Origin of the sequence: Bradyrhizobium sp. LTSP885 (genome assembly GCF_000938305.1) — a bacterium.
GTDB lineage: Bacteria > Pseudomonadota > Alphaproteobacteria > Rhizobiales > Xanthobacteraceae > Bradyrhizobium.
In genome coordinates this window covers 56120-167644 of sequence record NZ_JYMT01000004.1, presented here as the reverse complement: position 1 = coordinate 167644, position 111525 = coordinate 56120, and the positions used below count along the sequence as shown (strand labels likewise).

At 64.0% G+C, this 111525-nt stretch carries 114 protein-coding genes and 1 pseudogene (1 of these 115 running past the window's edge); 59 read left to right on the top strand and 56 right to left on the bottom strand.

Translation table 11 applies throughout. From position 1 onward, the window contains the following. Positions 1 to 675, top strand: partial view of a glutamine-hydrolyzing GMP synthase gene (gene guaA / locus UP09_RS03140; RefSeq protein WP_044536840.1) — the end only. Its footprint begins 933 nt before the window's first position; only the last 675 of its 1608 coding nucleotides appear in the window; its start codon lies off the left edge, out of view; its stop codon occupies positions 673 to 675. Positions 676 to 857: 182 nt separating this feature from the next. Here the strand turns inward: guaA and UP09_RS03135 are convergent, their stop codons facing one another. The 6 genes from UP09_RS03135 to UP09_RS03110 are packed head-to-tail and all read right to left on the bottom strand — an operon-like array spanning position 858 to position 8330. After that, positions 858 to 2072, bottom strand: coding sequence for a M20 family metallopeptidase (locus UP09_RS03135; protein ID WP_044536555.1), 1215 nt, complete (start codon positions 2070 to 2072; stop codon positions 858 to 860). Between the two features lie 18 nt (positions 2073 to 2090). Beyond that, the gene (nikE, locus tag UP09_RS03130; protein ID WP_044536554.1) at positions 2091 to 3665 is read right to left on the bottom strand and encodes a nickel ABC transporter ATP-binding protein NikE; all 1575 of its coding nucleotides are present in this window, start codon (positions 3663 to 3665) and stop codon (positions 2091 to 2093) included. After that, entirely contained in the window at positions 3662 to 4492 is an 831-nt protein-coding gene (locus UP09_RS03125; RefSeq protein WP_044536553.1) for an ABC transporter permease, read from the bottom strand. Before UP09_RS03125 ends, nikE begins: the two co-directional genes overlap by 4 nt. After that, complete coding sequence (locus tag UP09_RS03120; protein ID WP_502689027.1) at positions 4485 to 5402, bottom strand: ABC transporter permease; 918 nt, start codon at positions 5400 to 5402, stop codon at positions 4485 to 4487. Before UP09_RS03120 ends, UP09_RS03125 begins: the two co-directional genes overlap by 8 nt. Before the next feature lie 45 nt (positions 5403 to 5447). Further along, positions 5448 to 6995 carry an ABC transporter substrate-binding protein gene (locus UP09_RS03115; RefSeq protein WP_044536551.1) on the bottom strand — a complete coding sequence of 516 codons (1548 nt, stop codon included), beginning with the start codon at positions 6993 to 6995 and terminating at the stop codon, positions 5448 to 5450. Positions 6996 to 7013: 18 nt separating this feature from the next. Further along, positions 7014 to 8330 (bottom strand): M20 family metallopeptidase, encoded by a 1317-nt coding sequence (locus UP09_RS03110; RefSeq protein WP_044536550.1) that lies wholly within the window; start codon positions 8328 to 8330, stop codon positions 7014 to 7016. A gap of 77 nt (positions 8331 to 8407) precedes the next feature. Here UP09_RS03110 and UP09_RS03105 point away from each other — a divergent pair, with 77 nt between their 5' ends. Next, positions 8408 to 9169: a GntR family transcriptional regulator gene (locus UP09_RS03105; protein ID WP_044536839.1), complete on the top strand. Its 762-nt coding sequence runs from the start codon at positions 8408 to 8410 to the stop codon at positions 9167 to 9169. On the opposite strand, the gene UP09_RS38385 is transcribed toward UP09_RS03105, so the two are convergent. Next, entirely contained in the window at positions 9166 to 9423 is a 258-nt protein-coding gene (locus tag UP09_RS38385) for a hypothetical protein (RefSeq protein ID WP_044536549.1), read from the bottom strand. The two genes, UP09_RS03105 and UP09_RS38385, sit on opposite strands and share 4 nt — an antisense overlap. Here UP09_RS38385 and UP09_RS38380 point away from each other — a divergent pair. Further along, complete coding sequence (locus tag UP09_RS38380) at positions 9361 to 9831, top strand: hypothetical protein (protein ID WP_245301749.1); 471 nt, start codon at positions 9361 to 9363, stop codon at positions 9829 to 9831. The genes UP09_RS38385 and UP09_RS38380 overlap by 63 nt on opposite strands. On the opposite strand, the gene UP09_RS03095 is transcribed toward UP09_RS38380, so the two are convergent. The 4 genes from UP09_RS03095 to UP09_RS03080 form a co-directional block, all read right to left on the bottom strand. Continuing rightward, complete coding sequence (locus UP09_RS03095; RefSeq protein ID WP_082069946.1) at positions 9771 to 11246, bottom strand: amidase; 1476 nt, start codon at positions 11244 to 11246, stop codon at positions 9771 to 9773. The two genes, UP09_RS38380 and UP09_RS03095, sit on opposite strands and share 61 nt — an antisense overlap. Positions 11247 to 11388: 142 nt before the next feature. Next, positions 11389 to 11577: a DUF1330 domain-containing protein gene (locus UP09_RS03090; RefSeq protein ID WP_044536547.1), complete on the bottom strand. Its 189-nt coding sequence runs from the start codon at positions 11575 to 11577 to the stop codon at positions 11389 to 11391. A gap of 105 nt (positions 11578 to 11682) precedes the next feature. Continuing rightward, entirely contained in the window at positions 11683 to 12282 is a 600-nt protein-coding gene (locus UP09_RS03085) for an NADPH-dependent F420 reductase (RefSeq protein WP_044536546.1), read from the bottom strand. Positions 12283 to 12324: 42 nt separating this feature from the next. Beyond that, complete coding sequence (locus UP09_RS03080) at positions 12325 to 13059, bottom strand: SDR family NAD(P)-dependent oxidoreductase (RefSeq protein ID WP_044536545.1); 735 nt, start codon at positions 13057 to 13059, stop codon at positions 12325 to 12327. Between the two features lie 277 nt (positions 13060 to 13336). Between UP09_RS03080 and UP09_RS03075 the strand changes: the two genes are divergently transcribed. After that, entirely contained in the window at positions 13337 to 14233 is an 897-nt protein-coding gene (locus tag UP09_RS03075; protein ID WP_044536544.1) for a LysR family transcriptional regulator, read from the top strand. 112 nt (positions 14234 to 14345) lie between these two features. Here UP09_RS03075 and UP09_RS03070 read toward each other — a convergent pair whose 3' ends face one another. The 4 genes from UP09_RS03070 to UP09_RS03055 all read right to left on the bottom strand — a co-directional run bounded on the left by UP09_RS03070 (position 14346) and on the right by UP09_RS03055 (position 18247). After that, positions 14346 to 14633 (bottom strand): hypothetical protein, encoded by a 288-nt coding sequence (locus UP09_RS03070; protein ID WP_156164413.1) that lies wholly within the window; start codon positions 14631 to 14633, stop codon positions 14346 to 14348. A 164-nt stretch (positions 14634 to 14797) separates the two neighbouring features. After that, positions 14798 to 16669 (bottom strand): Vps62-related protein, encoded by a 1872-nt coding sequence (locus UP09_RS03065; RefSeq protein ID WP_044536542.1) that lies wholly within the window; start codon positions 16667 to 16669, stop codon positions 14798 to 14800. Between the two features lie 144 nt (positions 16670 to 16813). Then, on the bottom strand, positions 16814 to 17311 hold the full coding sequence (locus tag UP09_RS03060; RefSeq protein WP_044536541.1) for a peptide deformylase: 498 nt from the start codon (positions 17309 to 17311) through the stop codon (positions 16814 to 16816). A 63-nt stretch (positions 17312 to 17374) separates the two neighbouring features. Then, positions 17375 to 18247, bottom strand: a complete 873-nt coding sequence (locus UP09_RS03055; protein ID WP_044536540.1) for a bifunctional helix-turn-helix transcriptional regulator/GNAT family N-acetyltransferase — start codon at positions 18245 to 18247, stop codon at positions 17375 to 17377. Between the two features lie 125 nt (positions 18248 to 18372). Between UP09_RS03055 and UP09_RS03050 the strand changes: the two genes are divergently transcribed. Then, positions 18373 to 19389 (top strand): alpha/beta hydrolase, encoded by a 1017-nt coding sequence (locus tag UP09_RS03050; RefSeq protein ID WP_052832956.1) that lies wholly within the window; start codon positions 18373 to 18375, stop codon positions 19387 to 19389. A gap of 172 nt (positions 19390 to 19561) precedes the next feature. Here the strand turns inward: UP09_RS03050 and UP09_RS03045 are convergent, their stop codons facing one another. Further along, the gene (locus UP09_RS03045) at positions 19562 to 20125 is read right to left on the bottom strand and encodes a TetR/AcrR family transcriptional regulator (RefSeq protein WP_044536539.1); all 564 of its coding nucleotides are present in this window, start codon (positions 20123 to 20125) and stop codon (positions 19562 to 19564) included. Positions 20126 to 20237: 112 nt separating this feature from the next. Between UP09_RS03045 and UP09_RS03040 the strand changes: the two genes are divergently transcribed. Together UP09_RS03040 and UP09_RS03035 are read left to right on the top strand one after the other, a co-directional pair. Continuing rightward, on the top strand, positions 20238 to 20894 hold the full coding sequence (locus UP09_RS03040) for a glutathione S-transferase (RefSeq protein ID WP_044536538.1): 657 nt from the start codon (positions 20238 to 20240) through the stop codon (positions 20892 to 20894). A gap of 265 nt (positions 20895 to 21159) precedes the next feature. After that, the gene (locus UP09_RS03035; RefSeq protein WP_044536537.1) at positions 21160 to 22416 is read left to right on the top strand and encodes a serine hydrolase domain-containing protein; all 1257 of its coding nucleotides are present in this window, start codon (positions 21160 to 21162) and stop codon (positions 22414 to 22416) included. A 30-nt stretch (positions 22417 to 22446) separates the two neighbouring features. On the opposite strand, the gene UP09_RS03030 is transcribed toward UP09_RS03035, so the two are convergent. Continuing rightward, positions 22447 to 23412, bottom strand: a complete 966-nt coding sequence (locus UP09_RS03030; protein WP_044536536.1) for a LysR family transcriptional regulator — start codon at positions 23410 to 23412, stop codon at positions 22447 to 22449. Between the two features lie 79 nt (positions 23413 to 23491). Between UP09_RS03030 and UP09_RS03025 the strand changes: the two genes are divergently transcribed. Next, a complete protein-coding gene (locus UP09_RS03025) occupies positions 23492 to 24310 on the top strand; it encodes a class I SAM-dependent methyltransferase (protein ID WP_044536535.1) in 819 nt (272 codons plus the stop codon). A 23-nt stretch (positions 24311 to 24333) separates the two neighbouring features. Next, positions 24334 to 24855, top strand: a complete 522-nt coding sequence (locus UP09_RS03020) for a DUF8737 domain-containing protein (RefSeq protein WP_044536534.1) — start codon at positions 24334 to 24336, stop codon at positions 24853 to 24855. Here UP09_RS03020 and UP09_RS03015 read toward each other — a convergent pair. The 3 genes from UP09_RS03015 to UP09_RS03005 form a co-directional block, all read right to left on the bottom strand. Further along, positions 24825 to 26381 (bottom strand): tetratricopeptide repeat protein, encoded by a 1557-nt coding sequence (locus UP09_RS03015; RefSeq protein ID WP_052832932.1) that lies wholly within the window; start codon positions 26379 to 26381, stop codon positions 24825 to 24827. The two genes, UP09_RS03020 and UP09_RS03015, sit on opposite strands and share 31 nt — an antisense overlap. Before the next feature lie 148 nt (positions 26382 to 26529). Further along, positions 26530 to 27387, bottom strand: a complete 858-nt coding sequence (locus UP09_RS03010) for a DMT family transporter (RefSeq protein WP_044536533.1) — start codon at positions 27385 to 27387, stop codon at positions 26530 to 26532. Further along, a complete protein-coding gene (locus UP09_RS03005; RefSeq protein WP_044536532.1) occupies positions 27384 to 27890 on the bottom strand; it encodes a MarR family winged helix-turn-helix transcriptional regulator in 507 nt (168 codons plus the stop codon). The genes UP09_RS03010 and UP09_RS03005 overlap by 4 nt, the downstream gene beginning before the upstream one ends. 201 nt (positions 27891 to 28091) lie before the next feature. Here UP09_RS03005 and UP09_RS03000 point away from each other — a divergent pair, with 201 nt between their 5' ends. After that, entirely contained in the window at positions 28092 to 28889 is a 798-nt protein-coding gene (locus tag UP09_RS03000; RefSeq protein WP_044536531.1) for a DUF899 domain-containing protein, read from the top strand. A 30-nt stretch (positions 28890 to 28919) separates the two neighbouring features. Here UP09_RS03000 and UP09_RS02995 read toward each other — a convergent pair whose 3' ends face one another. Continuing rightward, positions 28920 to 29819 carry a LysR family transcriptional regulator gene (locus tag UP09_RS02995; protein ID WP_044536530.1) on the bottom strand — a complete coding sequence of 300 codons (900 nt, stop codon included), beginning with the start codon at positions 29817 to 29819 and terminating at the stop codon, positions 28920 to 28922. Between the two features lie 110 nt (positions 29820 to 29929). Between UP09_RS02995 and UP09_RS02990 the strand changes: the two genes are divergently transcribed. The 3 genes from UP09_RS02990 to UP09_RS02980 are packed head-to-tail and all read left to right on the top strand — an operon-like array spanning position 29930 to position 33190. Next, positions 29930 to 30490: a GNAT family N-acetyltransferase gene (locus UP09_RS02990; RefSeq protein ID WP_044536529.1), complete on the top strand. Its 561-nt coding sequence runs from the start codon at positions 29930 to 29932 to the stop codon at positions 30488 to 30490. Then, entirely contained in the window at positions 30487 to 31665 is a 1179-nt protein-coding gene (locus UP09_RS02985) for an MFS transporter (protein WP_044536528.1), read from the top strand. The genes UP09_RS02990 and UP09_RS02985 overlap by 4 nt, the downstream gene beginning before the upstream one ends. 43 nt (positions 31666 to 31708) lie before the next feature. Next, positions 31709 to 33190 (top strand): M20/M25/M40 family metallo-hydrolase, encoded by a 1482-nt coding sequence (locus tag UP09_RS02980; RefSeq protein WP_197082587.1) that lies wholly within the window; start codon positions 31709 to 31711, stop codon positions 33188 to 33190. A gap of 50 nt (positions 33191 to 33240) precedes the next feature. Here the strand turns inward: UP09_RS02980 and UP09_RS02975 are convergent, their stop codons facing one another. Continuing rightward, positions 33241 to 33657, bottom strand: a complete 417-nt coding sequence (locus tag UP09_RS02975) for a cupin domain-containing protein (RefSeq protein WP_044536527.1) — start codon at positions 33655 to 33657, stop codon at positions 33241 to 33243. A gap of 103 nt (positions 33658 to 33760) precedes the next feature. Further along, on the bottom strand, positions 33761 to 34162 hold the full coding sequence (locus UP09_RS02970; protein ID WP_044536526.1) for an Ohr family peroxiredoxin: 402 nt from the start codon (positions 34160 to 34162) through the stop codon (positions 33761 to 33763). Positions 34163 to 34310: 148 nt separating this feature from the next. Here UP09_RS02970 and UP09_RS02965 point away from each other — a divergent pair, with 148 nt between their 5' ends. Both UP09_RS02965 and UP09_RS36195 read left to right on the top strand, forming a co-directional pair. Then, positions 34311 to 34790: a MarR family winged helix-turn-helix transcriptional regulator gene (locus UP09_RS02965; protein WP_044536525.1), complete on the top strand. Its 480-nt coding sequence runs from the start codon at positions 34311 to 34313 to the stop codon at positions 34788 to 34790. A 189-nt stretch (positions 34791 to 34979) separates the two neighbouring features. Continuing rightward, positions 34980 to 35429 carry an EF-hand domain-containing protein gene (locus UP09_RS36195; RefSeq protein WP_052832930.1) on the top strand — a complete coding sequence of 150 codons (450 nt, stop codon included), beginning with the start codon at positions 34980 to 34982 and terminating at the stop codon, positions 35427 to 35429. Positions 35430 to 35437: 8 nt separating this feature from the next. Here UP09_RS36195 and UP09_RS02955 read toward each other — a convergent pair whose 3' ends face one another. The 3 genes from UP09_RS02955 to UP09_RS38375 form a co-directional block, all read right to left on the bottom strand. After that, complete coding sequence (locus UP09_RS02955) at positions 35438 to 36784, bottom strand: ATP-binding protein (RefSeq protein WP_044536524.1); 1347 nt, start codon at positions 36782 to 36784, stop codon at positions 35438 to 35440. Next, positions 36781 to 37497 carry a response regulator gene (locus tag UP09_RS02950; RefSeq protein WP_044536523.1) on the bottom strand — a complete coding sequence of 239 codons (717 nt, stop codon included), beginning with the start codon at positions 37495 to 37497 and terminating at the stop codon, positions 36781 to 36783. The genes UP09_RS02955 and UP09_RS02950 overlap by 4 nt, the downstream gene beginning before the upstream one ends. 201 nt (positions 37498 to 37698) lie before the next feature. Beyond that, positions 37699 to 38094: a hypothetical protein gene (locus UP09_RS38375; RefSeq protein WP_052832955.1), complete on the bottom strand. Its 396-nt coding sequence runs from the start codon at positions 38092 to 38094 to the stop codon at positions 37699 to 37701. A gap of 297 nt (positions 38095 to 38391) precedes the next feature. Here UP09_RS38375 and bamA point away from each other — a divergent pair, with 297 nt between their 5' ends. The 4 genes from bamA (at position 38392) to UP09_RS02925 (ending at position 44169) form a co-directional block, all read left to right on the top strand. Then, the gene (gene bamA / locus UP09_RS02940) at positions 38392 to 40905 is read left to right on the top strand and encodes an outer membrane protein assembly factor BamA (protein WP_044536522.1); all 2514 of its coding nucleotides are present in this window, start codon (positions 38392 to 38394) and stop codon (positions 40903 to 40905) included. A 129-nt stretch (positions 40906 to 41034) separates the two neighbouring features. Next, entirely contained in the window at positions 41035 to 41586 is a 552-nt protein-coding gene (locus UP09_RS02935; protein ID WP_044536521.1) for a carboxymuconolactone decarboxylase family protein, read from the top strand. A 22-nt stretch (positions 41587 to 41608) separates the two neighbouring features. Continuing rightward, positions 41609 to 42739, top strand: a complete 1131-nt coding sequence (locus UP09_RS02930) for a hypothetical protein (RefSeq protein ID WP_156164412.1) — start codon at positions 41609 to 41611, stop codon at positions 42737 to 42739. A 209-nt stretch (positions 42740 to 42948) separates the two neighbouring features. Continuing rightward, positions 42949 to 44169 carry an MFS transporter gene (locus UP09_RS02925; RefSeq protein WP_044536519.1) on the top strand — a complete coding sequence of 407 codons (1221 nt, stop codon included), beginning with the start codon at positions 42949 to 42951 and terminating at the stop codon, positions 44167 to 44169. A gap of 48 nt (positions 44170 to 44217) precedes the next feature. Here the strand turns inward: UP09_RS02925 and UP09_RS02920 are convergent, their stop codons facing one another. Both UP09_RS02920 and UP09_RS02915 read right to left on the bottom strand, forming a co-directional pair. After that, positions 44218 to 44862: a Vgb family protein gene (locus tag UP09_RS02920; protein ID WP_044536518.1), complete on the bottom strand. Its 645-nt coding sequence runs from the start codon at positions 44860 to 44862 to the stop codon at positions 44218 to 44220. 33 nt (positions 44863 to 44895) lie between these two features. Beyond that, positions 44896 to 46116: a hypothetical protein gene (locus UP09_RS02915; protein ID WP_044536517.1), complete on the bottom strand. Its 1221-nt coding sequence runs from the start codon at positions 46114 to 46116 to the stop codon at positions 44896 to 44898. Between the two features lie 92 nt (positions 46117 to 46208). On the opposite strand from UP09_RS02915, the gene UP09_RS02910 reads away from it, so the two are divergent. Beyond that, complete coding sequence (locus tag UP09_RS02910) at positions 46209 to 46463, top strand: hypothetical protein (RefSeq protein ID WP_156164411.1); 255 nt, start codon at positions 46209 to 46211, stop codon at positions 46461 to 46463. Positions 46464 to 46468: 5 nt separating this feature from the next. On the opposite strand, the gene UP09_RS02905 is transcribed toward UP09_RS02910, so the two are convergent. Then, a complete protein-coding gene (locus UP09_RS02905) occupies positions 46469 to 47560 on the bottom strand; it encodes an adenylate/guanylate cyclase domain-containing protein (protein ID WP_044536516.1) in 1092 nt (363 codons plus the stop codon). A gap of 76 nt (positions 47561 to 47636) precedes the next feature. Between UP09_RS02905 and UP09_RS02900 the strand changes: the two genes are divergently transcribed. Then, positions 47637 to 48089, top strand: coding sequence for an SRPBCC family protein (locus UP09_RS02900; protein ID WP_044536515.1), 453 nt, complete (start codon positions 47637 to 47639; stop codon positions 48087 to 48089). A gap of 118 nt (positions 48090 to 48207) precedes the next feature. On the opposite strand, the gene UP09_RS02895 is transcribed toward UP09_RS02900, so the two are convergent. The 5 genes from UP09_RS02895 to UP09_RS02875 are packed head-to-tail and all read right to left on the bottom strand — an operon-like array spanning position 48208 to position 50869. Next, the gene (locus UP09_RS02895) at positions 48208 to 48675 is read right to left on the bottom strand and encodes a hypothetical protein (protein WP_156164410.1); all 468 of its coding nucleotides are present in this window, start codon (positions 48673 to 48675) and stop codon (positions 48208 to 48210) included. After that, positions 48675 to 49178 (bottom strand): DUF6644 family protein, encoded by a 504-nt coding sequence (locus tag UP09_RS02890; RefSeq protein WP_044536513.1) that lies wholly within the window; start codon positions 49176 to 49178, stop codon positions 48675 to 48677. The genes UP09_RS02895 and UP09_RS02890 overlap by 1 nt, the downstream gene beginning before the upstream one ends. Beyond that, a complete protein-coding gene (locus UP09_RS02885; protein ID WP_044536512.1) occupies positions 49178 to 49675 on the bottom strand; it encodes a DUF6644 family protein in 498 nt (165 codons plus the stop codon). Before UP09_RS02885 ends, UP09_RS02890 begins: the two co-directional genes overlap by 1 nt. Positions 49676 to 49681: 6 nt before the next feature. Beyond that, positions 49682 to 50074: a DUF6152 family protein gene (locus UP09_RS02880; RefSeq protein ID WP_052832928.1), complete on the bottom strand. Its 393-nt coding sequence runs from the start codon at positions 50072 to 50074 to the stop codon at positions 49682 to 49684. Positions 50075 to 50086: 12 nt separating this feature from the next. Further along, positions 50087 to 50869 (bottom strand): hypothetical protein, encoded by a 783-nt coding sequence (locus UP09_RS02875; protein ID WP_156164409.1) that lies wholly within the window; start codon positions 50867 to 50869, stop codon positions 50087 to 50089. Between the two features lie 131 nt (positions 50870 to 51000). On the opposite strand from UP09_RS02875, the gene UP09_RS37385 reads away from it, so the two are divergent. Beyond that, entirely contained in the window at positions 51001 to 51294 is a 294-nt protein-coding gene (locus tag UP09_RS37385) for a hypothetical protein (protein ID WP_156164408.1), read from the top strand. On the opposite strand, the gene UP09_RS02870 is transcribed toward UP09_RS37385, so the two are convergent. Further along, a complete protein-coding gene (locus tag UP09_RS02870; protein ID WP_044536510.1) occupies positions 51266 to 51907 on the bottom strand; it encodes an HD domain-containing protein in 642 nt (213 codons plus the stop codon). The two genes, UP09_RS37385 and UP09_RS02870, sit on opposite strands and share 29 nt — an antisense overlap. Positions 51908 to 52112: 205 nt before the next feature. Here UP09_RS02870 and UP09_RS02865 point away from each other — a divergent pair, with 205 nt between their 5' ends. Further along, the gene (locus UP09_RS02865) at positions 52113 to 53078 is read left to right on the top strand and encodes a GlxA family transcriptional regulator (protein WP_044536829.1); all 966 of its coding nucleotides are present in this window, start codon (positions 52113 to 52115) and stop codon (positions 53076 to 53078) included. Between the two features lie 151 nt (positions 53079 to 53229). Then, positions 53230 to 53802 (top strand): hypothetical protein, encoded by a 573-nt coding sequence (locus UP09_RS02860; protein ID WP_044536828.1) that lies wholly within the window; start codon positions 53230 to 53232, stop codon positions 53800 to 53802. A 15-nt stretch (positions 53803 to 53817) separates the two neighbouring features. Here UP09_RS02860 and UP09_RS02855 read toward each other — a convergent pair whose 3' ends face one another. Beyond that, positions 53818 to 54171: an MmcQ/YjbR family DNA-binding protein gene (locus UP09_RS02855; RefSeq protein ID WP_044536827.1), complete on the bottom strand. Its 354-nt coding sequence runs from the start codon at positions 54169 to 54171 to the stop codon at positions 53818 to 53820. Between the two features lie 191 nt (positions 54172 to 54362). On the opposite strand from UP09_RS02855, the gene UP09_RS02850 reads away from it, so the two are divergent. The 4 genes from UP09_RS02850 to UP09_RS02835 all read left to right on the top strand — a co-directional run bounded on the left by UP09_RS02850 (position 54363) and on the right by UP09_RS02835 (position 57720). Continuing rightward, positions 54363 to 54980: a PadR family transcriptional regulator gene (locus UP09_RS02850; protein WP_044536826.1), complete on the top strand. Its 618-nt coding sequence runs from the start codon at positions 54363 to 54365 to the stop codon at positions 54978 to 54980. Between the two features lie 26 nt (positions 54981 to 55006). Next, positions 55007 to 55654, top strand: a complete 648-nt coding sequence (locus UP09_RS02845; RefSeq protein WP_044536509.1) for an O-methyltransferase — start codon at positions 55007 to 55009, stop codon at positions 55652 to 55654. A 76-nt stretch (positions 55655 to 55730) separates the two neighbouring features. Continuing rightward, positions 55731 to 56426 carry a GNAT family N-acetyltransferase gene (locus tag UP09_RS02840; protein WP_044536508.1) on the top strand — a complete coding sequence of 232 codons (696 nt, stop codon included), beginning with the start codon at positions 55731 to 55733 and terminating at the stop codon, positions 56424 to 56426. 130 nt (positions 56427 to 56556) lie between these two features. Next, positions 56557 to 57720 carry an EstA family serine hydrolase gene (locus UP09_RS02835; protein ID WP_044536507.1) on the top strand — a complete coding sequence of 388 codons (1164 nt, stop codon included), beginning with the start codon at positions 56557 to 56559 and terminating at the stop codon, positions 57718 to 57720. Between the two features lie 27 nt (positions 57721 to 57747). On the opposite strand, the gene UP09_RS02830 is transcribed toward UP09_RS02835, so the two are convergent. Continuing rightward, positions 57748 to 58161, bottom strand: a complete 414-nt coding sequence (locus tag UP09_RS02830) for a GFA family protein (RefSeq protein ID WP_044536506.1) — start codon at positions 58159 to 58161, stop codon at positions 57748 to 57750. 90 nt (positions 58162 to 58251) lie between these two features. Then, complete coding sequence (locus tag UP09_RS02825; RefSeq protein WP_044536505.1) at positions 58252 to 60168, bottom strand: right-handed parallel beta-helix repeat-containing protein; 1917 nt, start codon at positions 60166 to 60168, stop codon at positions 58252 to 58254. 132 nt (positions 60169 to 60300) lie between these two features. On the opposite strand from UP09_RS02825, the gene UP09_RS02820 reads away from it, so the two are divergent. From UP09_RS02820 to UP09_RS02805, 4 genes are all read left to right on the top strand, one after another. Next, on the top strand, positions 60301 to 60981 hold the full coding sequence (locus UP09_RS02820) for a GntR family transcriptional regulator (protein ID WP_245301740.1): 681 nt from the start codon (positions 60301 to 60303) through the stop codon (positions 60979 to 60981). Continuing rightward, on the top strand, positions 60978 to 62243 hold the full coding sequence (locus tag UP09_RS02815) for a dicarboxylate/amino acid:cation symporter (protein ID WP_044536503.1): 1266 nt from the start codon (positions 60978 to 60980) through the stop codon (positions 62241 to 62243). The genes UP09_RS02820 and UP09_RS02815 overlap by 4 nt, the downstream gene beginning before the upstream one ends. Further along, complete coding sequence (locus UP09_RS02810) at positions 62240 to 63313, top strand: GntG family PLP-dependent aldolase (protein ID WP_082069943.1); 1074 nt, start codon at positions 62240 to 62242, stop codon at positions 63311 to 63313. The genes UP09_RS02815 and UP09_RS02810 overlap by 4 nt, the downstream gene beginning before the upstream one ends. Before the next feature lie 1369 nt (positions 63314 to 64682). Next, positions 64683 to 65033 carry a Lin0512 family protein gene (locus tag UP09_RS02805; RefSeq protein WP_044536501.1) on the top strand — a complete coding sequence of 117 codons (351 nt, stop codon included), beginning with the start codon at positions 64683 to 64685 and terminating at the stop codon, positions 65031 to 65033. Here the strand turns inward: UP09_RS02805 and UP09_RS02800 are convergent. Continuing rightward, entirely contained in the window at positions 65030 to 65881 is an 852-nt protein-coding gene (locus UP09_RS02800; RefSeq protein ID WP_044536500.1) for an SDR family NAD(P)-dependent oxidoreductase, read from the bottom strand. The genes UP09_RS02805 and UP09_RS02800 overlap by 4 nt on opposite strands. 353 nt (positions 65882 to 66234) lie before the next feature. Between UP09_RS02800 and UP09_RS02795 the strand changes: the two genes are divergently transcribed. The 3 genes from UP09_RS02795 to UP09_RS02785 all read left to right on the top strand — a co-directional run bounded on the left by UP09_RS02795 (position 66235) and on the right by UP09_RS02785 (position 70516). Next, positions 66235 to 68313: a phospholipase D-like domain-containing protein gene (locus UP09_RS02795; protein ID WP_044536499.1), complete on the top strand. Its 2079-nt coding sequence runs from the start codon at positions 66235 to 66237 to the stop codon at positions 68311 to 68313. 129 nt (positions 68314 to 68442) lie between these two features. Further along, positions 68443 to 69147 (top strand): glutathione S-transferase family protein, encoded by a 705-nt coding sequence (locus UP09_RS02790; protein ID WP_044536825.1) that lies wholly within the window; start codon positions 68443 to 68445, stop codon positions 69145 to 69147. 43 nt (positions 69148 to 69190) lie between these two features. Further along, positions 69191 to 70516 (top strand): dicarboxylate/amino acid:cation symporter, encoded by a 1326-nt coding sequence (locus UP09_RS02785; RefSeq protein ID WP_044536498.1) that lies wholly within the window; start codon positions 69191 to 69193, stop codon positions 70514 to 70516. 1 nt (position 70517) lies between these two features. Here the strand turns inward: UP09_RS02785 and UP09_RS02780 are convergent, their stop codons facing one another. Then, complete coding sequence (locus tag UP09_RS02780; protein ID WP_044536497.1) at positions 70518 to 72068, bottom strand: winged helix-turn-helix domain-containing protein; 1551 nt, start codon at positions 72066 to 72068, stop codon at positions 70518 to 70520. Between the two features lie 164 nt (positions 72069 to 72232). Here UP09_RS02780 and UP09_RS02775 point away from each other — a divergent pair, with 164 nt between their 5' ends. The 3 genes from UP09_RS02775 (at position 72233) to UP09_RS02765 (ending at position 74273) form a co-directional block, all read left to right on the top strand. Further along, complete coding sequence (locus tag UP09_RS02775; protein ID WP_044536496.1) at positions 72233 to 73279, top strand: alpha/beta fold hydrolase; 1047 nt, start codon at positions 72233 to 72235, stop codon at positions 73277 to 73279. Positions 73280 to 73304: 25 nt separating this feature from the next. Further along, the gene (locus tag UP09_RS02770; protein ID WP_044536495.1) at positions 73305 to 73808 is read left to right on the top strand and encodes a cytochrome P460 family protein; all 504 of its coding nucleotides are present in this window, start codon (positions 73305 to 73307) and stop codon (positions 73806 to 73808) included. Between the two features lie 99 nt (positions 73809 to 73907). After that, positions 73908 to 74273, top strand: a complete 366-nt coding sequence (locus UP09_RS02765; RefSeq protein ID WP_156164444.1) for an ArsC family reductase — start codon at positions 73908 to 73910, stop codon at positions 74271 to 74273. A gap of 61 nt (positions 74274 to 74334) precedes the next feature. On the opposite strand, the gene UP09_RS02760 is transcribed toward UP09_RS02765, so the two are convergent. Together UP09_RS02760 and UP09_RS02755 are read right to left on the bottom strand one after the other, a co-directional pair. After that, complete coding sequence (locus tag UP09_RS02760; protein WP_044536493.1) at positions 74335 to 74949, bottom strand: hypothetical protein; 615 nt, start codon at positions 74947 to 74949, stop codon at positions 74335 to 74337. Positions 74950 to 74952: 3 nt separating this feature from the next. Next, positions 74953 to 75555: a PAS domain-containing protein gene (locus UP09_RS02755; RefSeq protein ID WP_044536492.1), complete on the bottom strand. Its 603-nt coding sequence runs from the start codon at positions 75553 to 75555 to the stop codon at positions 74953 to 74955. Positions 75556 to 75894: 339 nt separating this feature from the next. Between UP09_RS02755 and UP09_RS02750 the strand changes: the two genes are divergently transcribed. The 7 genes from UP09_RS02750 to UP09_RS02720 all read left to right on the top strand — a co-directional run bounded on the left by UP09_RS02750 (position 75895) and on the right by UP09_RS02720 (position 82452). After that, a complete protein-coding gene (locus tag UP09_RS02750) occupies positions 75895 to 76650 on the top strand; it encodes an ABC transporter ATP-binding protein (RefSeq protein WP_044536824.1) in 756 nt (251 codons plus the stop codon). Then, positions 76643 to 77386, top strand: a complete 744-nt coding sequence (locus UP09_RS02745) for an ABC transporter ATP-binding protein (protein WP_044536491.1) — start codon at positions 76643 to 76645, stop codon at positions 77384 to 77386. The genes UP09_RS02750 and UP09_RS02745 overlap by 8 nt, the downstream gene beginning before the upstream one ends. Before the next feature lie 40 nt (positions 77387 to 77426). Continuing rightward, positions 77427 to 78647, top strand: a complete 1221-nt coding sequence (locus tag UP09_RS02740) for an ABC transporter substrate-binding protein (RefSeq protein ID WP_044536490.1) — start codon at positions 77427 to 77429, stop codon at positions 78645 to 78647. A gap of 64 nt (positions 78648 to 78711) precedes the next feature. After that, the gene (locus UP09_RS02735) at positions 78712 to 79575 is read left to right on the top strand and encodes a branched-chain amino acid ABC transporter permease (RefSeq protein ID WP_044536489.1); all 864 of its coding nucleotides are present in this window, start codon (positions 78712 to 78714) and stop codon (positions 79573 to 79575) included. Between the two features lies 1 nt (position 79576). Continuing rightward, on the top strand, positions 79577 to 80545 hold the full coding sequence (locus tag UP09_RS02730; RefSeq protein WP_044536488.1) for a branched-chain amino acid ABC transporter permease: 969 nt from the start codon (positions 79577 to 79579) through the stop codon (positions 80543 to 80545). A gap of 154 nt (positions 80546 to 80699) precedes the next feature. Then, complete coding sequence (locus UP09_RS02725) at positions 80700 to 81344, top strand: DUF47 domain-containing protein (protein WP_044536487.1); 645 nt, start codon at positions 80700 to 80702, stop codon at positions 81342 to 81344. Between the two features lie 103 nt (positions 81345 to 81447). Beyond that, positions 81448 to 82452, top strand: a complete 1005-nt coding sequence (locus UP09_RS02720; RefSeq protein ID WP_044536486.1) for an inorganic phosphate transporter — start codon at positions 81448 to 81450, stop codon at positions 82450 to 82452. A gap of 62 nt (positions 82453 to 82514) precedes the next feature. Here UP09_RS02720 and sugE read toward each other — a convergent pair whose 3' ends face one another. Continuing rightward, positions 82515 to 82829 (bottom strand): quaternary ammonium compound efflux SMR transporter SugE, encoded by a 315-nt coding sequence (gene sugE / locus UP09_RS02715; protein WP_044536485.1) that lies wholly within the window; start codon positions 82827 to 82829, stop codon positions 82515 to 82517. A gap of 155 nt (positions 82830 to 82984) precedes the next feature. On the opposite strand from sugE, the gene UP09_RS02710 reads away from it, so the two are divergent. From UP09_RS02710 to UP09_RS02675, 9 genes and pseudogenes are all read left to right on the top strand, one after another. Next, on the top strand, positions 82985 to 84604 hold the full coding sequence (locus UP09_RS02710; protein WP_044536484.1) for a peptide chain release factor 3: 1620 nt from the start codon (positions 82985 to 82987) through the stop codon (positions 84602 to 84604). Between the two features lie 234 nt (positions 84605 to 84838). After that, entirely contained in the window at positions 84839 to 85447 is a 609-nt protein-coding gene (locus UP09_RS02705; protein WP_044536823.1) for a UCP034077 family protein, read from the top strand. A gap of 81 nt (positions 85448 to 85528) precedes the next feature. Further along, entirely contained in the window at positions 85529 to 86113 is a 585-nt protein-coding gene (locus tag UP09_RS02700; RefSeq protein ID WP_044536483.1) for an NnrU family protein, read from the top strand. Positions 86114 to 86128: 15 nt separating this feature from the next. Beyond that, positions 86129 to 86278, top strand: a pseudogene (locus UP09_RS36720) (3-methyl-2-oxobutanoate hydroxymethyltransferase); the annotation flags it as partial. 33 nt (positions 86279 to 86311) lie between these two features. Further along, positions 86312 to 87910 (top strand): class I adenylate-forming enzyme family protein, encoded by a 1599-nt coding sequence (locus tag UP09_RS02695; RefSeq protein ID WP_044536482.1) that lies wholly within the window; start codon positions 86312 to 86314, stop codon positions 87908 to 87910. Between the two features lie 154 nt (positions 87911 to 88064). Then, complete coding sequence (locus UP09_RS02690) at positions 88065 to 88718, top strand: tetratricopeptide repeat protein (RefSeq protein ID WP_044536481.1); 654 nt, start codon at positions 88065 to 88067, stop codon at positions 88716 to 88718. 33 nt (positions 88719 to 88751) lie between these two features. Further along, positions 88752 to 89321, top strand: a complete 570-nt coding sequence (locus UP09_RS02685; protein WP_044536480.1) for a hypothetical protein — start codon at positions 88752 to 88754, stop codon at positions 89319 to 89321. Positions 89322 to 89476: 155 nt separating this feature from the next. Further along, positions 89477 to 90865 carry a ribosome biogenesis GTPase Der gene (gene der, locus UP09_RS02680; RefSeq protein ID WP_044536479.1) on the top strand — a complete coding sequence of 463 codons (1389 nt, stop codon included), beginning with the start codon at positions 89477 to 89479 and terminating at the stop codon, positions 90863 to 90865. After that, positions 90862 to 92106: a TCR/Tet family MFS transporter gene (locus tag UP09_RS02675; RefSeq protein ID WP_044536478.1), complete on the top strand. Its 1245-nt coding sequence runs from the start codon at positions 90862 to 90864 to the stop codon at positions 92104 to 92106. The genes der and UP09_RS02675 overlap by 4 nt, the downstream gene beginning before the upstream one ends. Positions 92107 to 92223: 117 nt before the next feature. Here UP09_RS02675 and UP09_RS02670 read toward each other — a convergent pair whose 3' ends face one another. After that, the gene (locus tag UP09_RS02670) at positions 92224 to 92613 is read right to left on the bottom strand and encodes a YybH family protein (protein WP_044536477.1); all 390 of its coding nucleotides are present in this window, start codon (positions 92611 to 92613) and stop codon (positions 92224 to 92226) included. Positions 92614 to 92932: 319 nt separating this feature from the next. Between UP09_RS02670 and UP09_RS02665 the strand changes: the two genes are divergently transcribed. Together UP09_RS02665 and UP09_RS02660 are read left to right on the top strand one after the other, a co-directional pair. Continuing rightward, positions 92933 to 93538, top strand: coding sequence for an outer membrane protein (locus UP09_RS02665; RefSeq protein ID WP_245301739.1), 606 nt, complete (start codon positions 92933 to 92935; stop codon positions 93536 to 93538). Positions 93539 to 93612: 74 nt separating this feature from the next. Continuing rightward, a complete protein-coding gene (locus UP09_RS02660; RefSeq protein WP_044536476.1) occupies positions 93613 to 94206 on the top strand; it encodes a TetR/AcrR family transcriptional regulator in 594 nt (197 codons plus the stop codon). 163 nt (positions 94207 to 94369) lie between these two features. Here the strand turns inward: UP09_RS02660 and UP09_RS02655 are convergent, their stop codons facing one another. The 9 genes from UP09_RS02655 to radA form a co-directional block, all read right to left on the bottom strand. Further along, positions 94370 to 95605, bottom strand: a complete 1236-nt coding sequence (locus UP09_RS02655) for an ABC transporter substrate-binding protein (RefSeq protein WP_044536475.1) — start codon at positions 95603 to 95605, stop codon at positions 94370 to 94372. 141 nt (positions 95606 to 95746) lie between these two features. After that, positions 95747 to 96703, bottom strand: coding sequence for a helix-turn-helix transcriptional regulator (locus tag UP09_RS02650; protein ID WP_044536821.1), 957 nt, complete (start codon positions 96701 to 96703; stop codon positions 95747 to 95749). 254 nt (positions 96704 to 96957) lie between these two features. Then, a complete protein-coding gene (locus tag UP09_RS02645) occupies positions 96958 to 97782 on the bottom strand; it encodes an outer membrane protein (protein ID WP_044536474.1) in 825 nt (274 codons plus the stop codon). Positions 97783 to 97937: 155 nt separating this feature from the next. Then, a complete protein-coding gene (locus UP09_RS02640; protein ID WP_044536473.1) occupies positions 97938 to 99077 on the bottom strand; it encodes an NHL repeat-containing protein in 1140 nt (379 codons plus the stop codon). 134 nt (positions 99078 to 99211) lie between these two features. After that, on the bottom strand, positions 99212 to 100387 hold the full coding sequence (locus tag UP09_RS02635; RefSeq protein ID WP_044536472.1) for an IS481 family transposase: 1176 nt from the start codon (positions 100385 to 100387) through the stop codon (positions 99212 to 99214). A gap of 207 nt (positions 100388 to 100594) precedes the next feature. Beyond that, a complete protein-coding gene (locus tag UP09_RS02630; protein ID WP_044536471.1) occupies positions 100595 to 101335 on the bottom strand; it encodes an SDR family NAD(P)-dependent oxidoreductase in 741 nt (246 codons plus the stop codon). A 219-nt stretch (positions 101336 to 101554) separates the two neighbouring features. Beyond that, positions 101555 to 103111 (bottom strand): amidophosphoribosyltransferase, encoded by a 1557-nt coding sequence (gene purF / locus UP09_RS02625; protein ID WP_156164407.1) that lies wholly within the window; start codon positions 103109 to 103111, stop codon positions 101555 to 101557. A gap of 40 nt (positions 103112 to 103151) precedes the next feature. After that, positions 103152 to 103781: a CvpA family protein gene (locus UP09_RS02620; protein WP_044536470.1), complete on the bottom strand. Its 630-nt coding sequence runs from the start codon at positions 103779 to 103781 to the stop codon at positions 103152 to 103154. 189 nt (positions 103782 to 103970) lie between these two features. Next, positions 103971 to 105434 (bottom strand): DNA repair protein RadA, encoded by a 1464-nt coding sequence (gene radA / locus UP09_RS02615; RefSeq protein ID WP_044536469.1) that lies wholly within the window; start codon positions 105432 to 105434, stop codon positions 103971 to 103973. Between the two features lie 164 nt (positions 105435 to 105598). On the opposite strand from radA, the gene UP09_RS02610 reads away from it, so the two are divergent. The 3 genes from UP09_RS02610 (at position 105599) to UP09_RS02600 (ending at position 108275) form a co-directional block, all read left to right on the top strand. Further along, positions 105599 to 107041 (top strand): DUF5107 domain-containing protein, encoded by a 1443-nt coding sequence (locus UP09_RS02610; RefSeq protein ID WP_052832925.1) that lies wholly within the window; start codon positions 105599 to 105601, stop codon positions 107039 to 107041. Between the two features lie 76 nt (positions 107042 to 107117). Next, the gene (locus UP09_RS02605) at positions 107118 to 107819 is read left to right on the top strand and encodes a helix-turn-helix transcriptional regulator (RefSeq protein ID WP_044536468.1); all 702 of its coding nucleotides are present in this window, start codon (positions 107118 to 107120) and stop codon (positions 107817 to 107819) included. An 87-nt stretch (positions 107820 to 107906) separates the two neighbouring features. Next, a complete protein-coding gene (locus UP09_RS02600; RefSeq protein WP_044536467.1) occupies positions 107907 to 108275 on the top strand; it encodes a VOC family protein in 369 nt (122 codons plus the stop codon). A 108-nt stretch (positions 108276 to 108383) separates the two neighbouring features. Here UP09_RS02600 and UP09_RS02595 read toward each other — a convergent pair whose 3' ends face one another. The 3 genes from UP09_RS02595 to alr form a co-directional block, all read right to left on the bottom strand. Beyond that, complete coding sequence (locus tag UP09_RS02595) at positions 108384 to 109109, bottom strand: sulfite exporter TauE/SafE family protein (protein ID WP_044536466.1); 726 nt, start codon at positions 109107 to 109109, stop codon at positions 108384 to 108386. A 222-nt stretch (positions 109110 to 109331) separates the two neighbouring features. Further along, positions 109332 to 110102, bottom strand: a complete 771-nt coding sequence (xth, locus tag UP09_RS02590; protein ID WP_044536465.1) for an exodeoxyribonuclease III — start codon at positions 110100 to 110102, stop codon at positions 109332 to 109334. A 30-nt stretch (positions 110103 to 110132) separates the two neighbouring features. After that, the gene (alr, locus tag UP09_RS02585; protein WP_044536464.1) at positions 110133 to 111395 is read right to left on the bottom strand and encodes an alanine racemase; all 1263 of its coding nucleotides are present in this window, start codon (positions 111393 to 111395) and stop codon (positions 110133 to 110135) included. Positions 111396 to 111525 lie beyond the last annotated feature (130 nt).

Sequence of the window (111525 nt, the reverse complement as noted above, 5' to 3'; positions counted from 1 at the left end):
ACCGATCCGGAAGCCAAGCGCAAGACCATCGGGCGTTTGTTCATCGACGTGTTCGACGCCGAGGCCAAGAAGATCGGCGGCGCCGAATTCCTGGCGCAGGGCACGCTCTATCCCGATGTGATCGAAAGCGTCTCCTTCACCGGCGGACCATCGGTCACCATCAAGTCGCACCACAATGTCGGCGGCCTTCCAGCGCGCATGAACATGAAGCTGGTCGAGCCCTTGCGCGAGCTGTTCAAGGACGAGGTCCGCGTGCTCGGCCGCGAACTCGGCCTGCCCGAGATCTTTGTCGGCCGCCACCCGTTCCCGGGCCCCGGCCTCGCGATCCGCTGCCCCGGCGACATCACGAAGGAAAAGCTCGACATCCTCCGCAACGCCGACGCCGTCTACATCGACCAGATCCGCAAGCACGGCCTCTACGATGCGATCTGGCAGGCTTTTGCGGTGCTGCTGCCGGTGAAGACCGTCGGCGTGATGGGCGACGGCCGCACCTACGACTTCGTCGTCGGCCTGCGCGCCGTCACCTCGACCGACGGCATGACCGCTGATTTCTACCAGTTCGAGATGAAGTTCCTGGGCGAGACCGCGACCCGCATCATCAACGAGGTGAAGGGGGTGAACCGGGTGGTGTACGACGTGACGAGCAAGCCGCCGGGGACGATCGAGTGGGAGTGATTTTTACCTATCCGAACGTATCCAAAATTGCGCCACGACTCGACCCAACCCGCTGAACATAAAGATAAGTATAGCTGGAGACATTCGAAGACTATTGGCGGGCAGAGTTCGGATCTGGCGATCGCAACGCGCGCTTCATATTCGTCGATCGGAAACAACATTGGAATTCGCCTTCGGCATTCTCAGGCACAGATATCCAGAATGGCCAGCGTGTAGATGCGGATCATGTCGATAAAGTCGGCGATATCGACCCGCTCGTCGGGCATGGTGTTGTAGCGGCCGCCAGGGCCGCAGACGATGCCTTCCATCCCGCCGAAATAGTGCAGATGACCGGCGTCGGTGCCGTAGAAGCAGCTCGGCGCAACGGCTCCCGTCGGCTGGTCCTCTCCGCGTATTGCGCGATAAGCGCGGTTGACGGCCTCGACGATCGGGCTGCTGCGCGCCACTTCGAACGGCGGCATGGTCGGAACGCCGGAGCGGTCCTCCGACATGACCTCAGCCTTGAGGCCGGGAAACCGTGCTTCGAGCGCATCGAGCTCGCGACGCATGTCGGCCAAGGCCCCGGCCTCGGACTGGCCCGGTGCGTAGCGGCCCGAGCCCTTGATCCGCACGAAATCCGCGACCTGGGGCGTGCGCCATTCGTGCAATTCGCGGCCGAGCGCGCCGTGGACGACGCCGACATGGACGCGATTGATCCGCTCATGCTCCGGCGAGAGGGCGCCCGAGAACTTCATCGCATTGAGGCGCGGAATGAGCTCGCACGCGGCCGTGATGGCATCGACCGCCTCTTCGCGCTTGGACAGATGACGGGTATTGCCGGTCAACTCGATGATGAACATGAAGGCCGCGGCGTGCATCGTCATGGCTTTCAGATCGGTCGGCTCGGAGTTGATGAAATAGTCGGCGCGAAGGCCCTGCTCGACCAGCGAGTAGGTGCCGACGCCGCCTTGCAGCTCGCCGACCACGTAGGTGAGGATGACGTCGCCCTTGAGTTTGACACCGGCGTCGATCAGCGTCCTGACCGCGCAGAAGTAGGCCGCATCGCCGGCCTTCATGTTGGATACGCCGATGCCGTAGATGAAGTCGTCATCGACCTTTCCGGCCCAGGGATCGACGGTCCAGCCCTCGGTCACCGGGTTGGTGTCGAGATGGCCGTTGAACATCAGGCTCTTGCCGCCGCCCGCGCCCCTCCAGCGGCCGACGGCGTTGACCCGGCCCTCGTTGCCGAAGGGCGTGAGCTCGGTCTCGAGGCCGATCTCACGCATGCGGCCTGCCATGAAGGCTGCGAGCTGCTTCTCGCCATCCGATTTGGAGTAGCTCTTGTGCTGCACCATGCGTGACAAGAGATCGAGGGCGGCGGGCACATCGATCCGGGCGAGAAGTGCGTTGTGATCCATAACAGGAAATCCTTATCGTCAACCGACCGGTACGGGCGAGGCGGCCATCAGTTCGCGGGTATAGGGATGGACGTGGTCTGCGTCGAAATCCTCGACGGCCAAAAGGTCGACCACTTCGCCTCGGCGCATCACGGCGATGCGGTGGGCGATCTGACGGATGAGGTTGAGATCGTGGGTGATGAAGAGAAAGGCGGTTCCAGTTTCCTCGCGCAGCGCCAGCAGCAATTCGACGATCTGGGCCTGCACGGAGACGTCCAGCGGCGCGGTGATCTCGTCGCAGATTACGAGTTTCGGCCGCGCGGCGAACGCACGCGCGATGGCGATGCGCTGCTTCTCGCCGCCTGAAAGCTGATGTGGCCAGCGGTTGGCGTAGGAAGCGGGCAGGCGCACCTGATTGAGCAGGTCGGGAATATCCCCGAGATGGCCGCCGTAGAGCTTGAGAGGACGCGACAGGATCTCGTCGATCCTGTGACGCGGATTGAGCGAGGAATCCGGATGCTGGAAGATGATCTGCACGTCGCGGCGGTAAGCGGCGTTCATGTCGCTCATGCCGTGGATCTCGTGCTCGTCGAAGGAGATCTTGCCTGAGAACCGTGCAAGCCCGATAAGGGCGCGCGCCATCGAAGACTTGCCAGAGCCGGACTCGCCGACGAGGCCGAGGATCTCGCCGCCGCGAATCTCAAGCCCGATCTTTTTCGTGGCCGGCGGCGGCGGGTCTCGGAACAGTCCGCCGCGGCCATATTGGACTTCGATATCGGAGGCGGCGAGAAGGACCTGGTCGCGTGGCTTGTCATGGACGAGACGGCGTTCGGGTCTGGGCACGGCGTCCACAAGTGCGCGCGTGTTGGCATGGCGCGGCGCGCGGAAGATGTCGGCCGCCGGCGCCTGCTCGACCAGGCGGCCGCGCTCCAGGACCGCGACTCGGTCGGCGACGCGCGTCACAAGTGCAAGGTCGTGGGAAATATAGAGCGCGGCAACGCTCGTCTCGCGGCGTAGTCGCGCGAACAGTTCGAGGATGCGCGCGCCAGTGATCACGTCGAGTGCCGTGGTCGGTTCGTCGAACAGGATGACGTCGGGTCGGCAGCCGAAGGCGGTAGCAATGATGACGCGCTGTTTTTCCCCGCCGGAGATTTCGTGAGGGTAGCGCCGCATGATTTCGGCAGGATTGTTGAGATCGACGTGGCCAAGCAGATCGATGGCAAGCGCGTCAGCGTCGCGCGGCTTGAGGCCTCGGTGCTGAATCAGCGTCTCGGTGACCTGCCGGCCGACGGTGAGCGTCGGGTTGAGTGAGGTCGATGGATCCTGGAACACCATGCCGAGCCGGCGTCCGCGTATCTTGGTCAGCTCCCGCGGGCTCAGGCGCTGGAGGTCGATGTCGCCGAGGCACAGCGATCCCGCGACTTCGCGGGCATTGTCCGGCAGGTGGCGCATCAACGCCCAGGCGAGCGAACTCTTGCCGGAGCCGGATTCTCCGACGAGGCCCAGCACCTCGCCTGGCATGATCTCCAGTGAAATGTCGTGCAGCACGTGCACCGGTTCGGCGGCGGTCACGTAGTCGAGCGTATAGTTACGGATTGCAAGTGCTGGGATCACTGCTCGTCCTTCGGATTGAGGGCGTCGCGAAGGCCGTCGCCTAGGAGGTTGAAGGCAATGGCGGTGAGCGCGATCGCGGCCGAGGGCGCGATCAATCCCCATGGTGCCTGATGCATGTATTGGCGCGCCTCTGCCACCATGAGCCCCCATTCGGATGCCGGCGGCTGGGCGCCGACGCCGAGAAAGCTCAGCGTTGCGAACAGCATGATGGCGAAGGACACGCGGATGGTGGATTCGATCACGATCGGCGCCATGACGTTGGGCAACATCTCGCGGAAGATAATCCAGGGCGCTCCCTCGCCACGTGCGATGGCGGCCTTGACGTAGTCCTGGTTGCGTACGTTGAGCGCGGCCGAGCGGGTCACCCGCGCCATGCCGGGCGCAAAGGCCACCGCGATGGCAATGACGGCATTGCCGGCGCCGTTGCCGAGCGTTGAGACCAGCAACAGGGCCATCAGAAGGCCTGGGATCGCCATCACGGCGTCGTTGGTGCGCATGATAGCCTCGTCGGTTCGTCCGCCGAGATAGGCCGAGCCAACGCCGATGATCGCTCCAACTGCGCTGCCGACGAAGGTGGCGATGAAAGCGAGCGGTACGGTCGAACGCGCGCCGACCATCAGGCGGCTCAGGATGTCGCGGCCGAATTGATCAGCGCCAAGCCAGTTCTGCCAGCCGGGTGCGCGAAACCGGCCGAGGAAATCGATCTTCTCCGGCGCATAGGGCGCCAATGCCGGCCCGAACAGGCAAGCTGACGCAATCAGCGCCAGGAGCACGACGCCGACAAAACCCTGTGGTTTTCGCATCAGGCGGATGAACAGCTCAGTCATAGCGGATCCGCCGGTCGAGAAACGCATAGGCCATGTCAGCGAACGTGTTGGTGACGGCATAGGTCGTGGCCATGATCAACACGCCCGCCTGGATCGACGGCAGGTCGCGCGTGGTGATGGCGACCATCAGGGCTCGTCCGATGCCGGGAATGGCGAAGATTTCCTCGATCACGATGACGCCGCCGAGCAGGTAGCCGACGTCGAGCGCGATGATGGTGACGACCGGTAACAGCGCGTTGCGCAGGGCGTGGCGAAACAGCACCGTGCGTTCCGGCAGGCCCTTCAAGCGCGCGGCGCGGATATAGTCCGATTTCAGCACGTCGAGCGTCTCGGAGCGCATCATGCGCATGACGTGCGCGACGAGGATCACCGAGACAGTGAGCACCGGCAGCGCCAGATGGCGGATGCCGCCGCCGAAATCCTCCAGTGGGGAGACGTAGCCGGTCGCGGGCAGCCAATGCAACGTATCGGACAGCAGAAGGGCAAGCAGCGTCGCGGTGACGAATTCCGGCAGGGATATCCCGAGATAGGCAATGAGGCTGACGCCCGTGTCGGTGAGCCTGCCTTGCCGCAGCGCCGCTACCACGCCGAGCGGCACGGCAACGGCCAGCGTGACCAGGATGGCCGATACGGCAAGCAGCAGTGAGCGCGACAGCGCCGCCAGCATTTCCGGGCCGACCGGCTGGCTCGTGCGCATCGAGATGCCGAAATCGCCGGTGAAGACGTGGCGAGCCCAGCGCCCATATTGCAGCCAAGCCGGATCGCCGAGCCCGAGCTTCGTCCTGAGCGCGGCCAGCGCGTCGGGCGTCGCGTTTTCCCCGAGCAGCGACTGGGCGGCGTCCGCCGGCAGGATCTGCGTGATGGCGAACACCAGCATCGAGACCACGATGACGGTGTAGACCGTCAGCATCAATCGGCGGACGAACCAGACCAGTGTCACCGAGCGCCTCCGGTGTCAGGTGCGCTTCGGCGCGGCGGCGCCGAGCGAGACCATGTCGAGGCGGAATACCGATCCGCGCGGGTGCAGCACGTAGCCGTCGACGTAGGAGCGTTGTGCCGCGAGAAGGTCGAAGAATGCCGAGATCACGGAGGGGACGTCGGCGTTCATCATGTCCTGTGCCTTGGCGTAGAGTGCGGCGCGCTTCGCTTCTTCGGTCTCGACGCGGGCTGCATTGATGACTGCGTCAAAGTCCGCGTTGTTCCAGCGGGTCTCGTTCCAGGCTGCGTTCGACGTGTAGAGCAGGTTGAAGACGGCGTCGGCGGTCGGCTGCATGTTGTAGAAGCCGACGTAGAAATTGCCTTTCTTCCAGACCTGGTCGAGATAAGTGGCATGCGGCATGGTCTGCACGTTGATGCGGAAGCCGGCTGCGGCCGCCATCTCGCGGACCGCGACGCCGAGCTGCGTGCGGGTTGACGGCTTGTCGGATGCGACCAGCGTCAAGTCGATACCGTTGGGATAGCCGGCGTCGGCCAGGAGCTTCTTCGCCTTGGCGATGTCGGGCTTCTTCAGCGGAATGTTCTTGTAGAAGTGGTAGGCGGAGCTCAGCGGCGTGTCGTTGCCCGGCGTGCCATAGCCGCCCGCGACAAAGCCCACGGTTGCCTCGCGATCGACCGCCAATGCCAGGGCCTGGCGAACGCGCACGTCGTTGAACGGCTTCTGGTCGCATCCGAGGTTGATATTCAGGAACTGGCCGGATGGGCTGCGCAGGGCCTTGACGCCATCGGCCTTGACGAGGCGCTCATACTCGCCTGGTGCGGTCGTCAGAAGCAAGTCGATCTCGCCGGAGATCATCGCTGACGCTTCGGCGGTGCGGTCCGGGTAGACGAGCAGTTCCACACGGTCGAGGTAAGGCCGCGTCGGGTCATAATAGGCAGGGTTACGTTCGACGATGATCCGGCGATCGGGCTCGTAGGCTGCCAGCTTGAATGGGCCGGTGCCGTTGGCGGTGGTCGAAAGGCTCGCGAGGTCGCCGGCGATGACCTTGGCCGGAACGATGCGCGCGTTGAGATAGGTGAGTGCCACTGGCAGGTCGGCATAGGCGCCGGTGAGCGCGAACTTGACGGTCAGCGGATCGACCGCGGCGACTTCCTTGATCGGGCCGACATTGGTGCGGCCGGGAGAAGCGGTCTTGGGATCCAGGATGGCATTGATGGTCGCGACGACATCGTCGGCGGTCAGTGGCGAACCGTCGTGAAATGTCACGCCCGAACGCAGCTTGAAGGTCCACTCCGTCAGGGTCGCGTTCGGCTCCCACGAGATAGCAAGGTCGGGCTCGACGGTCATGTCCGGCTTCAACCGGGTGAGGTTGGAGTAGAGTAGTTCGGTGACGAGATACTCCGGGTTCACGCGCGCCAGCATCGGATGGATGACCGATGCCGCCTGGTCGACCGACATCCGGAGCACGCCGCCGCGCTTCGGGGCTTCGGCGAGGGTGAGTTTGGGCAGACCTGCGAGGCTGATTGCAGTTCCGGCCAGGAAAAGACGGCGCGTGACGGACAGCATAGATGCGTGCTCCTTGAGTTAGCGGCCGGCGACTGCTTCGGGAGAAAGATCGGGACGGAATTCGGCGGACAGATAGGCAAGGACCGATTTCGCCAGCGCCACGATGTCGGCGAGCGTGGTGAATTCGCCGGGCGCATGAACGCGGCTTTCCGGCCGGCCGAGGCCGGTCAGCAGGATCTCCTGCATGCCGATGGCTTGCACCCAGCCGAAATCGGAGCAGCTCGTCGCGCCCCATTTGGCGAATTCGTCGGGTGCGTAGCCGAATCCGGCCGATAGGGCTTCCTGCCAACGCGGCCAGTGTGGACCAGTCGGATCGGATGTCGGCATGAGGTGACCGGTGAGGACCATCTCGATCTCGGTGTGGGGCGCGGCCTCGCGGACGGTGAGCTCGATTTCGCTGCGCGTGGCGAGGAAGTCCTCCTCCGGCGCGTAGCGGCGGCAGATGAGGATCTCAAACCGCGAGGGAATCTGGCCGCCGCATTGACCGCCATGGGCGGCGGAAATATCGAGCTGTGCAGCGAGCGGATGCGTTGCGTGCGGCGGCGCGGGCAGGGCGGACGTGCGCTCCGCGATCTTTGGCTTCAGCGCCGCGAGCGCATTGAGGATCGGCAGTGCGGCCTCGATGGCGTTGGCGCCGCTTCCTGCGCTCGCAGCCTCGCTCGCATGAAGCGTCCTGCCGTGGACCCGCACCAGAAGCGTGAAGAGGCCAAAGCAGCCGGCCCAGATACGTGGCGCTGCTGCACCGTTGAAGTTGAGGATGTGACCTTCCAGCAAGTCCTGTTCGGCGAGATAGCGTATGCCAGGGTAGAGCCCGCCTTCCTCGTCGGTGCAGTGCAGCAGCATCGGATCGTAGCCGAGCGGCAGGCCGATTGTGTCGGCGGCTCGCAGCGCCAAGAGCACGGCTGTGATGGTGCCCTTCATGTCGGCGGCGCCGAGGCCGATCAGTCGGTCACCATCGCGTGTCAGCAACAGGGGATCGGTTTCCCAGCCCGGTGCAGCCGGTACGGTATCGACGTGGAAGTATAACCCCAGGACCGGCCGGCCGGAGCGGCGGCGCGCGATGAGATTGGTTCTGCGCCCTTGCGCCGGGCCGCCCGTCACGCGCCACAAATGTTCAGGGACATCGACGCGTTGGCAGTCCAGGCCGAGCGCTGCAACAGCGCTCTCCATCAAGCCGGCAAACGCTTCGTATCCCGCGCCGGGCGGGAAAGTCGTGTCGATTGCCACCATCCGCGCAAGATCGTCGATCGCACGTTCGGCTGTGCGCTCGATCTCGGCGAAACCGTCGGCCAGCGTCGGGCTGGCCGGTCCTGGGCCTGGCGGTGGAGAAATCATTTGCGGCGGCTCATTTCTATATTCTATAAAGAAATAGACGAAGCCGATTGCTGTCAATTCCAAAGAATGAGGCAGGCGTGACCGGTAAACAGGCAAAAGCAGCGGCGAGCGGCTCATCCGGCCTGCCGGTTCCGTTGTACGAGCACGTCAAACGGCAGATCGCCGAGGCGATCCTGGTGGGCGAACTGTCTCCGGGCACGGTGCTTCCCGGTGAAGTTGCGCTTGCTGCGCGATACGGAGTTGCGGTCGGCACCATCCGCCGGGCGCTCGCGGACCTGACCGCCGACGGCATGCTGGTGCGTCGGCGCAAGACCGGGACGGTCGTGACCGGCCGCGCACCTCAGCACAGTCTGCGCTTTTTCTTCCAGTATTTCCGACTTCATGGCGAAGACGGCGGCCTCCAGCGTTCCGTGCCCGAAGTCTTGTCCGTGGTGCTGCGGCCGGCAGATGCAGGGGAGGCGGTGCTCTTCACGGAAGCCGTTGGTGAGCCGCTGCTCTGTCTTCACCGCATCCGACGTGTTGGCCGCGTGCCGGTGATGCATTCGCGAATACGGCTCATTGGGCGCCGCGTGCCTGATTTCCCGCGCGAGGCGACGAACGTGCCTGCGCTGCTCTATCTCCATCTGCTCGACGCCTACGGCATTCGTATTGCAGCGATACGCGAGAAGCTCTTGGCGGAACTCGCCGACAAGGAGGATCGGCGTCTACTCGCGCTAGCTTCGCCGAACGCCGTTCTGGTGATCCGCGAGGAGGCGTACGATCAAGCCGGTGCGCTTGCGATCCTAAGCGAGCACCGCGCCACGACTGCGCATCATCACTACGTGAACGAGATCCGCTAGCCTGTTTCGAGCCGTGCCCCGCGCAAGTAGCCATTGAGGATGGCACGGCGGCTGAACGCCTGTCGGCTTCTGCGTGGCTCTTTGCAAGCCGGGCGCTGTTGGGCCGGAAGCTGGCGCATGCCCTTGACGCCGAGCCCGTCGAGCCGAAAATTGAATCGGCGCGCCTTAAATATCGCAGAAAGCTTGCTCGGATGTTCGAAGGAATTATTGAGCGGGGAATTCGTGACGGAGAGTTTCCCGTCCAGGACGTTCAAGCCTCCGCCGCCTGCATCGTCGGCTCGCTTTTCGAAGGCCTTGTCGGCCCCTTGGCATTGGACAGCCTCTCGCCTTGCTACATTCGACCGAATGATGCCGATAGCTGGCGATCATTCGAGCAGGAGTTTCGACTGACGGGCAATCCTTCAGTTCGTAGCCGTGATGCTGACGAAGGTCTTGCGACATTGGGTCCACCTTGGCCAGCGTACCAGATGAGCGTAGCGATATCTGGGCGCTCTGCCATCAGCGCGTCGCGTCTTGTCCTGCATCTCGCCGTGCTCATGCGGGCTACGCGGTTAGGCAGCCCCGGTCGTCGCGCCGCGACAATTCGTTCGGTAGAATCTATTCACGTCCGCTTTGGTGCCACCACGGCTTCAATCGCCTGGCCCACCGTCAATATGTGCTGATCCTGGTTTTGCGTTCCGGCTATCATCAATCCAACGGGGGCCGCGCCGGCTTCATGGCAGGGAACGGAGAGGGCGCAACCGTCGAAGATGTTGACGGCGGAAGGATTGCGCAACATGCGCCCATTGATCCTGTAGTAGGTTTCATCGTCCTTGATCACTTCGGAAATCGGTGGCGCGATATCCGGCGTCGTCGGCATCAGCATGGCATCGAAGCCGTTGGCTGCGGCGTTGACCTTGCGGATGAACTGACGGCGCAACGTCTGCAATTCCACATAATCGGCTGCCAATATGGTCTCACCGGTCTTGATGCGGGCGAGGACGCGCGGATCATATTTGTCGGCACCGTCCTTGATGAACTTGCGATGCCAGGCATAGGCCTCGGAGGCGGTGATTATGCCTTTGGGATTGATGGTCGGGGTCATTGCGAACTCCGTCATTGGAAGCTCGACAATCTTGGCCCCTGCCGCCGATAGCTTCGACAGTGCCGCACCGAATGCCTTGGCCACTTCTGGAGAGAGCTCATTCTGGAAATAGGTTTGCGGGACGGCGAGGCGAAGCTGCTTTACGGCCAAGGGAGCTAACGGCTCCAGCTTCTGATCGGCAATGATGCGATCGAGCAGGGCGCAGTCCTCGACGCTCCATCCGATCGGACCGGCAGAGTCAAACGAGGTCGACAGCGGCATGACACCGTCAAGCGAGACACGCCTTTGGGTTGGCTTGAAACCGACGAGACCATTCAGCCCCGAAGGAATGCGCAATGAACCCCCGGTATCCGTCCCAATGGCTGCGGCGGCCATGCCGTCGGCAACGGAAATGGCGCCACCTGACGTCGATCCGCCGGGAATGCGCCCCGTCGCACGATCAAACACATTCTTGGGCGTACCATAATGCGGATTGATGCCGAGGCCGGTATAGGCAAACTCCACCGTGTTGGTGCGCCCGATGATGATGGCGCCGGCTTCTCTCAAGCGGCGTACGACCGTTGCATCCTGTGTCGCTGCAGGCTGCCCGATCAGGACGGTGGAGCCGCCAAGTGTTGTCTCGCCGGCCTCATCGAACAGGTCCTTTACGGAGATTGGAATTCCGGCGAGATTCGGCAGCGCCTGGCCTTTTTTGCGTTGTGCGTCGATGGCATCGGCGGCCTGCAGGGCCTCTTTGGCATGAACCTTGATGAAGGTCGCTTTGCCTTCGCCGTTGGGATCGTTGATCGCAGCCAGTGCGTCTTCCACGAGTTGCCGGCTTGTCACGCTGCCGTTCGAGAGGCTGCGCTTGAGGTTTGCAATCGATCGTCCGTGCATGGAATGTCCCGAATTGGAAGCCGGCTGCGCAAGGGCGCGTGGGAAAATCGCATTGACGCCGGCGATGGCCCCGGCAACCGCACCCGATTGGAGAATAACGCGCCGTCTCCGGTCCATGGTCTGCACCTCATCATCTTGTGTCGCAATCTAGTATGGGCACATCACTTGCGGCAATGGCAATAGCGTCGAACAACTGCCTGCGTCGGGTGCTCAGTCGTTGCGGTCGTCACCTGCCAAACGACACGACTGCGCTACGCCGTTACAGACCCTCGACAACAAAGCCTCGATAGGCCGCGCCCTTAAAGCGGTGCTGCGCGACAGCCTGATAGTCCGGGCTGCGATACCAGGCCAAAGCTGCATCGATTGTTGGAAAGTTGGCGATCGCCACCGCCTCCGGTGCCGGCCCTTCCAGCACCTCCAGAATTACGGTGACAGTGCTGGACTGCACCCCAACTTTCGCGACTTTGTGCCTTCAAATATTCGGTCGCGCGCGGCTCGAAGAAGTTGGCGCGCGCGACCAGTTCTCGGCGTGGATCACACGGTCGTAGATCGATTACTGCTCCTTCTTGAACAAGTCCTGGAAGATGAGCTGGCCCCAAGTGCGGCCGCGTGCGTGCACCAGCGCGCCGCCCTCGTTGAGCTTTCCCAGCTTGACGGGTGCGAACCCGAGTTGTTTGGCCAAGGCCGCCACCGGAGCGATCGCGTCCTCGTCGTCACCAGACAGAAAGACGACCCGGTGGCCGCCCTCGACGATCGGATCGGCAGCCAGGGTGGCCGCACCCAGGTGATTGAACCCTTTGACGAGCTTGGCGCCGGTGAACGCCTTCGCGACGAAGGCGGAGGACGGGAGGCCGTCCAGCTCTTCAGGGACAGGAAACGCGTTCATCGCATCGATGACCGTCTTGCCTTTCCAGCTCGGCAGGGCCTTCGCAACCTCGCGATGCTCCCCGAATGGGACCGCCAGGATGATTGTGTCGGCCTCGAGTGCATCCCGCAGCGACCTGGCGACGACCGTGGGTCCAATCGCCCGGGCCTGTGGCGCCAACGCCTCGGGCGGCCGGCGGCTCGCGACGGTCACGTCGATGTTTTTACGGGCGAAGGCGTGGGCGAGGGCCTGGCCTATCTTGCCGAATCCTACAATCGCATAGCTCATAATGCTTCTCCGATCTCGTGTTGATATTGATTTCCCGGCCCTTCAGATGGCCGAGAAGCCGCCGTCGACAGCCAACTCCACCCCATTCACGAAGCTCGAATCGTCTGAAGCAAGGAACAGCGCGACCGCCGCAATTTCCTCAGGACGACCCATCGTTCCCCGCGGGATCAGGGATTCGAACATCTGCTTCGCTTCTTCGGTGAGAACCTGGTCCTGCATCGGTGTGGCGATCGGCCCCGGGCTCAGCACGTTCACCCGGATGTTCCTGCCCTTCAGTTCGTTGAGCCAGGTGCGAGCGAATGAGCGCAACGCCGCCTTGCTCGCCGCATACACGCCGTAACCAGGAAAACCCTTCACCGAAGCAACCGACCCGGTCATGAAGATCGATCCGCCATCGTTGAACAGCGGCAACGCCTTCTGCACCGTAAACAGCGTGCCGCGCGTATTCAGGCCGAAGGTCGCATCGAAATGCTGCTCGGTAATCTCGCCCAGCGGGACGGCTTCGCCTATGCCGGCGCTCGCGTACAGGACGTCGATCCTGCCCTTTACCCGCTTGACCGTATCGAACAGGCGGTCGAGGTCGTCGAGATTGGCCGCGTCGCCGCGCACGCCGGTCACGTTCCGGCCAATCAGCTTGACGGCCTCGTCGAGCGCCTCCTGCTTCCGACCCGTGATGAAAACATAGGCGCCTTCTTCAACAAACCGCCTGGCGCTCGCCAGCGCCATGCCGCTCGATCCACCCGTGATGACTGCAACTTTACTGTCTAGCTTTCCCATGACTTTTCCTTTCAGGCTTCGTCTTTGGTCGTTCGGGGATTTCCCCGAGAACCTCGAGATGGGTCTGCCGGCGTCAGGCGTTGAGTGCGGAAACACGCACATCGGTGGTGCAAAATCGATCCGGTTGGACGACTGACGCCAGCCTCCACGATCGGTGTCCGTCATTCGGAATTGGGCCGCGCGCTGGTCGAAATAGGCTATGATGACCGCCTGTACCGCTGGTCGATGTGCCAGATTCGGGCTTTGGAAGGCGCACCGAGCGGTGCCGGATTGCACCATGATCGACTGGGATGACGTTCGCTACTTTCTTGCCGTCGCGCGCGGAGGCTCGGTGCGGGCTGCCGCCGAGCACCTCGGAGTGAACCACTCGACCGTGCTGCGACGCACCGCCCAGCTCGAGGAACGCCTCGGGGTGCAGATGTTCGAAAAGCTGCCTTCGGGCTACCGCCTGACGGCTGCGGGCGAGGAGGTCCTCGAGTTCGCGGACCAGATGGAAGCGTCGTCGCACCTGCTGGAGACGCGCGTCTTCGGCCGCGACCAGAGCGTGCGCGGGCTTCTGCGGGTGACGCTGGCGCCGCCCCTCGTGACACACCTGCTCATGCCGGACTTCGCCGATTTTGCGCGTCTGCATCCGGACATCGAGATGGAAATCCTGTCGTTTGGCGAGCTGGCAAATCTGACCAACCGAGAGGCCGACGTCGCGATCCGCGTCGTCTACGACCGCAAAACCCTGCCGCTCAATCTTCACGGCCTGAAGGGGCCGGAGCTGTTCGGCGGCGTCTACATGTCCCGCGATCGACTAGCCGTGTGGCGTGCGGGCGCGCCTGATCCCATCCGGTGGATCGTCATAAGCATTCATGGAATCCCGGACTGGGCCAGCGAGGGTGAGGTTCGCACCACGGGGGTTCCGTTCAGGACCACGGACGCCGGGGCGCAGATCGTTGCTGTACGGCAAGGGCTCGGGATCACGACACTGCCGTGCTTCGTCGGAGATGCCGACCCCCTGCTGGTGAGGGTGCCGGGCACCGACCTGCACATGTACGGAACGCTCTGGCTTCTCACGCAGGGCGAGACACGCAAGACGAAGCGCGTGCGGCTCTTTACCGAGTTCGTATCCCGCAGGCTGGCCGCATACGCGCCGCTTCTCGCGGGGCTGTCCGTATCGCGCGACTGACGCCCGGCAGGTCGCCGGAGAGGCTTGCCGTAATCCGGTCGGAAGCCGAGCTGCGATCGAAGCGTAATCCACCGCATCTTGGAGGCGCGCTCGTGACGGCGGGTTACGCGAACTATTGCGCCCTGTGCCGCTGCGCGCGTCCCGGCCGCAAAATCTGCCGCAACAAGATCGCGGCTCCAGCGACGAGAGCGATCGCGCCGACGCCGGCGAGCGCCAGGTTCACCATATGCGCGGACCAATACGGCAATTGCGGCTGAGCAATCCAGTCGAGATGCAGGAATGCGAAATCGGCCGGCGAAGCGCCGTGCCGTTGCCAGCCAAGTCTGACGAGACCCGAGAGCAGCAGCGCGCCGCCCGACCCGACCAGCAGAACGCCGATCAGCGCTTTGACAATGGACATCATGCATTCCATTGGTCTTGTCGAAGCGTCTTCGGTTCAAGCTCGAGGGTGGATTAGCCATAGGCGTAGTCCACCGCATGCCTCGTCGTGCAATGCACATGATGGCGGGTGACGCGGAGCCTGTCGTCAGGCCGCGCTTTGCGTGGACCCGTTGGCTAACCCGCCTACGTCGCCGTCGGCGGAAATATCACCAATCCGTCCGACCACTTCACGCCGTCAGACGAGAAATTGAGCGTGATCTGGTTCGAAGAGTTGATGCAGCCCAGCCACAGCGTGTCGTTGAACACGGTCAGGGTGGGGGCAGCCAGACTGGTCAGGCCGGCGAACTGTGTACTGGCCGGCCATGACAGGCCGTCGGTGGAGGAGGTGACCCGCACCTCGTTGTCGCCGTCGATGAACGCCAGCCAGAGCTTGCTGTTGAAGACGGCCAGCGCCGGCGCGTACGCGCTGGCGACTTTGTACACCAGCGAGTTGCTGCTCCAGGTCTCGCCGTCGCGCGATGAGCACACCAGCACCTGATTGCTGGCGTTGTTGGCAATGAACGCGACCCACAGGCTGGTGTTGAACGCGGCCAGCGCCGGGCCGGTCATGGTGGTTTGTCCGGTGACCTGCTTGTCGTCGCTCCAGCTCGTGCCGTTCTCCGATGAACAGATCAGCAGCCTGTCGCTCGAGTCGTTGGCGATGAACGCCAGCCACAGTTTGCCGTTGAATTCTGCCAAAGCGGGCCGGGCCGGGCTGGTCTGGCCGGTCTTCGAATTGTTCGTCCAGGTCTGGCCGTCCGTCGACTGGCAGGTGAGGATCCGGTGATCGCTGTCGTTGGAGACGAACGCCAGGCACAGGGCGCCATTGAATGGGGCCAGGCACAGCGCCGCGCTGCTGGTCTGGCTGTGAACCGAAACGGCCGCGGTCCAATCCTCCCCGTCGTCGGAGGTAACAGCGACAATCTGGTTGCTGCTGGCGTTGACGACGTAGACCAGCGACAACTCGTTGTCTTCGTCGCTCTGCGCGAACGGCGCCAGGGCCGGCGCGAACTTGCTCGACAGCGGCGGGTTGAGCGGTAGCGCGTTCTGCCACAGGCCCTTGGTGGGGGGATTGGTCGGCGCGTCCTTCGTGCTTGGATAGAGAGCGGCGACGAGGGCGCCGGCGGTCAGCGGCATTGCCGCGATCATCACGAGAGCCGGTATGAACGGAATCATGACCGGCACGGTCTTTGCCACCAATATGATGGCGTCCACGATCTGACCAGCGCTTGCTGTCGTGGACAAAGGCTGGCCCCATGTGCCCAGGAATTTGAGCCAGCCCGGGTCGGGCGGCTGGTCCGTAAAGTATTGCGTGGCATTGTTGGCGACGATGACGAACGACGCCGAGTAGTCCACGACCTTGCCGCCGCCGTCGGCGTAGTCGACCGGGCCAAACGTGATCAGCTTCCAGTCGAAGGCCCTGATCCAGAACGGGCCGCCGGGGGTGGGGCGGTTCGCGTGCGACCCTCTCGACACGTACACATTGGGTTGCGTGCCGGTGAAGCTCATCTCACCCGGAAGGCACCACTGCTCGGTGGAATGCTGCGAGAAGCAGACCGCAACCGCCTGCTGGTTGCTGTTGACCCGAACGGTCACGCACTCCCAGTCGCCCCAATGATTGGACTGCGGCAGGTCCATCTCGCCCGAGAAGCCGAGCAGCGGTTCGGCCCGCAGCGTCTCCGTGCCGTTGAAGTTGTAGAAAAGCCAGTACTGGATATCCACCAGATCCGCCTGGCCCTGCACGGCCTGAACGTGGACATAGGCCGTCGCGTTGCCGAGATCGCCGCCCTGGAAGGTGCTGGGGACGGTGCTCGGAACCGACAGGAAATCGTTCGGCCCGAAGGCCGTTATGTCACTCCATTTCCAGCCCGGCGGAAAATACTGCCCGTTATAGACCTGATATCCAACCTGCGACGTGAAGTCGGTCGTCGCGGCCGGGAAAACCACTTCCTGCGAATCCAGGAATGCCTTCGGCGCGAACATTTTGACGAGTGCCGTGAGATCGCCCCAAGCCATTTTGCCATTTCCCCAAAATACAATTTATAATTGTATCAAAGATCATAACATCTTTAGGGTATTTCGCAACTACAAGTATCATTGACGCTTGGCTCGCGCGATAAATTGACCGTGATGACTTTTGCCGTCGATCCGAGATTTATCCTAACTCCGTGACAGCTTCTCAAATCGCTTGATCAGCCGCGCGCGCTTCAGCCGTGACAACCGCTTGATCCAGAACACTCCATTTAGCTGATCGATCTCGTGCTGGTGACAGACCGCCCCTAGTCCGCTCGATTCCTCAGTGTGCACATTGCCGTCGACGTCGTGATAGCTGATCCGGACCCGCGCGTGACGCTCAATGTCGTCGTTCACCTCGGGCATCGAGACGCTGCCTTCCTGATGCATGATCATCTCGGGGGAGGCCCAAATGATCTCGGGGTTGACGTAGGTCCGCGCACCATTGACGGGGTCGAGGTCGAGCACCACCACGCGCAAGGAGACGCCGATATGCGGCGCGGTGATGCCGATGCCCGGTGCGGCGTGTAGGGTCTCCAGCAGATCGCGCGCCAGCTCGCGCAGCGCGTCGTCGAACACGGTCACGGGCTGCGCCGGGAGCGCGAGGCTCGGATCGGGATAGCGGACGATCGGGCGGATGGTCATGCGATCGTCTTAGGCCAGCGCATGGCGTCGGACAACACGCGCATTCCGTCGATGCACGGCCACTTAGAGCCGCTTTTCGAAAAACAAATCAGGGTAGGGGTCGTCGTTGAAGCGCGGGATTTCGGTCCATCCGCTCTTGCGGTAGAGTTGACCGGCTTCCGCCAGCGCGCTGTTGGTGTCGAGACGCAACACCGCGATGCCGAGCTCGCGCGCGGCGTTCTCGGCTGCCTCCATCAGGCGCCGGCCGAGGCCGAGGCCACGCGCGGCCGGCGCTACCCAGAGCCGCTTGATCTCCGCCTGCTCAGCCCCGCTGCCTTTCAGCCCGACGCAGCCGAGCGGCAGGCCGTCCGACATCGCCACGATGAAGGTGCCGCGCGGGCGCACCATGTCCTTGGCGTCGGGGTCGCGCGACAGCTTGACGTCGAAGCCGTGGCTGAAGCGTCGCGCGAGCTCGGCGTAATAGGCGCCGAGGCAGTAGCGCGCCTCGTCGCTGCGCGGGTCCGCCTCGTGCAAGGCTATGCCGTCGTGCCGGAGCACTGATGCGATCATGTCCATCGCCGCCAGCAGGGTCTCGCGTTGCGCATGACGGGCGAGGAAGTCTTCGGCCTGCCGGTTGGAGAGCGCTTCATAGGCGTTGAACTCGCGCCGGCCGGCCGGCGTCAGCCTGATGATGCGACGGCGCGCGTCGTCCTTGTGCGCCGTCGTCTCGATCAACCCTTCGTCTTCGAGGCTGCGCAGCAGACGGCTCATCAGGCCGGAATCGAGGCCGAGATAATCGCGGATGCCGCTCACATCAGCGTGTCCGTGCCCGATTGCGTTCAGCACGCGCGCCGCCCCAAGCGGCCGGCCGCGCCCGAGAAACGAATTGTCGAGCGCGCCGACGGCTGATGTCACGGCACGGTTGAATCGACGAACGCGGGAAACGGGATCGAGCATATAGCTGACTTTAGTCAGATATAATGCCGTCGTCAATTGCCGCCAGCCCGTCGAAAATTGACTGCATCGCCGCGCGGCATGACAATGCCGCTCACAAGAAGAATCGATATCGGGGAGGGCATTTCATGCGCACGATTGCCATCGCACTGGCCACGACCATCATGGCGGCGACGCCCGCCGCGGCCGAGTATCTGGTCAAGGAGGTCGGCAGCTTCCATATCGGCGGACACACAGAGACGCTGAACGGACTTCCCTCGAAGGAAATCGTGTTCTCGCCCGGTGCGCCGCCGATCAAGGTCGATCCGAACGGCGAGTTCGAGGTCGAGCAGATGTATGTCCAGTTCGTCAAGCAGGCCAACCCGAAGTCGAAGCTGCCGCTGCTGCTGTGGCATGGCGGCGGCCTCTCGGGCGTCACCTGGGAGACCAAGCCCGACGGCAAGCCTGGCTGGCAGCAATTCTTCCTCAATGCCGGCTATGACGTCTACGTCTCTGACGCGGTCGAGCGCGGCCGCGCCTCCTGGGCGCGCTATCCGGAGATCTACAAGAGCGAGCCGTTCTTCCGGCCCAAGAAGGAAGCCTGGGAGCTGTTCCGGATCGGGCCTGCTTACGAGGTCGGCGGCAAGCGCGAGGCGTTCGAGGGTGAGCAATTCCCGATCGAGGCGTTCGATCAGTTCGCCAAGCAGGGCATTCCGCGCTGGGCCACGAACGACGCCGCCACGCAAAGAGCCTATGACGCGCTGGTGCAGAAGATATGCCCGTGCATCATCATCGTGCACAGCCAGGGCGGCAATTTCGGCTTCACGGCTGCGCTCAATGCGCCCGACAAGGTGAAGGCGCTGATCGCGCTCGAGCCATCGGGCGCGCCGGATCCGACCAAGGCCGATGCGACGAGGCTGAAGGACGTGCCGCATCTGATCGTGTGGGGCGATTTCCTCGACCGGGTCCCGGTGTGGTCGAAGCTTGTGGTCAATCCCACCAAATGGAGCCAGGCGATCACCGCCGCCGGCGGCAAGGTCGATACATTCGAACTGCCCAAGATGGGCATCAAGGGCAACACCCACATGATGATGATGGACCGCAACTCTGATGATATCGCGAAGCTGGTGAGTGACTGGATCGCAAAGCAGGGGCTGGTGAACTAGAGCGTTTTCGAGCGAAGTGGACACCGGTTCGCGTTAAGGAAACGCGTCAAAACAAGAATCTAGAGCTTCGGTTCTGTTCAATCAGAACCGAAAATGCTCTAGGCGTCGTCCAAGCGCGGCAGCGATCCGCAGGAACGGCCGGCGCCGATTGTTGCGACGCCTATTTCAAGGTCTACGCCGGCAGCAGACCTGCTGCGCGATAGCCGTCGATCAACGTGTCATAGAGCGAAATATCCGAGCGGCTCCTCGCCATGAGCTGCGCGCCCGCGATCGCCGCGAAGATGGCGCGGGCCCGCTGTTCGCTTTTCCGGGGGGTAACCACGGCCGCGGCTGATAGCAGCTTGCTCAGCCACGCCACGTTGACGTCGGCAAAGGTCTGGACCTCCTGCTTCACCGCGTCCGGCAGGTCGTCATATTCGGCCGCCATGAAGCTGCAGAGGCACATGCGATTGCCGTTCGCGAGCGCTTTGCGAAACACCTCGGGATATTGGCGCAGGCAGCGGACCGGATCCGGGGTTTTGGCCAGCATCGACTCGAGATCAGCCGCCGTGTCCTCCCAATAGCGCCTCGCGACGGCCGCGCCGAGATCGGCCTTGCTCGGGAAATGATGATAGATGCTCGCGGCCTTGATGCCGACCTCGTCTGCGAGATCGCGGAAATTCAGGCCGCTATAGCCATGCGCCTGTGCGGTCCGTTTGGCGGCCGCCAGGATGGCTTCCTTGGAGCTTGAACTCATTTCTGGGCCTCACCGCGTCGTTACCTACCAAGTGATAGATAGACGTTGACGAGGCGAATTTAAAGGTTCTATATGGCGCCTACCAAGTGATAGGTAGGGAAAGGCAAGTAGCATGAAGATTCACGATTGGCCCACCGGCCCATATCCGGCGCGCGTCCGTATCGCTTTGGCCGAGAAGAACCTGCGATCTCGTGTGCAGTTCGTATCGGTCGATCTTTGGAAAGGCGAGCACAAGAAGCCCGGGTTCCTTGCCAAGAACTACTCAGGCACGCTGCCGGTGCTCGAACTCGACGACGGCACCTTCATTGGCGAATGTACCGCCATTACCGAATACCTCGACGCGCTCGACGGCGCGCCGACGCTCACCGGCAGGACACCGCGCGAAAAGGGCGTGATCCACATGATGAGCAAGCGCGCCGAGCTGGAACTGCTCGACGCCGTCAGTGTTTATTTCCACCATGCAACGCCCGGGCTTGGACCCGACGTCGAGATTTATCAGAACGCCGACTGGGGCTTGCGTCAGCGCGACAAGGCCATCAGGGGCATGCACTACTTCGATGGCATATTGCAAAGACAGCCGCTCGTTGCCGGCGAGGTGTTCTCGATGGCCGACATCACGGTGATCGGGGGCTTGATCTTTGCGGGGCTCGTGAAGCTGCCGGTACCGGCGGAGTGCGAGGCTCTGCAGGCCTGGTACGCAAGAATGCAGGAGCGTCCCAGCGTCAAGAACCGCGTGACGATGTCGGAGCCGAGCATGGCGTCGGCTTGAAATCGCTGTCTACAGGCGGCTGCTCTCATGATTTTGGGGTAAGCCATCGAACGGCCTGAGCTTGGACATATCCTGTTGCGAGATGGCGAAGCTACGTCCGCTGCTGTCATCGCCCGGCCTGTGCGCAATTGCGCACAGGCCGGGCGATGACACTGAGGGTCATTGGCAAGCGCGTGCGGCGACGGTCCCCCCGGCGCAAACGCGGGATGTCCGTCACGCAGCCGCATGATACGACCACGGCACCGCCCCTCTGGAGCCCGCCTTGATGTCCGATGCTGTCCCGAGCCAATCGCCCGCAACCGCCGCCGAGACCGATCCGCAAACGCTCGGCTGGATGAAAGGCTTTCCGCCGCCGCCGGACCGCACCATCACGTTCCAGAACGGCTCGTTTCGCAGCTTCCCTGAGTTGCGCTGGGCCTGGAGCAATGTGCGGCAATTGGTGCCGACCGTGAATGTCTGGCGCGGGGCAGGGCCGGCGTCGGCGCTGCCACGGGCGGAGCGCGATATCGGCGCATCGGCGTCGATCGCGATGGACGGACGTCCGATGACCTTCGCGCGCATGCTCGAGGAAACATATACTGACGGCATCGCCGTGCTGCATCGGGGAAAATTGATCTACGAGCGCTATTTCGGTGCGCTGAAGCCGCACAAGCCGCATATCGCGATGTCCGTGACGAAATCGTTCACCGGCACGCTGGCCGGCATTCTCGTCAACGAGGGCAAGATCGATCCGCAAGCCCCTGTTGCCGAATATGTGCCGGAGCTGAAGGCAAGCGCATTCGGTGACGCGCGCGTGCATGAGGTGATGGATATGACCACCGGCCTCGAATACACCGAAATCTATACCGACAAAAATTCCGCCGTGTGGGGGCTGCGCCGTGCCAACGGCATGGCGCCGATCGAGCCGGGCTATCACGGCCCGACCACCATTTTCGATTTTCTTTGCGCACAGAAGAAGCAGGGCGAGCACGGCAAGGCGTTCGCCTACAAGACCGTCAACACCGACGTGCTGGCCTGGATCTGCCGGCGCGCCAGCGGCATGACGCTGTCGGACCTGCTCTCCGAGCGGATCTGGACGCCGATGGGTGCGGAAGAGGACGCGCATTATCACGTTGACCGCATCGGGACCGAGAGCGGCGGCGGCGGCCTGTCGACGACGCTGCGCGATCTGGCCCGCTTCGGCGAGACGATGCGCAATCACGGCCGCTTCAACGGTCGCCAGATCGTGCCGACGTCCGTGGTCGAGGACATCGCGCGCGGCGGCGATCCCGAAAAATTCAAGCCGGCCGGCTACACCACCTTGCCCGGTGCTTCCTACCGGAATCAGTGGTGGGTGACGCACAATGCGCACGGCGCCTACATGGCGCGCGGCGTTCACGGCCAGGGCATCTATATCGATCCGAAAGCCGAGATGGTGATCGCACGCTATGCCTCGCACCCGTCAGCCGGAAACGCCGCCAATGATCCAGTGACGCTGCCGGCCTACATGGCGCTGGCGAAGGAGCTGATGGCGGCAGGGTGAGTGTCGGCGCGCCAACCGGACCTTTCCACGTCAGCGCATTTTCGTCTTGCGGGTCCGCTTGTCGTCGATGCGACTTCGCGCCCTGCCGGCCGATCGGCTCTTCACGTGATCGATGAAGGCGCGCAGCTTCGGCATCATGTGATGGCGGCTGGGATAGTACAGAAACACACCCGGCGCCATCGACGCGAACGGCTCCAGCACCTGCACGAGCTTGCCGGCTTTCAGCGGCCCGGCTGCGATCGGCCCAGGCGCTTGCGCAAGCCCCAACCCTTCTACCGCTGCGCCAACAATGGTCGGAAAATCGTACGCGATCAGCGGTCCCGCGACGGTTGCCTCGATCGGCTTGTTGCCGCTGACAAAGGACCAGGGTGCGATCGACCCGTTGGTGCGGCGGATGCGCAGGCAGGCATGCTGGCGCAGATCGTCGATACGCTCGGGCTTTCCCCGCCGGCGCAGGTAGTCGGGACTGCCGACGACCACGAAGGGGAAGGGTGGCGAGAGCGGGAGCGCAACCATGTCCGCGGCGATGAACTGGCCCATCCGGACGCCGGCGTCGAAGCCTCCGGCCGCAAGGTCGACCAATTCCTCGTTCGCGGAGATCTCGACCTCGACCTCGGGATAGGCCTGGCAGAACGATGCGATCAGCGGCTCCAGCAGGATCGGCACCACCGACCGTGGTACCGTAAGGCGTAACAGTCCGGCTGGCCGCTGTCCAAGGTCACGCGCGACCGCGCTTGCCGCGACAAGCTCTTCGAAAGCGGGCTTTGCGCGCGCGCGAAACCGCTCGCCGGCTTCACTGAGGCCGACACTGCGCGTCGTGCGGATGAAGAGTGCTGCGCCGACGCGCGCCTCAAGTGCGCGGACCGCTTGGCTGATCGCCGACGGCGTCACCCCGAGTTCCGCGGCTGCTTTACGAAAGCTGCGGTGCTGGGCCACGCTCAGGAACGCCTCGACGCCGTCGAGCGCGCCCTGCCTGACTGTGAAGTTCTGCTTCATAACCCGATGACATTATCGCGGATAGTCGATCGCGGGAAGCGGGCGTATATCAGCAACCGACAGCCGGGAGGAACCTGCGATGACCAATGTCCTTGATAGCATGCGCGACCACTATCGCGCGACTGGCCTGACCGAGCGGCTGAAGGCGGCGCTCATGGCGCTCGGCCCGGAAGATCAGCGGCTCACGCCCGAGCAATTGGGCGCCCTCGACCAGTTTCACACCCGGGGGCTCGTGGCGACCGCAGAGCTTGCCAAATTGGCCGGGATCACTGCCGACAACTCGGTTCTGGATGTAGGCTCGGGCGTCGGCGGACCGGCGCGCTTTCTGGCTGCGGCCTATGGCTGCCGGGTGACCGGTGTCGACCTCAGCGATCCCTTCGTGGATGCCGCGCGCTATCTGACCGAGCGCACGGCGCTGAGCGCGCAGGTGTCGTTCCAGACTGCGAGTGCGCTGGAGCTTCCGTTCGACGACGGCCGCTTCGACGTCGCATTGCTGCAGCATGTGGCGATGAACATCTCCGACCGGGCGCGGCTCTACCGCGAGATCCGTCGCGTGCTGAAGTCTGACGGCAGGTTTGCGACCTACGACGTCGTATTGAACGGCGGCGAGCCGCACTATCCGGTCCCCTGGGCGCGAACGCCGGCGACGAGCTTTCTTCTCACCGCCGCGGCGACGCGCGAGGCGATCGAAGCGGCTGGCTTTCACGCACTCGTATGGCGGGACGATTCGGAGGCGGCCAAGGCCTGGATCGTCCAGTTGCGCGCGTCGGGGCCGCCGCCGTCGCCAAATCTCGGCGTGGTGATGGGACCTGACTTCGCGCAGTGGTCCGCCAACTTAGGCCGAAACCTCATAGAAGGCCGGCTCGGCATTCTGACCGCAGTGCTCGAGGCCGCCTGAAACAACCCGCGATAGGAGTTCACATGTTTCCGCAAATCCTGTTCCAGACCCATCTCGTCCTCGGATATGTCGCGTGGCTGCTTTGCTTCGGCGCGTATATCTGGCCGCGGCTCAAGGCGATGGACCATTTCGACGCCCAGCGTGCGATCGCGACGCTGCACAGCTTCCGCTTCTTCGGGCTGGTCTTCATGCTTCCCGGTGTCGTCGGGCCCAACCTGCCGGCCAGCTTCGCAGCTCCCGCCGCCTATTGGGACTTCACAACGGGCGTGCTGGCCATGCTGGCGCTGCTGTCGGTCAGGATCCGTCCGCTGTTCTGGCTGTTCGTCGTTGCCTTCAATCTCGTCGGGTTTGTCGACTTGCTCTTCAATTATTACCACGCGGTCCAGGTCGACCTGCCTGCGAAGGCCGGGGAATTGGGCGCCGTCTATGCGATCCCGATCCTCATCGTGCCGCTGCTGATGATCACGCACGTCGCTGCGTTCTATTTCCTGCTGCGTCGCCGGCCCAACGCGACTCAGGCTTTCGGCGGTGGCGTCACCGCATGAGCGGGATGCAGTTCGTCGCGTAGGCGAGCGATCACGCTGTCCCAGTCGCCGAACGCCGGCTGGCGGATAAGCTTTGCCGTTGGATACCAGGGCGTATCGGTGCGATCGCGCATCCAGCGGAAATCTGCGGCATGGGGCAGCAGGATCATCACCGGCTTGCCCAGCGCCCCGGCCAAATGCGCGACCGCGGTGTCGACGGTAACAACGACATCGAGCAGTGCGATGATGGCCGCCGTATCAGTGAAATCGCTGATATCGTCGCCGAGGTGAACCAGGTTCGGCAGATCGCGGAGGACGTCGCGGTCAGCATCGCGCATTTCGCTTTGCAAGCTGATGCATTGCAGGGCCGGAGTCTCGAACAGCGACGCCAGCCGTGCGAGCGGGATCGAGCGGTTGGCGTCGTTGTTGTGGGTCGACGATCCCGACCAGACAAAACCGGCGCGCGGCCGGCCCGGCGGCAAACGGTTTTGCCAATGCTCCGGTCGCTCCGTGGGCGCTGCGAGATACGGAACGGACGCCGGAATGGTGTCGACCTCAGTCTTGAACGCGAGCGGAAGACTGAGCAAGGGGCAGTGCAGGTCGACTACCGGAAGCGGCGCACCGGACGTAATCACGCTGACGCCGTCGAGCTGCGACAACAGCGGCTGCAACTCGGCCTGAACTTCGCAGATCACGTTGGCGCCGCGGCGCGCCAGCAGCGGTGCATAGCGGATGAACTGGATGGTATCGCCAAAACCCTGTTCGGCGTGCAGCAGAATGGTCTTGCCGTCGACTGGCTCGTGTCCCAGCCACAAGGGGGCCGGAAGATCGCGGCGCTGTCTGGCAAGTGCCGCCGTCTTCCAGCGCCATTCATACGCGCTCCAGCCGGCGTCGAAATCACCCAGCGTCAAATGCGCCATCGCGGCTTCGAAATGGGCTTCGGCGAATTCGGGCGAGGCGGCCAGCGCCGCCTTGAAGTCCACCAGCGCGTCGACCGGCCGGTCGAGCCGGCGAAGGGTATGACCGCGATTGGTCAGGATCTGCGGATGACCGGGCATCGCCGCGTGTGCGGCATCGTAGCTCGCAAGCGCTTGGACCGGCTCGTTCAACCTCAGAAGCGCATTGCCGCGATTGACCAGCGCGCCGACGTGATCGGGCTGGCTTGCGAGCGCGGCCTCAAAGCTCGACGCCGCCTCGGCGAAGCGGCGGAGCTTCAGGCAGGAATTGCCGAGATTGTAGAGAATCTCCGGATGTTCAGGCGCTAATTGCAGCGCGCTGCGAAAATGCGAGATCGCCTGGTCAAAATGTCCGGCGGTGTGAAGCGCGAGCCCCAAATTCGACATAGCATCTGACGACGCGGGATTGGACTTCAGCGCGGCGGCGAGAAAGCGCAGCGCCTCCACCATGTGCCGGCGCTCGAAATTGAGCAGTCCGAGCAGATGAAGCGCATCGAAATCATCCGGCCGGTGTTCGAGAATCCCGGAGCAGAATCGTTCAGCCTTGTCGAAATCACCCTGCTGAAAGGCGCCATAAGCCTTCCGCTGCAAGCGCGGCAGGTTCGCTATCGCCCGAGATGTGTTTTTCGAATGTGCCGGCAAATGACCGTGTTCCGGGGAGCAAACCGAGGCGATCCGAAAGCGATCAGATTCGAATCAGCTCACGCCTGGAAAGGTAGCATTTTCTCTGTGGCGCGCGTCACCGCGACAGCACCAGCACATTGCCGAGCAGGATCGCGGACGCGCCGGCGAGGACGGGCCAACCCAAAGCGAGGTGCTCGAACAGCGCCGACAGCACGAGGGCTACGAGCGGCACCAGCGCGAGCGTATAGGCGGCGCGACCGGGACCGAGCCGGCGCACCAGCTCGAAATAGAGCATGAAGGTGACGCAGGACGCGGCGATCGCGAGATAGAGGAAGCTCACGAGATAGGGCACCGACGCGTCGGCCGCGAAGGTTGCGCCCGTCGCCACAGCCCAAAGCGCGCTCGCCGTTGCTCCGACCAGCGCGCCCCATCCGAGCACGGCGACGACGGGCAGCCCCGCGCGCTGATTGCGCGCACCGATCGTCGTGCCGGTGCCGGTCGCGACCGCTGCAACGAGCGCCCATGCGAAACCGGCAAGCGGCGCTGCTCCCGTCGCCGTGGCGCCAGGAACGAAGATGATGGCCAGCCCGAGGATGCCGCAGAGCGCGCCCCAGACGAAGCCGGTGGAGATCGGGACACCGAGCGCCGCGCGCGCGATCAGGGCCGCGAACAGCGACGACGTGGAGAGGACGAGCGCCGCAAGGCCGCTCGGCATCCGCGCGGTCGCTTCATAGAAGGCGATGAAGGCGACCGAGAAGAAAAGCAGACCTTGCAATGCCACGGCCGGCCGGTCTCGCGGGGGGATCGCAAGCGGCACGCCGCGAAGCCGTCCGTAGCCAAGCAGGATGAGACCCGCAAGGGCCATGCGCAGTGCCACCGACCACGGCGCCGGGGTCACGCCGGCCTGCATCGCGGTAGCCAGCGCGCCGCCGCCCCAGAGCATCGCGGTCAGCGCGAACAGCAGGGGCGTCATGAGGCGGCGGTGTTGTCGAGGAGCGAGCGCCAACCGCCGGTGTCGATGCGTGCGCTCTCTGCTTCGAGTTTGTGCAGGGTGGAGTCGAGTGTCACGCGCTCGGCTTCCGACAGGCGTGCCAGCAGTCGCGCCTCGATTGCGCTGCCGAATGCGGCGATCCGGTTGAAGGCGTTCCGGCCGCTCCTGGTGATGCTGACGGCAGCGAAGCGCCGATCGGTCTTGCCGGGCCGCCGCACCGCGAAACCGAGCTCGACGAGCTGGCCGATGCCGCGGCTGACCGCGAACGGATCCAGCGCGCAGGCACGGCCGATCTCGGAGGCGTTGGCGCCGTCGCGTTCGGCGATCACGGCGAGGATGCGCCAGCCGGCCTGGCTCAGTCCGAAGGTCTCGCCGTAGAAACCCTCGAGCGGGCGCGCGACCTGGGCTGCGACGAGGAATAGGCGGTACGGCAGCCAGGCGCTGAGCTTCAAATCGTCGTCGGGGGCTGGGGCGGGTTGTCTCATATCGGAAGGCTGACATAGATAATTGCAGTATGCAAGTATATTGCAAGTAGTGAGGAACCGCGCGGAAATCCCGACACACTTGTCACTCCCACCGTCGGTCGCCCCTGCGCCAGATTGGGCCATGAGCAACGACGAGCGACGGGCGGCAATGGAACAGCGCGTCAGTCCCGGAGTTTTGTCCCATTCGGAGGTTGAACCATCATGAGCAAACCCGAAACCAACGGTAATGCCGGACAGGCGGCGATGCCCACACCGCCAATCGTGTCGCGCGAGGCCTGGGAGGCGGCGCGGCTGGAAATGTTGGTGAAGGAGAAGGCGCAGTTGCGGGCGCACGATGCGCTTGCCGCCGCGCGGCGGCGGATGCCGTGGATGGCGGTCGAGAAGGCGTATGTCTTCGAGGGGCCAAAGGGCAAGGTCAGCCTGCTTGACCTGTTCGAGGGCCGCCGTCAGTTGATCGTCTATCGCGCATTCTTCGAGCCCGGTGTGTTCGGCTGGCCCGATCACGCCTGCCGCGGCTGCTCGCTCGGTGCCGATCAGGTCAGTCATTTGTCGCATCTGAATCAGCGCGACACCACGCTGGTCTACGCCTCGCGCGCGCCGCAGGCCGACATCATCAGGCTGAAGGCGCGGATGGACTGGGTGATGCCCTGGTACACGATCACGGACAGTTTTGACGCGGATTTCGGCGTCGGCGAATGGCACGGCCACAACGTGTTCTTCCGCGACGGCGACCGGATCTTCCGCACCTATCTCGTCAACAGCAGGGGTGACGAGGCAATGGGAACGGTCTGGAACTATCTCGACATCACCCCGCTCGGCCGTCAGGAGGTCTGGGAGGACTCGCCCGAGGGTTACCCGCAGAGCCCGCCCTACAAATGGTGGAACTGGCACGACAATTACGAGGCCGAGACCACGACCAACGCAAAATGGGACCAAGTGACGGATGCCGGCGTGAAAGCGTTCCGCGAGATCGCCGAGGAAGAGCGCAAGTCGACCTAGTGGCGGAGCAGGGAGGACCCAGCGTCCTCCCTAACGGCCGTCGTCCTTCGCCGCGATCGCCTTCAGTGCGGACAAGGTCTTTCTCAGTCCGCGATCGAGGCGCTTGTCGCGGCGGATCACCACAGCGAGCCGGCGGTAGAGCTTTGGCGAGAGCGACCGCACGGCCAGGTCGCGTTGCTTGCTTTTCCCCGGGACGGCCATGCCCGGCAGGATGGCGCAGCCGAGCCCGGCGCGCACCATCTCCTTGATCGCCTCGACGCTGCCGAGCGACATCAACGGCTTCAGCGAGACGCCGCCGCGGGCTAGCCATTCGTCCGCGGTGCGCCGCGTGTTGCCGCCCGGCTCGAACAGGACGATCGGCCTGGTCGACAGCACCGCCGGCGTGATCCGTGCCGGCAGCTTCATGTCCTGCGGCGCGATCAGGACGAACTCGTCATTCATGACAGGCGTAATCTCGAAGCTGCGCCCGGACACAGGCAGCGTGACGAGTCCGATGTCGATCGTATTGTCCTCGACCGCCTTGGCGATGTCAGCCGTGTTGCCCGTGGTGACCGTGATCTCGAGCGAGGGAAGCGCGGTCCGCAACTCTCTCAGGATCGGCGGCAGCAGGAAAATGCATGCCGTCGCGCCGGTCCCGAGCCGCACGCGCCCCGCGGTGCCCGTCGTCTGCTGCGCGACGGCATCGACCGCCGATGCGACGGCGGCGCTGATCTGCTGTGCGTGGTCCAGCAATGCCGTCCCGGCGGCGGTCGGCCGCGCTTTTCGTCCAACGCGCTCGATCAGGATCGCATTGAGGCTTCGTTCGAGCTGGCGCACCTGCAGGCTCACCGCGGGTTGCGAGAGCTGCAGCCGTTCGGCGGCAGCCGAGAAGCTGCCCGCCTCGATGACGACGCGGAAGCTCTCGAGGTAGTCCAGGTTGAGATTCTTCATCAAAGTATCTCTTATGCTTTGCATAAGATATCAAAGCTTCACTTATATAGCGCGAACCGGCATGCTGGGGCAACGCTGACGGCTTGAGCTGGATCGGGAGCAGGTGGAGGATGACAGGAGACATCAATGGCGTCGTAGTCCGCGACGCGACAGAAGCTGACATGGCGGATGTGCAGCGGATTTACGAACATCATGTGTTGAACGGGCTGGCAACCTTCGAAGAGGTGCCGCCGACGCTGCACGAGATGCTTGGGCGACGCGACGCCGTGCTGGCGGCGGGGTTACCGTACCTGGTGGCCGAGGTCGACGGACGGGTGGCCGGCTATTCCTACGCGACATCGTATCGGCCCCGGCCGGCCTATCGCCATACGATCGAGGACTCGGTCTATGTGTCGGAGGCGCTACGTGGCCGCCGCATCGGTGCGGCCTTGCTCCAGGCCCTGATCGCGCGGGCCGAGGCCGGACCCTGGCGGCAGATGCTGGCGGTGATCGGTAACAGCGGCAACGCCGGATCGATCGCGCTGCACCGGCGCATGGGCTTCGCGCCGGTGGGGACGCTCAAGTCCGTCGGCTTCAAGCTCGGGCAATGGGTCGATACTGTCTTGATGCAACGCTCGCTTGGTCCGGGCGACGCGGCGCCTCCGTCGGCGCTCGAGGAGCCGCGCAATTGATCGCACGCCGGGTCGTCGTCGCCCTCGGGCTTGGCCAATTGATATCCTGGGGCGCCACCTACTATTTGATCGGCGGCTTCGGCGAACAGATCGGCGCGGACCTCGGCTGGAGCCGCGATATCGTCTATGGCGGCTTTGCCGCCGCGCTCCTGGTGATGGGGGTGGCGTCGCCGCTGGTGGGCCGGTTGGTCGATCGCCGTGGCGGCCGAGATGTCATGGTCGTGGGCGCGGTGGTGAATGCCATTGGTTGCGCCGGTCTCGCGCTCTCGCATCAGGTCGCGACGTATTACGCGTTCTGGATCGTCCTTGGCCTCGGCATGCGGCTGACGCTGTACGATGCCGCCTTTGCGGCGTTGGCGCGGATCGGCGGACCGGAGGCGCGTCGCGCCATGTCCGGGATCACGTTGCTCGGCGGATTGGCCGCCACCGTGTTCTGGCCGCTCGGCCACATCCTCTCGGAGCATTCCGGCTGGCGCACAGCGTTGCTCGTTTACGCCGGGTGTGCACTCCTGACGATCCCGCTTCATCTGTTGATTCCGACCCAACGGTATGCCGGCCCATCGAGCCTTGCCGCGGCGGCGCCAAGGCAGCCGCTCGCCGTCAGCCAGCGGCAGGTCGCGCTCGGAGGCGGTCTCTATGCCGTGATCATGACCGGGGCCAATTTCCTCAACGCCGGCATGTCCGCCCACATGATCGCGGTGCTTACCGGATTGGGGCTCACTGCGTCGGTAGCTGTATGGATCGCGACCTTGCGAGGAATCGGGCAGTCCGCAGCCCGTCTCTGCGAGATTCTGTTCGGCAGGCGGGTCGATCCGCTCGCACTCAACCTGATGGCCTGCCTGATCATGCCGCTCTCCTTCGTCGCCGGACTGTTCAGCGGCGGTTCGACGGAGATGGGAATCGCATTCGCGCTGCTGTATGGCGCCTGCAACGGCATCCTGACCATCACCAGGGGGACATTGCCCTTGGTCCTGTTCGACCATCGCAGCTACGGGACGCTGGTGGGGCGGCTGATCGTTCCAAGCTTCATCTTCCCCGCGGCGGCGCCACTGCTTTACGCCATCGTCATTGACCGATCCGGCAATGCGGGGGCGCTGTATCTATCGATCGGCCTCGCTATGATGACGCTGCTCGCGGCCGTCATGCTGAAGGTGTTGTTTCCGAGAGCGCCCTGAGGTCATTATACCCCTGCTGATGTACCGCATGGGGAACAAGAATATGAAACGCCTGGTCAAAGGTCGTCTCGCCGCGCTGGTCTTTGCCGCAAGCCTGCTTTGCACCGGAACCAGATACGCGCTCGCCGAATCCGCCACGCCCGCGCAATCGCAGGGCGACAAGACCGTCGCATTGCTCAAGAAACTGATCGCCTTCGACACGTCGAACGGGCCGGGGGACACGCGGGCGCTCGCCGAATATCTGAAGTCGCAGTTCGAGCCGCTCGGCGCCGAAGTCGACATCTTCGTTGCTCCGAACGGGAAGGCCGCGCACTTCATCGCGCGGCTTCGCGGCGATGGCTCCAAGAAGCCGGTCCTGCTGGCCGCGCATGCTGACGTCGTTCCGGTCGAGCGGGAGAAATGGACGGTGGAACCGTTCGCCGGCGTCGAGAAGGATGGTTTCGTCTATGGCCGAGGCGCGATGGATTTCAAGGGCGGGCTCGCCGTGTTCGCACGCGCGGTGATGCGGCTTGCCGAGGAGAAGACGCCGCTGGCGCGCGACGTGATCTTCCTGGCCGAGGCTGACGAAGAGCAGGGGCAGTACAGCACGGTGTGGCTGGCGAAGAACCATTGGGACAAGATCGATGCGGAGTTCGCGCTCAACGAAGGCGGCTATGTCCTGCAGGGGCGCGACGGCACCGTGCGGCAGATCAGCGTCACGACGGCAGACAAGCTCTCCGCCACCTTCGCGTTGAGGGCCACCGGCCGCTCGGGCCATTCCTCGCGCCCGTTCCCACCGGGCGAGATGGCCAACGATCGCCTGATCGCGGCGTTGGCGAAGCTGGCCGCGCATGATCCGGCGGTCAAGCTCGTGCCGGCGACGGAAGCCTATTTCAGGGCGTTGCTCCCGATCAGCTCGGAACAGACGGCATCCGACATCAAGCAGCTTTTGAACGCGAAAGATCAGAGCGATCTTGAAGCGGCGGGAAAGAAGCTCGTGGCCGACAATCCCAAAGATGGCCTCCTGCTGCACGCACTGCTCCGCGACACCGTGGTCATCACCATGATCGAGGCCGGCATCAAGCCCAACGTCATTCCCGGCGACGCCAAGGCGATCGTCAACACACGGCTGCTTCCGGGAACGACGGCCGATCAGATGATCGCGGAAATCAAGCGCGCGATTGGCGATCCCGATATTGAGGTCAGCCTCGTGACGCCGCTGACGCAGCAGGAAGCGCGGGACGTCTATCTGAAGCGCACCAACGCGCCGCCGTCGCCGGTCGACACCGCGCTTTACGCGGCGCTCGACCGCAATGCCAAGCTGATATGGAAAGATGCCGTGCTGGTGCCCACGCTGTTCGAGGCCGGCACCGATGCCATGGCCTGGCGCGAGCACAACGTTCCCGTCTATGGCATCTACCCTTACCCGCTCGACGACGACATCCTGAGCCGGATGCATGGCAACGACGAAAGGATCGGGGTCGAGGCCATCAAGCAGGGGACAGAGTGGATCTACAACACGCTGCGTGAGGTCGCGAAGAAGTAGATCGTCGTGCCGGCGATGGAGTTGCCCCCAGACGTCGCGCTTGCCAGGCCTCACTTCACCAAGGTCAGCAGCGGCTTGTCCTTCTCGACGATGTAGGTCGCAAGCTCGCTGGCGGTGACGTTGCCGACGTTCTTCGCCGCATGAATCGTTCCGGCCGGAATGAACAGCACGTCGCCGGCCTTCAGCGTCGCCGGCGGCTTGCCCTCGACGTCATATTCGAGCGTGCCGGCGAGCACATAGATGATCTCTTCGCCCGGATGGGTGTGCTGGGGGAATGCCACGCCGGACTCGATATCGACCCGCACCTGGACCGCTTCGCGTCCTGAAACGCTGAGGTCATGGCGCTGCAGGTCGGTTCGCTTGATGCCGGTCGGCTGCTGCGCCTGTGCTGCGGGGAGGGCGAGGACGCTGGCGGCGACCAAAGCTGCGATCGCGATCGCGCGCGGCGTATTTGCGAAGATGCTCATGTCGAACTCCTGATATCCTTGGTTTCGCTGACCCGCACGGACCGGGCCGACAAGCGGCCGGTCCGCATCGGGAGTCTGACTATCATGCTGTCACTCTGTCGCGTCAGACGAGGGTGGTCGTCACATCGATGTTGCCGTGGACGGCCTTGGAGTAGGGGCAGATACCATGCGCGGCCTCGATCAGCTCCTGCGCAACCTCGCGCGCGACGCCTGATATGTGGACGTTGAGGCGCGCGCGCAGAAAGAAGTCGCTGCCGGCCAGATTCAGATCGATCTCGGCGTCGACCTCGGGCTCGCTCGGCAGCTTGACCTTGCGCTGTGTCGCGGCGAGCTGGATCGCGCCGATGTAGCAAGCCGACCAGGCGGCGGCGAACAGGTTTTCAGCGGCCGGGTGCGGCTGCGGCAGCTTGACGTCGAGGAAGCCGTCGCTCGAGCGGGCCGCGCCGTTGGGGCCGGCGGTGACGTGGGTCTTTCCGGTGAAGAGAACTTTTGCGGTGGCGGTCATGGCGTAATCCTTTCTGCTGGAGAAATATCGTATCCGATTTAATCGGATGCGGGTCGAAATAAACCGCAGGCAGGGTCATGTCAAGCACTTCCGATTTAATCGGATACGATTTATATCGGTAGCGACTTCACAAACTCCGGAGGCATCCGTGACCCGCGCTCCCAAGGCAGCACCCAAGGCAGCACCCAAAGGCCGAAAACTCTCGAATTTCCTGTGCTTTGCGGTCTATTCGGCCAATCTGGCCTTTGGCCGCGCCTACAAACCGATCCTGGATGCGGTCGGGCTGACATACACCCAGTATATCGCGATGGTGGCGCTGTCGGAGGAGGATGACCAGACCGTCAGTGCGCTCGGCGAGAAGCTGTTTCTTGAATCCAACACGCTGACGCCGATCCTCAAGAAGCTGGAGCTGTCAGGCTATCTCACGCGCACCCGCGATCCCGCCGACGAGCGGCAGGTGCGGGTAAGCCTGACGCCGGCCGGCCGGCGCCTGCTCGACACCGATCTCAGCGAGTCCCTGATTCGTGCCTGCGGGCTGGGGGACGAGTTTCCCCTCGTGCAGAAGAGCATCGTCAGGCTCCGCGACAATCTGTTGCGCGCCACGCAGGGCCAAAAGCAGGACAGTTAATCCTGCTGCGCTGCTCGATCATTGCGCCGCGCGAGCAACGCATCGGTCCGAATTGTAACGAGGTGTATCGGCGCCGTGTCCTTCCCCATTTCCGCCACGGCGAACCGACAACTCCGGCTGACGTCAGGACGACGCGGAGGAGAGATCATTTTGCGCGGAAAGTCGGCATCCATCTGTGGAGTGATCGCAATGGTGAGTCTGCTCTGCACGGCGGTGCCCTTTGCATTGGCGCAACCGGCTCCGGATCAGGATTCGTCGCGCCCGCAATCGAGTAGGGATCGTTCGCCGGCCAGCACGGCCGAGAGCTGGGACGCCAATCGTGATGGCGTTTATACCTGCGACGAGTGGAAAGGCTATCTCGGGCGGGCGTTCGATCGCGCCGACCGCAACCACGACGGAATTCTGACCCCTGCGGAGTTCGAGGTTGTTCGTCGGGTGGGCAGTGCGCTCGCCGACGCCGACTTCGGCTATTTCGACGAAAACCAGGATGGCAAGATTACGCGCAGCGAGTTCGTCGGCAAGCCGAACGAATTCATCCTGCAACACGACAAGAACGGCGACTGCCGCGTCACGCCGGAGGAACTCAAGGATACCGGCACGGACCAGAAGCGACCAGGCGGCAGAGGCAAGAAATCCTGACGCTCAGCCTATCCGGGGACTTGTTCGGGCAGCACCGGACGAGACGAGTTTGCCGCGCTTCGATCCAGTCCATCGCAACCCGCTCCTGGCAACGCAATGCGGACGGTGAGGCCCTGCGGACGATTGTCGTGCAGGGAAAGTTCGCCGCCGTGCCCGTGGACCGCGGCCTGAGCGATCGAAAGGCCGAGTCCGAATCCGCTGTTCTCGGTCATGGTCCGGGCCTCTTCCCCTCGGACGAAGGGTTTCAACATGTCGGCCCTGCGGTGCTCCGGAATCCCGGGACCATTGTCCGACACTTCGATGGTGGCCTGGTCCGCGCATGCGGTCAGCCTGATATCGACTTCGCTGCCGAACCGAACGGCGTTTTCGACCAGATTTGTCACAGCGCGGCTGATCTCGCCGGGGCGGATCGTGAATGGGGCTCTGACAGGGCCCTGGTAGCGCACAAGATGACCGCAATCGGAGAATTGCTCGCAGATTGTGTGCAGCAAAGCCGACACATTGACCAGGGTCGGCTTTGCCGCGCTGCCACTGCTCAGGAATGACAGCACGGATTCCAGCATGGCCTGCATCTGGTCGAGGTCGTGAAGGGTTTCTGCGCGTTGTACCTCGTTCTCGATATATTCGGACCTCAGCCGCAGGCGGGTGATCGGCGTTCGCAAATCGTGACTGATCGCGGCGAGCATTCTCGTCCGGTCGTTCATCAGGGCGGTGATGCGTTCACGCATGCGATTAAGCGCGACCGCCGCGGCGCGAATTTCCTCTGGCCCCGTTTCGGGAAGGGGTGCCGATGTCTGGCTGACACTGAAGTTCTCGGCAGCGCGGGCGAACGCGGATAGCGGCGCGCTGAGCGCGCGACCTGCCCACACGCCAAGCAGTGTGACGCTCACGAACAGGAACAGGACCGTGCTTGCCCAAAGTCCTCCGACAAAGGGCGGGACTTGTGGCGAGCCGATCGTTGCTTCGACCACGGCGCCATCGGGCAATCGGACCGTGGCCAGTGTGCCCTTTGCGGAGAAATCCACATCAACGGTGTTGGCGCCTGGCACCTCGGAAAGGGCGCCGTCAGACTGGCCCGGATCACCTTCGCGCAAGGTGAGCTGGAGGCGAGGAAAAGCCCGATCGACCGCCTCAAGGAGGACCGCGCGGCCGGCCGCGGGTGTCTCGGCAAGGAGTTTCGCAATCAGTTGGAACTGATGGATAGGTCTTTCCGCGAAAGATCGCGGCTTCTGGCCGACGACATAGAGCGCGATGAGCACGTGGATCAGTACGAGCGAAATCAGAATAAGCGCAGCGATCTGGCCGCTGATCCGCCGAAAGCTGAAAAGCGTGACAATTCTCCGGGTCCAATTCATGCGTCTTCCACATCAGGCGTGAAGATGTATCCGCCCGTTCGGACTGTCCTGATCACGGATGAGCCCTCGATCATATCGAGCTTGCGGCGAAGCCGGCTGACCAGCACATCGATGCTGCGCCCGAAGGGACTGGCAGGGCGGCTGCGCGTCATGCTCAGCAAACCGTCCCGCGTCAAAATCCTCCCAGGACGCTCGCAAAACGCCTGCAGGAGATCGAATTCCGCGCTCGTCAGCGGCACCTGGGCTCCTTCGGGATCGCGCAGTTCGCGCAGCCGAAGATCAATGATCCAGTGCTGAAAGCGCAAGCGAGCGGAGCTCCGGCCGGATCGGTCGAGAAGGCCAGCCTGGCGACGCAGGACAGCGTTGATCCTCGCCAGCAGCTCGCGCGGATTGAAGGGTTTGGAAAGATAGTCATCCGCCCCCATTTCAAGTCCGAGGATCCGGTCGAGGTCCTCACCCTTCGCGGTGAGTATGATGATCGGAATCGCCGAGTCGTTGCGAAGACGATGACACAGGCTCAGTCCGTCTTCTCCTGGCAGCATGAGATCGAGGATGACAAGATCGAGTGAATGTCCGGCAAGGTAGCGATCCATCTCCCGACCATTCGAGGCGGTGGCGACCAGGCATGATTGATCCCGCAGGTAACGGGCAATCAGGTCTCTGGTCTGCTGGTCGTCTTCGACGATCAGGATTCTTGGAGAGCTCGTAAGCATGGTCGGAGGCCGCTGCACTGGTCATCATTGTGCGCGCGGAAGCGCGCGCCCGGCCGTCAGATTGACCAGCATATGCGTCACTTGTGGGCGGGATTGTGCCTTTTCGTCAGCATAGTGTTTCTGGAATGTAAGGGGGCGCTCCCGACTGGAAACAAATCGGGAGGCCGGCGTACGACAGCCTGCAAGAGCGTTTTGCGTCTCTCAGTAAAGCGGAAATTGATCCGGGTATCCGCCGAGGTCGGACGCAGGGCTTAGCGGTGCTCGATCGAGTGGCCGGCTGTTGTTGTCCCGGGCAAACGAGGAGGCGGGCGGAAAGGCATAGTCAGTGAACTTGCGCTCGCCAGGCAAGACTTCCGTCCCGGCGTCCAACCATGATCGTGTGGTCACATAGATCCGGGTGCGCGGCCCGGCCTGGTAGGAGTGGTTCGGTCCGGTCGGGCCGTAATCGTAGACGGAGCTGATTGCGGGCGCTTTCCGCCGCCGGTCTGCAGCGGCCACGCTGTTGCAGCAAAGAGCAAGCCCAAGAGAGCACCCGAGAGAGAACCCAACAGTGGTGACAAGCAGCACGCGTTTCATCTTGCTCGTGGTCGTACTCATCGTTTCTTTCCACCTGTCAGCGCGGAGCCCAGTTGGCTCTGGCATCGGCTGTTCCTGAAGTAAACGATCGGCTTCTTGCGCAACATTGCTGTGCGCTGGCCGGACAGGGGCGCTGCGCTGCGCATCGAGCTGCATGGAGGCGAGCAGAATAGAGCGAATGGCAGCCGCGCCGCGCAGGCGCCTGGCGTCGCGTTGCGCTCACAGTCCCAAATCACTGGAAATAATCCCGCAACTTTGGAGCCACACCGTAGCCATCGCCGTCCCGTCACAACGAGCGTGTTGTTGGTGAGGTGTGGAATGAAGACGTGGCGGAGCGTTGTCGCGGCGATCGTGATCGCGGGTTTGTCGATCCTGGGGACGCCGAGCAGATGGCTATTGTTGGCTCCGGCGGCAGCCGAATCTCTCGATGCGATCACGGTCGAAGGCAACCGCCGGATCGAGGCGGAGACCATCCGCTCCTATTTCAAGCTGGGCGCCGGCGGACATCTCGATCAGTCCGAGATTGACGACGGGCTCAAAGTGCTGGTCGAGACCGGGCTGTTCCAGGACGTCAAGATCAATCATGCCGGCGGCCGGATCATCGTTTCGGTGATCGAGAATCCGGCGATCGGCCGTGTTGCGTTTGAAGGCAACAAGAAGATCAAGGACGAGCAGCTCTCGGGCGAGGTGCAGTCCAAGCCGCGAGGCACGCTGTCACGACCCATGGTGCAGTCCGATGCATTGCGAATCGCCGAAATCTATCGGCGGTCCGGCCGCTACGACGTCCACGTCACGCCGGAGATCATCGAGCAGCCGAACAATCGCGTCGACCTCGTTTTCACGATCGAGGAAGGAGCAAAGACCGGCGTCAAGGGGGTCGAGTTCATCGGCAACAGCAGTTTTTCGGCGGCGCGCCTGAAAGACGTGATCAAGACGCATGAGGGCAACTTTCTGAGTTTTCTCGGCAACAACGACATCTACGATCCCGATCGCGTCGAGGCCGATCGTGACCTGATCCGCCGGTTCTACCTGAAGCGCGGCTTTGCGGACGTCCAGGTCGTGGCGGCGTTGACCGAGTACGATCCGGCGCGCAAGGGTTTTCTCGTCACGTTCAAGATCGAGGAAGGACAGGAGTATCGCGTTTCGACGGTGGGCTTCCGATCGAACATCAGGGGATTCGACCCGAATACCCTGCGCCCGTTCTCGCGCGTGAGCGAAGGGGCGCTCTACAATGCCGAAGCGGTCGAGAAATCGGTCGAGGACATGCAGATCGAGGCCTCGCGCCGCGGTTATGCCTTCGCGGCAGTTCGCCCCGATGGCGATCGCAACTTCGAAGCACACATGGTCGCAATCGTGTTTCGGGTGGAAGAGGGGCCGCGGACGTATATCGAGCGCATCGAGATTCGCGGCAACAGCCGCACGCGCGATTACGTCATTCGCCGCGAGTTCGATCTCTCCGAGGGCGACGCGTATAACCGCGCGCTGGTCGATCGTGCCGAGCGGCGGCTGAAGAATCTGGACTACTTCAAGTCGGTCAAGATCGCCACGGAGCCGGGTTCGTCGAGCGATCGTGTGATCCTGATTGTCGATCTCGAGGAAAAATCGACCGGTGATTTCTCGATTTCGGGCGGCTATTCCACGTCCGACGGCGCGCTCGCCGAGGTCAGCGTTTCCGAGCGCAATTTGCTCGGCCGCGGTCTGTTTGCGAAAGCAACGGTCAGCTACGGCCAATACTCACGCGGCCTTTCGCTGTCCTTTGTCGAGCCATACCTGCTGGACTACCGCATAGCGCTCGGGCTGGACGCATACTACAAGGAGCAACTTCCGACGGACTACACCACCTACGGCGTGAAGACGATCGGGTTCTCGCCACGGCTCGGTCTGGCCTTGCGCGAGGACCTGACTCTCCAGCTGCGGTACTCGCTCTACCAGCAGGAAATCACGCTCGATAGCACCTTGGCGAACTGCAATAACAATCCATCCAATCCGTCGCTCGCGTTCAATCCCACGCCCGCTTACATTCAGAGCGTCCTGAAAGGCGTGGATCCGACCAACGCGACCGATTCCGGCGTTTACGGATATGGTTGCTACGGTGACGGCGAATCCACGTTGCCGGTGCGCGAGGAGCTGGCCGCGGGTCCGACCTGGACCTCCCAGATCGGATACACCCTGACCTATAATACCCTCGATAACACCAAGAACCCGACCGATGGCCTCCTGATCGATTTCAAGCAGGACTTTGCTGGCGTCGGCGGCGATGTCAGCTATTTGAAGAGTACGGTCGACGCAAAATACTACGCGCCCATGGTGGCCGATATTGTCGGACTGATTCACCTGCAAGGCGGCGTTCTGACCAAGGTCGGCGACAATGAGCTGCGCATGCTCGATCAGTTCCAGATGGGACCAAATCTCGTGCGCGGCTTTGCCTCGAATGGTATCGGGCCGCGCGACATCACCTATGCGAACTTTGGCGTGACGGGGGATGCGCTGGGTGGCACGAAGTACTGGGGTGCATCGTTCGAGTTGCAGATGCCATTCTGGTTCTTGCCCTCGGAGGTTGGACTCAAGGGAGCGGTCTATGCGGATGCCGGCTCGCTTTGGGGTTACCAGGGACCGACGTCGTGGACCGCGACGGGCGAGGTGAATACGCCCTCCTGTCCGAACTGTGGTCTTCAGTACGACGACAACAACGTGGTGAGAACCTCGGTGGGTGTCGGTCTGATCTGGGCGTCGCCATTTGGACCGCTTCGGTTCGACTACGCGATACCCATCACGAAAGGCAAGTACGACATTGTGCAGGAGTTCAGGTTCGGGGGAGGGACGTCATTCTAAGATCGCGATCGATCGACTTGCCGCCGAGTTGCGCCATTTCTTCGCGTGACGCTTGCAATTGTGCGGCTTGCGGCAGCCTGCGAACAGAGGCAGGCTGGGCCGATGCAATTCCGATCCGGGGTGAAATGAATGTCACGCGTGTCCATCAAGACCAGGGACGACCTGCCGCCGGCGCTCCAGCCGCTGTGGGACAAGATGACGACCTATGGCGCGTTCGAAAACCAGGCCGGGGTGATGGCGCAGCGGCCGCCGATCTTCAAGCATATGTGGTCGCTGCTGGTCGATCTCGCCAACGAGGCCGTGCTGTCGAAGCGCCATCTCGAGCTGGCGCTGGTAACGGTGTCGCTGTTGAACAAGTGCGACTATTGCGTCTCGCACCATGCGCCGAAGCTCGCAATCCAGGGCGTCTCGGAAGCCGGCGCCGAACGGCTGCTCGACTATAAGGATCATCCCGAGCTCGACGCCGTCGACAAGCTCGTGGTCGAATACACGATCGCTGTCACCAACAACTGGAACAAGACCCGCGACGAGATCTTCGAGCGCCTTCGCGGCCATTTTTCGGAAGCCCAGATCGTCGAGCTGACATGGCGGATCGCGCTCTGCGGCGCGTTCAACCGTTTCAACGACATCCTGCAACTCGACATCGAGCAGGGCGTTCCGCATCGCGAGGCCGCCGAGTGAGGCAGGCGTCGCGGAGCTGCTGATGCCCAAAATGAAACGGTTTGCTTTTCTTGCTGCGTTGGTCTTGCTGTTCGCGCCGCTGGCGGCCCGTGCCCAAAACGCCGTCCGCGGCGTCGATTTCGTGCATCCGTTGCAGTTCAGCGAGGCGGAACAGGATGCCGCGCTCGCCCGGATCGCGTCCGCCGGCGTGCGCGTGATCCGGTTCGGCATGTATCAGCAGGATCTGGACAAGAACATCGCCTTCATCGCGCGGGCCCATACCCACAACATCGCGGTCGATCTCATTCTCCACGGCCTCTATCCGCCCGACGCCCCGCAGCGGCCTTACCGGGCGAAGGAATTTCCAAACATGTGGGCAGGACCGCTGATCTCCTCTCTCAGCCCGGAGCTGTCCCGACCGTATTTTCAGCAACTCCTAGACAAGCTCGACGCCGACGGCATCGCCCTCGCCGCCCTGGAGTTCGAGAACGAGATCAACATGGCCGGGGACAATCCAGACTTCAGCCTTCCGGGCCAGGGCCGGGTGCTGGGGCTGAACGATCTCTATCATGATCCCGAAGGACAAAAGGTCGCAAAAGGCTATCTACAATATCTCAAGGTCCTGGCCGCATTGAAGCAGGTGCGGGACCATTCCAGGCTGAACACGCATACGCCCCTGCTGCCCACGAGCGTGGTCGACATCGTCGAGGAAGGCCCCTGGCCGACGCCGAAGCCCTATGACGGGGTGAGCGTCGGCGCGACGATCGCGTTCATGCGTGCCAACGGGCTCGATCAGCTCGTCGACGCATATAATCTCCACACCTATCCCTGGGCCGACCACCCGGGCGACAAGACGTCGGCGATCCATCGCGCGCGACGCCTCGCGGCGCTGATCCAGCCGGTCTGTGCCGCTGCCGGCTCGGCCGGCGGCAAGCCGTGCTGGATCACTGAATGGGGGTTCAGCTATGGCAGCAAGACCTGCGCCGCGGACGAGGCGGCGCGCAGTCAGCTCGTGCAGGAGATGATGGGCGATTTCGCGCAATGGATCCGCGAGCGGCGTCTCACCGGACTCCTCTACTACTCCTGGACCGGCGATCCGGCCTTCGACGTCGAGCGCTGCGGGGCCTTGACGCGAAGCGGCCAGGCCGCGATTGATCCGATCACCGCGAGGTGAGGCTGGTATCGTCGAGGCTCGCCAGCACGAGGTCGTCCCGAGCGGATGGAGACGTCTTCGGCAAGGGGACCGCCTCGTAGTCCAGCTTTAGAAGCATTTGCGAACTCAGCCGCCCTCGCAAAAAAGTGAACCGGAGCTACAATCGCCTGTCGGTTCCGCGCCACCCCGTTCGTCTTCCATCCAGACCAAGCTGCACTGGGAGATATGGAATGAGCAATTCTCACTACCGCTGGGTGATCGTCGCGGCGGGCGGTCTGCTGGGCTGCGTCGCGATCGGCGGCATGTTCTCGCTGCCGGTGTTTCTGCAGCCGATGGCGCGGGAGACCGGGTGGTCGGTGACCGGCATCTCCAGCGCCCTGACGATCGGTTTCCTGGCGATGGCCTTCACCAGCATGGCGTGGGGCACGCTGTCCGACCGGTTCGGGCCGCTGCCGGTGGTGCTGACCGGGTCGGTCGTGCTGGCGGCAAGCCTGGCGCTGGCCAGCCAGGCGCCGTCGCTGCTGGCGTTTCAGTTCATCTTTGGCCTGATGGTCGGCGCGTCCTGTGCCGCGATCTTCGCCCCGATGATGGCCTGCGTCACCGGCTGGTTCGAGACGCATCGCAGCCTCGCCGTCTCGCTGGTGTCGGCGGGCATGGGCATGGCGCCGATGACGATGGCACCGATCGCCGCCTGGCTCGTCTCCAACCATGGCTGGCGAACCTCGATGCTGATTGTCTCTGGTATCGTCGCGGCGATCATGATTCCGGTCTCGTTCCTGGTGCGTCGTCCGCCAGCGCTTCAGGGCGCGCAAGCCGCTGTGGTCGCCAGCGCAGGGCCGCAGGCGGAGATGACGCGCGCGCAGGCGCTGCGCTCGCCGCAATTCATCATCCTGGTCGCGACCAATTTCTTCTGCTGCGCCACCCATTCGGGGCCGATCATCCACACCGTCAGCTACGCCATCACCTGCGGCATTCCGATGATCGCGGCGGTCACGATCTACAGCGTTGAGGGGCTCGCCGGCTTGGGCGGTCGCATCGCCTTCGGCCTGCTCGGCGACCGCTTCGGCGCCAAGCGTATACTGGTGCTCGGCCTGCTGGCGCAGGCGTTCGGCGCACTCGGCTACGTCTTCGTGCGCGAGCTCGCTGCGTTCTACGCGGTGGCGGCGGTGTTCGGCTTCATCTATGCCGGCACCATGCCGCTCTATTCGGTCTTGGTGCGCGAGAACTTCCCGTTGCGGATGATGGGCACCGTGATCGGCGGCACGGCGATGGCCGGCAGCCTCGGCATGGCGACCGGGCCGCTGGCCGGCGGCCTGATCTACGACACCTTCGCCAGCTATACGTGGCTCTATGTCGGCTCCTGGGCGTTCGGCCTCGGTGCCTTCCTGATCATCATGATGTTCAAGCCGTTCCCGGTGGCGCGGACCGCAGCCGTAGCAGCGCCGGCGTGAGGGTTTGACGCGGAGGTGATCCGCTCGGCATGGATCACCTCACGCGCGTCATGAACGGCTTCGCTTTGGCCGCGCAATCGCGCGCACCGTGTTCTTGGTGCTGCCGCCACCGCAGAAGAACCGGTCGCCGCCGTCGGACTCCAGGCCCGAGACGTTGACGCCCGGCGGCATCTCGAGCCGTTCCAGCACTTCGCCGGTCTGCGGATCGATGCGCCGCACGTCGCTCTCGTCGTTTTCCCATGTCCCGTGCCAGAGTTCGTCGTCGACCCAGGTGACGCCGGTGACGAAGCGATTGGACTCGATGGTGCGCAGTATCGTGCCGGTGTCCGGATCGATCTGGATGATCTTGCGGTCGCGATATTGTCCGACCCAGAGCGCGCCTTCGGCCCAGGCAAGGCCGGAGTCTTTGCCGCCGCCGGGCGAGGGGATGGTGGAAACCACGCGGCCCGTGTTTGGCTCGATCTTCAGGATGCGGTCCTCGGCGATCTGATAAAGGTGCTTGCCGTCGAACGCTGTACCGGCATGGGCCGCGACGTCGATCGTGCGGGTGGTCTTGCCGCTGTCGGGATCAAAGGCGACCATGCGGTCGCCGGCTGCGAACCAGACCTGCTCGCCGTCGAAGCTGACGCCGCCCACGCTCTCGACCCCCTCGAAAGCATATTCCCTGACGATATGGGCCGCCGACTTCTTCATGCTGTGCTCCTGCTCTTTGATTTCTGCGTGATACTAACCGTTCGGCAGCGGGGCAGGGAGTAACAAGGCCGTCGTGAATCCCGGCACCATCGGCATCATCCAGCGGCGCGCGCGGGCGCGGCCATAGGATTGCACCTTGCCGGCCGCAGCCAGCGTGTCGAGCGCGCGCTGCACGGTGCGCTGGCTGGTGCCGAGCGCGAGCGACAGCGCCGAGCTCGACCATGCTTCGCCGTCGGCGAGGCAGGCCAGCACCGCGGCATGTTCCTCCTCGACCGGGCGCGCCAGCACCACGACATCGCGCCGGCGGTGCGGCTTCAGCACGAAACCGTCCGGGGTCGCGCGCAGATCGGCGAGCGGCCGCAGCGAGCGGCGCAGCCGCCCGATCTCGACTCGCAGCCGCGCGCGATGTGACTCGTCGGCATGCTTGCCGCGAAACGCCCGCGCAATCAGCGCGCTGCGTGCCGCGTCGTTCGGCCAGGCTTCGCCGAGCGCACGGGCCAGCGCGAACAGCACGGGCCGCCGGGTCAGCGAAATCTCGGTGCTGATGTCGCGTACGACATATGTGATGGCGTCGATGACGAGCGCCTTGGAGGCCATCACCGCCTCGACCTCGTCGAGCCGCAGCGCCCGCTCGCCGCCTTTCCCGATCAGGCGTGCCGCGGGCACGGTCAACAGCTGCGCGGCGCGTTCGACTTCGGCCGCCAGTGCGCCAATGCCGGCGCGGCGCGCGGCGGCATCGGCGCGAGCGAGCGCCTCGCGCGCGGGCTTGGTCCGCAGCCGTCGCATCGCGATCCCTGCGGTGACGAGCTCGTGGCCGACCCGCAAGGCGGCAGGGAGAGGCGCCGGGTCGAGGTCGGCGAGCATACGCTCGGCTTCATCGAGATGCCCAATCAGGAGCAGGCGGCGGATCTCGAGACAGCCGGCATGCGCGGCATTGAGCCGATCGCCATGCGCCTCGAGCGTCGCGCGAGCAGCCGCCAGCGTCCTCGCGGGAAAGCCGAGGTCGCGCAAGACCAGCGCGATCTCGGCCTCCGCGACGATGCAGCGCGCGCGGGCGATAGCTTCGCGCGGGCCGAAGGCCCGGCCGGCGCGCTTCAACAGGTCCTTCGCACGGACGAAATCGCCGAGCCGGGCCATCGCGATGCCGCGTATCGCCAGCGCCGGCGGGTCGTCGCGCAAGCCCACCCGTTTCAGTGCGCCGAGCAGATCACCCGCCGCGAGCGCGAGCGCCGCAGCCGTGATCAGCGAGTCCATCCGAATCCCGACACACTTGTCACTCTCACCCTCCGCGGTCCGGTCCTAGCCTAGCACATGACGGGACACGCCATGTCCACGGAGATCGAATGATGACCGACCACGGAATCGGAACACGCCAGGATTGGCTTGCGACACGGTTCGGCGGATATGGCCATGCCGCGGCGCGCTTGCTGTCGCTGGCGGCCGCGCCAACTTTCGCGGTCATGGCGCTGATCGCGGCGTTCGGTCCCGCCGATATGCTCTGCGCGGCCATGCAGGGTCCGTTTTCGCTTCAGGGCATGGTTCCGATGTATGGGCTGATGAGCGCGTTCCATTTGGCGCCGTGGCTGCGGCTCGTCCGATGACCGGCTCACGTCTGCGGCAGCGTGAAGACTGCGCATGGCAGCGCGATGCCGCGCAGCTCATGCATGCCGAGTGCGACCAGCGGCATGTCGGTCTCGGCGGCGAGCGCGCCCGAGACCAGCACCGTCTTTTCCAGCGGTTTGCACAACCCTTCGAGCCGGCTGACCAGATTGACCGCAGAGCCGATCGCCGTGAAGTCGAGCCGGTCGGCCGCGCCGATATTGCCCCAGTGGACTTCGCCGAGATGCAGCGCCGCACCGAACGGCAGCGGTGGCTGGCCCTGCCTGCGCCGCTCAGCATCGAGATGCACCATGCCGACGCGCGCGGCGGACACCGCGCGCAACGCCGCTTCGCATGCGTTGCGCGGACCTGTCGTGACCGGAAAGATCGCGAGCAGACCGTCGCCGATGAATTTCAGCACCTCGCCGCCGAAGGCGTGGATTGCGCCGGCGATACGATCGAACCATGCGTCGAGTGCCGCGATCACCTCGGCCGGCGGATGGCTTTCGGAGAGCGCGGTAAAGCCGCGCAAATCGGCATAGAGCAGAGCGGCCTGGATGGTCTCGCCGGTGTTGCGTCGCAAAGGGGATGCCAGCACGCGCGCCGCGCTGCGCCGGCCGAGATAGGCCTCCAGCGTCGCCGTCAGCGTGGCGCGCGCAGTGAGGGCAGCCAGCGGTGCCGCGGCGAAACGCGCGGCTTGTCGCAATCGATCCGTCTCATCGGGCGTGAAGGCGCGGGTTCCGATCCAGCCGAGCGTCGGCCCATCCGGCCGCGGTCCGATCGCATCCTCATGGACCGGGCCTGCCGCGAGCCCGCGCAGCCAGCGCCGGCCGGCATCGCCGGGTGGTCCTGCATCCGGCATGGCGAACGGCTGCTGCGGCGCGAAACCCAAGGCCTCGATGACGTCGCCATTGCTCGCCTGCCACAGCCAGGTGCGCCGTGCGATCAGTGGATGTGGAACCTCGAGCGTCAGCGCGCCGCCGGCGAGCGGCAGGCCATCCGCAACCAGGTGGGCACCGAGTTCTGCCAGCAACCGGTTGGCGCCCGCGGTCTCGGCAGCGGCGTCGACCAGAAAGCTCAACGTCGAGGACAACTGCATCACCCCATCATGGGGTTGGCGCGCCACCCTTGTCACGCGCTATCCCTGTAACCACCTTGCAATGGGAGGATGATCGATGACCGAAGCCTTCGTCGTCAAACGCGAGATCCAGATTGCAGCTCCGCCTGCGAGCGTGTTCGCCTTCCTGACCGATCCGCAGAAGATCGTGAGCTGGATGGGCGTCGAAGCATCGACCGAGTTGCATCCCGGCGGGCTGTTTTATCTCAAGGGTGTGGCAGGCGATCACGCGCGGGCCGCGCGCGGCGCATTCCGCGAGGTCGTGCCGGTGCATCGTCTCGCCTACAGTTTTGGCTGGGAGGGCGGCGAAGAGGTGCCGCCGGGATCGAGCCTGATCGAGATCGATTTGATCGACAAGGACAGCGGCACGCTCGTGCGCATGACCCATAGCGGCCTGCCGAACGCAGCGCAGTGCGCGAGCCACGACAAGGGATGGGCGCATTATCTCGACCGGCTCGCTGGTGCCGCCGCCGGCCGGGACCAAGGTCCCGACCACGGGCCGGCGCACTAGGCTTGGGATCAGGCGTGAAAGGGGTGGCGCCGCCACGGGCGGCGTCGGTTGCGTGCCGCGGCAAACATCTTTAGTGCGTCACCGGCGCGCCCGGAAAGTGGATGGCCCAGAGAACAGCTTATTCCAGCCCGTAGTGACGATGGCAGGCGGCGCAGATGCCGTCGAGGTGATCGCTGACGTCGGCGACGGTTTTTAGGTCATGCACCTCCGCAGCCTGGTAGGCCTTGTCGGCGGCATCGGCAAGTTTCTTCACGTAAGTGTTCCACTCCGGATCGAGCGCGCGCTGTGGGATCATCAGCGCGTTTGTCGCTTCCGCAAGCGTCGCAGCGCCGCTGGTGATGTTTTCCCAGTCGTCGTCGGTCTTGGGTGAGAGGTCGTGCTCACCGCTGGCGTCGATCACCGAGCCGTTGACTCTCCAGATCACGTTCGCGGCCGGCGTCAGCACGTGGTCCATAAAGGTCTTCATGTCGACATGCGTCTGGAACGGCAGCATCGCTGGCGTTGTATCTGATATCGATGGGGAGGCGGCGAGGCTGGACAAGACGAGCCCGGCAAGGGTGGCGCGTGCAAGGGGCCTTTTCAACATCACAGCTCCTGCATGGTGAAGCCGATCCAGCGCCCGCAGGCCACGACCGCGATCCAGAGCAGGATCGATAGCGCGCCGGCTATTCGCGCCCGCAGCGGCGGCGATTTTTGCTTCTCCCATTGCGGCAGATCCTTCGCGCTGATGGCATGGAAGACGATCATGTTCACCCCGGCCGTGCAGATCAGGATGATCTTGGCATCGAAGTAGCCATTCGCCAGATATTTGGTGGCGTTGGAAATGAACAGCAGGAAGCCGGAACTCGCCGCGATCGCGAACGCGCCCCAGGTCACCGGCAGGATCGCACGCGTCAGCCGGCCGACAGGCCGGTTCATCGAGGCGAAGCCGACGAGCCGCAAGTCCAGCACGAGAATCGAGCCGACCACAAGGCAGATCGCAACGACGTGGATCGATTCGATCGTGGGAAACAGCGTGTCGTTCTCGCGGATGCTGTCCGCAATGCTGCTGTCCTCGAAGAATGCGATCAAGTTCTGGATGTACGACATCAACCGGCCTGCGTGTAAGCGATCCAGCGTCCGGCGAAAAGGATGCCGCACCAGACCAGGATCGACACCGTTGCCAGCGCACGGCCTGCCATTTGCCGGCTGCGATCCTCAAAGACACCTGGCGACGTCAGCACCATCCGTTGCAAGGTAGCCGTCAGCAGGATGGCCACAAGCAGCAACGCCATCTTGAGATAAAAGGTGGTGTTGACCAACGAGCGTCTCGGCTCGCCGATGATCAGCAGGCTGCCGGTTACGAGCAGGATGAGCAGGACCGGCCAGATCGGGGGCAGAAAGCGCCGCGTGACCTCGCGCAGCGGCTCGTCGCGCTCGAACACCCGAAAGATCCGCAAATCGACCAGCACTGCGGAGGAGAACACGATCGCCACGCAGAGAATGTGGATCGTCTGGAGCGTCGGGATGATCCAGGTGACGGTCTGGATGGTGTGACTGAGCGACGTCGCCGCCAGCCACTTGGAAAACCCGGTCAGCGCTAACATGTGAACTTACTGCTCGTCCGGCGTCAGGCTGTAGGTCAGTTCCTTGCCGTCCTGCAGAATAACCTTGCGCAGGAAGCCGCCGGGTTTGCCGTCGCGCAGCGGCAGATAGTCGAAGGAGGCGTGATCGCCGGGCTGCAGTGAGCGCTTTGTCCAGCCGGATCGCGTGAGCACGCCAGGGCTCGACACCTCGAACGTCCAGGTGCCGGCCTGCGGTCCTTCCTTGACGTCGGTCTCGACCACGAAGCTGATATGCGGGTTGGTCCAGTTGACCTGTTTGACGGTGCCTTGCACGGTCTGCGGATGGTCGCTGTCATAGGCCGCGTTGGAATGGTGCGCGGCTGCAACGCCGACAAAGCCCAGCGTGAGGCAAGCGGCAAGAAACATGGCCTTGGGCGACATCTCGGTCGTTCCTTATTTCCCGGTGTGGACCGTTCCGAACGCGCCTTGCGCGTTGGGGACGAATATGTCGTTGCCGTGCTCGTCCTTGCCCGGCACGAGATCTTCCTGCGCGCACTCGCCCTCGGTGACTTCATAATGGCGCTCGGGGTAGCGACGATAAATTCGCGTCGTCTTCCAGGTCGTGGTGAGAACGTTCGGAGCCGTGATCTCCAGATCGTCGCGCATGATATTCGGTTCGGCGAGACGAATATGCTCGACGATGTGCATGTCGCCATTGTTCGGGATGCCGACGGCTTCGCTGATCGCGATATAGGCCTGCGGCACGATCGAATTGGTGTCGATCACCAGCGTGTCGGCATCCCAATGGCCAATCGAATAGCCGTGCAGCGACAGGTCGGGATCTTCGGGTGGTTTGCGGCCATCCATGTAGATGCGCCGCATCCGGTTGCCGTCGACCTCGCCAAGCATGGTGATGCGGCCAGGCGTGACGAGCAGCTCGAATGCATTGTGCGTCATCAGCATCCAGCTCGGCATGCCGTGCGGCAGGCAGTGGCTCAGGACGAGGAATGGCCGTCCTGCTTTTTCCTCGGCAACGAGGTGCTGTACCTGCTCGAGGATATCAGGCTTCCAGGGCGGCATGTTTGCCGTCTCCTGGCGCTTTTGATCCCTGATGTCGGGAAGCCAGACGCCGCTGAGATCAGGCTCGGCATGCGCGCTCGGTAGAGCAGCGATCTGCTGCATGACAAAAACACTACCGACGATCGCAAGCGCTTTAACAAATTGTCCAATAGCCATGCGACCTTCCAACCGATGCGTCACCACGATAGGCGGCACAAGGACGAAAGGAAAGCTGATCGGTTGTCCAAACGCTTCAAGATTGCGGGAGGTCGGATCGCGTTCGTGCGATCGACTCCTGAGTGTGCCGCGTGAGTGAGTCCGAACAAAATCAGATCGAAGAGAACGTGATGCTTATTTTGTCACGCGTTGCCGAAGTTTTTGCCAGCCGCAAGCGTTTTGCGGAAACCAGGCGCCTCTCGCATGTGCAGAACGCGCACGATCGGCAAACGTTGGCTGCCCACCCGCGCAATCACCATAGCGGAGCAAACGGCACCCCTCTGCTTTCCGCTGCAAAGGAGGAGGGAACCCTTCCGCTGATGCTTCCCTCACTTGCCCGCCGCGGTTGGCCGTACGTCAGCCCGGCCATTTCGAGCCGAGGATGATCGAGCAGAAGTTGGTGCGCTTGTAGGTCGGATCCTTCAGCGCCAGCACGTCGGCCTTGACGTTGCCAAAGGTGGTCAGCGGCTTCTTGATGGTGCCATCAGCAAAGTGGTCGATGATGCCCTGCTTGAAATCAGCCTCACGCGGATGGTGCGCGCAGACGTGGTCGCGGTGCTCGTGCGAGAAATCGTCATAGGCGATGCCGAGCACGTCCATCTCGACGCCTGCGGTCACCAACGCGATGGTCGGACGCATGTGCTCGGGGACGCCGGGCGTGGTATGGAGCGCGATCGAGGTCCAGACGTCCTCGATGTCGCGCTCCGGTACGCCATAGCCTTTAAGGAAATCGCGCGCGGCATTGGCGCCGTCGACCTCGAAGCGAAGATCAGGGCTCGCATGCGCTGCGGTCAGGCCCATGTCGTGGAACATGGCGCCGATATAGAGCAGTTCAGGGTCGAATTTCACCGCGCGGCGATTGCCGGTCAGCGCGCCCCACAGGAACACGCGGCGGCTGTGGTTGTAGAGCAGGTCGTCCTCGGTATCGCGGACGAGCTGGGTGGCGGCGCGGGCCATGGCACTGTCGGGAACGCGGATGCCTGCGATGATCTCGGTCATTTCAAGATGCTCCTTGATGTGGCAAGACGCTGCCGTGGCGCGAGAGCACGCGCGGGGCGGTCATCGTTGCGGTCTGTGTTCGGATCGTTCGACGGCGCGATCCGGACCGTCGTTGTCGCCTGTTTCGGCTATCAGTCGCAACGAACGCGCGCCGCCGGATCGGGCCAACGACACGTCGTTTTGCGCCAGCGCGGAAGGAGAGGACATGCCCATTCAAAGGGTGGCGATCGCGATCCACGATGGGGTGCAGGCGCTGGATGTCGCAGGTCCCGTGGACGTGTTTGCCGAGACCAACGGCTTCGTGGCCGCAGGCGATGGCTACGAGACGGTTCTTGTCGCCGCGACCTGTGCGCCGCTGCGGGCCTCGAACGGCATGAAGATTTCAGCTGATCTCAGCTTTGACGAGGCGCAGGAGGTGTTCGACATCGTGCTGGTTGCGGGCGGTCCGGCCTTGCCGGATGCGGCGCCGGATCCGGACATGATGCATTGGCTGCGATCGGCCTCGGAGCGCGCCGGGCTGTACGGCTCGATCTGCACCGGCGCGTTCGCGCTCGGCCATGCCGGGCTGCTCGACGGCCGCAAGGTGACGACGCACTGGCAGAACGCGGAGCATCTTGCCGCGCGCTTTCCGGCCGCCGAGGTGATGTTCGACCGCATTTATATCAGAGACGGGCGGCTGATGACGTCGGCCGGCGTGACGGCCGGCATCGATCTCGGGCTCGCTTTGGTCGGAGAACGGCACGGCCCGCAGGTTGCGGTCGCGGTCGCAAAGCGGCTGGTCGTGGTGGCGCAGCGGCAGGGCGGTCAGTCCCAGTTCAGTCCCTATCTCACGGCGCCGGTTGATGAGGGCTCGCCGATTGCCCGCGCCCAGGCGCATGTCATGGCGCACGTCGGCGAGCGCCACACGCTGCAATCGCTGGCGGAGGCGGTCGGCATGAGCGTGCGCAGTTTCGGCCGCGCGTTTGCGCAGGCGACCGGAATCACGCCGCACGAATTCGTCGAGCGTGCGCGGGTCGATGCCGCGCGGCGGTTGCTCGAGGGCTCTGACCGGCCGCTGAAGGCGGTGGCCTTCGATTGTGGCTTCGGCTCGGCGGACCGCATGCGCATCGTCTTCACCGAACGCCTCGGCGTGTCGCCCGCGCAATATCGCGCCAGCTTCCGGACATTGTGACTCTGGCGCGGCGCCGGTCGAATTGACGAAACATCTTTAGGTAGATCATATCACATACACATTGTTTTGATTGTATGGACCGATCGCGTTGGATAGGATCGGAGCCGCTTCCGATATTTCCAAGCACCGACGTTTTTTCCGCGAGGTCGACATGGACGCGCTCACGCTTTTCATCATTCGTCACGCCGAGAAACCCGGCGACGAGTGGCCGGGACAGGGGCTTATGCCGAATGAAGTATCCGATACCGAGTCGCTGGTGCTTCGCGGCTGGCAGCGCGCCGGTGCGTGGACGGCGTTGTTCGGAACCAAGCTCACCGGAGGTGACTATGCCAAGCCAGACGTGATCTATGCCGCAACGCCCGGCGCCAACAATTTTCCCAATCAGGGGCCGAGCCGCCGGCCTGCCGAGACCATCTCGGTGCTCGCTGCGCGCCTCAAGCTCACGCCCAACGAAGGTTTCGGCAAGGGCGCCGAGCAGGCTCTGGTGACCGAGCTGCTGACGCTGACAGGTGTTGCCCTGGTGTGCTGGGAGCACAAGGCAATCATCTCCGACATCCTTCCACTGATACCGGTCAGCAAGGGCAGTCCGCCCGCCAAGTGGGAAGGCAGCCGCTTCGACGTCGTGCTGCGCTTCGATCGCGCCAAGGGCGACGACAAGTTCGCCTTCACGGAGCTGTTCCCGAAATTGCTGCCGGGCGATTCCGACAAGCCGCTGGGCAGCTGAGTGCTCCGCACTCGATCAGTCGAGACCCAGCGCCTTGCGCGACTTCCGCGTCAGCTTGGCCGCGATGAGGGCGTGCGCCTGCTTGAGATAGGCCTTGAGTTCGGCGTCGGGCAGGGCGCCGTTGCCGGTCAGCTGCACCCATTTGGCGCGCGCGAGGTACGGCGCCGGTCGCGCGAAACCCTGCTCGATCAGGAGCTGATAGGCCATGTTCGAGGTCTTGAACATGAAGCCGCCGGACCGCTCGATGAAGCCGCCTGATAGCGCGAACATCTTGCCGCCAACCTTGAACACGGAGGTGCCTTCCCACTGCACCACTTTGGTGGCGGCGGGGAGCCGCAGACAATGAGCTTCGAAGGTCTTGGGGCGCATGACATCGCAGGGATGGAAGAGGGCGCCCAAGCCATAGGCCGGGTGCGCGAATGCCGACAAGTCTGATGTGAGGGTGATCGCCTGCCGGTCCGGCCGATCGCGGTCGGCGGGCGGGCATTCACGAAAACGTGGGTTGGCAGGATTGCCATCTCAAAATATATCGTAAGATATGTTTTATGAACGAGGTGACCATGTTTAGAGATCGAGACAACGACGGCTTCCGGTTTGGAATTTTCGCCATGGGCCGGCACGGCGGCGGGCATCGCTTTGGCCGCGGCGGGCACGGCTTTTTCGGGCGGGGCGGAGGCCGCGACTTTCCGGGATCGCGGCGGCTCTCGTCGCAGGACCTGCAGCTCGTGATCCTGGCGCTGCTCGGCGAACGTCCGGCGCACGGCTATGAGCTGATCAAATTGATCGAGGAGCGCTCGGACGGCTTCTACAGCCCGAGCCCGGGCGTGATCTATCCGGCGCTGACATTCCTGGAGGAGATCGGCCACACCAGCATCACCCAGGATGCCGCGCGAAAACTCTACAGCATCACCGAGCAGGGCAAGGCGCATCTCGCCGAGAACCGCGCCACGGCGGACACCATCCTCGAGGCGCTGTCGCGGATCGGCCGCCGCATGGACGAGGTACGCGACGCCTTTGCCGGCGCCGGCGATCTCGATGGCGACCCGTCCGACGATCTGCACCGCGCCCGCCACGCGCTGAAGCGCGCGCTGCGCGCCAAGCACGGCGCCGACGCCGCCGAGGCGCGGCGGATCGCAAAGATCCTGGAGCGCGCGGCTGCCGAGATCCTGCAGCAGTGACGCAGTCGCACCGAAGGAGACATGGCATGTCCGACGAACAACCGCACAGTGCGATTGCCGATCCACGCGTCACCGCCGTCATCGATCGGTTGCAGGCCGCGCGCAGCAGGCCTGCCGGCGGCGGCCCGCGCGGCGGTTCAGGCAGCCGCGATCCGCATGCCTATGCCGAGCAGGGCTTCTCGATCGACCCCGAGCAGGGCGAACTGATCTATCTGTTGTGCCGTGGCATCGGTGCGAAACGCGTCGCCGAGTTCGCGACCTCGATCGGGATGTCGACGCTCTATTTCGCCGCCGCGGTGCGCGACAATGGCGGCGGCACGGTGATCGGCTCGGAGATCGTGCCGGCCAAGGTCGCAACCGCCCGGCGTAACCTTTCCGATGCCGGGCTTGCCGATTATGCCGAGATCCGCGAGGGCGATGCGCGCCAGACGCTGCGCGATCTCGGTGGCCCCGTGGATTTCATCCTGATCGACGGCTGGCCTGGTGATAGCGGGCCCACGCTGGCACGCCAGGTGATCGAGATCGTTGCCCCGCAGCTGCGGATCGGCGGCTATGTCATGAACGACAATGCCGAGCCGGACTTTTTGGAGTTCGTGCGCGATCCAAGAAACGGCTTTCTCTCGATCACGCTGCCGCTCAAGGGCGGCACGGAGCTGTGCCTGAAGGTGGCGTGAATTCGGTGCAGCGCGAGGGCTGGATTTCACAGGCAGTTGCTGCTCTGCTCCAGGCAAAACGGGAGCTAAGAGCAGCATGTCAGCAATCCCATCCACTCATCCGCTGGATCGTCCGATCTGGAGCGCGCTGACCACACGGCAGCGCGATCTGGCCGAGGGCGGTGCTGAGGCGCGCCGCTTTCCCGTCGCCATCGCGCCATTTGCGGACATGGTCGATATGTCGGCGCAGAGCTTTGCCGCGCTCGGCGCCTTGATGTCAGGGGCGGAGATTGCGGTGCTGTTCACGCCTGATGCGGTGACCGCGCCGCCGGCGTTCAAGGTCCTGCTGGCCGAGACCGGCGAGCAGATGATCGGCGCGCCCGTCGAGAGTTCGCTGTCCGGCGTCGAGATCGTGACGCTCGGTGTTGCAGATGTTCCGGCCATGATGGCGCTGATCGAGCTGACGAAGCCCGGTCCGTTCGCCGCGCGGACGCATGAACTCGGCACCTTCCTCGGCATTCGCGTCGATGGCGAACTGGTCGCGATGACCGGTGAGCGGATGAAGCCGGGCAACTACACCGAGATGACGGCCGTCTGCGTGCATCCCGCGCATCGCGGCCGCGGCTACGCGCAGGCGCTGTTGTCTGCGGTCTCTCGCCAGATCGTGGCGCGGGAGGAAACTCCCTTCCTGCACGTCTTCACCAGCAACGTGTCGGCGATCGCGCTGTACCGGCGCCAGGGCATGGAGATCCGCCGCCGTCTGCACATCACAGTGTTGCAGAAGCAGGGGTGAGGTCGGCGCTGGAGGGGATCTCTCCCCTAATAAATGGGGACGAAACAGTTCAGTTCAAGAATTGCCAGTACCTGCCTCGCCGCGTATGTCCCGCCTCCCTCGAGATCGAGGGAGAAACGGGAGCACAGCCATGCGGGATGTGACGACAGCCGGATTTGCCCACGACCAATTCTCAGGTGCGCGCGACGCCTTCGAGGCCAATTTCGCTGACGGAGAGGAGCTCGGTGCGTCGTTCTGCGCCACGATCGAGGGCGAGACCGTCATCGATCTCTGGGGCGGCTATGCCGACGAGGCGCGGCAGCGGCGCTGGTCGCGCGACACCATCGTCAACGTCTATTCGATCACCAAGACGATGACGGCGCTGACCGCATTATGGCTCGCCGATCGCGGCGAGCTCGATTTCGCAGCACCCGTGGCGCGTTACTGGCCGGAATTTTCCGCCAACGGCAAGGACCGTATCACCGTGGCACAGCTGATGAGCCACACGTCGGGCCTGTCGGGCTGGCATCCCGCAATCAGCGGCGAGGACTTTTACGATTGGGACAAGGCGACCTCGACGTTACAGGCACAGGCGCCGCTGTGGGAGCCGGGCACCGCGTCGGGCTATCACGTCTACACGTTCGGTTTCCTGATCGGCGAGGTGGTGCGCCGCATCACCGGCAAGACCATTGGCACCGTATTCCGCGAACAGATCGCATCGCCCCTGAACGCGGACTTCTGGATCGGCCTGCCGGAATCCGAAGACCACCGCGTCGCCGACCTCGTGGCGTTCCTGCCGTCATCGGCCGCTGATGGCGTCGAGATGAGCGAGATCCAGAAGATCACCTTCAGCGACACCCGGACCGACGTGCCGTCGACCCGCACCCGCGCCTGGCGCGGCGCCGAGATTCCGGCAGTGAACGGTCACGGCAATGCCCGCTCGATCGCCGCGATCCAGACCGTCCTCGCCAATCGCGGTGTCGCCGGCGGCAAGCGGATCATGTCGGAAGCCGGCTGCCGCCGTGCGCTGGACGTCCAGGTCGACGGGCCTGATCTGGTGATGCGCGGCATCGGCGTGCGGTTCGGCCTCGGCTTCGGCCTGCCGTCTCAGATCCTGGCGCTCGAGCCGCCCAATCCCAACACGCTGTTCTGGTCCGGTGGCGGCGGCTCGTTCGTGCTTGTCGATATCGACGCACGAATGACTTTTGCGTACGCGATGAACCGGATGCAGCGGGGTCTCGTGGGCGACGAGCGCTCGTTCCGGATCATCCGCGCGATCTGGCGGGCGATGGGCGCGCGCGACAGAGCGGGTTGATCTGTGATCGGCGCCGATCGCGCGGCTCTATGTCGAGGCCGGATACCACTCCGGCAACTTCCTGATATCGGGATCGAGATGGTCCCAGGCCTGGCGGCGTGAGCAGAACAGCGCGACGGCAGGCTTGAAAGCCGAGGCGTCGTCGAGGCAGCCGACATAGATGCCGACGAACTCCGGGCTCTTGTCCGGCTTGTTGTAGATCGGCGAGCCGCAATTGGGACAGAAGCCTTTTCGTTTGATCGTGCCGCCGTCGGTGGTTCGCGCGATCTCGCGCACTTCCCCGGTTACCGTGAGCGCGTCGCTCGCGAACACGAATACGGAACTGTGGCCGCCGCCGGTGTCGCGCTGGCAGTCCCGGCACAGGCACTGGAAGCCGCGGATCGGGTCCGCAGAGATGGTGTAGCGCACCGCGCCGCACGAGCAGCCGCCCGAGAAACCCATTGCCGCCTCCTCCCGGAGTGTGTCGTCATGACATGGCGACGACTTTGCGAATTGGCAAGGCGGCGGTCAATGGACGTCCGCGTCGTGCGCTCACGCCAGCCGGTTGTTGGCCAGATGCACCGTGAGCTTGTCGCAGGTGGTGTCGATCGCGACGACGGTGGTTGCGATCCGGCCGCGCGCGGCGACGTTGTTGCTGATCTCGACGTTCCTGCTTCGACCGACGAAGACCGCGCTGTCGGGCTTGATGCCGTACAGGGAGCCGGCCCCGAATGTGTTGCCGCGGACAAAAGTCTGGCCGATCTGGTTGCCGGCGATCTTCACGCCATCGGCGTTGCTGACGAAGATCGCATAGATGAAGGAGTCGTCGATGTGGTTGTCCTCGATGATGACACGCCGGTTCTGAAAATTGTCCGGAAATCCCTTGACACCATCAGGTGCGACCATGCCGACATAGATGGCGCCGAGCGTGCCGCTACCTGCGGTCATTTCATTGGCGCCGTTGACGCAATGGCTGAAGCGGTTGTTGCGGAACGCGAGGTTGTCGGCAAACCCGGACTCCGACCAGAAGCCGATGTCGCTTCCCGCCTGCAACGCGACCCCGGTCGAGAACGTGAACTGACAGTTCTCGACGATGGCGTTCGGCGCCTTCATCAGCACGCGGCCGCAGGCATGGAAGCTGCAACGCAGCACGGTGGCGCCGGACCCAATATGCGTCAGCGAGGTGATCGCATCGCCGGTTTTCAGCGGCAGGTCGTGCTGCAGCACCACGTCATAGATCAGGTCCGGCTGGGTGGTCGGGCTCTTGTTCTTCCAGATCTGGGCGATCTTCGTCTTCAGTTCGGGCGCGTGGCGTTTTGTCAGTTGCTCGACCTTGCTGCGTCCGAGCGAGCGAAAGGTGGCGTGATCGCAGCTCTCGATGTCGTCAGCGGCCGCAAGCCCGATGTCCCATTTCGGGCTGAGCAGAAAGCGCTGCGGCGCCGTCTTCGCCACCACGTAATAATAGAAGCCGTGGACGTTGATGGCATCGTCGGAGGTGTTGGCGAAACTACAATCCTCCAGGGTCGGGCCATGTGCGACCGCGGTGAGGTGCGATCCGTCCGAATTGGTGGAGATCAGGCGGTCGGTCGCAGCGCCCTTCGGCCGGGGTCCCGGAACGACCGAGACCTTCTGCAGCATCATCGAGCCTTCACCGCCGTTCTCGATGATGCCCATGCCCGGTGACGCCAGCAGCTTCACGTCGATCAGGCTCGTCGCCACGCTACCGTCCACCGCGATCGCGTGCGCACCGCCATTTGCGATCGTGACCGCGTCGCCGACCGCGATCGGCAACTGGCTCGGGAAGCGATCGTTCGCGCTCCACGCGAGGTGCACCTTGATCAGGCCGTCGCTGATACGCGTGACGCGGCTCGGTGACAAGGAGTCCCTGGCGCCGGTCTTCAGCGCCCGGTTGCCGCGATCCATCACCTTGAAGAAACCACCGGTGATCGAGGCGAGCAGGGCCGCATCGTCGGGAAAGCCGGGATCGACCTTCACCGTGATCTCGAGCGCTTGCTTGTCAAAGGCTGCGATCGTGCCTTGCGTGAACGGGAGCGGGTCATAGTCGATGGTGAGATCGCGGACGGTGAGGCGGTTGCAGCTGGAGATCGCGATGCTGCCGCTGCGCGCGGTGTTGATCAGCTGTGCGCCGTTGCCGTTGAGCTCGAAGCCGTGCAGCTGCTTGAACGCGAGCGGCCGCTTGATCCGGTAGCTGGCATTCTTCTCGAGGTTGAGGACGATGTGAACCGGCCCGGCCTTGCCCGCATCAGCCGCCGACTTGGCGATCGCGGCCAGCGCCTTGGCAAAGGCCGCGTCGGCGTCGCCGCCTGAGGTGGCGGTGAAGGTCGCCATCTCGAAAGTGGCCGATCCTGGGACCGGCGCCTGTTCGGCGCGGCTTTCGGTACCGAGCAATGGGCTTGCCATGACGAACGAGGCAAGCGTCAGCGCTCGCCGGCGGCTGAGCTGTAGCATGCAAGGCTCCTTCCGAGATCGCGGTTGCCCGCGCACGCACTATCCGCCCGCCGAGATGAACCGGAGCCAAACGGTGGACACGACGGTGATTTCGAGTTGACACACCACTGACATACTGCTGGTATGTCAGATATGTCGACGTCCCTTCACCGCGACCGGGCCTATGCGCGTATTCGCGACCTCGTGATGTCGGGCGAGTTCGCGCCTGACGAACCACTGTCGGAACGCAGCCTTTCCGATCGGCTCTCGCTTGGGCGAACGCCGGTCCGCGAGGCCTTGAGTGCGCTCGCGAGGGACGGCCTGCTCACGATCCATCCGATGCGCGGCACCTTCGTGCGGCAATTGTCGTTCGATGATCTGCGCGAGATCCACGAGCTGCGCCTCGCGCTCGAGGGCATGGCGGCCTATCTCGCCGCGACGCGCGGCCCGACCGAAGGCCTTGAGCGCTGTGCGAAGGACTTGCGCCGTGTCCGATCGCGCGCGGCGATCGACGTCGAGGAGGCGCAGCAGATCGGCTGGACCTTCCACGACGAACTGTTCCGCGCCACCGGCAACGACCGGCTGGTGCAGGCCTATGACAATCTGCGCGCCCAGAGCGGCCTCGCGCTGCAGAAGATGCGGCAATACAGCACTGAGCGGACCCGGCAGGCGGTCAACGAGCATCTCGAGATCTACGCTTCCGTCGAGGCGCAAGACCCCGATGCCGCGCAACAGCGGATGTGGCGGCATCTGTCGTCGGCGTTCGAGGCCCGCCTCAAGGCGCTGGGCGCAGTGCGACCGCAGACCTCGGCGAAGGGAGATCATCGGTCATGAGCGTGCGATCCGGCATCCGGCGTGTTTTTGCGTGGCCGCTTGCGGTGCAGATGCTGATCGGCCTGGTCGCGGGGCTCGCCGTCGGGCTGCTGTGGCCGGAGTTCGGCGCGAGCTTGCGTCCGTTCGGCACCGGCTTTGTCGAGGCGGTGAAGATGATCGTCATTCCCGTCGTGTTCTCATCGGTCGCGCTCGGCATCTACCGGATGGGCACCGAGATGAAGGTACTCGGCCGCGTCGTCGTGATCTGCCTCGGCTATTTCTATCTCGCGACCGTGATCTCGATCGTGATCGGCCTGCTGCTCAACGGGATCTTCCATCCCGGCGCCGGAGCACCGCTCGCCGCAACCGGCAAGCTGCCGACGAACCTCGCGGTGTCGGTCGACTGGGTTAAATTCTTCATGGACATGATCCCCTCGAACATCGTCGCTGCGATGGCCGAGCAGAAGATCCTGCCGACGCTGGTCTTCGCCATCCTGTTCGGGCTTGCATTGGCTTCGATCGGCAAGGTCGGCGAGCCTGTCGTCGCGGTGCTGGAAGCCGTGATGGCGGCGATGTTCAAGATGACGAAATGGATTACGGCGCTGGCGCCGCTCGCCGTGTTCGCCATCATGGCCTGGCTGTTCGCGACCCAGGGCCTGGCGACGGTGGTCGCGCTCGCCAAGCTGGTGGCCGTGATGTATCTCGGCCTTGCCGTCATGGTCGTGATCTTCTGGCTGATATTGTTTGCGATCGGCGAAAAGCCGATCGCCGTGACGAAAGCGGTGATGGAGCCGATGCTGCTGGCGTTCTCCACCCGTTCCTCGGAAGTTACGCTGCCGCTCCACATGGAGAAGCTGCAGGCGATGGGCGTGCCGAACCGGATCGTCTCGGTGGTGCTGCCGCTCGGCTATGCCTTCAACCGCGACGGCGCGATCATGTATTTCGCGCTCGCCGTCACCTTCCTGGCCGAGGCCTATGGCGTGGCGCTCTCCTGGTCGACGTTGCTGACCATCGTGATGGTCACCACCATCGCCAGCAAGGGCAGCGCCAATGTTCCCTCCGGCGGGCTGGTCGCCATCGCCATGGTGCTGTCGGCGATCGGGCTGCCGGTCGAGGCGCTGGCGATCATCGCCGGCGTCGACGCCTTCCTCGACATGGGCCGTACCGCGATCAACGTGTTCGGCAACACCGTCGCGGTGAAGCTGGTCCAGCGCTTTGGCGGCGAGCTTGCGGTGGCGGCGCCGGAGACCGCTCCGCTCGCATTGAAGACCCAGGACGCATGATGGACGCCAGCGAGACCCCCACGGCCGCAACCGACATCGTCGATCTGCGCAGCGACACCGTGACGTTGCCGACCGAGGCGATGTATGAGGCGATGCGTAGCGCGCCGCTCGGTGACGACAGCCGTGACAGCGATCCGACCGTGCGCGCGCTGGAGGCGCGGGCGGCGTCGCTGACCGGCAAGACGGCGGCACTGTTCGTGCCGAGCGGCACGATGGGCAATCTCGTGGCGATGCTTGCGCATGGCGAGCGGGGCGGCGAGGTGTTTGCCGACGGCGGCGCACATTTGTTCAATTCGGAGATCGGCAGCATGGTGACGGTGGCGGGTCTGGTCCCGCGATCGGTCCCGAGCCGCCGTGGCGCGATGGATGAAGAGATGCTCGCGCAGGCGATCCGTGCCGCGTCATCGGCGGGCCGGCCGCGACCGGCGCTGATCTGGATGGAGACCACCCACAACGGCGCCGGCGGTACCGTGCTGCCGCTGCCGCATATGGCGCGAATCCACGCGCTCGGCCGCGAGAGCGCCATTGCCGTGCATGTCGACGGCGCGCGTCTGTTCAATGCCGCTGTGGCGCTCGGCGTCAGCGCGCACCAGATTGCCGCGCACGCCGACAGCCTGATGTTCTGCGTCTCGAAGGGACTAAGCGCCCCGGTCGGCAGTCTCCTGGTTGGCGATGACGCCCTCATCGCGCGGGCGCGGGCGTTCCGCCGCATCGTCGGCGGCAATATGCGGCAGGCCGGCGTGATCGCAGCCGCCGGCCTGGTCGCGCTCGACACCATGATCGAGCGTCTGCGCGAAGATCACGAGGCCGCCGCGCGGCTTGCGCAAGGACTAGCATGGCTGGATCCGGCGCTCGCCCAACCCGACCACGTGCAGACCAACATCCTGCGCATCGATGTCACGAACTCAGCGCACGATGCCGCCGGCTGGGCGTCTGCGCTGAGGGCAAGCGGCATTCTGGTGCAGGCCAGCGGTGCGACGCAGCTTCGGCTGGTCACGCATCGTCATATTGACCGCGCGGCGGTCGATCGGACGCTCGCGGCGTTTTCGGCGGTCGCACCGCAGGCGTGACGTAGCACCACGAAGATCGAGCGCGGCGACGGACGACCGGCGGCGTTGAACACACAATGCAATAGGGCTGGCGGCGACCGGCTATTGATCTCGGAGCGATGCCTTCAACCGGCAAATCCGGACATCCCACACGTCCGAGATTAACCGCTATCCGGACGTGCCGCCGACCTGCCAAAATCGACGCGATTGGCCCAATGCAGACCTCAAGATCTATCAAATGCCTGCGATTGGCGAGCCTGTCTCTTATTTGCCGATTAATAGCGTGGTATCAAACGACACCTCTAAGTTGGGTGCGGCGCAATGCTAACCGGATCACGCCTGCTGGCTGTGTACTCCGCTTTGAAGCGGTCTCTAAATCCTAATCCGTGGCACGGTGCCATCTGTATGGCCCTCTGCTTCCTGCCACTTCCGCCTATTATCGCACTGCCTCTCTCTATCGTCGCTGTTGTTATGTTCGTCACGCTCTCATACTTGGATGCTCAGGCTGTGCAGCCACAGTGGGCTTCCACGTCTCCTATTGAGAAAATACGAGCGTGTCTTTCATCCGCGCGTAAGATGTAGACCGCCCCCCACTGAGACCGGGCTAAGCATAGCACGATGCGATGTCCGCCTCTGGCCCTTCTCGGAAGCGCCTAGATGTTCGACTTGAGTCCGAAATCGCACCAAAGCTGACGTTCGCCGACGCCTCTGAATTATGGGTTCACGCCCTGACGTATTGTCTCTTGCGACGCCGCGATCCAGGCGATCACAGCCTTCGACCCATCCTGAAGTGCCCCGTTCTCGCTGTGTGACTGACTATGTGACTGCCCGACGGGCAACTCAGCAAAAACCCGTCAAGGCCCCATGACAAAATATTCCGATTTTCAGAAGGGCAACTCAGTGATATAGATATCCCCGTCCCACCCGATTGAGGGGCGAGCGCACGTCACGAACGCGCGGTGGGATGCGGTGGACGCGGATTGCGCAACTGACGAGTGTGCATGACGCGGACGGCGAAGTCGTGTGGTCCTTACGCTGCAATGCAGGCGGAAAGCTTTCGAGAAGCAAACGCTTCTAAGGGGGCGACGGTGGCAACGAAGCGCTCACCGGGGAGAGCACGAAGGAAACCGTAAAACCATCGCGCAGGGAAAGCCGGAGTGCCTCCGCTGGACCTGTATGCTCGTGTGCACTTCTCTTTCTACTCTTGCACACGGGACCGCGGGTGCAGCGTGCACCCGGCTTTCCCTGCGCCCTCTGTTCCAAGAGAGGGCGAAACGAGAGCAAATCTCGGGCTCACACTGCCGCGAGATCGCGAGCGCATGACTTGACGTCGCTGTCGCCGCGGACGATTGAAGTTGATATCTCCACGCCAACGACCACAGGAATCCTCATGACACGCGTGCGCTGTATCACCGAAATGGGCATGGGCGTCGACGTCCATGGCCGCGACGCCACCAAGGCCGCCAAGCGTGCGGTTTCGGATGCGATCCGCCACTCCAGTCTCGGCTTCTTCCGCATGCTCGGCAAGACCGCGAACGATATGTTCGTCGACGTCACGATCGCCGTGCCGAATCCGCAGGACGTGGATACCGATGCGGTCGCAAAAGAACTGCCCTACGGCACCAAGACGGTGAAGGCGATCGCGGGCGGGCTCGAAATCCCGTCGGACCTCGGCAATGACCCGATCCTGATCGCGAATGCCGCGGTGATTGTCAGCTTCGACGACGGAAAGACCGGCTAATCGTCGCCGCCCCTGAAATAATCCGGCTTGCCGGTGGTCCAGGTCTCGCCCCAATGCTGGCCGCCGCCGTCGACGGTCAGCGTCTCGCCGGTGATGAATTGGCCGGAGGGGCCGGCGAGGTAGATGCTGGCCTCGGCGATATCCCAGGGCGAACCCGGCCGCATCATCGGGTTGGAGCGCGGATAGGCGGCGCGTGCCTCCTCGGTATAGACGTTCCAGCCCTCGGTTTCGATCGCGCCGGGGGCGATGCAGTTGACCCGGATGTTGAGTGGCGCCCACTCGACCGCAAGCGCGCGCGACAGCCCGATCACACCGGACCGCGCCGCGATCGTATGCGCGACGCCGTAAAGGCCATGGGTCGTGACCACGACGATGTTGACGATGCTGCCAGGATGTTTGCGGTCGCGCCAGCGCTGCGCTGCAGCCTGCATCATGTACCAGGTGCCGTTGAGGTTGGTATTGATGACCGCGTTCCAGCCCTTGCTGGAAAAATCGATCGCGGCCTGCGGGAACTGGCCGCCGGCGCTGTTGACGAGGATATCGACACGGCCATGTGCGGCCCAGACCGCATCGAACATTGCGTTGACGGCGTCGACGTCCTTGATGTCTGCGACATGGGCGGAGGCCTTCAGGCCGTGACGCCCGAGATTGCCAACCAGCGCATCGAGCTTGTCGCCATTGCGGCCGACCGCGACGACATGGGCGCCGAGCCGCGCGAACAGAAAGGCGATCGCGCGCCCGATGCCGCCGGCGGCGCCGGAGACGACGACCACCTGACCGGCCAACGCATCGGCCGCGAACACGGTCTTGTGGGTTGCGAGTTCGTCGTCGGAGAGGCCGAGGGTCATGTGTTGTCGAAGTCCGTTGTCCAATTCCGATAAGACGCCGTGGGCCGCCAATCTGTCCTACACGGCGCCCAGCGACAAGGGCAGGTGCGGTGCCGCCCAACCGGGGCAATGTGAATCAGTTCACATCTTTTGGTAGCAAAATCAGGCAATATCGCGTGCGGGGCGGCCCGTTTACGTGTATAACTTCAAGTCGCTCGACACGTTCATTGCAACTTTTAACTGATTTTGATCACCAATCGTGGCGGCCTTCTTCGCCACATCCTGCAGCTCATCATTTTCGATCCGTATTTTCGATCCAGCGTCACATCCGAGATTTATCGTCCCATCCGGGATTCAAGATTTAAGGAGGCGTCATGAAAGCCGTCGCATTCTCCAACAACGATATGGCCGTGGTTGCCTGGACCTTCGGCGGCAAGCTCGCGAATTGTCTCGGATTCGCTGTTCATCGGATCGACGTCAAGGCTGGAACCGAAACCGTGCTGCCGGCGCTGGCGACGTTCAAGGGCGAGGACGCGACGCCGGGCCGCACCACCGCCAACGACCCCGTGCAGAAGTTTTTCTGGAAGGATGTCTACGCCAAGCGCGGCGGCACCTACAAATACAAGATCGTGCCGATGAGCGGCACGCCCGGCGCCCTGCAGCCGATGCCCTTTGGGCCGCTGATCTCGAATCAGGTGCAGCTCAGCCCGAACTACGGCACGCTGTCGGCCTATTTCAACCGCGGCATCCTGGCCACGCAGGCGACCGCGCACAAGCTCACCGACGGCTCGCCGGCGGGCGGGATGGTCGACGTCTTGAAGGCGCGGATCGTCACGATCGGCGATCAACTGCGGATGGATCTCGCCGGAGAGATGATCGAGGCGCTCACCACGCTTCCCGACGAAGCCTTGAGCTCCAACGGCGAATTGCTGCTCGCGCTTTACGAATTCCAGGATCCGGAGCTGATCCAGCACTTCGCCGCGCTGCGCAGCCGGGGCAGCCTGATTCTATCCAACATGCCGGGTGGCACCAAGAAGGGCGGCGATCTGACCAACGACACCTATGCCCAGGAGCGCCAGCAGATCAAGGCGGCCGGGTTGACCGTGATCGACCGCTTCATGCCGAGCAACAGCATCGGCCACAACAAGTTCCAGGTGCTGGTCAACGGCACGCCGCAGGCGGTGCTGTTCGGGTCGACCAATTGCACGTCGAACGCGCTGTGTGCGCAGACCAACAACACGATCATCGCGCGCTCGCCGGCGATGGCGCAGGCCTATGCCGACTACTGGCAGCGGCTGAAGGACGATACCGTACCGCCGGGCAACAACGGCAAGGCGGAGCAGGGCCCGGCGCTTCGCGAGGCAGATAACAAGGGACTTCCGACGATCACGCTGGAGGACAACAGCGGTACGGTCGACCTCTGGTTCTCGCCGAATACGTTGAAGCGCAGGGCCGCCAAGCCCGGACCCGGCGAGGAGACGCCGCCCGACCTGAAGATGGTGTTCGACGCGATCGCGGGCGCAAAGCAGGCGATCCTGTTCCTTGTGTTCGAGCCGGGCTCGCCGAGCATCATCGACGCGATTACGGACGCCCTCAAGGCGAAGCCCTCGTTGTTCGTGCGCGGCGCAGTCACTGCGCCCCAGGCGTCAGGCGCGTTCGCCGTCGGAATCACCGGGGGCGACTCCAGCGCCAAGCAGCCGAAGCGCCAAAAGGGCGACCCGCCGCTACCGGAGGATTTCCGCGTCATCCATACCCGCGGCGTGACCAAGGACGACGCGTTCGACCAGTGGGAGGCCGAGCTGAACCAGGCGGGCCATGCCGTGATCCACGACAAGATCGTGGTGATCGATCCTTTCGCCGACGATTGCATCGTGATCACCGGCAGTCACAATCTCGGTTACAAGGCGTCCTACAACAACGACGAGAACCTGGTGATCATCCGCGCCCACCGGGCGGTCGCGGAGGCCTATGCCGCGCATTGTCTCGACGTCTATGATCACTACGCCTGGCGCTACTGGTTGCAGACCAACCCCAACACGGCCTGGCATTCCCTTGCGAGCGACGACAGCTGGCAGAACAGCTATTTCTCGGCCGACAACCAGGTCAAATCAGCCGAACTGGCGTTCTGGCTGTCGGCGACACCAGCGGCCGACGCGTTGCCAACGCCGGTCGATCAGGCCAGCGCCAGCACGCGGGCGCGCCCGGGCCTGCAGAGTGCAGTCGGCGGAGTTGCGCCCGCGGTTGGTCCGCACTCGCTGGTTCCAACAGGACAAACAGGCACGAGCAAGAGAGCGACTACGAAGAAGCGGGCTGCGAAGAGCGGGACGCCGAAATCCACGGCGACAAAAGCCAAGGCGGCAAAAACCAAGGCGCTAAAAAAGGCGCGGCCGGCGAAAGCTCGTCCTGCCAAGAAGGCGACACGCGTCAAAAAGGCCAAGAAGAAGGCCAAGTAAGCTGCGGGAGGCGCAAGACGAATAGCAGGTTGAACGTTGGATTATCGCAGAGGGGCGGGCTTCAATCGGCGCGTCGGATCGCCTAAGTTCAGACCGACCGCCACCGCCCGCCTGCTGATGAGCCAATCCATGCCCGACCTGTCTGCCTTTCCGATCACGCGCCGCTGGCCTGCCCAGCACCCGGACCGCCTGCAGCTCTATTCGCTGCCGACGCCGAACGGGGTGAAGGTCTCGATCATGCTCGAGGAGATCGGGCTGCCCTACGAGGTGCATCTTGTCGACTTCAACAAGGACGACCAGAAGACACCGGAGTTCCTTTCGCTGAACCCGAACGGCAAGATCCCGGCCATCCTCGATCCCGACGGGCCCGGCGGCAAGCCGTTGCCGTTGTTCGAATCCGGCGCCATCCTGCAATACCTCGCCGAGAAGACCGGTAAGCTGTTGCCGGCGGACCCGGCGCGCCGTTACGAAACCATCCAGTGGGTTCATTTCCAGATGGGCGGCATTGGGCCGATGTTCGGCCAGCTCGGCTTCTTCCACAAATTCGCCGGCAAGGACTATGAGGACAAGCGGCCGCTGCAGCGTTACGTCGCCGAATCCAGCCGCTTGCTCGGCGTGATGGAGACGCACCTTGCCGGACGGCAGTGGTTCATGGACGACGACTACACCATCGCCGACATCTCGATGCTCGGCTGGGTGCGCAACCTGATCGGCTTCTACGGCGCGCGGGAGCTGGTCGAGTTCGACCGGTTCAAGCATGTCGCGGCCTGGCTCGAGCGCGGCCTCAAGCGGCCGGCGGTAGAGCGCGGGTTGAATATTCCCAAGCGGCCGTGACTACGAAACGATAAAAATAATAACTGTCAGTCGGGGGGACTTTATGACCACAGACGCGATCCAACCGGTCGTCCGGCCACATCATCCCTGGTACAAGATCCTCTACATCCAGGTACTGATCGCGATCTTCGCGGGGGTCCTGATCGGGCATTTCTATCCCGACCTCGGCAAGGAACTGAAGCCGCTCGGCGACGGCTTCATCGCGCTGATCAAGATGATGATCGCGCCTGTGATCTTCTGCACGGTGGTGCACGGCATCTCCTCGATGGGCGATCTCAAGCGCGTCGGCCGGGTCGGACTGAAGGCGCTGGTCTATTTCGAGATGGTGTCGACGGTCGCGCTCGCGTTCGGCCTTGTGGTCGGCGAGGTGCTGCAGCCCGGCCGCGGTTTCAACATCGATCCGTCCACGATCGATCCGAAGTCGGTCGCGACCTACGTCACCCAGGCGAAGGAACAGGGCATCGTCGCCCATCTGATGGCGATCATTCCGGACAGCTATTTCGGCGCGCTTGCGCGCGGCGACCTGTTGCAGGTGCTGCTGATCTCGATTCTCTCGGGGTTTGCGATCGCGCTCATGGGCAAAACGGGCGAACCGATCGCCGCGGCGATCGACAAGGCCGCCAAGATGTTCTTCGGCATCATCCGCATGATCGTCCGCGTCGCGCCGCTCGGCGCGTTCGGCGCCATGGCCTTCACGGTCGGCGCCTACGGCCTCGGCTCGCTGGTGAACCTGGCCGCGCTGATCGGCACCTTCTATCTCACCAGCATCCTGTTCGTGCTGATCGTGCTCGGTGCCATCGCGCGGCTGGCGGGCTTCTCGATCATCCGCTTCATCGCCTACATCAAGGACGAGCTGTTGATCGTGCTCGGCACCTCGTCGTCCGAGACCGTGTTGCCGCAGATGATCCAGAAGATGGAGCATCTCGGAGCCTCGCGCTCGGTGGTCGGCCTCGTGATCCCGACCGGCTACAGCTTCAACCTCGACGGCACCAACATCTACATGACGCTGGCGACGTTGTTCCTGGCTCAGGCCACCAACACCCATCTGACGATCTGGCAGGAGCTCGGCATTCTCGGCGTCGCCATGATCACCTCGAAGGGCGCCTCCGGCGTCACCGGTGCGGGCTTCATCACGCTCGCCGCGACGCTGTCGATCGTGCCTGACATTCCGATCCAGTCGATTGCCATCCTGGTCGGCATCGACAAGTTCATGAGCGAATGCCGCGCGCTGACCAACCTGGTCGGCAATGGCGTCGCCTGCGTGGTGATCAGCCTGTCCGAAGGCGAGCTCGACAAGGACGCGCTGCATCAGGCCATGGCGCATCCGATCGAGCTCGGCGAGGCGCTGGAGCCGGGCGGGGGAGGGTGAATCAATCCGGAACGCCGGCGGCCTTCAGCGTCTCGACGTAGGTCTTCGACATCGACTCGACGGGAAACGGAATCCGCGACAGAAAGCCCGAGATCGTGAACGTCGGCTCGACCTTGAGCAACTCGCGCGCCACCTGTGTCGCGCGCTCATGGTCGCCGTTCTTGACCAGCGCCACGATCAGCACGCGCAGCGCCACCGCGAAACGGCGGTTCTGCGCCAGTGCCTTGTCCGCCCACATCACCGCCTCGGCGAAGTTCTGGTCGAGCACCGCGCAGATCGCGAGCGCCGCGGAGGCGAACCAGCCGCGCGGGTCGCGCGGGTTCAGCCGCTGCGCGCGCTCGATCATCGCCCGGCCGGCCGCCTGGTTGCCGCGCATCGCCTCGATCCAGCCGCCAAGCACCAGCGCCATCGCCGAGTTCGGATTGATCGCAAGCGAGCGCTCGAACAATTCACGCGCCGGCTCGATCTCGTCGGCCATGTTCCAGATCGCGAACGCCGCCATCCACAACACCTGCGCATCGCCAGGCGCAAGCTCGACGGCGCGCCAGGCGCGCGCGACCGCGCGCTCCCGATATGGATCGGTCGGCGTCACCCAGCCCTGGAAGTGGCGCAGCGCATGGCAATAGGCCGACGCCGCCATCGCCGGCGCGTAGTCGGGATCCAGCGCCAGCGCCCGGTCGAGGCAATCGAGTGCCGCTTCCATGCTCTCGGGCGTGAATTGGTAGCGCAGGCTGTAGGCGCGCAACAGCAGGTCGTAGGCATCGAGCTTGTCGGGCGGTGCCGCCCGGCGGCGTTCGGCTTCCGCCACATGCAAAGTCGGCTCGATCGCGCCGACCACGCTTTCGGTGATGCGGTCCTGCAGGTCGAAGACCTCGTTGGCCGCGCCGTCGAAACGGTCGGCCCACAGATGGGCGCCGGAGACCGCGTCGATCAACTGCCCGGTGATCCGCAGCCGATCGCCGCCGCGGCGGACACTGCCCTCGAGCACATAGCCGACGCCCAGATCGCGTCCGACCTCGCGGATATCGACCGTCTTGCCCTTGTAGGTGAAGGCGGAGTTGCGCGCGATGACTGTCAGCCCGCCGCAGCGGGAGAGGGCGGTGGTGATATCCTCGGCGATGCCGTCGGCGAAATAGTCCTGCTCGGCGTCGCCGCTCATGTTGGTGAAAGGCAGCACCGCGATTGCAGGTCCCTCGCTCGGGCGAGCGCCGGCGCTCACCGCGGCGGTCTGGGTGGAAACGGCGCCTTCCCGGACCTCGCCGACAAATCGGAGCCCCTTGCGGGGCAGGGTGCGGATCAGGCGCTGCTCCTCGCCATTGTCGCCGATCGCCATCCGGGCGGCATTGATCCGGCTGCCCAAGGTCGCTTCCGAGACGATCCGGCCGTGCCAGACGGCTGCGAGGACGTCGTCGCGGCTGACCACGCGATCACGGGCGCGAATGAGGAACTCGATGAGATCGAAGACCTGCGGCTCGACAGCCACCAGCGCATCGCCGCGGTGCAGCTCGCGACGATCAGGATCGAGGGTGAAGTCATTGAAATGGTAGAGCAAATTCGAGCGTCCGGCGGTCGGTGCTAATCAGAGTGGCGGAACCTAGCACAGCCGGGCCGGCGCAAAAATCACGACGATCTGAAGGGTAAATCCACGTTGTCTCAAAGCGCGCCGGCTCGGGCTCTGCCATGCTGATAAGTGACACGCACATCCGGGAGATCGCCATGTCGCAATCCATCAATCAGCAACGCCGTCACTTCCTTGGCATCGCCGGAGGGACGCTCGCCGCCGCCGGCTTCGGCATCATCGCCCCGGCGCACGCGCAGTCAGCCGCCAAGGCTAAATTACCCGCGATCAAGGCCGGCGCGCATGCTTCACTCGGCCCGGTGAAGCAGATCGATGCCGGCGCGCTCAATGTCGGTTACGTCGAGATGGGGCCCGCCACCGGTCCCGCCGTGATCCTGCTGCATGGCTGGCCCTACGATATCAACGCCTACGCCGACGTCGCGCCGGCGCTTGCTGAGGCCGGCTACCGCGTTATCGTTCCTCATCTGCGCGGCTACGGCACGACGCGGTTTCTCTCGGTGGACACGAAGCGCAGCGGTCAGCCGGTCGCGGTTGCCTCCGACATCATCGCGCTGATGGATGCGCTGAAGATCGAGAAGGCGACGCTTGCCGGCTTCGATTGGGGGGCGCGCACGGCCAATATCATGGCGGTGCTCTGGCCGGAGCGCTGCAAGGCGATGGTGTCGGTGAGCGGCTACCTGATCGGCGGCCAGCAGGCCGGCAAGATGCCGCTGCCGCCGAAGGCCGAGCTGCAATGGTGGTACCAGTTCTATTTCGTCACCGAACGCGGCCGCGAGGGCTATGCCAAGAACCGGCATGACTTCAACAAACTGATCTGGCAGCTCGCTTCGCCGAAGTGGAAGTTCGACGACGCCACCTTCGACCGCAGCGCTGTCGCCTTCGACAATCCTGACCATGTCGACATCGTCGTGCACAATTATCGCTGGAGGCTCGACCTTGCCGAGGGCGAAACGAAGTACGACGCTTTCGAAAAGACGCTGGCGCAGGCGCCGGTCATCGCTGTGCCGACGATTACGATGGAAGGCGATGCCAACGGCGCGCCGCATCCGGAGCCCGCAGCCTATGCCAAGAAGTTCTCCGGACATTATGAGCACCGGCTCTCAACTGGCGGCATCGGTCACAATCTGCCGCAGGAGGCGCCGCAGGCGTTTGCCCAGGCCGTGATCGACGTCAGCCGGGCCTGAGCGTGGAACGTACGGGTAGCGGATCATGAGACAGGTCTTGAAGTGGGCGGTTGCCGCGATCGCGGCATCCTGCATCACCGCGTCATTGCCCTTTGCGGTCGGACATGCCGACGATGCGGCATCGCCCATTTTCGGGGTGACAATTCCAGCCGGGTACCGCGACTGGAAGCTGATCGCGCCGGGAGAAGAGATCGGGCTCGACGAGTTGAGGAGCGTCCTTGGCAACGCCACCGCCGTGAAGGCCTACCAGGACGGTGCGGCTCAGTTTCCGGACGGCACCGTGCTGGTCAAGCTGGCCTGGAAGCGCAAGCCGGTGGCTGGCCTCAAGGGCGCCTTCGTCACGGGGCCGGCGACCACCGTCCAGGTCATGGTCAAGGACTCCGCCCGATACGCATCGACCGGCGGATGGGGCTTCGGCCGCTTCATCGACGGCAAGCCGGTGGATGCAGCCCAGCACGAGACCTGCTTTGCCTGCCATCAGGCGCATGCCAGCGACTATGACTTCGTCTTCACCCGCTACGCGCATTGAGGCCGCCGGCAATATCGGTGTGGAGACTGATCCGATCCGATCTGGCGCAGGCGCTGCCGCGGGGCTAATTTCATGCAGCAACGCATGCGGGGAACGGCATTGACCATCACGATCTACGGAATCAAGAACTGTGACACTATGAAGAAGGCGCGCGCCTGGCTCGACAATCATGGCGTCGCCTACGACTTTCACGACTACAAGGCCTCAGGCATCGCCAAGGACAAGCTCAAGCAGTGGAGCGACGAGGTCGGCTGGGAGACGCTGCTCAATCGCGCCGGTACCACCTTCAAGAAACTGGCTGACGGCGACAAGGAGGGATTGAACGAGCGCAAGGCCTTGGCGCTGATGGCCGACCAGCCATCGATGATCAAGCGTCCGGTGCTCGATCTCGGGCCCAAGCGCGTCGTCGGCTTCAAGCCGGATATCTACGCCAAGGAAGTGCCGGCGAAGGCGCGGAAGAGCTAAAGCGCTTTCGAGCGAAGTGGGCACCGGTTCGCGTGAAGAAAACGCGTCAAAACAAGAAAGGCTAAATCAGCTCGACGGAATCATGTGCCGCCGGGCGTGCCGGAACGAAGCTGCGGTCGATCACGGCCCTGATGACGACGACCGGAACGGCCTTTGGCATCACGCCCATCAGATTGTTGAGCTTGAAGCGGCCTTCGATGCTGATCGCCTTGTAGGAGCCGATCAGCTGCTCGACGGTGTCGCCGCGTCCGAACGGCAGCAGCAGCCGTTCATAGGAGACGTCCTTGCCGTCGGCATCGTCGACGGTCGAGACCGTGTAGCTCGGTCGCTTGTGCGCCAGGCACGAGCGATAGGATGGGTTGACGTGCGCATATCGGTCCGGGCCGATCGCATCATCCAGAAAGCGGTTGGTCCGGCGTGCCGGATCGACGTGCTCGTTGCCATAGGCGGTGGTCAGACGGGCGCCCTCCTGTGTGATCAGGAAGCGAGCGCCATCGCCGCTGCCGACCACGTCGAACCCCATCATGTCGGCCCGCTCTTCCGCGGCGCCGGCGGCATGAAAGTCGGAGAGCAGGGGAAGCACATTCGGCTGCCGCAATGCGCGCAGCCAGGCGTTCAGCAGCACGCGTTGCGTGATCGATTTGATCACCGATGGATCGGCACTTGCGAAGTCCATCGTCTAGCCGAACTCGAGCACGTCGCCGCGCGGGATGCGGCCGGGGGCACGATGGAACAGGTCGCGATCGATGATGGCGCGCAGCCGGGGCTCCGGCAGCCTGTCGTTGCCGCGCATCAGATTGCGGATTTCGAAGCTGCCGTCCGCGCTGATCGTCTTCAGCGACGCGATCAGATGCGTGACCGGACCGCCATCCGAGAACGGCAGCAGCAACCGCTCATAGGCGACGACGCGGCCGTAGACGTCATCGATATCGGCGATGGTGTAGGCCGGCAGGCGGCGGGCGATGCATTCATGGTAGACCGGCACCACAATCGGCGCGAGCCGCGGTCCGAGATACTCGTCGAGCTGGCGGCCCTTGCCGGTGTGTCCGTAGGCATTCGCCATCCGCGTGCCGTCGCTCTGGATCGTCAGCCGCGGCTCCTGCGCCGTCATGTCGACGGTGAAGAAGACCAGATCCGGCAGATCTTCCTCGATCCGCTCCGGCTGATACTCGTCTATCCGCGGAATGACCTGGCCGCGGGCATAGAGTCGCAGCCAATTGTTCAGGAAATCGCGTTGCCTGATCGATTTGACGACCGACGGATTGGCGCTCTCGAACTGCAAGGGTGGGGCCCGCTCTCTGTCCAACCGCCAGAGCCTCCGCCATAGACGGAAATATTCTATGAAAGCGCGGAATCGGGGCAAAACACCGTTAACGACCGCTTTCCGACGCGCAAAGTGCGACCGAATGCTATTCGACTAAGGATGAACCGAAACCGGTCTTGCCGATGCCGCACTGCACAGCTTTCCACCTTGCCTAACCACCGCGGATGACGGCATATTCCGGCCCGGAGGCGGCAGGCCCGGGACGGTTTCCAAGACGGTTCGGGCAACCTGTCGGACGTGAAAAAACTGGCTACGCGGCGAGAGGCCTCGCATCGATAGCGCATGGGGGAAATCTATTTGGCCGATGAGTTCATTCTCGAAACCAGCGGACTAACCAAGGAATTCGCGGGTTTCTTCGCCGTTCGCGACGTCGCGCTGAAGGTGCGTCGCGGCAGTATCCATGCGTTGATCGGGCCCAATGGCGCCGGCAAGACGACCTGTTTCAACCTGCTGACCAAATTCCTGAAGCCGTCGGCGGGCCAGATCCGCTACAAGGGTCACGACATCACCGCGATGGCGCCGGCCGACGTGGCGCGGCTCGGGCTGGTCCGGTCATTCCAGATCTCGGCCGTGTTTCCGCATCTGACCGCGCTCGAAAACGTCCGCGTGGCGCTGCAGCGCCAGCACGGCTCGTCGTTCGATTTCTGGCGCTCCAAGACCGTGCTGGACCGCTATAACGGCCGCGCCCACGAGCTCTTGAACGACGTCGGCTTAAGCGAATTCGCCAACACGCCGGCCGTCGAGATGCCTTATGGCCGCAAGCGCGCACTTGAAATTGCAACGACGCTGGCGCTCGACCCCGAGATGATGCTGCTCGACGAGCCGATGGCCGGCATGGGCCACGAGGACATCGACAAGATCGCCGCCCTGATCAAGCGCATCTCGGCCAAGTACACTATCCTGATGGTCGAACATAACCTCTCGGTCGTGGCCAATCTCTCCGACATCATTACCGTGCTGACGCGCGGGCAGGTGCTGGCGGAGGGCAGTTACGCCGACCTCTCCAAGGACGAGCGCGTGAAGGAAGCCTATCTGGGAGCGGGTCATGGCTGAGGCGAAACTGGCGGAAGCTCCCGCGACAGAAGCGGGCATCGAGGTGCTGTCGGTCAAGGATCTGCAGGCCTGGTACGGCGAATCCCACATCCTTCACGGCATCAATTTCAGTGTGAAGGCTGGCGAGGTGGTGACGCTGCTCGGCCGCAACGGGGCCGGCAAGACCACCACGCTGAAGTCGGTGATGGGCATCATCGGCAAGCGCACCGGCTCGATCCGTTTTGACAATCAGGAGATCATTCGCACCACGTCCGATCGGATCGCGCGGATGGGCATCGCCTTCTGTCCCGAGGAGCGCGGCATTTTCTCAAGCCTCGACGTGCGCGAGAACCTGCTGCTGCCGCCGGTGGTGCGCGCCGGAGGTCTGTCGCTCGATCAGATCTTCACGCTGTTTCCGAACCTGAAGGAGCGGCTCTCCAGCCAGGGCACCAAGCTCTCGGGCGGCGAGCAGCAGATGCTGGCGATTGCGCGCATCCTGCGCACCGGCGCGCGCTTCCTGATGCTGGACGAGCCGACCGAAGGGCTCGCGCCCGTCATCATCCAGCAGATCGGCCACACCATTGCGCGGCTGAAGTCGGAGGGATTCACGATCCTTCTGGTCGAGCAGAATTTCCGTTTCGCCTCGACCGTTGCCGACCGCTATTACATCGTCGAGCATGGCAAGGTAATCGACGGCTTCGCGAATTCGGAACTGTCGGCCAACATGGACAAGCTCCATACCTATCTCGGCGTTTGAAATCGCCAGAATCAGAAAATTTAAGAAGAGGGAACACGATATGAAGCATACGATTTCAGCGCTCCTGCTCGGCACTGCGTTGACGCTCGCGTCCGCGAGCCTGGCGTCGGCCGACGACAAGAACGTCAAGATCGGTGCGCTGTCCGATCAGTCCGGCCTCTACGCCGACCTCGGCGGCCCCGGCTCGACGCTGGCGGCGCAGATGGCGATCGAGGATTCCGGCCTGAAGGCGAAGGGCTGGACGATCGACCTGATCTCCGGCGACCACCAGAACAAGCCCGATATCGGGACCACCATCGCTCGGCAATGGTTCGACGTCGACAAGGTCGACGTGGTCGTCGACGTGCCGAACTCCGGCGTGGCGCTCGCGGTCAACAATGTGGTGAAGGAAAAGAACGGCGTCTACATCAATTCGGGCGCCGCGACCTCGGATCTGACCAACGCGCAGTGCTCGCCGAACACGGTGCACTGGACCTACGACACCTACATGCTCGCCCACACCACCGGCCAGGCGCTGGTGAAGGCCGGCGGCGACACCTGGTTCTTCCTGACCGCGGATTACGCCTTCGGCGCCGCGCTCGAGCGCGACACCACGGCTGTGATCACAGCCAATGGCGGCAAGGTGGTCGGCGGCGTCAAGCATCCGCTCAACACCTCGGACTTCTCGTCCTTCCTGCTGCAGGCGCAATCGTCGAAGGCCAAGATCATCGGGCTGGCCAACGCCGGCGGCGACACCACCAACTCGATCAAGCAGGCTGCCGAGTTCGGCATCGTCAAGGGCGGCCAGAAGCTCGCCGCGCTGTTGCTGTTCCTCACCGACGTCAAGGCGATCGGGCTCGAGACGGCGCAGGGCCTCAACTTCACCGAGACGTTCTACTGGGACATGAACGACCAGACCCGTGCGTTCTCCAAGCGGTTCTCGGAGAAGATGAAGAACGGGGCGATGCCGACCATGGTGCAGGCCGGCGTCTATTCGGGCCTCTTGCATTACTTCAAGGCGCTCGACGCGCTCGGCAGCAATCCGCATGACGGCGTCAAGGTGGTCGCCAAGATGAAGTCGATCCCGACCGACGATCCGCTGTTCGGCAAGGGCGAAGTCCAGGCCAACGGCCGCGTCACCCACAATGCCTATCTGTTCGAAGTGAAGAAGCCCTCGGAGTCCAAGGGCCCGTGGGATTTCTACAAGCTGGTTGGCACCGTGTCCGGCGACCAGGCCTTCACGCCGCTCGCCCAGAGCACATGTCCATTGCTGAAGAAGTGACGATCATGCCCGCCGGTCGCCGCGTGACCGGCGGGTTTCATCTAGCTCGCGAAAGCTAAAATCGATGCAGGCTCTCTACGCACAGCTTCTGGTGGGACTGATCAACGGCTCGTTCTACGCGCTGCTCAGTCTGGGGCTCGCCGTGATCTTCGGCATGCTCAACATCATCAATTTCGCGCATGGCGCGCTCTACATGATGGGCGCCTTCGTGGCGTATTTCCTGCTCAATCTGGGCGGCATCAATTACTGGTGGGCGCTGCTTATCGCGCCTGTTATCGTCGGCATCTTCGGCATGATCCTGGAGCGGACCATGCTGCAATGGCTGGCCGGCCTCGACCATCTCTACGGACTGCTCCTGACCTTCGGGCTGGCGCTGATCATTCAGGGCGTGTTTCAGAATTACTTCGGCTCCTCCGGTCTGCCGTATTCGATCCCCGATGTACTCAAGGGCGGCATGAACCTCGGCTTCATGTACCTGCCGATCTATCGCGCCTGGGTCGTGATCTTCTCGCTCATTGTCTGTATCGGGACCTGGTACCTGATCGAACGCACCCGGCTCGGCGCCTACCTGCGCGCCGCGACCGAAAATCCGACCCTGGTTCGCGCCTTCGGCATCAACGTGCCGCGCATGATCACGCTGACCTACGGGCTCGGCGTTGGGCTCGCCGCGCTGGCCGGCGTGCTGTCGGCGCCGATCAACCAGGTGCGGCCGCTGATGGGCGAAAACGTCATCATTGTGGTGTTCGCGGTGGTGGTGATCGGCGGCATGGGCTCGATCATGGGATCGATCATCACCGGCTTTGCGCTCGGCGTGATCGAGGGACTGACGAAATACTTCTATCCGGAAGCCTCCAACACCGTGGTCTTCGTGCTGATGGTGCTGGTGCTGCTGGTGAAGCCCACAGGACTAACGGGACGGGCGGCCTGACATGACGGCGATGACTGACGATTCAATTCCGGCGACCTCGCGCGCCGTCCATGACGAGATGATCGCGTTTGGCGTCATGACCGCGATGCTCGCGATCGTGCCGTTGACCGGCATCTACCCGTTCTTCGTCATGCAGGCGCTGTGCTTTGCGCTGCTCGCCTGCGCCTTCAATCTCCTGATCGGCTACGGCGGATTGTTGTCGTTCGGCCATGCCATGTTTCTCGGTACCGCCGGCTATGTCACGGCGCACGCCCTGAAAGTCTGGGGTCTTTCGCCCGAGCTTGGAATATTGGCCGGTGCGGCGGCCGCCGCAGCACTTGGCGTCATCACCGGGCTGGTCGCCATTCGCCGCCAGGGCATCTACTTTGCGATGATCACGCTGGCGCTGTCGCAACTGCTGTACTTCATCTACCTGCAGGCGCCCTTCACCCACGGCGAAGACGGCATCCAGGGCATCCCGCAGGGCCGTCTGTTCGGCGTCTTCGACCTCTCCAAGCCGACGGTGCTCTACTACGTCGTGCTGGCGGGTTTCCTCGGCGGCTTCCTCCTGATCTACCGGACCATCAACTCGCCGTTTGGCGAAGTCCTCAAATCGATCCGGGAGAATGAACCGCGCGCGGTCTCGCTCGGCTACAAGACCGATCAGTACAAGCTGCTCGCCTATATCCTATCGGGAACGCTGGCGGGATTGGCCGGCTCGCTGAAGGTATTCGTCGCGCAAAATGCATCGTTGACAGACGTTGAAGTGGCGATGTCCGGGCAAATCGTGCTGATGACGCTGGTCGGCGGGCTCGGCACCGTGTTTGGCCCGGTGGTTGGCGCTTTCATCATTGTCGCCATGCAACAATACCTGTCCGGTCTCGGGCAATGGGTGACGGTGATCCAGGGCGCGGTCTTCGTGGTCTGCGTGCTGACCTTCCGCCGTGGCATCATCGGCGAGATCGCACATTTCTTCCGGCGGTCGCTGTAGGGCAGGGCCCGGCCGGCAGGTCATTGAGGGACTGACAAAGCGGTGGATGCCGCTCGTTCCGACGGGCGGCGTGGGATGCTTCCCTCCCGAAATGTTCTATGACAGTTCTGTGACGGCGCTGGACGACCGTCCCGGAACAATGGAACTAACCCCCATGCTGCGCTGGTTTCGCTCCTTTCTGCCCAAAGAAGAGCGGTTTTTCGACCTGTTCGCCCGGCACGCCCAGACCGCTTTGCAGTGTTCGCTGGCGCTGCAGGGGATGCTGAAGGGTGGCGAGGAGACGCCGGTGTATTGCCAGCGCGTCAACCAGTTCGAGAACGACGCCGACAACATCACCCGCGAGGTTTTGACCGCGGTCCGCCGCACCTTCATCACGCCGTTCGACCGCATCGACATCAAGAACCTGATCACTGCGATGGACGACGCCGTCGACCAGATGCAGCAGAGCGCGAAGGCGGTCGTGCTGTTCGAGGTGCGTACGTTCGAACCGCCGATGCGCGAGATGGGCAGCCTGATCGTCGAATGCGCCAATCTGGTCGTCCGCGCGCTGCCGCTGATGCAGTCGATCGGCCAGAACGTCACGGTGCTGACCCAGATCACCGAGGAACTGACCAAACTCGAGGGCCGGGTCGACGATCTCCACGATATCGGGCTCAAGGAATTGTTCCTGAAGCACCGCGACGCCAACACGATGGATTTCATCGTCGGCGCTGAGATCTACGATCACCTCGAGAAGGTGGCCGACCGCTTCGACGACGTCGCCAACGAAATCAATTCCATCGTGATTGAACAGGTCTGAGCATGATCCGGAAAAGTGTGCAGCGGTTTTCCCTCGCGACAAACGCGGAACGCGTTTGCGCGGAGATCATGCTCGAAAAAGCAAAATAGGGCAGGGCCATCAATTGGACGCCACGCTGGGTCTTCCGGTCCTGGTCATCCTGATCGCGGTCGCGCTGCTGTTCGATTTCCTGAACGGCCTGCACGACGCCGCGAACTCGATTGCGACCATCGTCTCGACTCGGGTGCTGCGGCCGCAATATGCGGTGTTCTGGGCCGCGTTCTTCAATTTCGTCGCCTTCGCGGTGTTCGGAACGCACGTCGCCAACACCATCGGCACCGGGATCATCGACCCCGCGGTCGTGGACTCGGCCGTGATCTTCGCGGCACTGGTCGGCGCGATCGTCTGGAATCTGATCACCTGGGCGCTCGGCATCCCCTCGTCGAGTTCGCACGCGCTGATCGGCGGACTGGTCGGGGCCGGCATGGCGAAGGCGGGGATTTCAGCGGCGGTGTGGAGCGGGCTCACCTTGACGCTGCTCGCGATCGTTTTGTCGCCGGTGGTAGGGTTCCTGCTGGCGCTGGTGCTGGTCGCGATCGTGTCATGGCTGTCGGTGCGCTCGACGCCATTCGCGGTCGACCGCGCCTTCCGCATCCTGCAATTCGCCTCCGCCTCGCTCTATTCGCTCGGCCATGGCGGCAACGACGCGCAGAAGACAATGGGCATCATCGCCGTGCTGCTCTATTCGCAGGGCCATATCGGCGGTACCTTTTATATCCCGTTTTGGGTGGTGCTGGCCTGCCAGAGCGCGATGGCGCTCGGCACCTTGATGGGCGGCTGGCGCATTGTCCGCACCATGGGGCTGCGCATTACAAAACTGACGCCGATGCAGGGCTTCTGCGCCGAGACCGGCGGCGCCGCGACCCTGTTCATCGCGACCTTTCTCGGGGTTCCCGTCTCCACCACCCACACCATCACCGGCGCCATCGTCGGCGTCGGTGCGGCACGGCGGCTGTCGGCTGTGCGCTGGAACGTGGCGAGCTCGATCGTCTATGCCTGGGTGATCACAATCCCAGCGTCCGCTGCGGTCGCCGCGCTGACCTATTGGGTCGTCCGGATCCTGCGCTGATCATAGCGTTTTCGAGCGAAGTGGAGGCCGGTTCGCGTTAAGAAAACGCGTCCAACTAAAGATCAGCCGACCAGTTTCAGCCCGGCGATCCCAGCGACGATCAGGCCGATGCTGGCAAGCCGCATCGCGGTGGCCGGTTCGCCGAACAGGATGATGCCAAGCGCCGCGGTGCCGACCGCGCCGATCCCGGTCCAGACCGCGTAGGCAGTTCCAATCGGCAAGGTCTTGAGCGCGACGCCGAGCAGGATGACGCTTCCGGCCATCGCCGCCAAGGTCAGCGCCGACGGCACCAGTCGCGAGAACCCTTCGGTATATTTCAGCCCGATGGCCCAGCCGATCTCGAGCAGACCCGCGACGAACAAGATGGCCCACGCCATGACGACCCCTCCCGATAGAGCAGGGTCGTCCCCGCGGATGATGTCATGAATGGAAGGTCGTCCTTCCCATACTTATATGGGGGTTGCCTGGCCATTCCGCCTTGCGACAAAACGCCCTTGATTGCGCCCGTTTTCCCTGCCAAACGCTGCCCATTATGTCCGATACCGCTGTGACAGCCGAATCGCCGCCCCGTTCGCCGCTTGCCGAAGAAGTGGCGCGGCGCCGCACCTTTGCGATCATTTCGCATCCCGACGCCGGCAAAACGACGCTGACCGAGAAGCTGCTGCTGTTCGGCGGCGCGATCAATCTCGCCGGCCAGGTCAAGGCCAAGGGCGAACGGCGCAACACCCGTTCGGACTGGATGAAGATCGAGCGCGAGCGCGGCATCTCGGTCGTCACCTCGGTGATGACCTTCGAGTTCAACGACCTCGTGTTCAACCTGTTGGACACGCCGGGCCACGAGGACTTTTCGGAAGACACCTATCGCACGCTGACGGCGGTCGATTCCGCGGTCATGGTGATCGACGCCGCCAAGGGCATCGAGGCACGCACGCGAAAACTGTTCGAGGTGTGTCGTCTCCGGGATATCCCGATCATCACCTTTATCAACAAGATGGACCGCGAGAGCCGCGACACGTTCGATCTGCTGGACGAGATCGAGAAGACGCTGGCGCTCGACACCACGCCGATGACCTGGCCGGTCGGCCGCGGCCGCGACTTCCTCGGCACCTATGACGTCATCAGCGGTGGCGTGCGGCTGCTCGAAGGTGGCGGCGCCAAGACCGGCGCTACCGAGCAGATCGATATCGCCGATCTCGCCCAGCGCAACCCCAATCTCGACGTCGCCGAGGTGAGGGAAGAACTCGCGCTGGCCTCGGAGGCCTGCAAGCCGTTCGAGCTCGACGCGTTTCGCGAGGGCCATCTGACGCCGGTCTATTTCGGCAGCGCGCTGCGCAATTTCGGCGTCGGCGATCTGCTTGAGGGCCTCGGCAAGTTCGCGCCGCCGCCGCGCGCGCAGGAATCCGATCTGCGCAAGGTCGAGGCGGCGGAGCCGCGGATGAGCGCCTTCGTCTTCAAGATCCAGGCCAACATGGATCCGAACCACCGCGACCGCATCGCGTTTGCGCGGCTGTGCTCGGGCAAGCTTGTTCGCGGCATGAAGGCAAAGCTGGTGCGCACCGGCAAGAACATGAGCCTGTCGAGCCCGCAATTTTTCTTCGCCCAGGACCGCTCGGTGGCGGACGAGGCCTTTGCCGGCGACGTCGTCGGCATTCCCAATCACGGCACGCTGCGGATCGGCGACACCCTGACCGAGGGCGAGGATCTCACCTTCGTCGGTGTGCCGAGCTTTGCCCCCGAAATCGTCCGCCGCGTCCGGCTGACGGATGCGATGAAGGCCAAGAAGCTGAAGGAAGCCCTGCAGCAGATGTCGGAAGAGGGCGTCGTGCAGGTGTTCCGCCCGCGCGACGGCGCGCCGGCGCTGGTCGGCGTGGTCGGTCCGCTGCAGCTCGACGTGCTCAAGGCGCGGCTCGACGCCGAATATTCGTTGCCGGTCGAGTTCGAAGTCTCGGAATTCCAGCTCGCGCGCTGGGTCTCCTCCGACGACAAGAAGAAGCTCGAGGCATTCATCGGCGCCAACAATTCCGGCATCGCCGACGATGTCGACGGCGATCCTGTGTTCATGGCGAAGAACGAGTTCTATCTCGGCTACACAAAGGAGCGGGCCGAGGGCATTATCTTCTCCAACGTCAAGGACGTGAAGAAGAAGGCGTGAGGCGCCGCGCACTCGGTGTCGTCCCCCGGCTTGACCGGGGGACCCAGTAGGCCGCGGCCTATCGTTCAATCACCACTGTCTCTGGAATACTGGGTCGCCCGGTCGGGGCCGGGCGATGACAGCGGAGGTTGCGGAGGCATCTCGGGAACAAGCGCGAGGAAGTGAACGCGATCGCGCTTGATGCGGTCTGGCTGCGGTACCATCTTCACGGACGCGCATTCCGGGTTCGCTTCCATGCTTCGACGCCTTGCCATCTACCTCGCCTTTGCCCTGCTGGCCGTCGGCCTCTTGGCTGGCGCCGACGCGCGGCAGCGCCAGAACAATCCGGTGCCGTTTGCGCACACGCCGTGCAGCGTGCTCGATAACGAGCCCTGCGTGCCGTCCTATTGCAGCGTGTTCAATCACGGGCCCTGCATCCCCGAGATCGATTATCCGTACGGCGAAAATCTGCAGCTCACGATCCTGACCGTGCCGCCGGAGGACCAGACCGCGAAGTACCAGAAACCGGATCATGACCTCGATACCATCGGCGATCTCTTCGCCGCGCTGCGCACCTGCTGGTCGCCGCCGCCGGCCGACAGCGCACGTGAGGGCATGCAGATATCGGTGCGCTTCAGCTTCAAGCGGTCCGGCGAGATGATCGGCGCGCCCCGGATGACGTTCGCCACCTCAGGCGTGCCGGCGGACACGCGCACGACCTATCTGAACGCGATCAATGCCTCGCTCGACGCCTGCCTGCCACTGAAATTCACCGGCGGCCTCGGCGGCGCGATCGCCGGCCGCCCGATCATGATCCGCTATGTCGACAATCGCAAGCTCGCCAAGCAAGCTGAAAAGCCGTGACTGGAACGCGAGCGAGCGCATTGCGCTCCGTCGCCTGAAGGTGGTACGCGAAGACAGCAACGACATCTGGGGAGGAATATCGTGGGACTGCTGGTCATGATCCTGGGCCTCGTGCTGTTCCTCGGCGTCCACGTGCTCACCACAAAGCGCGCGCTGCGCGCGAGCTTCGTGCGTGCGATGGGCGAGGGCGGCTACAAGATCGTTTATTCGCTGGTGTCGGTTGCAGGGCTCGCGCTGATCGTCTGGGGCTTTGCGGACTACCGCGCCACCGGCTGGATCGACGTCTGGACGCCGCCGACCGCGATGAAGCACATCACGGTGGCGCTGATGCTGCCGGCCGTCATCCTCGTCGTCGCGTCCTATATCCGCGGCCGCATCTACACCACGCTGAAGCATCCGATGCTGGCTGGCGTCAAGCTGTGGGCGGTGGCGCATCTGCTCGCCAACGGCGATCTCGGCTCGATCATCCTGTTCGGCTCGTTCCTCGGCTGGGCGGTCTATGACCGGATCTCGCTGAAGCGCCGCGCCGATGCCGGCGCGCCGCCGATCCCGGTGGGCGGCCCGACCAACGACCTGATTGCGATCGCGGTCGGTGTCATCGCCTATCTGGCGCTGGCGTTTGCGTTCCATCCGGTCGTGATCGGCGTGCCCGTGATGGGAGCCTGAATTGTCCGTTCAATCCTCGGCCGGTCGCCGCGGGCACCGAAATTCGTACGGCGTTACGGCAATCTCGGGCCGGCGATCGAGGACGCGATCGCAGGCTATGCGCGCGACGTGAAGAGCCGCGCCTTTCCGGGGCCGGAGCACGTCTACGACATGAAGAAGAGCTGACGGGGCAAGGGGCGGGGCAGGGACGGAGCAAGGATGGACTGGTCGCAACATTCGCTTCCGCCGATGCGGCTCGAGCCGCGCTTTGGCGACCGCGTCGTACCGGCTTTCGTGGAGCGGCCGGGGAGCCTGTGGGCGATGATCGCGCAAGCCGTCGCGCAGAATGGCGACGGCGAGGCGCTCGTCTGCGGTGACATCAGGATGACCTGGCGCGAGGTCGCGCGGCAATCGTCCAAGGTTGCAGCGGGCTTCGACAAGCTCGGGCTCGCGCGCGGCGACCGCGTCGCAATCCTGCTCGGCAACCGCATCGAATTCGTGCTGACGATGTTCGCCGCCGCGCATGCCGGGCTGGTGACGGTGCTGCTGTCGACACGCCAGCAGAAGCCCGAGATCGCCTATGTGCTGGCCGATTGCGGCGCGAAGCTGCTGGTCCACGAGACGTCGCTTGCCGACCGCCTGCCATATGTTGTCGACATTCCCGAGCTGAAGCATCGCATCTCCGTCAGTGATGATGCTGCCTCGCAGTTCGCCGGATTGCTCGACAATGCCCCCGCGTCGGCGCCTGCGGAGGTGAGGGAGGAGGACACCGCGATGATCCTCTACACGTCAGGCACGACCGGCCGGCCGAAGGGCGCGATGCTCGCCCATTGCAACATCATCCATTCGTCAATGGTGTTCGTGTCCTGCCTGAAGCTGACGACGTCGGATCGCTCGATCGCCGCGGTGCCGCTCGCCCATGTCACCGGCGCGGTTGCCAACATCACGACCATGGTTGCTTGCGCCGGCGCGCTGATCGTCATGCCCGAGTTCAAGGCGGCGGAATATCTGAAGGTCGCCGCATGCGAGCGCGTGACCTACACGGTGATGGTGCCGGCGATGTACAATCTCTGCCTGTTGCAGCCGGATTTCGACAGCTATGATTTGTCGAGCTGGCGGATCGGCGGCTTCGGCGGCGCGCCGATGCCGGTCGCGACCATCGAGAAGCTCGATGCCAAGATTCCCGGGCTCAAGCTTGCCAACTGCTACGGCGCGACCGAGACCACGTCGCCCTCGACCATCATGCCGGGCGAGTTGACATCAGCCCATATCGACAGCGTCGGCCTGCCGTGTCCGGGCGCCGAGATCATCGTGATGGGAGCTGATGGCCGCGAGGTGCCGCACGGCGAGATCGGCGAACTCTGGATCCGCAGCGCCTCGGTCATCAAGGGCTACTGGAACAACCCGAAGGCATCAGCGGAAAGCTTCACGGCCGGCTTCTGGCATTCCGGCGATCTCGGCTCGGTCGATGCGCAGAATTTCGTCCGCGTGCTCGACCGCCAGAAGGACATGATCAACCGCGGCGGGCTGAAGATCTACTCGGCCGAGGTCGAGTCGGTGCTTGCAGGCCATCCCGCCGTGATCGAGAGCGCGATCATCGCAAAGCCGTGCCCGGTGCTCGGCGAGCGGGTGCATGCGGTGATCGTGACGCGGTCCGAGGTGAATGCGGAGGGCTTACGCGCCTGGTGCGCCGAGCGGCTGTCGGACTACAAGGTGCCGGAGACGATGGCGCTGACGACGGACCCGCTGCCGCGCAACGCCAACGGCAAGGTGATCAAGCGGCAGCTGCGGGACACCCTCGCTGCGGCGGGCGCGTGAGCGCGGCGGCAGGTTCTCCCCGTTAACGCTTTGATCCGCCTCGCTTTGCCTTGCCACCGCCATATCGTTAGGGTAACGCCGCCGCGATGTGGGGATCGGGTGCGTGCCGGGCCCGGCCGATAGCGTCGGCCCTGTGGGGATGGGATAGCCTTAAGTGTCTGAATTATTTGATGAAGTCGACGAGGATGTCCGTCGCGATCAGCTCAAGAAGCTGTGGGACAAATACTCGCTTTTGATCATCGCCCTGGCGATCCTGGTCGTCGCGGGCGTCGGTGGCTGGCGCGGCTACCAGTATGTCGAGGGCAAGAAGGCCGCCGAGGCCGGTGCGGCGTTCGACCGCGCGTCCGAATTGTCCGAACAGAACAAGCATGCCGAGGCTGAGGCCGCCTTTGCCGATCTCGCCGCCAAGGCGCCATCCGGCTATCGCATTCTGGCCCGGCTGCGTGCGGCCGCCGAGATCGCAACGCGCGACCCGCAGGCCGCGGCGAAGGCATATGACGACATCGCAGCCGACCGCAGCGTCGGTGTCGCCGAGCAGGATCTGGCGCGGATCCGCGCAGCCCAGCTCGTGATCGATACCACGACCTATCCGAACATGCTGCAGCGGCTCGAGCCGGCCACTGCGCAGGGCTCGACCTTCCGCCACACCGCGCGTGAAATGCTGGCGCTGTCGGCCTGGCACGCCAACGATGCCACTGCCACGCGGCAGTGGCTCGACCAGATTGCCAATGACGGCGACACGCCGCCGAGCCTGCGCTCGCGCGCCGAGGCGCTGCAGGCCTTGTTGCCGCCGGTCGCCAAGAGCTAGTCGGCGAAACCCGAGTTGAGTGAGAGATCGACCATGCGCCGCTCGCAACGCCTGATCGCAGCCGCTATCCTCGTCTCGCTTTGCAGCGCGCTGGCGGGCTGTGGTGGTGGCGGCATGGCCAATTTCGATCCCTCCGATCTGCTCGACTTCCTCGACACCAAGAAGAAGCTGGCCGGCGACCGCAAGCCGGTGTTCCCCGACGGCGTGCCGGGCCTCGAGCAGGGCGTACCGAAGGATCTGTACAAGGGCTCGCAGCAGGAGCAGCTCGACCGGCAGAACGCCGCGGCAGCAGCTCCGGCAACGCCGCCGCCCGAGCCGCCGCAATCGGCCAAGAAGCGCGGCAAGGGCAAGCCGGCCCCGGCGACTGCGGCCACCGCACCGGCCGCGGATCAGGCCGCCGCTCCCGATGCGGCGCCATCCGAGGAGGGCGCTCCCGCTGCCCTGCCGCCGGAGCCGAAGCAGAAGAAAAAGATCGTGCGCCGCCGCACCACCGCTCCGCCCGCCGACGACCAGGCGCAGCAGCCCGCCGCACCAGCACAGACCACGCAACAATCCGGCGCGGCGTTTCCTGCGCCAGTGCCGAGCGGTACGTTTAACCGCTAAAGCGCGATGATATCAGGTTGAATCGTCTTCGCGCTTTAGCTCCTTGTTTGAGCATGATCTTTTCGGAAAACCGCTTCACACTTTTCCGGATCATGCTCTAGGATTCTGTTTCAATTCGTTTGACGCGCGCTGCCGACGCAGCGCCTGGATGATCCATGTCTTTCACCATTGCCATTATCGGCCGGCCCAATGTCGGCAAATCGACGCTGTTCAACCGGCTGGTCGGGCAGAAGCTCGCGCTGGTCGATGACGAGCCCGGCGTGACCCGCGACCGCCGCGAGGGCCAGGCGCAGCTCTATGATCTCGAATTCACCATCATCGATACCGCCGGCCTCGACGAGGGCGCCAAGGGCTCGCTGACGGCGCGGATGCAGGAGCAGACCGAGATCGCGATCGAACTCGCCGACGCGCTGATGTTCGTGATCGACGCCCGCCAAGGCCTGACACCGAACGACCGCACCTTTGCCGACTTCGCCCGCCGCGCCAACAAGCCGGTGGTGCTGGTCGCCAACAAGGCCGAAGGCAGACATGGCGAGATCGGCGCCATGGAGTCTTACGCACTGGGTCTTGGCGATCCCGTCCAGATCTCCGCCGAACATGGCGAGGGCCTAGTCGATCTCCGCGATGCGCTCGCTGCGTTGATGCCGGAGCCGGTCGAGGAGGACGAGGAAGAGGAGATCGAGGGCGTCGAGGATTGGACGGACGAGGAGATCGCGCAGCGCCCGATCCGTGTCGCCATCGTCGGGCGGCCCAATGCCGGCAAGTCGACGCTGATCAACCATCTGCTCGGCGAGGAACGGCTGCTGACCAGCCCCGAGGCCGGTACCACGCGCGATTCCATCGCGGTCGAGATCGTCTGGAAGGGCCGCCAGTTCCGCGTGTTCGATACCGCCGGCCTGCGCCGCCGGTCGCGCATCGAGGAGAAGCTGGAAAAGCTCTCGGTCGCCGACGCGCTGCGCGCGGTGCGGTTCGCCGAGGTGGTCGTGATGATGATGGACTCGCAGAACAAGTTCGAGGAGCAGGATCTGCGCATCGCCGATCTGATCGAGCGCGAGGGCCGCGCGATCGTCCTCGCGGCCAATAAATGGGATTTGATGGAGCGCAAGGGCAGTCTGGTTTCCGCGCTGCGCACCGACGTCGACCACTGGCTGCCGCAGGTCAAGGGCGCGCCTGTCGTCGCGGTGTCCGGCCTGATGGGCGAGGGCATCGACCGGCTGATGACGGCGATCCAGGAGGCTTACGCGGTCTGGAACAAGCGCGTGCCGACCGCGGCGCTCAATCGCTGGTTCGAGGAGGCGGTCCAGGCCAGTCCGCCGCCCGCGGTTTCGGGCCGCCGGCTGAAGCTGAACTACATCACCCAGAACAAGGCGAGGCCGCCGAGCTTTGTGCTGTTCTGCTCGCGCGCCGACGCCGTCCCGCAATCCTATCTGCGCTATCTCACCAATTCGATGCGCGAGGCCTTCGATCTGCCGGGCACGCCGATCAGGATCACGCTGCGTGAGAAGGCCAATCCGTTCGCCCACAAGCGCAAACGGCCGTCATGAGCGGAGAGGCGGAAGTCGACGCCGCGGCCGTGCCGCAGGCGCGCGGCGGCGCCGTGATTTTCATCTTCGTCACGCTGCTGCTCGATATGCTGGCGCTCGGCATCATCATCCCGATCCTACCGAAACTGATCGAGGGTTTCGTCGACAACGACACCGCCAATGCGGCGCGCGTCTTCGGCCTGTTCGGCACGATCTGGGCGCTGATGCAGTTCGTCTTCTCGCCGGTCCTGGGCGCGCTGTCGGACCGCTTCGGCCGCCGGCCTGTTGTGCTGCTGTCGAATTTCGGCCTCGCCGCCGACTATGTCGTGATGGCATTGGCGCCGACGCTGGGCTGGCTGTTCATCGGGCGGATGATCTCGGGCATCACCTCGGCGAGCATCTCGACCGCGTTCGCCTATGTCGCCGACGTCACCGCGCCGGAGCAGCGCGCCGCGATGTTCGGCAAGGTCGGCGTCGCCTTCGGCGCGGGCTTCATCCTCGGACCGGCGCTCGGCGGGCTGCTCGGCGAGATCGATCCCCGGTTGCCGTTCTGGGTCGCCGGTGGCCTGAGCTTCGCCAACGGTCTCTATGGCCTGTTGATCCTGCCGGAATCACTGCCGCGGGAGCGCCGCTCGCCGTTCAAGTGGAAGAGCGCCAATCCGATCGGCGCGCTGCATCTGTTGCGCTCGAACCGGACGCTCGCCGGCCTCTCGCTGGCGACTTTCTTCGCCCAGCTCGCCCATGTCGTGCTGCCCTCGGTCTTCGTGCTCTATGCCACCTACCGCTATGGCTGGACCACCGCCGCGGTCGGCGGGACGTTGGCGCTGGTCGGCCTTTGCGCGATGATCGTGCAGGGCGTGGCGATCGGCCCGATCGTCAAGCGCTTCGGCGAGCGCAAGGCGCTGTTCCTCGGCCTGGTCTGCGGCGCGGCCGGCTTCCTGATCTTCGGCGCGGCGCCATCAGGCCATCTGTTCTGGATCGGCATTCCCGTGATGGCGCTGTGGGGCCTCTCGGGCGCGGCGACCCAGGCGCTGACAACGCAGCTCGTGGCAGCGGATCAGCAGGGCCAGCTGCAGGGCGCCACCGCCAGCGTGCAAAGCGTCTCGGAGCTGATCGGCCCGTTCCTGTTCACGCTGACCTTCGCCTGGTTCATCGGCGACAGCGCACCCGTGAGGTTGCCCGGCGCGCCGTTCTATCTGGCGGGGGCGTTGCTGCTGCTCGCGCTGGCGATCGCGTGGCGCGCGACGTCACAGAAGACGTGATCGTCATTGCGAGGAGCGCTAGCGACGAAGCAATCCATGGCGCCACGTTTGTGGTTCTATGGATTGCTTCGCTTCGCTCGCAATGACGGCCTCGACGCGTAGGGCAGCGTAATCTGCCTATTCCGTCGCCGGCACCGAATGGTGCTCGTGCGTGATGCGCCAGTCGCCGTCGATCTTGCGCAATCCGATGGTCAGCCTGAACTGGAACTCGCTGTCTGGAGGGCCACAGCGCAACACCGCGACAGCGAAGGCGACGTCATTGCCGGCCGTGATCGCGATGTCGTCGATATCGAAGGCGTCCGAAGGTTTATTACATCCGAAATACAGATCCCACGTCGCCTTGTACTCATCCAGCCCGCGTGACTGGAACGGCGGCGGAACGTCGAACATCACAATATCAGGGTCGTGGTGGGCGAGGATGGCGGAGAGATCCTGGCGCCGAACGGCATCCGCCCATGCCTCGATCAGCGTTCTGATCTGACTCTCGGCCGCAAGGTCCTGCTGCATCGTGGGTCTCGCTCTGGTGTTGGCTGATGTCTGCTCCGAGGACGCGCGCGATGGCGTCGATCCGACACGCGACGCAGATTTATTCTGCGGGGCAGGTGGCGGCGTCGGTCCCTTGAGGAGCCGGGACCGCGCGTCCCTGTGCAGCTTGCGGCCATTCAACTTTCCTATTTACAAACCATCTGGTTGGTTTGTATAGGTTGAAGCAGCCGATATGGGCTGGAGAGGTGTGGCTCACCCAAGCCGCCGCACGAGGGTAGGGACCACGATAAGCAAAGCCGCGACGAACACCACGATCTACGCAGCCGCCCTGGCGGCGATTTTGGCTTCCGGCAGAGCGCCCGCCGCGGATCTTTCGCCGCGTTACGCGGCGCCGTCCTATACCTCGGCGCAGCCGGTGTTTTCCTGGACCGGCCTCTATGGCGGATTCAATGTCGGCGCAGGCTCCAGCGGCGACGGCGCTTTCAGCAATGTCCTGGGCGTGGATGCCGGCAAGGTTCGCGGCGCGCTGGGAGGTCTGCAGGTTGGCTACAATTACCAGGTCTCGCCGATGTTCGTGGTCGGCATCGAAAATGATCTGGTCGGCACCGGTCTCTCAAACCACGACGCGGTCAACAGCGCCGCCGTGAGCGTGCCCTGGTTGATGACCGGCCGGGCCCGCGCGGGCGTAGCACTGCTGGACTCGCGCCTGTTGCTGTACGGAACCGCGGGCCTGGCGTCCGGCGAATTGAAGGATGGGCCGATCAACAAGATGAAGATGGGCTGGACCGCGGGCAGCGGTGCCGAGTGGGCCTTTTCGCCGCAATGGTCGGCCAAGCTCGAATATCTCTATGTCGATCTGAAGCACGACAATCTGCCGGACTGGAACGCAGCCAAATTCCACACCGTCCGCGTCGGCGTGAACTACCATTTCGATCTGTTTCGTTGATCTTTGGGCTGATGAAGGACCGGGGCGCCGCTCCGGTTCTTCATCGCCCCGGTGGCGTCCGCGTTGAGTACCCCATGGACAATCCTTCTCGCTCGGAACGATCCCGCAATGCCGCGCTCGAGGCTGCAATCACCATCGTGTCGCGCGATGGTCCGGGCCGCCTGACGCTGGACGCGATCGCGCGCGAATGCGGCCTCAGCAAGGGCGGTCTCATGCATCAATTCCGGACCAAGGAAGCGGTGCTGAAGGCGCTGCTTGAGCAGCAGATGGCCTATTTCGAGGCGTTCTCGATCCGGGCTCACGCGAAGGCGCGCGATCGCACGGCGCAACCCGAACTCGCGGCGCAGCTCGTCACCATGCAGGAGGCGATCAAAACGCCGCGGACGGGGGCGTTCGCCCTGCTCGCGGCGATGAACGAGAATCCCGAATTGATGGCGTTGCCGCGCGAAGCCGATGCCGAAAAGATTGCGGCCATCAAGGCCGAAGCCTGCGATCCCGAACTTGCGCTGTTGCGCTGGGCGGCGGCGAGGGGACTGTTGCTGAGCTCGATGTTCGGCCTGTCTCCGCTGGAGGATGCAGAGCGCGATCGTCTGTTCGAACGCTTGTTCGACGACAGCCAGTGGACGGCGATCGGGCAGGGCGACAAGGTCGGCGGCATGGTTTCGTAGGGTGGGCAAAGCGCAAGCGCGCCTTTGCCCACCGGCATCGCGTCTTTTGAAGCGTCATTCCAGGATGGTGCGCAGCACCAGACCTCAGATGCGCAATTGCGCATCGGGGAATCTCGAGATTCCGGGTTCGCGCTTCGCGCGCCCCGGAATGACTGCTACGCGGTCACTTCTTCACCAGCGGGCATTCGCTGGCTTCCAGCGGCTTGGCTGCATCGTCCGGCGCGATCGTGGCAATCAGCTTGTAGTAGTCCCAGGGATATTTGGACTCTTCCGGCTTCTTCACCTCGAACAGATAGGCCGGAATGATGCGGCGGCCGTCGATCCGCAACGGTCCCTTGCCGAACAAGGGATCGTCGGTCGGAATCTCCTTCATCTTGACGACGACCTTGGCGCCGTCGTGCGGATTGCCGCCCATCGCCTCCAGCGCCTTCAGATAATGCAGGACGCCGGCATAGACGCCGGCGACCGTCATCGAGGGCATGCTGCCCTTCGGCGAGACTTTCTGGAATCGCTTGGACCAGGCGCGGGTCTGGTCGTTCATGTCCCAGTAGAACGATTCCGTGAAGGTGAGGCCCTGCGCGATCTTCAGACCGAGCGCATGCACGTCGTTGATGAACAGCAGGAGCGCGGCGAGCTTCTGGCCGCCCGCGGTGACGCCGAATTCGGAGGCCTGCTTGATCGAGTTGGTGGTGTCGCCGCCGGCATTGGCAAGGCCGATGATCTTGGCCTTCGAGGCCTGCGCCTGCAGCAGGAATGAGGAGAAGTCCGCGGTGTTGAGCGGATGCTTGACGCCGCCGAGCACCTTGCCGCCATTTGCGGTGACGACCGCCGAGGTGTCGCGCTCCAGCGCATGGCCGAAGGCGTAGTCGGCGGTGAGGAAGAACCAGCTGTCGCCGCCGGCCTTGGTCAGCGCTTTGCCGGTGCCGTTGGCGAGCATGTAGGTGTCGAAAGTGTAGGAGATCGTGTTGGCGTTGCAGGCCTTGCCGGTGAGGTCGGCGGTCGCGGCGCCCGAGTTGAGCACGATCGAATTCTTCTCCTTGGCGAGGTTGCTCACCGCCAGGGCAACGCCGGAGTTCGGCGTATCGGTGATCAGGTCGACCTTCTCATTGTCGATCCACTGGCGGGCGATGTTGACGCCGACGTCGGGCTTGTTCTGGTGATCGCCGCTCACCACCTCGATCTTCCAGCCCTTGGCGAGCAGGCCGGAGTCCTCCACCGCCATGTTGGCTGCGGCCACCGAGTTCGGGCCGCCGATGTCGGCATAGAGGCCCGACATGTCGTTCAGCACACCGATCTTGACGTTCTTGTCCTGCTTGTCTTGGGCAAACGCAGGGGTTGCAAGGCTAAGGCCAGCGCAAGCGAGAAGCACGGCGTAGCGCCGCGCGAGCGTCGTCGTCATGGGAAATTCCCTCCACTGTCAAAGGTCCGGACGGCTCTCTTGGGATGAAGCCTTGGTACCGGTCGATCGGGTTCCCGCTTACCCTGTCTTTGATCCAGCGGCAATCCGCCAAAAGCCGCACCGGCGGCCCGGAGCCGAGGCCTATTCGCCGTCGGCGCGCGGCGCGCCCATCCGAACGTCGGTCGGGGTGGCGCCGTAGCGGCGGCGGAAGGTGCGGTTGAAATAGGAGAGATCGCCGAACCCCGCCTCGAAGGCCACGGCGCTGATGCTGCGGTCCGCATGACCGGGATCGATCAGCATGCGGTGGGCGCGGGCCAATCGTCCGGCCAGCACGAAATCGGTGAAGGTCGTGCCGCCGTCTGCAAGCAGCTGACGGAGATAGCTCTCCGAGATCTGCTGGCTTCGCGCGACATTGGCAAGCGTGAGGTCATGGTGGCCGATCCGCGCGCGAATATGTTCCTTGATCGCCCGCAGCCGCACCGCCCGCAGCCCCTGTTCGTGTGCGCCGCGGCCGCCACTGCCGCCAAGCAGCAGTGCCGCCATATCATGCAGGTGCGATGCGACCATGTTGCGGAGATCAGGCGTCGCCAGCGCCGCCTGATCGTTGAGCATGGTCGCGTAGCCCGCCAGAAACTGCAGCACGCGATTGTCGCGGGGGATCGGCCGCGCCACCAGATCGTCGATCTCGGCGACGTGGGACGACAGCAGGCTCCGGCTCAGACGCAGATTGATGACGCGCGTCGCGGTCCGGCCAATGAAGGTGGCTTCGGCGCCGTTGGCGGTGAGGACAGCTTCGCCCTCGTTGACCGTCGCAACCCGGCCGTACTGGCTCACTTCGCCGACGCCGTTTTGCATCACCACGAGCACGACGTCATCATTGTCGAGCAGCGCCGAAGTGTGCCGGTTGCGCATCGGCGACAGCGTGCCCGCCGCCATCGCCACGCCCGGCAGCGATCGCAGCGTCAGATTGATGTCGAGCGGATGGCCGTCGAGCGGATCGATTTCGATACCGAGAATCTCGCGGCCGAAGATCTCGCGAAAGGCGTCGATGCCGTCGGCTCCCTGGAAGGCTTCGGTGGTGACACGGAGTGTTTTCATTTCGTCGTCCGACATGCTCTCCAATCCGGTCACTGGTCATCCAGCGCGGATTTGTCGCATGGTTGCAGAGTGCGGTTCGAATAGCGAACGGCGGACAGCGAGCTTTCCAAAATTTAATGCGAAGCGAAAATGAAGACGAGCGCGCTTGCACGGCGCGATTGCAAACGCGCTGCGCAGGATGCGTTCTGCCGCTGTCGTGATGACGTCAGCGGAAGGAAAGCCGCCGCGCGATCACGCTGCAGCTGACGGACACATCAGTACTTCGCGACCACCGGTCCGCTGAACTTGTAGTTCAAGCCGACCCGCAGAACATTGTCGGTGATGCGCGAACTATAGTTGCTGGAAAGCGTGCCGCCGCCGAGCGCTGGAATCGTGGTCGCGAACGTGCCGGAGACCCGGCCGAGGTCGACATAGAGATATTCGAGCTTGGCCGTCCAGTTGCCGCCGATCGCGCCTTCGATGCCGACACCGACCGTGTAGCCGGCCTTGGTGTCGGTCGCGGAGAACGGCGTCAGCGCAGCGCCGATCGTGCCGTTTGATGCGACTTCGCCATAGGCGAGACCACCGGTGACGTAGAGCAGGAGCCTCGGTGTCGCCAGAACGCCGACGCGGCCGCGAACCGTTCCGAACCAGTCGATTTTTTGATTCAATGTCACGGGAACGGCCGGGCCTGGGAGGACCAGCGCGAGGAAGCCGCCCAACGGGGGCGTGCAGACCGAGACGCCGCAGGTAAATCCGCGGCTGCCCTTCTCGTCGGTGCCCTGGATGTCGGCCTCGAGGCCCCACACCCAGTTCTGCATCTGCCAATTGTAGCCGATCTGTCCGCCGCCGACGACGCCATCCAGGTTGGAGCTGCCGCCGCTCGTGAACAGCACCGTTCCGACGCCATTGCTCAGGCTCGAGGTGTCGCTCGACCGGCCCCAGCTGTAACCGATGTTGCCGCCGACATAGAAGCCGGTCCAGTTGTAGCCGGGATCAACGTAAGCGGGCGCTTTCGTGTAGACGGGCGCAGGAAGGTCGGCCGCCAGGGCCGAGGTGGCGCCAAGCACTGCAGCCAACGCCGCAACAACAAGTCTCATGGTACAGCCCTCGCAAGAATCTGGACTGTAGTTTTAGAGTTTTGCAGAAAATCGGCTTGGACTGGGCGTCACCCGCCTTGGACTGGGCGCCACCGCCGATCGATTGAGTGGCGCTGTTGCCGATGGGAGACGCCGCCGGCTGAGTGCGACCGGCCTTATCGCAGCGCATCCGACGTCAGCGTGAACTTCTGGATGCGCTTTCCGGTGTCGACTTCGGCGGTGTAGACGTTGCCCTTGGCGTCGACCGCCATCGCGTGCACCCAGTGGAATTGCCCGGCGTTGCGCCCGTTGCGGCCAAAGCTGCCGACCACGGTGCCGTCGTCGCGTCTGATGATGCGGATCTCGTTGTTCTCACCGTCGGCGCTTAAGAGATAGGTCTGCTTCGGATCGGGCCACAGCGCGAGGTCCCAGACCGCGCCGTTGCCGAGCGTGTTCTTCTCGTAGAAGAACTCCTTCACGAAGCTGCCGTCCTTTTTGAACACCTGGATGCGGTCGTTGATGCGATCGCAGACATAGACCAGCCCGTCATTGGCAATCTTCACGCAGTGCACGGGATTGCCGAATTGCTGCGACACGGGCGCCTTGGGATCGTAGGGCGGCTGCTTGTCGTCACTGGGCCTGTTGCCATAGGCGCCCCAGTGGCGTTTGTAGGCGCCGGTGGTGGCGTCGAACACGATGACGCGGTGATTGCCGTAGCCGTCGGCGACGTAGATTTCATTCGCCTCCTTGTCGACGGCGGTCTCGGCGGGCTTGCCGAGCTGGGTGGTGTCGCTGGAGCCCTTGCTCGGCGCGATGGTGCCGATCTGCGAGACGAACTTGCCGTCGAGCGTGAACTTCAGGATCGCGTTGTCGTTGTCGGCGTTGCCGCCGATCCAGACGAAGCCGCGCTCGTCGACCTCGATGCCATGCTCGCGACCGACCCATTCATAACCATCGCCCGGGCCGCCCCAGGCGCGCAACAGATTGCCGTCGACATCGAATTCGAGCACCGGCGGTGCCGAGATGCAGCATTTCGAGCGCGGCGGATTGAGCGCTGCACCTTTCTCGTCATCGGTCAGCGAGCGCGGCCGATGGATCATCCAGATATGGCCCTGCCAATCCACCGTGATGCCGCCGACCTGGCCGAGGATCCAGTTGTTCGGCAGCGGTTTCGGCCATGACGGGTCGACGGCGAAGGTCGGAATTTCGCCGGCTTGTGCCGGCGCGTGCGCGCCAAGCAAGGCTGCCGATGCGACGCAGGCGGAGAAAATCAATCCGGACAGAGTGGAGCGCGCACGATTGAATGTCGGCGTCATTGGGTGTCTCCCGTCATTTTTCTTGGCGGTTGTCCCGCTGGGGAGGGGCAGTCAATCGTGGGGCGGGGGTCGAGTCAATTGTGTGGAACGCAAAGTGGAGGCGTAAAAAATGGTGTCATCGCCCGGCTCGATGTTTAGTCCGGAGACATGGCTGACACCTGTTCGGACACATCACTGACAGGTTGGTTGTTGGTCAAGTCGATTGATGCGACCTGCCAGCTGGCGAAGAAGATGCCGTAATGGCCGTCACGATCCAGCGGCCTGATGGCAAGCCGTTCGCGTGCAAAGGCCTGGGGAACTTTCCAGAAGCGTCCCTTGAAGGAGATGTAGGGTCTTGTCGACGAGACCCTGCGTACGATCTCGCCGCTGTCGTACTCGACGTTCGGGACGCGGGCCGGCATGGCACGGGCACTCGGTCGGAAGCGATCGGCGGGAACGTGCATATCGAGGCCCTGGTGAGGACGCTCCAGATTATAGACCGGCCGCCAAGCATCTAAGGCGCGTTGGACTTCCGGGAGAGTGCGGAAGCGACGCATCGCAAAGACTTCAGCCTTCAGAGTGCGATGGAAGCGTTCGTTCTTGCCGCGGGCCTGTGGGTGACATGGCCTGGCATGCACCACCCTGACACCAAGCTTGAGCAGCCACACCTTCAATCCGGTCCAGCGAATGCCGGACGTATCGCCCCAGGGTGAGCCGTTGTCGGTGTAGAAGGCCTCCGGCAAACCATAGCAGCGGAACGTCGTCGTCAGGTGATCCTGCACGGTGATACGCTGCTCGTCAGCGCAGGCCTTCAGGCATAGGACATAGCGCGAGTGATCGTCGACGATCGTTAGCGGATGGCACCGTGTCCCGTTGGCGAGCGGCATGTGGCCTTTGAAGTCCATCTGCCACAGCAGATTGGGAGCTTCCTTCTCGAAGCGGTGCCCTGGATTTGGCGGCGCGTTCTCGCTCGGTTTGACCCGGCCGTTCCGGCACAGGATCCGGTGCACCGTCGATGGCACAGGCACCGTCTGGCCATCCCGCTTCAGGCAGTGGGCGATCTTGCGCGCGCCCCAGGCCGGATGCTTGTCGCGCACGGTCAGAACCTGCGTCTCGACCACAGCCTCACTACGCTTGGGCATCACATGAGGGCGCCGGGAACGATCGGCCAGCTCCCGATCGCCAGCCTGCCAGCGCCGCAGCCATTTGTAGCCGACGTCAGGGCTGATGTTGAACCGTCGGCACAGCTCGCGCCGGTTGGCGCCTTCCTGCAAAGCCAGCCGCACGAACTCATGGCGCTGATCCATTACTGACACCTCACTCCACGGCATGGACGGCCTCCCGAATCGGACCAATCCAGCCAATGTTGATGTGTCAGCTATGTCTCCGAACACCCGTCAGTGATCTGTCCGGGCTAAACACTCGACCGGGCGATCCAGTATGCCGCGGCTTCTCGATTCAATCGCAATCGCCTCTGGAATACTGGATCCCCGCATTCGCGGGGATGACAAGCGAGGGCGTGGCTCGCCCGTGATGCCTTACGCCGGCGGCTGAAAACTCTTCAGCGTGCGCGCCTTGTAATCGTAGAGCTTGCCGGTCTCGGTCCATTCGGGCGAACACATCGGCAGGATGAATTCGGCGGCTTGATCGGGCGTGTCGAGCGTCATCGGGTCTTCGCCGGGAAACACCGTGGCGCGCATCCTGGTGCGGATCGGGCCGGGGCTGAACAGATTGACGCGCAGCTTGGTGTTGGCGGTCTCGTTGGCCCAGGAGCGCACCAGCGCGTCCAGCGCGGCCTTCGAGGCGGCGTAGGGGCCCTGATAGGCATTGGCCTTGTGGGCGGCACCCGAGGTGACGAACACTGCGCGGCCGGAATCGGACTGCCGCAGCAGAGGATCCATGCAGCGGATCAGCTGGAAGTTCGCGGTGACGTTGACCGCGAACACGTCGTTCCACGGCTTCAATTCGATATGGCCGAGCGGCGAGGAAGGGCCGGCAACACCGGCATTGCCGACGAGGATGTCGAGCTTGCCGTGGCGCTCATGCAGCGCCAGGCCGAGCCGGGCGATGCCGTCGTAGTCGGTGAGGGTAAGCGGCACCAGCGTGGCGCTGCCGCCGTCCTTGCGGATCTCGTCGTCGAGCTCTTCCAGCCCGCCCTGCGTGCGCGCCACCGCCACGACATGCGCGCCGGCCCTGGCGAGCGCGACGGCAGTGGCATAGCCGATGCCGCGCGAGGCGCCGGTCACGAGGGCGATACGGGAGGCGAGGGGTTTTGTCATGATTGTCTGTCCGCGTCTTTGTGGCGGGGTATTACAGACAGACATGGCCGGGACAAGCCCGGCCATGACAGAAAGGCACCGTCATTCCGGGATGGCCCGCAGGGCCAGACCCGGAATCTCGAGATTTGGGACTCGAGGGTAAAACAACTTCGAGATCCCCCGATGCGCAATTGCGCATCTGAGGTTCGCGCTTCGCGCGCCCCGGGATGACGCTTCGCCTCAGCTTGCCTCCGCCAGCAGCGACAATTGCCGCGGCTGCGGTTCGCTCTCGCTCTGGTCGGTGAGGTGGGTCGGGTAGGCGCCGGTGAAGCAATGGTCGGCGAATTTCGGATTCGCCGGATCGCGGCCGGGATAGCCCATCGCGCGGTACATGCCGTCGATCGACAGGAAGGCGAGTGAATCCGCGCCGATGATCTCGCGCATCTCCTCGACCGTATGCGTCGCGGCCAAGAGGCCGCCGCGGTCGGGCAGGTCGATGCCGTAATAGTCGGGATAGAGGATCGGCGGCGAGGCGAGACGGAAGTGCACCTCGCGGGCGCCGGCGTCGCGCATCATGCGCACGATCTTCATCGACGTGGTGCCGCGCACCAGTGAGTCGTCGATCAGGATGATCCGCTTGCCTTCGATCGCGGCGCGGTTGGCCGAATGCTTCATCCGCACGCCGAGCTCGCGCACGCTCTGGGTCGGCTGGATGAAGGTCCGGCCGACATAGTGATTTCTGATGATGCCGAGCTCGAACGGCACGCCGGAGAACTGGCTGTAGCCGACCGCGGCGGGCACGCCGGAATCCGGCACCGGCACCACGACATCGACCTCGGGATGGCTCTCGCGCGCGAGCTGCGCGCCGAAGGCTTTCCGCACGTCATAGACCGCGCGGCCGCCGACGATGGAATCCGGCCGCGAGAAATAGATGTATTCGAAAATGCAGGGCCGCGGCGGCATTGGCGGGAACGGCTTGTGGCTGTGCGCGCCGGTCTCGTCGAACACGATGATCTCGCCGGGCTCGATGTCCCGGACATACTTGGCGCCGATCATGTCGAGCGCGCAGGTCTCCGAGGTCAGGATCGGGCGGCCGTCGAGATCGCCGAGCACCAAGGGCCGGATGCCGAGCGGATCGCGCGCGCCGACCAGCTTCTTGTTGGTCAGCGCCACCAGCGCATAGGCGCCTTCGATCGCGCGCAGCGCCTCGATGAAGCGGTCGATGAAACGGGAGCGCTTGGACTGCGCCACCAGATGCAGGATCACCTCGGTGTCGGAGGTCGACTGCATCATCGCGCCGCCCTTGACGAGCTCGCGGCGCAAGGTCAGGCCGTTGGAGAGGTTGCCGTTATGGCCGACCGCGAAACCGCCGGCATTGAGCTCGGCGAACAGCGGCTGCACGTTGCGCAGGATGGTCGCGCCGGTCGTGGAGTAGCGGACATGGCCGACCGCGGCAGTGCCGGGCAGGCGCTCGATCACCTCGCGGCGGGAGAAGGTGTCGCCGACCAGGCCGAGGCGGCGCTCGGAGTGGAAGCGGCTGCCATCGAAGGAGACGATACCGGCGGCTTCCTGGCCGCGGTGCTGAAGGGCGTGCAGGCCGAGCGCCGTGATCGCGGCAGCTTCGGAATGGTCGAAGATGCCGAACACGCCGCATTCCTCGCGGAGCGTGTCGTCATCCAGATCGAGGTCCAGGTCAGGGTTCAGGTCGCGGTGTCGGAGATCATCCCGCAATTCGATCGGGCCGAGGTCGAGGTCCTGTTGGTCGGCGTGATCTGAACTGGTTTGCATCTCGTTCATCGCCTCTCGTTAGGGCCCCGGAGTTGGTCCAGACCCAAAGTCACTGGCCCGCGGGTTTCTCGATCAGCTTTTTAAGGCTGTCGCGGGCAGGTTTGGTATAGCCGTCGCCCGACGCAGGCGCCGCCTGATCGGTATCAGCAGAATCATCATCTGGCTTATTCTTTTTGAATTTCTTTAAGATGGTGTTCTCGGGGTCGTCAGGCAAGAGCGCCATCAGCCAATCCCCGGTTCCCTGCAGCACCACCCGGGACTTCGCACCCGTGACCCAGTCGGGCCGCTGCTTGTCCGGAACCAGCCAGGTGAAGAACATGAACGCCACGACCACGATCAGCAGGCCGCGGGCGAGGCCGAACAGGAAGCCCAGGGTGCGGTCGAGCGCGCCGATCCGGGAATCCAGGATCATGTCGGAGATCCGCACCGTGATGATGGAGACAACGATCAGCGTGCCGATGAAGACGCCGGCCACCACGACCGCCGCCGCGATCGTGTCGTTATTGAAGTAAGTCTTGGCAGTCGGCAGCAGCTTCGAGAAAGCATACAGCGTGACCAGCGCCGCGGCGCCCCAGGCCGCGATCGACAGGATCTCGCGCATGAAGCCGCGCACCATGGCAAGCAGGCCCGAGATCAGCATCACCCCGAGCAGGACGAGATCAAGTATCGTTATCGGCATCGGCTGGTCAGGTCCGCTGGTACGTTCTGGGTACGCTGTTTTCTGAGCACGCTGTCTAAAAGCACTCGCGAATCGGCAAACTCGGTGCCGTCCTAACTGAGGGGGATCGGGCCCATCCGGCAAGGCCGGTCGGCAACCTTTCCCGCGCGCCGGATGTATAGCGGCGGAGGGCTGATACGTCACGCCGCTTTAGCTGGTCTCGCGACGGAATCGGGCCGGTGTGGCATTTTTCTCAGCCGCTTCAGGGTCTCGCTGGGCGGCCCGGCCCCGGGGCGTCCCAAGCGCAGCGATTTCGGCGACCAAAGTGGTCAGATTGCCGACGCTGTTGAGGGTCAGCCCGGCGTCGCCGCCGACGTCGCCACGGGCCGATTCGGGCAGGATGGCGCGGCCGAAGCCGAGCTTGGCGGCCTCCTTCAGCCGCGCGGAAGTCTGCGCCACCGGGCGAACCGCGCCGGACAGCGAAATCTCGCCGAAATAGACCGCGTCCGTCGGCAACGGTGCGTTCACCAGCGACGACACCAGCGCCGCGGCCGCCGCCATGTCCGCGGCTGGCTCCTGGATGCGCAGCCCGCCGGCGACGTTGAAATAGACGTCGTGGCCTGAGAGTTTGACCCCGCAATGGGCCTCCAGTACCGCCAGCACCATCGACAGCCTGCTCGGATCCCAACCGACCACGGCGCGGCGGGGCGTGCCGAGCGAGGTCGGCGCCACCAGTGCCTGCAATTCGACCAGCACGGGACGGGTGCCCTCGATACCGGCAAACACCGCCGTGCCGGGGCTGCCGAGATCGCGTTCAGACAGGAACAATTCGGAAGGGTTGGTGACTTCGCGCAGGCCGAGCCCCGTCATCTCGAACACGCCGATCTCATCGGTGGCGCCAAAGCGGTTCTTCGCCGCGCGCAGGATCCGGAATTGCTGCGAGCCTTCGCCCTCGAACGACAGCACCGCATCGACCATGTGTTCGACCACGCGGGGGCCGGCGATCTGGCCGTCTTTTGTCACATGCCCGACCAGGATGATGGTAGCGCCGGATTTCTTGGCAAACCGAATGAGGGCCTGCGCCGCGGCGCGGACCTGCGTCACCGTGCCCGGTGCTGACTCCACCGTATCGGTCCACATGGTCTGGATCGAATCGATCACGATCAGGCGCGGCACGGCGCCTTCCGACAGCGTCGAGATGATGTCCTCAACCGAGGTCTCGGACGCGAGCTGCACCGGCGCATCCGCAAGCCCGAGCCGCTCGGCGCGGAGCCGCACCTGCGCTACCGCCTCTTCGCCCGAGATATAGACCGCGCGGTGGCCGGCGCGCGCCATCATGCTGGTGGCCTGGGTCAGCAACGTCGATTTGCCGATGCCGGGGTCGCCGCCGACCAAAAGCACCGAGCCGCGCACAAAGCCGCCGCCGGTGACGCGATCGAGCTCGGCCATGCCGGAGGAGGTGCGCGGGGCATCCTGGCTTTTGCCGGTCAGGCTTTCGAGCGCGAACGTCCGCCCCTTGCGCTTGGAGCGGATCGAGACCGGCATCGAAGTCGCGCCCGTGGTGTCCTCCTCGGCCAGCGTATTCCACTCGCCGCAGGACTCGCACTTGCCCTGCCAGCGATTATACGCCGCGCCGCAGTTCTGGCAGACAAAGGAGAGGGTCGATTTGGCCATGGGGAATCAACTTGAGAGGAGGCGGCTGGTCATTGACGTCGCCAGTGGCGCGCCGTGCTATCACGGGTAGCGGCTTGGAATGTTCTTATTTTGTTCTTTAGCTTGTTTTCCGTCTTGCGTCAAAGAATTCGGATGACCGCGCAAATCCCTGGGTAAGAAGGTCAATGGCAAGTCTTGCTGTCCGTCTCGTCCGCGTCGGCTTCGCAATTGCCCTCGTTTCGGCGATCTGCGCGCCTGGTGCCCCCGTGCATGCGGCGTCGCCTGAGCCCGACAGCGTGTCGCTCACGGAAGCGACGATCAGCTGGAGCACCGTCAAATACGCGACCACCGCGGACAACGGATTCGTCGATGGCTCGCTCGACAAGACTGTCATCGTCGACCGAACCTTCCGCACCCGCGTGCTGGAGAACCGCTATCTGAAGGTGACGCTGGTGCCCGAATTCGGCGGGCGCATCCTGTCGATCGTCTACAAGCCGACCGGTCACGAACAACTCTATCGCACCGAGGTGGGCGTGCCCTACGGGATGAAGGCCGGCAATTTCTACTACGACTGGCTGATGGTGTATGGCGGCATTTTTCCGACCTTTCCGGATCCCGAGCACGGCCGGACCTGGCTGAAGCCGTGGGATTTCCGGGTGGTGAAGCAGACAGAAACCGAGGTGACGGTGGCGATGTCGCTCAAGGACGATTTCGCCTATCCTGCGGCACCGAAACGCTTCACCGGCGAGACCGGCATCGAGGCGACCACCTACGTCACGCTGAAAGCCGATCGCGCTGCGATCGATGCGCGCGTGGTGCTGAAAAATACCCAGGCCAAACCGATCGACTACGAGTACTGGACCTGCACGACCTTGGCGCCGGGCTCCGATCCGCAGCATCCGGGGACCACCGCCGCCGCCGAGATCATTGCGCCGGTTACGACCTACACCACGCCTGCATGGTCGGCGAACATTGCCGAGGGCGACGCCCGCACGGGTCCGGACGCCTATCGCTTCGAGAAGCTGCGCTCCTTCAAAAACTGGCCGTCGATGGGCATCGCCTATGCCGCGCCCGACATGCAGGGCGGAAACTTCTGGGGCGTGATCAACCACGACAATGAAGAGGGCATCATCCGCATCGCCGACAACAAGGTGACGCGGGGCCTGAAAATGTGGACGTGGGGATTTTCCTCGTTCACTGACGCAGCCGATGCCCGCAAGGCGCCGACCGAAGCGCAGCCTTATGTCGAGCTGTGGGCCGGCGTGTCCGACCAGTTCTTCCACCCCGCGCAGCTTGCCGCGCTCGGCGAAGTGACGGTTACGGAAACCTACAGCCCGACCGTCGGTATGAGCAACGTGACGCAGGCCAACGAAAACATCCTGGTCAATCTCTCGGCTGATGCTTCCCACGCAAACCTCGAGTTCTTCAGCATAGCGCCGGCCGTGCCGTTGCGGATCACGCTGAAGCGCGGCGATGCCGTCGTGTTCGACGAGACCGTGATAGCAGACGCGAGGGACGGCAACCGGATTGCCGCGCCGATTCCGGCTGGCACCAGCGGACCGGTGCAACTGACGATCCGGTCCTGTGACGGCAGGGAGTTGATCGTGGCCGAGACGACGATCAAATAGCGTTGAGTGCGGCTTCGTCCACCATGCTGCCAGAAATTGGCAGTGGACCATGCTAGGATGCCGTAGGGGGTTCGGCATGTCGCGCGCTCAACGTCTTCTCGACCTGATCCAGATCTTGCGCCGTCACCGGATTCCGGTCGCGGGAGCGACGCTGGCCGATGAATTGGCGATCTCGCTTCGCACGCTCTATCGCGATATCGAAACCTTGAAGGCCCAGGGCGCCCGTATCGATGGCGAACCTGGTGTCGGCTATATTCTGCGGCCCGGCTTCATGTTGCCGCCGCTAATGTTCTCGGAAGACGAGATCGAGGCCCTGGTGCTGGGCGGCCGCTGGGTCGCCGCGCAACCCGATGAGCCGCTCGGCAAGGCGGCACGCAATGCGCTTTCCAAGATCGCCGCCGTGTTGCCTGACGATCTGCAAAGAAGCCTGGAAACGTCCAGCCTGATGGTCGCGCCACGGCCTCCAGCCGCCGGCGATGCCGAGTTGCCGACGATCCGCAAGGCGATCCGGGCCGAGTGCAAGTTGCGCATCACCTACAGCGACGAAAAGGATAATCCGAGCAGCCGCACGATCTGGCCGATCGCGCTCGGATTTTTCGAACGTATTCGCATGGTTGCCGCGTGGTGCGAAACGCGGCGCGACTACCGGCATTTCCGCACCGACCGCATTCGCTCGCTCAAGATAACGGATAGCCGCTATCCGCGCCGTCGGCTCGAGATGCTTCGCGAGTGGCGAACCCGCGATCGCATCGGGAAGAAGCCTTCGGAATCATGCTGACAGAAATTGGCAGGGTGGCCCTGTATGTAATTGGCGATGGACGCGCCCGACCGCTCGTCCGCGAAGTCAGATCGAAGGAGACCTGCCGTGACCAAATTCAATCTCGTGGTGCTCTACGTCAAAGATTCCAATGCCAGCGCCGCATTCTACCAAACGCTGCTGGACCGGCCGATTGCCCAATCGTCGCCCAAATTCTCGATGCTGCCGCTTGACGGAGGAGCCATGCTGGGGCTCTGGCAGCGCGAGGAGGTCGAGCCTCGCGTCAGTCAAGACCCCGGCGGCAGCGAGATATCGTTCACCGTCGCCGATCCTGATGCGGTCCGCACAACCCACGAGACGTGGAAAGTACGCGGCGCGACCATCGCGCAGGCGCCGACCGCGCTGCCATTCGGGCACACATTCGTCGCGCTCGATCCGGACGGGCACCGCTTGCGGGTGTTGGCGCCGCCGGCTTGAGAGCCTATGCTTGGCCGGCGAAAATGGACGTCGCCGAAGCAGATTGATCGCGAAGCGCGCTTGCGACGAAATATGACTGCCGCAGGCGTGCTCCAGCGTTTTTCTTCTTCAGGACATCACCGCCGACCACAACAGCGACGCGCCGGCCAACAGCATGATGCCGTCCATCAAAAGCCGAAACACCTCCGGCTTGAGGTGCAGCACGAAGCGCTTGGCGATGAAGGCGCCCGACATCAGCGAGGCGCCGGCGATCAGGCCCTTGAGCGCGACGTCCGGTGTCAGCGCGCCGAAGCGTTCGAAGGTGACGGACTTGCTGAGATAAAGCCCGAGCGAGCTTGCCGCTTCGGTGGCGAGGAACGCGCCTTTGGTGAGGCCGTAAAACAGGAACAGCGGCACGCTAAGCGGGCCGGTCGAGACCACGATGCCAGTGAGATAGCCGATCACAGCGCCGCCGATCGCCAGATGCCAGAGCTTGGCTTTCAAATCGTGCCGCGCCAGCCAGTGCCGCACCGGCACCATCGCGATCAGGAACACGCCGATCGCGACGTCGACGGCGTGCGAGGGCAGCGCCAGCAGCGTCCGCGCGCCGAGCGCGGCCGCCGGGATTCCGGTGACGGAATAGGCGGCGCAGGCGCGCCAGTCGACCTCGCGCCACCAGGCCAGGATGCGCGAGAGGTTCGCCATCACGGCCGCCACCGCCATGATCGGCACGGCCTGTTTCGGCCCGTACTGATAGATCAGCACCGGCATCAGCATGATCGACGAGCCGGTGCCGACGATGCCGGAAATCGTACCCGCGATCAGACCGACGATGAGGACGAAGAGAAAACCCACCCGCGCGCTCCGGGACGATGATGATCGCCCCATGCCACCGAGTTGCCCGGCGGGTCAAGCGATAGCCCGGGGCGAGGGCGATGGCAAGATTTCGGAATAATGGAATAATGCCACTGATTTGCCCGACGTGTCAAGCTGCCGTGCCGAGCGTCGGCAGCCGCCGGCTACTTTGCATGGGGTTGTTTTCGATGTTTTGGCAGTGCGGGCCCTGCGTGCACCCGATCACCTCAACACCACCCACGCTGGCGCGTGGTCGCTCGCACCTTCCTCGCCGCGTACATCGCGGTCGACGCCGGCTTTCTTCAGCCGTGGCGCCACTGCCGGGCTGAGCAGGAGATGATCGAGCCGCAGGCCGGCATCGCGCGGCCAGCGATTGCGCTTGTAGTCCCAGAAGCTGAACATCGGCTGTGTCGGATGCAGTGTGCGGATCGCATCGCACCAGCCCTGATCGACCAGCGCCTTGAACGCGGCGCGGCTTTTCGGCTGGATCAGCGCATCCTTGTCCCAGGAGCGCGTCGGATAGATGTCGAGCGCGGTCGGCGCGACGTTGTAATCGCCGGCGAGCACGACCGGGACGTCCGCCTTGAGCAGTTTTGCCGCGTGCGCGCGGAGCCGCTTGAACCAGGCAAGTTTGTACTCGAACTTCGGTCCAGGCTGCGGATTGCCGTTCGGCAGATAGAGACTGGTGATGACGATGCCGCGCACCGCGGCTTCGATGTAGCGCGCCTCATGGTCGTCGCGGTCGCCGGGCAGGGCGGTGCGGATCAAGACCGGCTCGGTCTTGCGGGCGAGGATGGCGACGCCGTTCCAGGTCTTCTGTCCGCACCACACCGCGCCGTAGCCGGCCTTCTCGATCGCGGCCAACGGAAACTCGGCGTCGGAAGCCTTGAGCTCCTGCAGGCTGACGACATCGGGCTTCGCCGCGCGCAGCCAGCGCAGCAGGTTCGGCAGCCGGCGGTTGATATTGTTGATGTTGAAGGTCGCGATCTTCATGGGAATGGACGATCGCGCGCTCGCGTGCGGTCAGCTCGAGGCCGGCACTTGCTCGGGCAAAGGTGGCGGTGCGGCCGGCGCAGCGTCCGTCTCGTCCTTTACGACAGCGTCGACCTTTTCGGCGACGGCATTGCCGCCCTTGTAGATCCGCAGGAAGCGGCGGCCGAGGCTGGTCAGCACCTCATAGCCGATCGTGCCGAAATGATGCGCGACCTCGTCGACGGTGATGCCTTCGCCGATCAGCGTCACCATGTGGCCGCGCCGAACGGCATTCTTGTCGAGATCGGTGATGTCGACCGCGATCAAATCCATCGAGATACGCCCCGCGATCGGGCAGCGCTTGCCGGCGGCCACGACCTCAGCACCGCGGGTGCCGTCATTGGCGCTGGCCGCGCGGAAATAGCCGTCGGCATAGCCGGCCGCGACGATGGCGAGGCGGGTCGGCCGCCGCGCGGTCCAGGTGCCGCCATAGCCGACGGTCTCGCCGCGGTCGATGTTGCGGATCTGGACGATGCGCGCCTTGAGGTCGACCACCGGCTGCATCGGATTGTCGGCCTCCGGCGTCGGGTTGACGCCGTAGAGCGCGCAGCCCGGCCGCACCAGATCGAACTGGAACTGGCCGCCGAGGAAGACGCCGGAGGAGTTCGCCAGCGACGCCGGCACGCCGGTGAACAGGCTCGCGATCTCGCGGAACGCCGACAGTTGTTTTGCATTGGCGGGATTGTTGAGCGCCTCGGCGGAGGCGAGGTGGCTCATGACCAGCGTGATGCCGTGGTCGCCAGCATTGATGCGCGGGATGATGCCCTGGGCTTCGGTGACTGTCAGTCCGAGCCGGTTCATGCCGGTGTCGATGTGAACGGCGGCGCCGCCGGACCAACCCGAGCGGCGGCAGAACACGTCCCATTCGGCGAGCTCGTTGAGATCGCCGATCACTGGCTTGCAGTCGATCTTGGCGTGGGCGTCGCCGGAATTCTGGAAGAATCCGCCGAGCGAATAGAGCGTTGCGGCCGGGGCGGCCGCGCGAACAACCGCAGCCTCCTCGACATTGGCGACAAAGAAGGTCTTGCAGCCGGCATTGGCAAGCGCGCGGGCGACCTGCTCGGCGCCGCAGCCATAGGCGTTGGCCTTGACCACGGCGGCGCATTCGGCCGGTACCGCGGTCTTCTCGAGCTTGCGCCAATTGGCGACGATGGCGTCGAGGTCGACAGTCAGGATGCCGGTGGCGGTCGGATGGGCCGCCAGCAAATTGGCTTCGGGGGTCAGCTGCGATTTCGCGTCGGTCACGATGTTCATGCGGCAGTTGTACGCGCCGGGCTAGCGGTGTTCAACCGCGTCGCTCCGCTAGAGCCTTTTCCATTCCGATGGAATCGGAATGGGGCTCTAGATTCTTGTTTTGACGCGTTTTCTTCACGCGAACCGGTAT

Excerpts from the sequence above, each read along its gene's own strand:
- UP09_RS02795 (WP_044536499.1), top strand. The coding sequence starts at position 66,235 with ATGAAAGCCGTCGCATTCTCCAACAACGATATGGCCGTGGTTGCCTGG.
- UP09_RS02645 (WP_044536474.1), bottom strand. The coding sequence starts at position 97,782 with ATGAGACTTGTTGTTGCGGCGTTGGCTGCAGTGCTTGGCGCCACCTCG.
- UP09_RS03120 (WP_502689027.1), bottom strand. The coding sequence starts at position 5,402 with ATGCTGACGGTCTACACCGTCATCGTGGTCTCGATGCTGGTGTTCGCC.
- UP09_RS02885 (WP_044536512.1), bottom strand. The coding sequence starts at position 49,675 with ATGTTAGCGCTGACCGGGTTTTCCAAGTGGCTGGCGGCGACGTCGCTC.
- UP09_RS02850 (WP_044536826.1), top strand. The coding sequence starts at position 54,363 with ATGTTTAGAGATCGAGACAACGACGGCTTCCGGTTTGGAATTTTCGCC.
- UP09_RS03070 (WP_156164413.1), bottom strand. The coding sequence starts at position 14,633 with ATGTCCATTGTCAAAGCGCTGATCGGCGTTCTGCTGGTCGGGTCGGGC.
- UP09_RS02955 (WP_044536524.1), bottom strand. The coding sequence starts at position 36,784 with ATGAATTGGACCCGGAGAATTGTCACGCTTTTCAGCTTTCGGCGGATC.
- UP09_RS03005 (WP_044536532.1), bottom strand. The coding sequence starts at position 27,890 with ATGAGACAACCCGCCCCAGCCCCCGACGACGATTTGAAGCTCAGCGCC.
- UP09_RS02675 (WP_044536478.1), top strand. The coding sequence starts at position 90,862 with ATGAGCGGAGAGGCGGAAGTCGACGCCGCGGCCGTGCCGCAGGCGCGC.
- UP09_RS02905 (WP_044536516.1), bottom strand. The coding sequence starts at position 47,560 with ATGCAGTTGTCCTCGACGTTGAGCTTTCTGGTCGACGCCGCTGCCGAG.
- UP09_RS02810 (WP_082069943.1), top strand. The coding sequence starts at position 62,240 with ATGATGGACGCCAGCGAGACCCCCACGGCCGCAACCGACATCGTCGAT.
- UP09_RS02730 (WP_044536488.1), top strand. The coding sequence starts at position 79,577 with ATGACGGCGATGACTGACGATTCAATTCCGGCGACCTCGCGCGCCGTC.
- UP09_RS03135 (WP_044536555.1), bottom strand. The coding sequence starts at position 2,072 with ATGGATCACAACGCACTTCTCGCCCGGATCGATGTGCCCGCCGCCCTC.
- UP09_RS02745 (WP_044536491.1), top strand. The coding sequence starts at position 76,643 with ATGGCTGAGGCGAAACTGGCGGAAGCTCCCGCGACAGAAGCGGGCATC.
- UP09_RS02845 (WP_044536509.1), top strand. The coding sequence starts at position 55,007 with ATGTCCGACGAACAACCGCACAGTGCGATTGCCGATCCACGCGTCACC.
- UP09_RS02825 (WP_044536505.1), bottom strand. The coding sequence starts at position 60,168 with ATGCTACAGCTCAGCCGCCGGCGAGCGCTGACGCTTGCCTCGTTCGTC.
- UP09_RS02775 (WP_044536496.1), top strand. The coding sequence starts at position 72,233 with ATGTCGCAATCCATCAATCAGCAACGCCGTCACTTCCTTGGCATCGCC.
- UP09_RS03060 (WP_044536541.1), bottom strand. The coding sequence starts at position 17,311 with ATGACCATCCGCCCGATCGTCCGCTATCCCGATCCGAGCCTCGCGCTC.
- UP09_RS03110 (WP_044536550.1), bottom strand. The coding sequence starts at position 8,330 with ATGATTTCTCCACCGCCAGGCCCAGGACCGGCCAGCCCGACGCTGGCC.
- UP09_RS03065 (WP_044536542.1), bottom strand. The coding sequence starts at position 16,669 with ATGGCTTGGGGCGATCTCACGGCACTCGTCAAAATGTTCGCGCCGAAG.
- UP09_RS02790 (WP_044536825.1), top strand. The coding sequence starts at position 68,443 with ATGCCCGACCTGTCTGCCTTTCCGATCACGCGCCGCTGGCCTGCCCAG.
- UP09_RS03125 (WP_044536553.1), bottom strand. The coding sequence starts at position 4,492 with ATGACTGAGCTGTTCATCCGCCTGATGCGAAAACCACAGGGTTTTGTC.
- UP09_RS02725 (WP_044536487.1), top strand. The coding sequence starts at position 80,700 with ATGCTGCGCTGGTTTCGCTCCTTTCTGCCCAAAGAAGAGCGGTTTTTC.
- UP09_RS02950 (WP_044536523.1), bottom strand. The coding sequence starts at position 37,497 with ATGCTTACGAGCTCTCCAAGAATCCTGATCGTCGAAGACGACCAGCAG.
- UP09_RS02980 (WP_197082587.1), top strand. The coding sequence starts at position 31,709 with ATGAAACGCCTGGTCAAAGGTCGTCTCGCCGCGCTGGTCTTTGCCGCA.
- UP09_RS02920 (WP_044536518.1), bottom strand. The coding sequence starts at position 44,862 with ATGAAGAAGTCGGCGGCCCATATCGTCAGGGAATATGCTTTCGAGGGG.
- UP09_RS02815 (WP_044536503.1), top strand. The coding sequence starts at position 60,978 with ATGAGCGTGCGATCCGGCATCCGGCGTGTTTTTGCGTGGCCGCTTGCG.
- UP09_RS02640 (WP_044536473.1), bottom strand. The coding sequence starts at position 99,077 with ATGACGCCGACATTCAATCGTGCGCGCTCCACTCTGTCCGGATTGATT.
- UP09_RS03010 (WP_044536533.1), bottom strand. The coding sequence starts at position 27,387 with ATGACGCCCCTGCTGTTCGCGCTGACCGCGATGCTCTGGGGCGGCGGC.
- UP09_RS03055 (WP_044536540.1), bottom strand. The coding sequence starts at position 18,247 with ATGCTCGATCCCGTTTCCCGCGTTCGTCGATTCAACCGTGCCGTGACA.
- UP09_RS03095 (WP_082069946.1), bottom strand. The coding sequence starts at position 11,246 with ATGGACCGGAGACGGCGCGTTATTCTCCAATCGGGTGCGGTTGCCGGG.
- UP09_RS36195 (WP_052832930.1), top strand. The coding sequence starts at position 34,980 with ATGGTGAGTCTGCTCTGCACGGCGGTGCCCTTTGCATTGGCGCAACCG.
- UP09_RS02695 (WP_044536482.1), top strand. The coding sequence starts at position 86,312 with ATGGACTGGTCGCAACATTCGCTTCCGCCGATGCGGCTCGAGCCGCGC.
- UP09_RS03115 (WP_044536551.1), bottom strand. The coding sequence starts at position 6,995 with ATGCTGTCCGTCACGCGCCGTCTTTTCCTGGCCGGAACTGCAATCAGC.
- UP09_RS02800 (WP_044536500.1), bottom strand. The coding sequence starts at position 65,881 with ATGACCCTCGGCCTCTCCGACGACGAACTCGCAACCCACAAGACCGTG.
- UP09_RS02655 (WP_044536475.1), bottom strand. The coding sequence starts at position 95,605 with ATGACGACGACGCTCGCGCGGCGCTACGCCGTGCTTCTCGCTTGCGCT.
- UP09_RS02970 (WP_044536526.1), bottom strand. The coding sequence starts at position 34,162 with ATGACCGCCACCGCAAAAGTTCTCTTCACCGGAAAGACCCACGTCACC.
- UP09_RS03040 (WP_044536538.1), top strand. The coding sequence starts at position 20,238 with ATGAAGATTCACGATTGGCCCACCGGCCCATATCCGGCGCGCGTCCGT.
- UP09_RS02740 (WP_044536490.1), top strand. The coding sequence starts at position 77,427 with ATGAAGCATACGATTTCAGCGCTCCTGCTCGGCACTGCGTTGACGCTC.
- UP09_RS02670 (WP_044536477.1), bottom strand. The coding sequence starts at position 92,613 with ATGCAGCAGGACCTTGCGGCCGAGAGTCAGATCAGAACGCTGATCGAG.
- UP09_RS02620 (WP_044536470.1), bottom strand. The coding sequence starts at position 103,781 with ATGCCGATAACGATACTTGATCTCGTCCTGCTCGGGGTGATGCTGATC.
- UP09_RS02995 (WP_044536530.1), bottom strand. The coding sequence starts at position 29,819 with ATGAAGAATCTCAACCTGGACTACCTCGAGAGCTTCCGCGTCGTCATC.
- UP09_RS02605 (WP_044536468.1), top strand. The coding sequence starts at position 107,118 with ATGTCGCGCGCTCAACGTCTTCTCGACCTGATCCAGATCTTGCGCCGT.
- bamA (WP_044536522.1), top strand. The coding sequence starts at position 38,392 with ATGAAGACGTGGCGGAGCGTTGTCGCGGCGATCGTGATCGCGGGTTTG.
- UP09_RS02710 (WP_044536484.1), top strand. The coding sequence starts at position 82,985 with ATGTCCGATACCGCTGTGACAGCCGAATCGCCGCCCCGTTCGCCGCTT.
- UP09_RS02990 (WP_044536529.1), top strand. The coding sequence starts at position 29,930 with ATGACAGGAGACATCAATGGCGTCGTAGTCCGCGACGCGACAGAAGCT.
- UP09_RS02855 (WP_044536827.1), bottom strand. The coding sequence starts at position 54,171 with ATGCGCCCCAAGACCTTCGAAGCTCATTGTCTGCGGCTCCCCGCCGCC.
- UP09_RS02770 (WP_044536495.1), top strand. The coding sequence starts at position 73,305 with ATGAGACAGGTCTTGAAGTGGGCGGTTGCCGCGATCGCGGCATCCTGC.
- der (WP_044536479.1), top strand. The coding sequence starts at position 89,477 with ATGTCTTTCACCATTGCCATTATCGGCCGGCCCAATGTCGGCAAATCG.
- UP09_RS02925 (WP_044536519.1), top strand. The coding sequence starts at position 42,949 with ATGAGCAATTCTCACTACCGCTGGGTGATCGTCGCGGCGGGCGGTCTG.
- UP09_RS02805 (WP_044536501.1), top strand. The coding sequence starts at position 64,683 with ATGACACGCGTGCGCTGTATCACCGAAATGGGCATGGGCGTCGACGTC.
- UP09_RS03025 (WP_044536535.1), top strand. The coding sequence starts at position 23,492 with ATGACCAATGTCCTTGATAGCATGCGCGACCACTATCGCGCGACTGGC.
- UP09_RS02890 (WP_044536513.1), bottom strand. The coding sequence starts at position 49,178 with ATGTCGTACATCCAGAACTTGATCGCATTCTTCGAGGACAGCAGCATT.
- UP09_RS02685 (WP_044536480.1), top strand. The coding sequence starts at position 88,752 with ATGCGCCGCTCGCAACGCCTGATCGCAGCCGCTATCCTCGTCTCGCTT.
- UP09_RS02735 (WP_044536489.1), top strand. The coding sequence starts at position 78,712 with ATGCAGGCTCTCTACGCACAGCTTCTGGTGGGACTGATCAACGGCTCG.
- UP09_RS02785 (WP_044536498.1), top strand. The coding sequence starts at position 69,191 with ATGACCACAGACGCGATCCAACCGGTCGTCCGGCCACATCATCCCTGG.
- UP09_RS03080 (WP_044536545.1), bottom strand. The coding sequence starts at position 13,059 with ATGGGAAAGCTAGACAGTAAAGTTGCAGTCATCACGGGTGGATCGAGC.
- UP09_RS02875 (WP_156164409.1), bottom strand. The coding sequence starts at position 50,869 with ATGGCTATTGGACAATTTGTTAAAGCGCTTGCGATCGTCGGTAGTGTT.
- UP09_RS02910 (WP_156164411.1), top strand. The coding sequence starts at position 46,209 with ATGACCGACCACGGAATCGGAACACGCCAGGATTGGCTTGCGACACGG.
- UP09_RS02880 (WP_052832928.1), bottom strand. The coding sequence starts at position 50,074 with ATGTCGCCCAAGGCCATGTTTCTTGCCGCTTGCCTCACGCTGGGCTTT.
- UP09_RS03020 (WP_044536534.1), top strand. The coding sequence starts at position 24,334 with ATGTTTCCGCAAATCCTGTTCCAGACCCATCTCGTCCTCGGATATGTC.
- purF (WP_156164407.1), bottom strand. The coding sequence starts at position 103,111 with ATGAACGAGATGCAAACCAGTTCAGATCACGCCGACCAACAGGACCTC.
- UP09_RS38380 (WP_245301749.1), top strand. The coding sequence starts at position 9,361 with ATGTTCGAAGGAATTATTGAGCGGGGAATTCGTGACGGAGAGTTTCCC.
- UP09_RS02930 (WP_156164412.1), top strand. The coding sequence starts at position 41,609 with ATGCCCAAAATGAAACGGTTTGCTTTTCTTGCTGCGTTGGTCTTGCTG.
- UP09_RS02975 (WP_044536527.1), bottom strand. The coding sequence starts at position 33,657 with ATGAGCATCTTCGCAAATACGCCGCGCGCGATCGCGATCGCAGCTTTG.
- radA (WP_044536469.1), bottom strand. The coding sequence starts at position 105,434 with ATGGCCAAATCGACCCTCTCCTTTGTCTGCCAGAACTGCGGCGCGGCG.
- UP09_RS02865 (WP_044536829.1), top strand. The coding sequence starts at position 52,113 with ATGCCCATTCAAAGGGTGGCGATCGCGATCCACGATGGGGTGCAGGCG.
- UP09_RS03035 (WP_044536537.1), top strand. The coding sequence starts at position 21,160 with ATGTCCGATGCTGTCCCGAGCCAATCGCCCGCAACCGCCGCCGAGACC.
- UP09_RS02895 (WP_156164410.1), bottom strand. The coding sequence starts at position 48,675 with ATGTTGAAAAGGCCCCTTGCACGCGCCACCCTTGCCGGGCTCGTCTTG.
- UP09_RS03075 (WP_044536544.1), top strand. The coding sequence starts at position 13,337 with ATGATCGACTGGGATGACGTTCGCTACTTTCTTGCCGTCGCGCGCGGA.
- UP09_RS03050 (WP_052832956.1), top strand. The coding sequence starts at position 18,373 with ATGCGCACGATTGCCATCGCACTGGCCACGACCATCATGGCGGCGACG.
- UP09_RS02760 (WP_044536493.1), bottom strand. The coding sequence starts at position 74,949 with ATGGACTTCGCAAGTGCCGATCCATCGGTGATCAAATCGATCACGCAA.
- UP09_RS02935 (WP_044536521.1), top strand. The coding sequence starts at position 41,035 with ATGTCACGCGTGTCCATCAAGACCAGGGACGACCTGCCGCCGGCGCTC.
- sugE (WP_044536485.1), bottom strand. The coding sequence starts at position 82,829 with ATGGCGTGGGCCATCTTGTTCGTCGCGGGTCTGCTCGAGATCGGCTGG.
- UP09_RS02900 (WP_044536515.1), top strand. The coding sequence starts at position 47,637 with ATGACCGAAGCCTTCGTCGTCAAACGCGAGATCCAGATTGCAGCTCCG.
- alr (WP_044536464.1), bottom strand. The coding sequence starts at position 111,395 with ATGAACATCGTGACCGACGCGAAATCGCAGCTGACCCCCGAAGCCAAT.
- UP09_RS03000 (WP_044536531.1), top strand. The coding sequence starts at position 28,092 with ATGAGCAAACCCGAAACCAACGGTAATGCCGGACAGGCGGCGATGCCC.
- UP09_RS38375 (WP_052832955.1), bottom strand. The coding sequence starts at position 38,094 with ATGAGTACGACCACGAGCAAGATGAAACGCGTGCTGCTTGTCACCACT.
- UP09_RS02870 (WP_044536510.1), bottom strand. The coding sequence starts at position 51,907 with ATGACCGAGATCATCGCAGGCATCCGCGTTCCCGACAGTGCCATGGCC.
- UP09_RS02630 (WP_044536471.1), bottom strand. The coding sequence starts at position 101,335 with ATGACAAAACCCCTCGCCTCCCGTATCGCCCTCGTGACCGGCGCCTCG.
- UP09_RS02635 (WP_044536472.1), bottom strand. The coding sequence starts at position 100,387 with ATGCCGTGGAGTGAGGTGTCAGTAATGGATCAGCGCCATGAGTTCGTG.
- UP09_RS02660 (WP_044536476.1), top strand. The coding sequence starts at position 93,613 with ATGGACAATCCTTCTCGCTCGGAACGATCCCGCAATGCCGCGCTCGAG.
- UP09_RS02830 (WP_044536506.1), bottom strand. The coding sequence starts at position 58,161 with ATGGGTTTCTCGGGCGGCTGCTCGTGCGGCGCGGTGCGCTACACCATC.
- UP09_RS02840 (WP_044536508.1), top strand. The coding sequence starts at position 55,731 with ATGTCAGCAATCCCATCCACTCATCCGCTGGATCGTCCGATCTGGAGC.
- UP09_RS02835 (WP_044536507.1), top strand. The coding sequence starts at position 56,557 with ATGCGGGATGTGACGACAGCCGGATTTGCCCACGACCAATTCTCAGGT.
- UP09_RS02705 (WP_044536823.1), top strand. The coding sequence starts at position 84,839 with ATGCTTCGACGCCTTGCCATCTACCTCGCCTTTGCCCTGCTGGCCGTC.
- UP09_RS03045 (WP_044536539.1), bottom strand. The coding sequence starts at position 20,125 with ATGAGTTCAAGCTCCAAGGAAGCCATCCTGGCGGCCGCCAAACGGACC.
- UP09_RS02610 (WP_052832925.1), top strand. The coding sequence starts at position 105,599 with ATGGCAAGTCTTGCTGTCCGTCTCGTCCGCGTCGGCTTCGCAATTGCC.
- UP09_RS02860 (WP_044536828.1), top strand. The coding sequence starts at position 53,230 with ATGGACGCGCTCACGCTTTTCATCATTCGTCACGCCGAGAAACCCGGC.
- UP09_RS03085 (WP_044536546.1), bottom strand. The coding sequence starts at position 12,282 with ATGAGCTATGCGATTGTAGGATTCGGCAAGATAGGCCAGGCCCTCGCC.
- UP09_RS02915 (WP_044536517.1), bottom strand. The coding sequence starts at position 46,116 with ATGGACTCGCTGATCACGGCTGCGGCGCTCGCGCTCGCGGCGGGTGAT.
- xth (WP_044536465.1), bottom strand. The coding sequence starts at position 110,102 with ATGAAGATCGCGACCTTCAACATCAACAATATCAACCGCCGGCTGCCG.
- UP09_RS02820 (WP_245301740.1), top strand. The coding sequence starts at position 60,301 with ATGTCGACGTCCCTTCACCGCGACCGGGCCTATGCGCGTATTCGCGAC.
- UP09_RS02650 (WP_044536821.1), bottom strand. The coding sequence starts at position 96,703 with ATGAAAACACTCCGTGTCACCACCGAAGCCTTCCAGGGAGCCGACGGC.
- UP09_RS03030 (WP_044536536.1), bottom strand. The coding sequence starts at position 23,412 with ATGAAGCAGAACTTCACAGTCAGGCAGGGCGCGCTCGACGGCGTCGAG.